This is a genomic window from Maritalea mobilis (genome assembly GCF_004363175.1).
Classification (GTDB): domain Bacteria; phylum Pseudomonadota; class Alphaproteobacteria; order Rhizobiales; family Devosiaceae; genus Maritalea; species Maritalea mobilis.
The window spans coordinates 109,224-224,566 of record NZ_SNYR01000002.1 but is presented as its reverse complement, the minus strand read 5'-3'; the positions used below and the strand labels follow the sequence as shown (position 1 = coordinate 224,566).

107 protein-coding genes (2 of these 107 cut by a window edge) are annotated in these 115,343 nt (G+C 51.8%); 60 read left to right on the top strand and 47 right to left on the bottom strand.

Translation table 11 applies throughout. The features are described from left to right. Positions 1 to 1,958, bottom strand: the 5' portion of a protein-coding gene (gene pepN / locus ATL17_RS08860) for an aminopeptidase N (RefSeq protein ID WP_133572449.1). The gene continues 685 nt to the left of window position 1, outside the view; only the first 1,958 of its 2,643 coding nucleotides appear in the window; it begins with the start codon at positions 1,956 to 1,958; the stop codon falls past the left edge of the window. A gap of 286 nt (positions 1,959 to 2,244) precedes the next feature. Here pepN and ATL17_RS08855 point away from each other — a divergent pair, with 286 nt between their 5' ends. Together ATL17_RS08855 and ATL17_RS08850 are read left to right on the top strand one after the other, a co-directional pair. Next, positions 2,245 to 3,987: an ABC transporter ATP-binding protein gene (locus ATL17_RS08855; RefSeq protein WP_246028672.1), complete on the top strand. Its 1,743-nt coding sequence runs from the start codon at positions 2,245 to 2,247 to the stop codon at positions 3,985 to 3,987. A 55-nt stretch (positions 3,988 to 4,042) separates the two neighbouring features. Next, the gene (locus tag ATL17_RS08850; RefSeq protein ID WP_133572447.1) at positions 4,043 to 5,905 is read left to right on the top strand and encodes an ABC transporter ATP-binding protein; all 1,863 of its coding nucleotides are present in this window, start codon (positions 4,043 to 4,045) and stop codon (positions 5,903 to 5,905) included. Between the two features lie 25 nt (positions 5,906 to 5,930). Here ATL17_RS08850 and panC read toward each other — a convergent pair whose 3' ends face one another. The 3 genes from panC to ATL17_RS08835 form a co-directional block, all read right to left on the bottom strand. Then, the gene (panC, locus tag ATL17_RS08845) at positions 5,931 to 6,770 is read right to left on the bottom strand and encodes a pantoate--beta-alanine ligase (protein WP_133572446.1); all 840 of its coding nucleotides are present in this window, start codon (positions 6,768 to 6,770) and stop codon (positions 5,931 to 5,933) included. Between the two features lie 3 nt (positions 6,771 to 6,773). Continuing rightward, positions 6,774 to 7,598, bottom strand: coding sequence for a 3-methyl-2-oxobutanoate hydroxymethyltransferase (gene panB / locus ATL17_RS08840; protein WP_133572445.1), 825 nt, complete (start codon positions 7,596 to 7,598; stop codon positions 6,774 to 6,776). Between the two features lie 70 nt (positions 7,599 to 7,668). Next, a complete protein-coding gene (locus ATL17_RS08835; protein WP_425462423.1) occupies positions 7,669 to 7,989 on the bottom strand; it encodes an ArsR/SmtB family transcription factor in 321 nt (106 codons plus the stop codon). 160 nt (positions 7,990 to 8,149) lie between these two features. Between ATL17_RS08835 and ATL17_RS08830 the strand changes: the two genes are divergently transcribed. The 6 genes from ATL17_RS08830 (at position 8,150) to ATL17_RS08805 (ending at position 13,547) form a co-directional block, all read left to right on the top strand. Further along, on the top strand, positions 8,150 to 8,578 hold the full coding sequence (locus ATL17_RS08830; RefSeq protein ID WP_133572444.1) for a YeeE/YedE family protein: 429 nt from the start codon (positions 8,150 to 8,152) through the stop codon (positions 8,576 to 8,578). Position 8,579: 1 nt separating this feature from the next. Further along, positions 8,580 to 9,023 (top strand): DUF6691 family protein, encoded by a 444-nt coding sequence (locus ATL17_RS08825; RefSeq protein WP_133572443.1) that lies wholly within the window; start codon positions 8,580 to 8,582, stop codon positions 9,021 to 9,023. 29 nt (positions 9,024 to 9,052) lie between these two features. Then, the gene (locus ATL17_RS08820) at positions 9,053 to 9,952 is read left to right on the top strand and encodes an MBL fold metallo-hydrolase (protein WP_133572442.1); all 900 of its coding nucleotides are present in this window, start codon (positions 9,053 to 9,055) and stop codon (positions 9,950 to 9,952) included. Between the two features lie 10 nt (positions 9,953 to 9,962). Continuing rightward, a complete protein-coding gene (locus ATL17_RS08815; protein ID WP_133572441.1) occupies positions 9,963 to 10,307 on the top strand; it encodes a protein tyrosine phosphatase family protein in 345 nt (114 codons plus the stop codon). A 37-nt stretch (positions 10,308 to 10,344) separates the two neighbouring features. Further along, positions 10,345 to 12,090, top strand: a complete 1,746-nt coding sequence (locus ATL17_RS08810; RefSeq protein ID WP_133572440.1) for a SulP family inorganic anion transporter — start codon at positions 10,345 to 10,347, stop codon at positions 12,088 to 12,090. A 422-nt stretch (positions 12,091 to 12,512) separates the two neighbouring features. Continuing rightward, on the top strand, positions 12,513 to 13,547 hold the full coding sequence (locus ATL17_RS08805; RefSeq protein WP_133572439.1) for a TRAP transporter substrate-binding protein: 1,035 nt from the start codon (positions 12,513 to 12,515) through the stop codon (positions 13,545 to 13,547). Positions 13,548 to 13,611: 64 nt separating this feature from the next. Here ATL17_RS08805 and ATL17_RS08800 read toward each other — a convergent pair whose 3' ends face one another. Further along, a complete protein-coding gene (locus ATL17_RS08800; protein WP_166638966.1) occupies positions 13,612 to 14,787 on the bottom strand; it encodes an alpha-D-ribose 1-methylphosphonate 5-triphosphate diphosphatase in 1,176 nt (391 codons plus the stop codon). Between the two features lie 174 nt (positions 14,788 to 14,961). On the opposite strand from ATL17_RS08800, the gene ATL17_RS08795 reads away from it, so the two are divergent. From ATL17_RS08795 to phnE, 3 genes are read left to right on the top strand one after another with little or no spacing between them, the layout of a single operon-like run. Next, on the top strand, positions 14,962 to 15,819 hold the full coding sequence (locus ATL17_RS08795) for a PhnD/SsuA/transferrin family substrate-binding protein (RefSeq protein ID WP_133572437.1): 858 nt from the start codon (positions 14,962 to 14,964) through the stop codon (positions 15,817 to 15,819). Between the two features lie 30 nt (positions 15,820 to 15,849). Next, on the top strand, positions 15,850 to 16,686 hold the full coding sequence (locus ATL17_RS08790; RefSeq protein ID WP_208111173.1) for a phosphonate ABC transporter ATP-binding protein: 837 nt from the start codon (positions 15,850 to 15,852) through the stop codon (positions 16,684 to 16,686). Next, the gene (phnE, locus tag ATL17_RS08785; RefSeq protein WP_246028671.1) at positions 16,679 to 17,497 is read left to right on the top strand and encodes a phosphonate ABC transporter, permease protein PhnE; all 819 of its coding nucleotides are present in this window, start codon (positions 16,679 to 16,681) and stop codon (positions 17,495 to 17,497) included. Before ATL17_RS08790 ends, phnE begins: the two co-directional genes overlap by 8 nt. Positions 17,498 to 17,559: 62 nt before the next feature. On the opposite strand, the gene ATL17_RS08780 is transcribed toward phnE, so the two are convergent. From ATL17_RS08780 to aptA, 8 genes are all read right to left on the bottom strand, one after another. Continuing rightward, entirely contained in the window at positions 17,560 to 18,552 is a 993-nt protein-coding gene (locus ATL17_RS08780) for an ABC transporter substrate-binding protein (RefSeq protein ID WP_133572436.1), read from the bottom strand. A gap of 37 nt (positions 18,553 to 18,589) precedes the next feature. Continuing rightward, entirely contained in the window at positions 18,590 to 19,450 is an 861-nt protein-coding gene (locus tag ATL17_RS08775; RefSeq protein WP_133572435.1) for an ABC transporter permease, read from the bottom strand. After that, positions 19,447 to 20,346 (bottom strand): ABC transporter permease, encoded by a 900-nt coding sequence (locus tag ATL17_RS08770; protein WP_133572434.1) that lies wholly within the window; start codon positions 20,344 to 20,346, stop codon positions 19,447 to 19,449. Before ATL17_RS08770 ends, ATL17_RS08775 begins: the two co-directional genes overlap by 4 nt. Next, the gene (locus tag ATL17_RS08765; RefSeq protein ID WP_133572433.1) at positions 20,336 to 21,121 is read right to left on the bottom strand and encodes an ABC transporter ATP-binding protein; all 786 of its coding nucleotides are present in this window, start codon (positions 21,119 to 21,121) and stop codon (positions 20,336 to 20,338) included. Before ATL17_RS08765 ends, ATL17_RS08770 begins: the two co-directional genes overlap by 11 nt. Positions 21,122 to 21,129: 8 nt before the next feature. Beyond that, a complete protein-coding gene (gene hydA / locus ATL17_RS08760; protein WP_133572432.1) occupies positions 21,130 to 22,584 on the bottom strand; it encodes a dihydropyrimidinase in 1,455 nt (484 codons plus the stop codon). A 448-nt stretch (positions 22,585 to 23,032) separates the two neighbouring features. Then, positions 23,033 to 24,283 carry a Zn-dependent hydrolase gene (locus tag ATL17_RS08755; protein WP_133572431.1) on the bottom strand — a complete coding sequence of 417 codons (1,251 nt, stop codon included), beginning with the start codon at positions 24,281 to 24,283 and terminating at the stop codon, positions 23,033 to 23,035. A gap of 30 nt (positions 24,284 to 24,313) precedes the next feature. Further along, positions 24,314 to 25,804, bottom strand: a complete 1,491-nt coding sequence (locus tag ATL17_RS08750) for a CoA-acylating methylmalonate-semialdehyde dehydrogenase (RefSeq protein WP_133572430.1) — start codon at positions 25,802 to 25,804, stop codon at positions 24,314 to 24,316. Then, positions 25,805 to 27,130, bottom strand: coding sequence for an omega-aminotransferase AptA (gene aptA / locus ATL17_RS08745; protein WP_133572429.1), 1,326 nt, complete (start codon positions 27,128 to 27,130; stop codon positions 25,805 to 25,807). It lies immediately after the preceding gene. Between the two features lie 495 nt (positions 27,131 to 27,625). Here aptA and ATL17_RS08740 point away from each other — a divergent pair, with 495 nt between their 5' ends. Next, positions 27,626 to 28,279: a TetR family transcriptional regulator C-terminal domain-containing protein gene (locus ATL17_RS08740; RefSeq protein WP_246028670.1), complete on the top strand. Its 654-nt coding sequence runs from the start codon at positions 27,626 to 27,628 to the stop codon at positions 28,277 to 28,279. A 3-nt stretch (positions 28,280 to 28,282) separates the two neighbouring features. On the opposite strand, the gene ATL17_RS08735 is transcribed toward ATL17_RS08740, so the two are convergent. The 3 genes from ATL17_RS08735 to ATL17_RS08725 are packed head-to-tail and all read right to left on the bottom strand — an operon-like array spanning position 28,283 to position 31,912. Continuing rightward, a complete protein-coding gene (locus tag ATL17_RS08735; RefSeq protein ID WP_281275887.1) occupies positions 28,283 to 29,185 on the bottom strand; it encodes a DMT family transporter in 903 nt (300 codons plus the stop codon). A gap of 47 nt (positions 29,186 to 29,232) precedes the next feature. Next, positions 29,233 to 30,543: an NAD-dependent dihydropyrimidine dehydrogenase subunit PreA gene (preA, locus tag ATL17_RS08730; RefSeq protein WP_133572426.1), complete on the bottom strand. Its 1,311-nt coding sequence runs from the start codon at positions 30,541 to 30,543 to the stop codon at positions 29,233 to 29,235. Positions 30,544 to 30,556: 13 nt separating this feature from the next. Further along, the gene (locus tag ATL17_RS08725) at positions 30,557 to 31,912 is read right to left on the bottom strand and encodes an NAD(P)-dependent oxidoreductase (protein ID WP_133572425.1); all 1,356 of its coding nucleotides are present in this window, start codon (positions 31,910 to 31,912) and stop codon (positions 30,557 to 30,559) included. A 421-nt stretch (positions 31,913 to 32,333) separates the two neighbouring features. Between ATL17_RS08725 and ATL17_RS08720 the strand changes: the two genes are divergently transcribed. Then, positions 32,334 to 32,894: a peroxiredoxin gene (locus ATL17_RS08720; protein ID WP_208111172.1), complete on the top strand. Its 561-nt coding sequence runs from the start codon at positions 32,334 to 32,336 to the stop codon at positions 32,892 to 32,894. 52 nt (positions 32,895 to 32,946) lie between these two features. On the opposite strand, the gene ATL17_RS08715 is transcribed toward ATL17_RS08720, so the two are convergent. Continuing rightward, complete coding sequence (locus ATL17_RS08715; RefSeq protein ID WP_133572424.1) at positions 32,947 to 33,618, bottom strand: GntR family transcriptional regulator; 672 nt, start codon at positions 33,616 to 33,618, stop codon at positions 32,947 to 32,949. A 312-nt stretch (positions 33,619 to 33,930) separates the two neighbouring features. Between ATL17_RS08715 and ATL17_RS08710 the strand changes: the two genes are divergently transcribed. The 10 genes from ATL17_RS08710 to ATL17_RS08665 all read left to right on the top strand — a co-directional run bounded on the left by ATL17_RS08710 (position 33,931) and on the right by ATL17_RS08665 (position 43,880). Further along, a complete protein-coding gene (locus ATL17_RS08710; RefSeq protein WP_208111171.1) occupies positions 33,931 to 34,737 on the top strand; it encodes a transporter substrate-binding domain-containing protein in 807 nt (268 codons plus the stop codon). 81 nt (positions 34,738 to 34,818) lie between these two features. Further along, positions 34,819 to 35,484, top strand: coding sequence for an amino acid ABC transporter permease (locus ATL17_RS08705; RefSeq protein ID WP_208111170.1), 666 nt, complete (start codon positions 34,819 to 34,821; stop codon positions 35,482 to 35,484). Between the two features lie 16 nt (positions 35,485 to 35,500). Continuing rightward, complete coding sequence (locus ATL17_RS08700; RefSeq protein ID WP_133572423.1) at positions 35,501 to 36,163, top strand: amino acid ABC transporter permease; 663 nt, start codon at positions 35,501 to 35,503, stop codon at positions 36,161 to 36,163. After that, the gene (locus tag ATL17_RS08695) at positions 36,160 to 36,882 is read left to right on the top strand and encodes an amino acid ABC transporter ATP-binding protein (RefSeq protein WP_133572422.1); all 723 of its coding nucleotides are present in this window, start codon (positions 36,160 to 36,162) and stop codon (positions 36,880 to 36,882) included. The genes ATL17_RS08700 and ATL17_RS08695 overlap by 4 nt, the downstream gene beginning before the upstream one ends. 83 nt (positions 36,883 to 36,965) lie before the next feature. Then, the gene (locus tag ATL17_RS08690) at positions 36,966 to 37,925 is read left to right on the top strand and encodes a dihydrodipicolinate synthase family protein (protein ID WP_133572421.1); all 960 of its coding nucleotides are present in this window, start codon (positions 36,966 to 36,968) and stop codon (positions 37,923 to 37,925) included. A 45-nt stretch (positions 37,926 to 37,970) separates the two neighbouring features. Beyond that, positions 37,971 to 39,401: an aldehyde dehydrogenase family protein gene (locus ATL17_RS08685; RefSeq protein WP_133572420.1), complete on the top strand. Its 1,431-nt coding sequence runs from the start codon at positions 37,971 to 37,973 to the stop codon at positions 39,399 to 39,401. A 60-nt stretch (positions 39,402 to 39,461) separates the two neighbouring features. Beyond that, the gene (locus tag ATL17_RS08680; RefSeq protein WP_133572419.1) at positions 39,462 to 40,703 is read left to right on the top strand and encodes an NAD(P)/FAD-dependent oxidoreductase; all 1,242 of its coding nucleotides are present in this window, start codon (positions 39,462 to 39,464) and stop codon (positions 40,701 to 40,703) included. Between the two features lie 9 nt (positions 40,704 to 40,712). After that, positions 40,713 to 41,714: a 4-hydroxyproline epimerase gene (locus ATL17_RS08675; RefSeq protein WP_133572418.1), complete on the top strand. Its 1,002-nt coding sequence runs from the start codon at positions 40,713 to 40,715 to the stop codon at positions 41,712 to 41,714. Positions 41,715 to 41,737: 23 nt separating this feature from the next. Next, positions 41,738 to 42,844 (top strand): cis-3-hydroxy-L-proline dehydratase, encoded by a 1,107-nt coding sequence (locus ATL17_RS08670; RefSeq protein WP_133572417.1) that lies wholly within the window; start codon positions 41,738 to 41,740, stop codon positions 42,842 to 42,844. A gap of 1 nt (position 42,845) precedes the next feature. Then, complete coding sequence (locus ATL17_RS08665) at positions 42,846 to 43,880, top strand: trans-3-hydroxy-L-proline dehydratase (RefSeq protein ID WP_133572416.1); 1,035 nt, start codon at positions 42,846 to 42,848, stop codon at positions 43,878 to 43,880. Here ATL17_RS08665 and ATL17_RS08660 read toward each other — a convergent pair. From ATL17_RS08660 to rirA, 3 genes are all read right to left on the bottom strand, one after another. Further along, positions 43,877 to 44,224 carry a DUF6404 family protein gene (locus tag ATL17_RS08660; protein ID WP_133572415.1) on the bottom strand — a complete coding sequence of 116 codons (348 nt, stop codon included), beginning with the start codon at positions 44,222 to 44,224 and terminating at the stop codon, positions 43,877 to 43,879. The two genes, ATL17_RS08665 and ATL17_RS08660, sit on opposite strands and share 4 nt — an antisense overlap. A 7-nt stretch (positions 44,225 to 44,231) precedes the next feature. Continuing rightward, positions 44,232 to 44,585 carry a DUF6404 family protein gene (locus tag ATL17_RS08655; RefSeq protein WP_133572414.1) on the bottom strand — a complete coding sequence of 118 codons (354 nt, stop codon included), beginning with the start codon at positions 44,583 to 44,585 and terminating at the stop codon, positions 44,232 to 44,234. A 64-nt stretch (positions 44,586 to 44,649) separates the two neighbouring features. Next, entirely contained in the window at positions 44,650 to 45,117 is a 468-nt protein-coding gene (gene rirA / locus ATL17_RS08650) for an iron-responsive transcriptional regulator RirA (protein ID WP_133572413.1), read from the bottom strand. Positions 45,118 to 45,314: 197 nt separating this feature from the next. Between rirA and ATL17_RS08645 the strand changes: the two genes are divergently transcribed. After that, the gene (locus tag ATL17_RS08645; protein WP_133572412.1) at positions 45,315 to 45,989 is read left to right on the top strand and encodes an NnrU family protein; all 675 of its coding nucleotides are present in this window, start codon (positions 45,315 to 45,317) and stop codon (positions 45,987 to 45,989) included. 3 nt (positions 45,990 to 45,992) lie between these two features. Here the strand turns inward: ATL17_RS08645 and ATL17_RS08640 are convergent, their stop codons facing one another. From ATL17_RS08640 to ATL17_RS08630, 3 genes are all read right to left on the bottom strand, one after another. Beyond that, positions 45,993 to 47,315, bottom strand: a complete 1,323-nt coding sequence (locus ATL17_RS08640) for a lipopolysaccharide biosynthesis protein (RefSeq protein ID WP_133572411.1) — start codon at positions 47,313 to 47,315, stop codon at positions 45,993 to 45,995. A gap of 68 nt (positions 47,316 to 47,383) precedes the next feature. After that, on the bottom strand, positions 47,384 to 48,517 hold the full coding sequence (locus ATL17_RS08635; RefSeq protein ID WP_133572410.1) for a GNAT family N-acetyltransferase: 1,134 nt from the start codon (positions 48,515 to 48,517) through the stop codon (positions 47,384 to 47,386). A gap of 21 nt (positions 48,518 to 48,538) precedes the next feature. Beyond that, a complete protein-coding gene (locus tag ATL17_RS08630) occupies positions 48,539 to 49,483 on the bottom strand; it encodes a cupin-like domain-containing protein (RefSeq protein ID WP_133572409.1) in 945 nt (314 codons plus the stop codon). Between the two features lie 209 nt (positions 49,484 to 49,692). Between ATL17_RS08630 and ATL17_RS08625 the strand changes: the two genes are divergently transcribed. The 3 genes from ATL17_RS08625 to ATL17_RS08615 all read left to right on the top strand — a co-directional run bounded on the left by ATL17_RS08625 (position 49,693) and on the right by ATL17_RS08615 (position 53,503). Continuing rightward, positions 49,693 to 50,553, top strand: a complete 861-nt coding sequence (locus ATL17_RS08625) for an isocitrate lyase/PEP mutase family protein (protein WP_133572408.1) — start codon at positions 49,693 to 49,695, stop codon at positions 50,551 to 50,553. Between the two features lie 169 nt (positions 50,554 to 50,722). Continuing rightward, complete coding sequence (locus ATL17_RS16915) at positions 50,723 to 51,007, top strand: hypothetical protein (RefSeq protein ID WP_166638965.1); 285 nt, start codon at positions 50,723 to 50,725, stop codon at positions 51,005 to 51,007. A 75-nt stretch (positions 51,008 to 51,082) separates the two neighbouring features. Further along, a complete protein-coding gene (locus ATL17_RS08615; protein WP_133572406.1) occupies positions 51,083 to 53,503 on the top strand; it encodes a mechanosensitive ion channel family protein in 2,421 nt (806 codons plus the stop codon). Between the two features lie 9 nt (positions 53,504 to 53,512). On the opposite strand, the gene ATL17_RS08610 is transcribed toward ATL17_RS08615, so the two are convergent. The 4 genes from ATL17_RS08610 to ATL17_RS08595 all read right to left on the bottom strand — a co-directional run bounded on the left by ATL17_RS08610 (position 53,513) and on the right by ATL17_RS08595 (position 56,910). Then, positions 53,513 to 54,553 carry a succinylglutamate desuccinylase/aspartoacylase family protein gene (locus tag ATL17_RS08610; RefSeq protein ID WP_133572405.1) on the bottom strand — a complete coding sequence of 347 codons (1,041 nt, stop codon included), beginning with the start codon at positions 54,551 to 54,553 and terminating at the stop codon, positions 53,513 to 53,515. A gap of 6 nt (positions 54,554 to 54,559) precedes the next feature. Then, on the bottom strand, positions 54,560 to 55,465 hold the full coding sequence (gene rimK / locus ATL17_RS08605; RefSeq protein WP_133572404.1) for a 30S ribosomal protein S6--L-glutamate ligase: 906 nt from the start codon (positions 55,463 to 55,465) through the stop codon (positions 54,560 to 54,562). Between the two features lie 190 nt (positions 55,466 to 55,655). Beyond that, positions 55,656 to 56,567 (bottom strand): sugar kinase, encoded by a 912-nt coding sequence (locus tag ATL17_RS08600; RefSeq protein WP_166638964.1) that lies wholly within the window; start codon positions 56,565 to 56,567, stop codon positions 55,656 to 55,658. Between the two features lie 124 nt (positions 56,568 to 56,691). Beyond that, positions 56,692 to 56,910 carry a hypothetical protein gene (locus tag ATL17_RS08595; RefSeq protein WP_133572402.1) on the bottom strand — a complete coding sequence of 73 codons (219 nt, stop codon included), beginning with the start codon at positions 56,908 to 56,910 and terminating at the stop codon, positions 56,692 to 56,694. Positions 56,911 to 57,026: 116 nt separating this feature from the next. On the opposite strand from ATL17_RS08595, the gene dusA reads away from it, so the two are divergent. Next, positions 57,027 to 58,022 carry a tRNA dihydrouridine(20/20a) synthase DusA gene (dusA, locus tag ATL17_RS08590; RefSeq protein ID WP_133572401.1) on the top strand — a complete coding sequence of 332 codons (996 nt, stop codon included), beginning with the start codon at positions 57,027 to 57,029 and terminating at the stop codon, positions 58,020 to 58,022. Here the strand turns inward: dusA and ATL17_RS08585 are convergent. Further along, entirely contained in the window at positions 58,019 to 58,705 is a 687-nt protein-coding gene (locus ATL17_RS08585; protein WP_133572400.1) for a retropepsin-like aspartic protease family protein, read from the bottom strand. The two genes, dusA and ATL17_RS08585, sit on opposite strands and share 4 nt — an antisense overlap. A gap of 29 nt (positions 58,706 to 58,734) precedes the next feature. Next, complete coding sequence (locus ATL17_RS08580) at positions 58,735 to 59,559, bottom strand: adenosylcobinamide-GDP ribazoletransferase (RefSeq protein WP_246028702.1); 825 nt, start codon at positions 59,557 to 59,559, stop codon at positions 58,735 to 58,737. Between the two features lie 72 nt (positions 59,560 to 59,631). Between ATL17_RS08580 and cobT the strand changes: the two genes are divergently transcribed. Continuing rightward, positions 59,632 to 60,669: a nicotinate-nucleotide--dimethylbenzimidazole phosphoribosyltransferase gene (cobT, locus tag ATL17_RS08575; protein WP_133572398.1), complete on the top strand. Its 1,038-nt coding sequence runs from the start codon at positions 59,632 to 59,634 to the stop codon at positions 60,667 to 60,669. A 17-nt stretch (positions 60,670 to 60,686) separates the two neighbouring features. Here the strand turns inward: cobT and ATL17_RS08570 are convergent, their stop codons facing one another. Further along, entirely contained in the window at positions 60,687 to 62,213 is a 1,527-nt protein-coding gene (locus tag ATL17_RS08570; RefSeq protein WP_133572397.1) for a sensor histidine kinase, read from the bottom strand. A gap of 97 nt (positions 62,214 to 62,310) precedes the next feature. Here ATL17_RS08570 and ATL17_RS08565 point away from each other — a divergent pair, with 97 nt between their 5' ends. Next, complete coding sequence (locus ATL17_RS08565; RefSeq protein WP_133572396.1) at positions 62,311 to 62,856, top strand: thermonuclease family protein; 546 nt, start codon at positions 62,311 to 62,313, stop codon at positions 62,854 to 62,856. 98 nt (positions 62,857 to 62,954) lie between these two features. Beyond that, positions 62,955 to 63,431 carry an Lrp/AsnC family transcriptional regulator gene (locus ATL17_RS08560; protein WP_133573138.1) on the top strand — a complete coding sequence of 159 codons (477 nt, stop codon included), beginning with the start codon at positions 62,955 to 62,957 and terminating at the stop codon, positions 63,429 to 63,431. 3 nt (positions 63,432 to 63,434) lie between these two features. Here the strand turns inward: ATL17_RS08560 and moaA are convergent, their stop codons facing one another. Further along, complete coding sequence (gene moaA, locus ATL17_RS08555) at positions 63,435 to 64,448, bottom strand: GTP 3',8-cyclase MoaA (protein WP_133572395.1); 1,014 nt, start codon at positions 64,446 to 64,448, stop codon at positions 63,435 to 63,437. Between the two features lie 104 nt (positions 64,449 to 64,552). Further along, a complete protein-coding gene (locus tag ATL17_RS08550) occupies positions 64,553 to 65,146 on the bottom strand; it encodes a L,D-transpeptidase (protein WP_133572394.1) in 594 nt (197 codons plus the stop codon). Between the two features lie 221 nt (positions 65,147 to 65,367). On the opposite strand from ATL17_RS08550, the gene rpiA reads away from it, so the two are divergent. From rpiA to ATL17_RS08530, 4 genes are all read left to right on the top strand, one after another. After that, on the top strand, positions 65,368 to 66,057 hold the full coding sequence (gene rpiA, locus ATL17_RS08545; protein WP_133572393.1) for a ribose-5-phosphate isomerase RpiA: 690 nt from the start codon (positions 65,368 to 65,370) through the stop codon (positions 66,055 to 66,057). Positions 66,058 to 66,079: 22 nt separating this feature from the next. Next, on the top strand, positions 66,080 to 66,577 hold the full coding sequence (locus ATL17_RS08540; protein ID WP_133572392.1) for a DUF2059 domain-containing protein: 498 nt from the start codon (positions 66,080 to 66,082) through the stop codon (positions 66,575 to 66,577). A 92-nt stretch (positions 66,578 to 66,669) separates the two neighbouring features. Then, a complete protein-coding gene (gene gor / locus ATL17_RS08535) occupies positions 66,670 to 68,052 on the top strand; it encodes a glutathione-disulfide reductase (protein WP_133572391.1) in 1,383 nt (460 codons plus the stop codon). Positions 68,053 to 68,141: 89 nt separating this feature from the next. Next, positions 68,142 to 68,504: a VOC family protein gene (locus tag ATL17_RS08530; protein ID WP_133572390.1), complete on the top strand. Its 363-nt coding sequence runs from the start codon at positions 68,142 to 68,144 to the stop codon at positions 68,502 to 68,504. A 43-nt stretch (positions 68,505 to 68,547) separates the two neighbouring features. Here the strand turns inward: ATL17_RS08530 and ATL17_RS08525 are convergent, their stop codons facing one another. Both ATL17_RS08525 and ATL17_RS08520 read right to left on the bottom strand, forming a co-directional pair. Next, a complete protein-coding gene (locus ATL17_RS08525) occupies positions 68,548 to 69,144 on the bottom strand; it encodes an NAD(P)H-dependent oxidoreductase (protein ID WP_133572389.1) in 597 nt (198 codons plus the stop codon). Between the two features lie 9 nt (positions 69,145 to 69,153). Then, complete coding sequence (locus ATL17_RS08520) at positions 69,154 to 69,882, bottom strand: VIT1/CCC1 transporter family protein (protein ID WP_133572388.1); 729 nt, start codon at positions 69,880 to 69,882, stop codon at positions 69,154 to 69,156. A 172-nt stretch (positions 69,883 to 70,054) separates the two neighbouring features. On the opposite strand from ATL17_RS08520, the gene ATL17_RS08515 reads away from it, so the two are divergent. From ATL17_RS08515 to gltX, 4 genes are all read left to right on the top strand, one after another. Further along, positions 70,055 to 71,434 carry a class II 3-deoxy-7-phosphoheptulonate synthase gene (locus ATL17_RS08515; RefSeq protein ID WP_133572387.1) on the top strand — a complete coding sequence of 460 codons (1,380 nt, stop codon included), beginning with the start codon at positions 70,055 to 70,057 and terminating at the stop codon, positions 71,432 to 71,434. Between the two features lie 135 nt (positions 71,435 to 71,569). Beyond that, positions 71,570 to 72,613 (top strand): hypothetical protein, encoded by a 1,044-nt coding sequence (locus ATL17_RS08510; protein ID WP_133572386.1) that lies wholly within the window; start codon positions 71,570 to 71,572, stop codon positions 72,611 to 72,613. Positions 72,614 to 72,740: 127 nt separating this feature from the next. Further along, positions 72,741 to 74,405, top strand: a complete 1,665-nt coding sequence (locus ATL17_RS08505; RefSeq protein WP_133572385.1) for an NAD+ synthase — start codon at positions 72,741 to 72,743, stop codon at positions 74,403 to 74,405. A gap of 2 nt (positions 74,406 to 74,407) precedes the next feature. Continuing rightward, positions 74,408 to 75,745: a glutamate--tRNA ligase gene (gltX, locus tag ATL17_RS08500; protein ID WP_208111198.1), complete on the top strand. Its 1,338-nt coding sequence runs from the start codon at positions 74,408 to 74,410 to the stop codon at positions 75,743 to 75,745. On the opposite strand, the gene ATL17_RS08495 is transcribed toward gltX, so the two are convergent. Continuing rightward, positions 75,690 to 76,778 carry a DUF2865 domain-containing protein gene (locus tag ATL17_RS08495; RefSeq protein ID WP_166638963.1) on the bottom strand — a complete coding sequence of 363 codons (1,089 nt, stop codon included), beginning with the start codon at positions 76,776 to 76,778 and terminating at the stop codon, positions 75,690 to 75,692. The two genes, gltX and ATL17_RS08495, sit on opposite strands and share 56 nt — an antisense overlap. A gap of 161 nt (positions 76,779 to 76,939) precedes the next feature. On the opposite strand from ATL17_RS08495, the gene ATL17_RS08490 reads away from it, so the two are divergent. The 9 genes from ATL17_RS08490 (at position 76,940) to ATL17_RS08455 (ending at position 87,514) form a co-directional block, all read left to right on the top strand. Further along, positions 76,940 to 77,938 (top strand): fumarylacetoacetate hydrolase family protein, encoded by a 999-nt coding sequence (locus ATL17_RS08490; protein WP_133572382.1) that lies wholly within the window; start codon positions 76,940 to 76,942, stop codon positions 77,936 to 77,938. Positions 77,939 to 78,059: 121 nt separating this feature from the next. Then, positions 78,060 to 78,605 (top strand): VOC family protein, encoded by a 546-nt coding sequence (locus ATL17_RS08485; protein WP_133572381.1) that lies wholly within the window; start codon positions 78,060 to 78,062, stop codon positions 78,603 to 78,605. A gap of 170 nt (positions 78,606 to 78,775) precedes the next feature. Next, positions 78,776 to 79,141: a c-type cytochrome gene (locus tag ATL17_RS08480; RefSeq protein WP_166638962.1), complete on the top strand. Its 366-nt coding sequence runs from the start codon at positions 78,776 to 78,778 to the stop codon at positions 79,139 to 79,141. Between the two features lie 278 nt (positions 79,142 to 79,419). Then, a complete protein-coding gene (cysS, locus tag ATL17_RS08475) occupies positions 79,420 to 80,862 on the top strand; it encodes a cysteine--tRNA ligase (RefSeq protein WP_166638961.1) in 1,443 nt (480 codons plus the stop codon). Further along, the gene (locus ATL17_RS16910; RefSeq protein ID WP_166638960.1) at positions 80,863 to 81,339 is read left to right on the top strand and encodes a GFA family protein; all 477 of its coding nucleotides are present in this window, start codon (positions 80,863 to 80,865) and stop codon (positions 81,337 to 81,339) included. A gap of 2 nt (positions 81,340 to 81,341) precedes the next feature. After that, positions 81,342 to 82,931: a citramalate synthase gene (gene cimA / locus ATL17_RS08470; RefSeq protein ID WP_133572379.1), complete on the top strand. Its 1,590-nt coding sequence runs from the start codon at positions 81,342 to 81,344 to the stop codon at positions 82,929 to 82,931. An 86-nt stretch (positions 82,932 to 83,017) separates the two neighbouring features. After that, on the top strand, positions 83,018 to 85,216 hold the full coding sequence (locus ATL17_RS08465; RefSeq protein ID WP_166638959.1) for a LysM peptidoglycan-binding domain-containing protein: 2,199 nt from the start codon (positions 83,018 to 83,020) through the stop codon (positions 85,214 to 85,216). 61 nt (positions 85,217 to 85,277) lie between these two features. Further along, a complete protein-coding gene (locus tag ATL17_RS08460; RefSeq protein WP_133572377.1) occupies positions 85,278 to 85,598 on the top strand; it encodes an ArsR/SmtB family transcription factor in 321 nt (106 codons plus the stop codon). Continuing rightward, positions 85,598 to 87,514, top strand: coding sequence for an ABCB family ABC transporter ATP-binding protein/permease (locus tag ATL17_RS08455; protein ID WP_133572376.1), 1,917 nt, complete (start codon positions 85,598 to 85,600; stop codon positions 87,512 to 87,514). Before ATL17_RS08460 ends, ATL17_RS08455 begins: the two co-directional genes overlap by 1 nt. A gap of 81 nt (positions 87,515 to 87,595) precedes the next feature. Here ATL17_RS08455 and ATL17_RS08450 read toward each other — a convergent pair whose 3' ends face one another. The 6 genes from ATL17_RS08450 to ATL17_RS08425 form a co-directional block, all read right to left on the bottom strand. After that, positions 87,596 to 90,979 carry an efflux RND transporter permease subunit gene (locus ATL17_RS08450; protein ID WP_133572375.1) on the bottom strand — a complete coding sequence of 1,128 codons (3,384 nt, stop codon included), beginning with the start codon at positions 90,977 to 90,979 and terminating at the stop codon, positions 87,596 to 87,598. Then, positions 90,976 to 92,187 (bottom strand): efflux RND transporter periplasmic adaptor subunit, encoded by a 1,212-nt coding sequence (locus ATL17_RS08445; RefSeq protein WP_133572374.1) that lies wholly within the window; start codon positions 92,185 to 92,187, stop codon positions 90,976 to 90,978. Before ATL17_RS08445 ends, ATL17_RS08450 begins: the two co-directional genes overlap by 4 nt. Before the next feature lie 11 nt (positions 92,188 to 92,198). Beyond that, positions 92,199 to 92,747, bottom strand: coding sequence for a PadR family transcriptional regulator (locus ATL17_RS08440; RefSeq protein WP_133572373.1), 549 nt, complete (start codon positions 92,745 to 92,747; stop codon positions 92,199 to 92,201). Positions 92,748 to 92,934: 187 nt separating this feature from the next. Further along, positions 92,935 to 93,756 carry a 3'(2'),5'-bisphosphate nucleotidase CysQ gene (cysQ, locus tag ATL17_RS08435; protein ID WP_133572372.1) on the bottom strand — a complete coding sequence of 274 codons (822 nt, stop codon included), beginning with the start codon at positions 93,754 to 93,756 and terminating at the stop codon, positions 92,935 to 92,937. Between the two features lie 14 nt (positions 93,757 to 93,770). Continuing rightward, the gene (gene nadC / locus ATL17_RS08430; RefSeq protein WP_425462426.1) at positions 93,771 to 94,646 is read right to left on the bottom strand and encodes a carboxylating nicotinate-nucleotide diphosphorylase; all 876 of its coding nucleotides are present in this window, start codon (positions 94,644 to 94,646) and stop codon (positions 93,771 to 93,773) included. A gap of 78 nt (positions 94,647 to 94,724) precedes the next feature. After that, the gene (locus ATL17_RS08425) at positions 94,725 to 95,369 is read right to left on the bottom strand and encodes a glutathione S-transferase (RefSeq protein WP_133572371.1); all 645 of its coding nucleotides are present in this window, start codon (positions 95,367 to 95,369) and stop codon (positions 94,725 to 94,727) included. Positions 95,370 to 95,622: 253 nt separating this feature from the next. On the opposite strand from ATL17_RS08425, the gene ATL17_RS08420 reads away from it, so the two are divergent. Further along, entirely contained in the window at positions 95,623 to 96,576 is a 954-nt protein-coding gene (locus tag ATL17_RS08420) for a crotonase/enoyl-CoA hydratase family protein (protein ID WP_133572370.1), read from the top strand. A gap of 31 nt (positions 96,577 to 96,607) precedes the next feature. Here the strand turns inward: ATL17_RS08420 and ATL17_RS08415 are convergent, their stop codons facing one another. Beyond that, complete coding sequence (locus tag ATL17_RS08415) at positions 96,608 to 98,959, bottom strand: putative bifunctional diguanylate cyclase/phosphodiesterase (protein ID WP_166638958.1); 2,352 nt, start codon at positions 98,957 to 98,959, stop codon at positions 96,608 to 96,610. Between the two features lie 231 nt (positions 98,960 to 99,190). Between ATL17_RS08415 and ATL17_RS08410 the strand changes: the two genes are divergently transcribed. Beyond that, positions 99,191 to 100,444, top strand: coding sequence for a Ppx/GppA phosphatase family protein (locus ATL17_RS08410; protein WP_246028669.1), 1,254 nt, complete (start codon positions 99,191 to 99,193; stop codon positions 100,442 to 100,444). Next, complete coding sequence (locus tag ATL17_RS08405; RefSeq protein WP_133572367.1) at positions 100,441 to 101,199, top strand: RlmE family RNA methyltransferase; 759 nt, start codon at positions 100,441 to 100,443, stop codon at positions 101,197 to 101,199. Before ATL17_RS08410 ends, ATL17_RS08405 begins: the two co-directional genes overlap by 4 nt. On the opposite strand, the gene ATL17_RS08400 is transcribed toward ATL17_RS08405, so the two are convergent. Next, positions 101,196 to 101,579, bottom strand: coding sequence for a YbaY family lipoprotein (locus ATL17_RS08400; protein WP_133572366.1), 384 nt, complete (start codon positions 101,577 to 101,579; stop codon positions 101,196 to 101,198). The genes ATL17_RS08405 and ATL17_RS08400 overlap by 4 nt on opposite strands. 74 nt (positions 101,580 to 101,653) lie before the next feature. After that, entirely contained in the window at positions 101,654 to 103,039 is a 1,386-nt protein-coding gene (locus tag ATL17_RS08395; protein ID WP_133572365.1) for an MFS transporter, read from the bottom strand. 155 nt (positions 103,040 to 103,194) lie between these two features. On the opposite strand from ATL17_RS08395, the gene ATL17_RS08390 reads away from it, so the two are divergent. The 3 genes from ATL17_RS08390 to ATL17_RS08380 all read left to right on the top strand — a co-directional run bounded on the left by ATL17_RS08390 (position 103,195) and on the right by ATL17_RS08380 (position 106,386). Beyond that, positions 103,195 to 103,611 (top strand): GFA family protein, encoded by a 417-nt coding sequence (locus ATL17_RS08390; protein WP_133572364.1) that lies wholly within the window; start codon positions 103,195 to 103,197, stop codon positions 103,609 to 103,611. A gap of 1,008 nt (positions 103,612 to 104,619) precedes the next feature. Continuing rightward, entirely contained in the window at positions 104,620 to 105,054 is a 435-nt protein-coding gene (locus ATL17_RS17220; RefSeq protein ID WP_425462422.1) for an imm11 family protein, read from the top strand. Between the two features lie 684 nt (positions 105,055 to 105,738). Beyond that, on the top strand, positions 105,739 to 106,386 hold the full coding sequence (locus ATL17_RS08380) for an imm11 family protein (protein WP_133572363.1): 648 nt from the start codon (positions 105,739 to 105,741) through the stop codon (positions 106,384 to 106,386). 591 nt (positions 106,387 to 106,977) lie between these two features. Here the strand turns inward: ATL17_RS08380 and ATL17_RS08375 are convergent. Further along, complete coding sequence (locus ATL17_RS08375) at positions 106,978 to 107,520, bottom strand: outer membrane protein (protein ID WP_133572362.1); 543 nt, start codon at positions 107,518 to 107,520, stop codon at positions 106,978 to 106,980. 290 nt (positions 107,521 to 107,810) lie between these two features. On the opposite strand from ATL17_RS08375, the gene guaB reads away from it, so the two are divergent. The 5 genes from guaB to ATL17_RS08350 all read left to right on the top strand — a co-directional run bounded on the left by guaB (position 107,811) and on the right by ATL17_RS08350 (position 112,941). After that, positions 107,811 to 109,313, top strand: a complete 1,503-nt coding sequence (gene guaB / locus ATL17_RS08370) for an IMP dehydrogenase (RefSeq protein WP_133572361.1) — start codon at positions 107,811 to 107,813, stop codon at positions 109,311 to 109,313. Further along, the gene (locus tag ATL17_RS08365) at positions 109,313 to 109,741 is read left to right on the top strand and encodes an MAPEG family protein (protein WP_133572360.1); all 429 of its coding nucleotides are present in this window, start codon (positions 109,313 to 109,315) and stop codon (positions 109,739 to 109,741) included. Before guaB ends, ATL17_RS08365 begins: the two co-directional genes overlap by 1 nt. A gap of 7 nt (positions 109,742 to 109,748) precedes the next feature. Beyond that, positions 109,749 to 111,044, top strand: coding sequence for an RsmB/NOP family class I SAM-dependent RNA methyltransferase (locus ATL17_RS08360; protein ID WP_133572359.1), 1,296 nt, complete (start codon positions 109,749 to 109,751; stop codon positions 111,042 to 111,044). A 72-nt stretch (positions 111,045 to 111,116) separates the two neighbouring features. Continuing rightward, on the top strand, positions 111,117 to 112,514 hold the full coding sequence (locus ATL17_RS08355) for an HD-GYP domain-containing protein (protein ID WP_133572358.1): 1,398 nt from the start codon (positions 111,117 to 111,119) through the stop codon (positions 112,512 to 112,514). 46 nt (positions 112,515 to 112,560) lie between these two features. Then, positions 112,561 to 112,941 carry a hypothetical protein gene (locus tag ATL17_RS08350; protein ID WP_133572357.1) on the top strand — a complete coding sequence of 127 codons (381 nt, stop codon included), beginning with the start codon at positions 112,561 to 112,563 and terminating at the stop codon, positions 112,939 to 112,941. A gap of 42 nt (positions 112,942 to 112,983) precedes the next feature. On the opposite strand, the gene ATL17_RS08345 is transcribed toward ATL17_RS08350, so the two are convergent. After that, on the bottom strand, positions 112,984 to 113,385 hold the full coding sequence (locus ATL17_RS08345) for a VOC family protein (RefSeq protein ID WP_133572356.1): 402 nt from the start codon (positions 113,383 to 113,385) through the stop codon (positions 112,984 to 112,986). Between the two features lie 378 nt (positions 113,386 to 113,763). Here ATL17_RS08345 and ATL17_RS08340 point away from each other — a divergent pair, with 378 nt between their 5' ends. Further along, the gene (locus ATL17_RS08340; protein ID WP_133572355.1) at positions 113,764 to 114,180 is read left to right on the top strand and encodes a hypothetical protein; all 417 of its coding nucleotides are present in this window, start codon (positions 113,764 to 113,766) and stop codon (positions 114,178 to 114,180) included. Between the two features lie 50 nt (positions 114,181 to 114,230). Here ATL17_RS08340 and ATL17_RS08335 read toward each other — a convergent pair whose 3' ends face one another. Further along, positions 114,231 to 115,343, bottom strand: the 3' portion of a protein-coding gene (locus tag ATL17_RS08335) for a DEAD/DEAH box helicase (RefSeq protein WP_133572354.1). The gene runs 243 nt beyond the window's last position; the window shows 1,113 of its 1,356 coding nt (coding positions 244–1,356); the start codon falls outside the window, past its right edge; it ends in the stop codon at positions 114,231 to 114,233.

The window sequence follows — 115,343 nt, the reverse complement described above, 5'->3', positions numbered from 1 at the left end:
TCCACGTCGCGCTTAATCGACTTGATGTGGTCCGGGTTGATGTTTTCACCAACGCGCTGGGCATAATCTTGATAGTTTGGCAGCCGCAGGCTCAACGCTTTGAATGAAGGTGACATATCTTGGCTATCGAGCGTTTGGCTCAGCGCAGAAGCAACCTGATCCAACAGATCAAGGTCTAGCGCTGGTCCATCCACCGCCATGCTTGGCGATACAATGTTCAAAATGGCTGACTGCAAGCTTTCCCAGCGGTTAAACGGATCGCCGTCTAGGCGTGCGCGATGCAAATCCTCTTCAAGGCTTGCCTTGGTCTGGATCGTCACTGGCGCAGAAAACTCGCGGAACAGCGACACAACTGGCGCACTTGAAACGCCGTGGAACTGAACGGTCACGTCTTCTTTGTCCATAATGATCAAATCATCACGCACCTCAGCGCCTTCAACGCTGTCCCATCCCAAATCGTCGCCATTGTTGGACACAAGGCCAAACTTGATGGGCAGCACCATAGGCGATTTTTCGCTTTCGCCGGGCGTGGCGGGCACCGTTTGCTTCAGCTCCAATGTGAACTGCTTACTTTCCGCATCATAAGCAGTGGTGTAGCTAACCTGCGGGCGCCCAGCTTGTGTGTACCATTTCTGGAATTGGCTCAAATCGCGCTTGCTCACATCTTCAAAACATTTGATGAACTGTTCAATGGTTGCCGCTTCTCCATCATGGCGTTCCAAATACAAATCCACCCCTTCATGGAAGGTCTCTTTGCCCAAAAGTGTCATCAACATGCGCACCACTTCCGCGCCTTTTTCATAAACGGTCGTCGTGTAAAAATTGTCGATCTGCTCATATTGGTTTGGGCGCGGTGGATGGGCGAGGGGGCCGCTATCTTCAACAAATTGAGATTGCCGCAAGCCCTTCACATCATCGATACGCTCAACATCGCGGAAGCGCTCATCAGATGAGAATTCCTGATCGCGGAAAACAGTGAGCCCTTCTTTCAAGCACAGTTGGAACCAGTCACGGCAAGTGACTCTGTTGCCAGTGTAATTGTGGAAATATTCGTGCGCAATAATCCGCTCAATCAACGCATAATCCTGGTCAGTCGCTGTTGCAGGATCGGCCAGCACATATTTGTCGTTGAAAATGTTGAGGCCCTTATTCTCCATCGCACCTGCGTTGAAGTCGCTCACGGCCACAATATTGAACACATCCAGATCATATTCGCAGCCAAAGCGTTCCTCATCCCACTTCATAGAGCGAATAAGCGCATCCATGGCATAGCGACAAAGCTCTGCTTTGCCTGGCTCTGCGTAAATGTTGAGGTCTACTTTTTTACCAGATTTTGTGGTGAAATTTTCTGAAATTTTATCAAGTTTTCCAGCCACCATCGCAAATAGATAAGATGGTTTTGGATGCGGATCATGCCATTCAGCGAAATGTCGGTTATTGCTCATTTCACCGCTGTCGACCGGGTTGCCGTTTGAAAGCAGCACTGGCGCCAAATCTTTGTCTGCCACCATTTTCACCGTGAAAACGGACATCACGTCGGGGCGATCCAAGAAATATGTGATGCGGCGGAAGCCTTCGGCCTCACATTGTGTGCACCAATTGCCGGACGAGCGGTAAAGCCCTTCTAGGCTCTTGTTCTTTTCCGGCTCCACATCCACCACGGTGCTCAGCACAAAGCTTTGCGGCGGGTCGAGCAGCTTTAGCCCGCTCTCGCTCAGCTCATATTGGCCAGCGCCAAGCACTTCGTCGCCAATGGCAATGGATACCAATTCCAAATGTTCGCCGTCCAGTTCCAGCGGGGTGCCATCTTCAACGCCCACTTGTCGTTCAATGTGCAAATCGGTTGTGATGCGCGTGCGTTCTGGGGTGAAGTCCACCCACATTTCCGTTTTCGGAATCAGATAGTCGCTTGGCTTATAGTCTTGTAAATAAATGATTTTCTGCTCTTCGCTGCGCATGATTTTTGTCCGATATATGTTGGAACTGTGTCCAGAAATGACACATTTTGTCGCACTGTTGCCTCTCTGCAACAGCCACGAATCGTCTTTGGCGATATTCTGAACGGCTTGGTCGCGATTGCCTAGCGCCTAATCCTAAAGGTTCACAATGTTAAATTCTGTTTTTAATTGGTTCGAGCGGATCTATCCGCCCACCGAGCTTGCAAAAAATCCGCATCCTCCGCAAGGGGTCAAGGATTTCTATGTTTATTTCTTAAAGCAATTCCGCTGGGGTTTGCTCGCAAAAATGACATTGGTTGCCATTGGCGCCACCATTGATGCGATGATCCCAGTGTTCTTGGGGCAAATTGTTGATTTGGTTTCAAACGAAAGTCCTGGCAACATTTTCACCAGCCATGGTGCCATGTTGCTCGGTTTTGCGCTTGTGATCATTTTGCGTCCAGCGGCATTCACATTGAGCTCGCTGGTGCATTTCCATACCATTTTTCCGCCCATGATGGGGCGGACGCGTTGGCAAAGCCACTGGCATGTGGTGCGCCAAAGCTGGGCCTATTTCCAGCGTGACTTTGCTGGCCGTATCGCCAGCAAGATCATGGAAACGGGTAATTCGCTTGAATCAAGCACCATGCAGGCCATCGACTCTGTTTGGTACATGGTCATCTTTTTGATCGTGGCGATTACTGTGCTGATCAATGTCGAGCCGGTTTTCGTGCTGCCGCTTTTGGTGTGGCTGATCGTTTATCTGGGCATCATGACCAGATTTCTGCCGCGGATCGCAAAGCGCTCAAAGGATAACTCCGAAGCGCGTTCTGTGGTCACGGGCCGGATCGTGGATTGCTACACCAATATACAGACCCTCAAAACATTCGCTTCAAGCAAGTTCGAGGATGAATATGTGGCGGGTTCGGTGAAGAACCACACCAATGTGCTGCACCGTTTGATGCGCGAATTCACCAAGATGTGGACATTGCTGTTCCTCATCAATGCTGTGTTGATGGTCAGCGTGGGCTATATGGCGCTCTATTTCTGGAATGAGGGCATGATCACCGCTGGTAAACTGGCGACCATCATTCCGTTCGTCTGGCAAACGGTGAACATTTCCGGCTGGATTTTGGAAGTGGCCACCAACATTTTCCGTGATTACGGCACGGTGCAAGACGGCGTGGACACCATCGCCCGCCCGATCACCATGTTGGATGCGGACGATGCGGAAGAACTCGACGCTGATAAAGCAGGCATTGAGTTTAAAAATGTGCACTTTGCCTATGATGCGGACAAAACGACCGATAAGCCGCGCGTGATTGAAAATCTAAATCTGAACATCAAACCGGGCGAAAAGATCGGTTTGATCGGGCGGTCAGGGGCGGGCAAATCGACCTTGATCAATTTGCTGCTGCGCTTGTTTGATGCGCAATCGGGTGAAATCCGCATTGATGGACAACGTATTGATGAAGTGACGCAGGATAGCCTGCGCCGCGCCATCGGTTTTGTGTCGCAAGACACATCATTGTTGCACCGTTCAGTGGGCGAAAACATCAAATATGGCCGTCCAAACGCGTCAGATGAAGACATGATTGCTGCGGCCAAACAGGCCAAAATCCATGATGTGATTTTGGGCTTGGAAGATGAGAACGGCAACAAAGGCTATGACGCCCGAGTGGGCGAACGTGGGGTGAAGCTTTCTGGTGGTCAACGCCAGCGGATCGCTATTGCTCGCGTGTTGCTCAAAGATGCACCTATTTTGATTTTGGACGAAGCAACCTCCGCACTCGACAGTGAGGTGGAAGCCGCCATCCAAGAACAATTGCAGCATTTGATGACCAACAAAACTGTCATCGCCATTGCACACCGCTTAAGTACCATCGCCGCCATGGACCGACTTTTGGTGATGGATCAAGGGCGGATCGTTGAACAGGGCACACATGAAGAACTGCTCAAGGCCAAGGGGCATTATGCTTCTTTGTGGCATCGCCAGTCCGGCGGTTTCGCCAATATGGAGGGGGCAGACCCGGCCATTCCGAGCGGTTGATTAAAAGACAAAAAACGAATATAGAAAGAAAAATCTTTCTTAAAAGGCGAATATAATGATAACAAAAATATTTGACTGGTTCGAAAGCCGGGTAGAACCCTTCCCGGAAAAGGACCCGCAATTACCGCCGAAAACCTTGGTGGCATTTTGCCGACATTATTCCAAAGGCTTGGAGCTTTGGCTCGTGCTTTTGGCGCTCGGCGCTGCCATTTTGGCCATTCTCGAAGTGGTACTGTTTGGCTTCTTGGGCAATGTGATTGATTGGCTATCAACGTCTGATCCTGAAACATTCCTGCAAGATGAATGGCCAACATTGCTGATGATGGCGGCGATCATTTTGGTGATTAAGCCCGCAACAGCGGCCTTTTCATCCTTTGTGATGCACCAGACTTTGCTGGGCAACTTCCCCATGCGGATTCGCTGGGATGTGCATGGCTATTTGATCCGCCAATCCATGACCTATTTTCAGGATGAATTTGCCGGTCGTATTGCCACCAAATTGATGCAGACCTCTTTGGCGGTGCGCGAAACCGTCATGAAGATTTTGGACATTCTGGTCTATATCTCGGTCTATTTCATCGGCATTCTGTTTGTGATGGCCAGCGCTGATTGGCGCTTGATGGCGCCGTTCGCCATCTGGTTGGTCGCCTATGTGTCCATCATGCGCTATTTCGTGCCGCGCATGCGTGACGTGTCACAAAAGCAAGCCGACGCGCGTTCTGTCATGACGGGTCGCATCGTTGATAGCTACACAAACATTGCGACAGTGAAATTGTTCTCGCACTCCGGTCGTGAAGCTGGCTATGCCCGCGAAGGCATGAGCGGCTTTTTGCAAACCGTTTACAACCAGATGCGGTTGGGTGCGAGCCTCGACATCATCATCGACACATTGAACTCGCTTTTGCTGTTCTCTGTGGGTGCGGTTGGCATCATTTTGTGGCTGAACGGGGTGATGACACCGGGGCCAGTGGCCATTGGTATCGGCATTGTGTTGCGGATCTGGGGCATGTCGCACTGGATCATGTGGGAAATGTCTGCCTTGTTCGAAAATATCGGCACGGTGCAGGATGGCATCAACTCCATCTCATTGCCGCGATTGGTGGCCGACAAAAAGGACGCAAAGCCGATTGGTGAAGTGAAGGGCGACATTAAATTCAACAATGTCACCTTTAACTATGGCGCCGATAAAGGCGTGATCACCGATATGAATTTGCACATTCCTCAAGGACAGAAAGTTGGCCTGGTTGGCCGCTCTGGTGCGGGCAAATCCACTTTGGTGAACATCTTGCTGCGCTTTTATGATGTGGAGCAGGGCACCATCACCATTGATGGCAAAAACATTTCCGATGTGCAGCAGGATACGTTGCGCGAACAATTGGCCATGGTGACGCAAGATACATCCTTGTTGCACCGTTCAGTTCGGGAAAACCTGCTTTATGGTCGTCCTGATGCGACGGAGGAAATGATGATTGCGGCGGCCAAAAAGGCCAAAGCGCACGAATTCATTCTCGACCTTGTCGATCCGCAAGGGCGCAAGGGATATGATGCGCATGTGGGCGAGCGAGGGGTCAAACTCTCAGGTGGTCAACGCCAGCGTGTCGCCATCGCGCGGGTATTGCTCAAAGATGCCCCGATTCTGATCATGGACGAAGCCACCTCAGCTTTGGACAGTGAAGTGGAAGCAGCCATTCAAGAGCAGTTACATCAACTGATGGAAAACAAGACCGTGATCGCCATTGCACACCGCCTGTCTACGATTGCAGAGATGGATCGGTTGATCGTGATGGATCAGGGTAAGATCATTGAAGATGGCACCCACGCTGAATTGCTCGAGCGCAATGGGCATTATGCGTCCTTGTGGAAACGCCAATCCGGCGGCTTCATCGATTATGGTGATGAAGAAGAAAAATCTGCATAACAAAAAGGGCGGTTTCGACCGCCCTTTATTTTATCGCGACATTATCGATCAGCCGCACATCTTCCAAAAACACGGCGGCGAACAGCCGGGCAGGGCCATCTAGCTGCTCCAGCAATTCAAGGTTCTTGCTGTCGCGAAACTCAAAATAATCAACTTTGCCAAAGCCGATTTCGGCAAGGCGTGTTTTTGCGTCCTGCACCGCATCAGCAATGGTCTTGCCCGTTTGCACGTCGATTATACACTTGCCCATCACATTGCGCAGCGATGGCGCAATGGCACGCGCTTCTTCGCTCAGCCGCACATTGCGGGAAGACATGGCCAAGCCATCGTCCTCGCGCATGGTGGGGCAACCAATCACCTTAATATCAATATTAAGGTCAGCCACCACTCGGCGGATGATTTGCAATTGTTGGAAGTCTTTCTCGCCGAAAAACGCTTTGTCAGCGCCAGTTTGCAAAAACAGCTTGGTGACCACAGTCGCCACACCGTCAAAATGGCCAGGGCGTGTCGCGCCGCACAGGCAATCAGTCAGTCCCTCAACGCTCACTTTGGTTGCAAATCCATCTGCATACATTTCGTCTGCATTGGGGATATACACCACATCGACGCCCATCGGCTTGAGCATTGCTAAATCGGCCGCTTCTGTCCGTGGATAGGCTGCAAGGTCTTTCGGGTCATTAAACTGTGTTGGGTTTACAAAAATTGAAACGATCACCTTGTCGCTTTTGGCCTTTGCGGCATCGACCAGGCTCAAATGCCCCTTATGCAGGGCGCCCATAGTTGGTACAAAACCTACAGTCTGGCCAGCCTTGTGCCATGCTTTTCGCGCTGCGCGCAGTTGGGCAATTGTCCGTGCAATTTTCATAAATTAAGTCTTCTTTTTACCCGCATAAACATGTGCATCTGTCGGGAAGCTGCGTTGCCGCACTTCTTTTGCGTAATGTTCAATTGCTTCGTCCGCCATGTCTGCCAGTTCAGCATAGCGTTTCACAAATTTCGGTTTAAAGCTGGAAAATAGGCCAAGCAAATCATCCACCACCAAAATCTGCCCGTCGCATTCAACTGATGCGCCAATGCCGATGGTGGGAACTTCAAGCAATGCGGTGATTTCATTGGCCAATGGCTCGGTCACCATTTCCAATACAATGGCAAATGCGCCGGCTTCTTGCACCGCTTCGGCATCCGCTAGAATACGCTGATGGTCATCGCCACGCCCTTGCACAGAATAGCCACCCATGGCTTTCACGGATTGTGGTGTCAGCCCAATATGCCCCATCACCGGAATGCCGCGTTGGGTGAGATAGGCGATGGTCTCTGCCATATGGGCGCCGCCCTCAAGCTTCACCGCTTCGCAGCCCGTTTCGCGCATCAGCCGTGCCGCATTTTCAAATGCCTGCTCTTTATTATGTTCATAAGAACCAAAGGGCATATCAACCACCAGCAACGCTTTTTCAACGCCGCGACGCACCGCTTGCCCATGCAGGATCATCATGTCCATGGTTACGCTGAGGGTGCTTTCAAAACCATGCAGCACCATGCCCACACTGTCGCCCACCAGCACAACATCGCAATGCTTATCCACCAGTCGCGCCATCGGGGTGGTATAGGCGGTGAGGCACACAATCGGGTCTTGCCCCTTTTGCGCTTTTAGGGCGTGGCCGCTAGGTGTTTTGAATTTGGAGTTGGCGCTCATCTAAATGTCCTTTGGTTTGCCTGCTGGCATCCGACCAAATAGATGGCCTTATTCGCAATAGGACCTTCGTTTAGGCGTCTTGGCCTGGTCCGCAATAAATGCCGTAAAGGGTGCGCAGCACCGCTTCAACTTCTTCCGAAGCCAGAGAATAAAAGATCACATTGCCGTCGCGGCGGGTTTTCACCAGCTTGAGGTTCCGCAATTTCGCCAAATGCTGTGACAAGGCAGGCTGTGACAGGTCAACTTGCCCCGCAAGGTCCAACACAGACATCTCGTCTTCCACCAGTTTGCACAAAATCAACAGGCGTTTCGGGCTAGACATGGCCGACAGCAATTCAGAGGCTTCAGCTGCCCGTTCTTCTAATAATTGAAAATCGCTCGGTGCGCTCACTATCTTGTCCCTTAAATGGTTGTTGTTTTTTAACAAATTTTTCCTGAACCGCAAATTCAAATTTTATTTAAATCAGGCCTTGCATTATATTAGTGATTACTTATATACCAATATGCGAGATGACACAAACGTAATTCAAAAAACGACAGGGTACACATATATGACTGAATTTACGCCAATTGAAGCCATCATAGGGGGAGGGTTGATTGGTATCGCTTCTGTGCTGCTCATGGGGTTGCATGGTCGCATTGCAGGTATGACCGGCATTTTGGCTGGTCTCTTGCCACCATTTGTTGCGGATAAGGGCTGGCGCGCTGCCTTTTTGATTGGCGCCATTTCAGGGCCTTTGGCTTTGTTTTTGCTCACTGGCACGCCTGTTGATTTTCAAAATCCAGTGCCACTTTGGGCCATGATCGTCGGCGGCTTTATTGTCGGCATCGGCGTTAATTATGGCTCGGGCTGTACTTCGGGCCACGGCGTGTGCGGCATGGCGCGTTTTTCAATTCGCTCCATCGCGGCAACAGCAACCTTTATGCTTTCAACCTTCATCACTGTTTATGTGGTGCGGCACATTTTGGGGGTATTTTAAGATGCGATTGATTTCATTTTTCGCCATCGGCCTCATTTTCGGCATGGGCATTGCCCTGTCTGGCATGGCCAACCCAGCCAAAGTGCTGAACTTCTTTGATGTGGCTGGCAATTGGGATCCAAGCCTTGTGTTGGTGATGATTTCAGCCTGGTTGGTCACGGTTGTGGGTTATTTTGTGGTGTTGAAACGGCCAAAGCCTGTGTGGGCAGAAGTGTTCAACTTGCCACAAGCCAAGCAAATCGATTTGCCGCTTATTGGTGGTGCAGCCACGTTCGGCATCGGCTGGGGGCTAACCGGCTATTGCCCAGGTGGGTCAATTCCAGCACTCGGCCTTGGTTTGCCTGAACCCTTTATCTTTGTTGCGGCCATGATTGGCGGCATCATCTTTGCAAAATTCTTGCGGTCCCGCGGCACCTTTGCGCGTGTTGCTAAGGCTTCGCAGTAAACGTCCTCGATTTGAATAAGGAGATCAAAATGATTGAGCCTCTACCATTTACACCGGACTTGTCACAAAAGCCGATCGTCACACCATTTTTTGACGAGCCAACCAACACCATTTCCTATGTGGTGGCAGACCCGAACAGCAAAAAATGCGCCATTGTCGATAGCGTCATGGACATTGATTACGCTGCTGGTCACATCACTTATGATGGCGCAGACCGCATCATCAAATATGTGCAGGATGAAGGTTTGGAAGTTGAGTGGTTGATTGAAACCCACGTCCATGCCGACCATTTGTCAGCCGCGCCATATATCCAAGAAAAAGTGGGTGGCAAGCTCGGCATCGGTGAAAACATCACCATCGTGCAGGACACTTTTGGCAAAGTGTTCAATGAAGGCACTGAATTTCAGCGCGATGGCAGCCAGTTCGACAAATTGTTCAAAGATGGCGACAGCTACAAAATCGGTGGTCTCACCGCCTATGTGATGCACACGCCTGGGCACACCCCAGCTTGCATGACGCACACCATCGGTGACGCTGCCTTTGTGGGTGACACTTTGTTCATGCCCGATGGTGGGTCAGCCCGTGCAGACTTCCCGGGTGGCGATGCACGCACGCTCTACCGTTCTGTAAAGCGGGTGCTGCAACTGCCTGATGAGACTCGTCTTTTCATGTGTCACGATTACGGCCCAAACGGCCGCGATATTGAGTGGGAAACCAGTGTCAAAGACGAGCGTGAGCACAATATCCACGTCAAAGATGGCGTGAGCGAAGATGAGTTTGTGAAAATGCGCGAAGAGCGTGATGCCACGTTGGACATGCCAAAGCTCATCATTCCATCACTTCAGGTCAACATGCGGGCCGGCAAAATGCCACCTAAAGATGATGATGGAAATGTCTATCTCAAAGTGCCCGTCAACAAGTTGAAATAGGGGATATCCAATGCAACTGAAGCAAATCAATAACGACTACTTCATCTCAGGGCAGGTTGGTTTTTCCGACCTGCAGGCCTTGGCCGACAACGGCATCAAATCTTTGATTTGTGCCCGCCCAGACGATGAAGAAGGTAACCAGCCACAATTCTCGCAACTGCAACAAGAAGCGGAAAAAGTGGGCATCAAAGCTGCGCACGTGCCGATTAAGCCCGGCCAAGCTTGCGGTGATGATGTGGATAAATTTGCCAAAACTTACGACGAATTGCCAAAGCCGATTTTGGGCTTCTGCCGCTCCGGCATGCGTGCCCACGCCCTTTGGGAATTGAACGACGAAGCGAAAGCAAACCGCTAATCGGGTTAAACCCTGTTTGAGTTGAAAGTGAAGACCAATGTTTGATCACATCAAAAAGCTACCCGTATTTGATTGGGGTAAAACATATAATGGTGAGGTGTTTACCGCGGATTTGGTTGCCGCAATCATCGTCACCATTATGTTGATCCCGCAATCATTGGCCTATGCCTTGCTGGCCGGGTTGCCGCCACAAATGGGGCTTTATGCTTCCATTCTCCCTCTCGTGGCTTATGCGCTTTTTGGGTCGTCTCGCACATTGGCTGTTGGCCCCGTTGCTGTGATCTCGTTGATGACAGCAGCGGCGGTGGGCAAGCTGGCCTTGCAAGGCACAGCTGAATATGCGGCAGCAGCCATTCTATTGGCCTTCATTTCAGGGGTGATGTTGCTGGCGTTGGGCCTGTTTAGAATGGGTTTTTTGGCGAACTTCCTTTCCCATCCGGTCATCGCTGGCTTCATCACGGCTTCTGGCCTCATCATCGCGACCTCACAGCTCAAACATATCTTTGGCGTGGATGCCCACGGGCATAATTTGTTGGACTTGATACTCTCCTTGGTCGCCCATGTCGGCGAGATCAATTGGATCACTGCCGCCATAGGCATCCCCGCCGCCCTTTTCCTCTTTTGGGTCAGAAAAGGCTTAAAGCCTTTGCTGGTCAAAATGGGCCTTGGCCCGCGCTTGGCTGATATTTTGGCCAAAACGGGTCCCGTATTTGCGGTCGCCGTCAGCATTGGCATTGCCGCATTCTTTCAATTGCAAGGCGTCGCGTTGGTGGGCAGCGTGCCGCAAGGTTTGCCCGCGTTGGCCTTACCCACATTCGACTTGGAGTTGATCTTTGCCCTTGCAGGATCTGCAGCCCTGATTTCGGTCATCGGCTTTGTCGAGTCGGTCAGCGTGGCGCAAACTTTGGCGGCCAAACGGCGTCAGCGCATCAATCCTGATCAGGAGTTGATGGGCCTTGGTGCCTCTAACATTGCCTCTGCCTTTGGCGGTGGTTACCCGGTCACAGGTGGTTTTGCCCGCTCAGTCGTCAATTTTGACGCTGGCGCTCAAACCCCAGCCGCTGGTGCCTTCACCGCGATTGGCATTGCGCTGGCCACCTTCTTCCTCACACCGTTTCTGTTTTATTTGCCCAAGGCAGTATTGGCTGCGACCATTATTGTGGCCGTGCTGAGCTTGGTGGATTTTTCCATTCTCACCCGCACATGGCGCTATTCAAAAGCTGACTTCGCCGCTGTGGCCACCACCATGGGCATCACTTTGATCTGGGGCGTGGAATATGGCGTAACCGCTGGCGTTCTGACTTCAATTGCCATCCATCTTTATAAAACCTCCAAGCCGCACACCGCTGTTGTTGGTCGCGTCGACGGCACCGAGCACTTCCGCAATATCGATCGGCACAATGTGATCACGTGCGATGAAGTCTTATCTTTGCGGGTGGATCAGTCGCTCTATTTTGCCAATGCCCGGTTCTTGGAAGATAAGGTTTATGACCTGGTGGCACGCAATAAAGAGCTGAAGCACGTTATTCTGATGTGTCCGGCGGTCAATGAAATCGACATGTCTGCGCTTGAAAGCCTTGAAGCCATTAATGAGCGTTTGCACAGCCTTGGCGTGAAGCTGCACTTTAGCGAAGTGAAGGGGCCGGTGATGGACAAATTGGAGAAATCAGACTTCTTGCAGCACCTCACAGGCAAAGTATTTCTCTCGCAATATCATGCCTATCAAGAGTTGGCGCCGCACACATGCATGCCAGCAACGGCTTCTAGCGTTGCAGCCAAATAATGGTTCAGCGTGTAACTGGCGCAATTTTGAGTAATTCATTGATTTAATTAGTTCAAATGCGCCCTTTTGCTGAATATTTTCGTCAATCCCTATGCAATAGGGTAGATTATGCCCTTGCTAAACCCGATCGGCGAGCGGCGAGGTTTTGAAGCGATACCCAGAAAAAACCTTGCTGAGCTCGCCGACCATGTGTTTGCAACCTACTCTTAAGCGCATCGCGCCGTCCTTAATCTGGGGCGGCGCTTTTGTTTTTCCTTCCATAACGTTTTGGTTCGCGTCCATGGTCAACTTTAGGCCTAATTGCGCAAATAGAAGTTGCTTTGCATCTGGAAATTATGAAAGGTGCCAGCCATTCGGGCAGTTGGCCCGCATATCCCTCAAATTGTTTCAGCATTGGGCTGAAACCGGAAAGGATCACCAGAATGAATACCCCCAAAATTGCCGCGATGGTTGGCCTTGCTGCCAGTCTTTTCGCCTCAAGCGCATCTGTGGCTGCTGAGTTCAATTTCAAGCTGCATCACTTCTTGGGGCCACAAACCCCATCACATTTGAAAACTGTTGCGCCTTGGGCTGAAGCCATCGAGGAAGCATCGAATGGCCGCGTGGATATAGAAATCTATCCATCCATGTCCTTGGGTGGCACGCCGCCTGAATTGGTGGGGCAAGCGCGCGATGGCGTTGTTGATATTGTGTGGACCGTTAATGGCTACACTGCTGGCCTGTTCCCGCGCACTGAAGTGTTTGAATTGCCTTTTGTGCACCGCAACGATCCGGCTGCAACCAACTTGGCAATGTATGATGTGTTTGATGCTGAGTTGCGTCAGGAATATCAGGGCCTTGAAGTCATGTTCTTGCATGTGCATCAGGGCAATGGCTTGCACACTGTTGATAAAGAAGTGCGCATGCCAGCCGACGTTGAAGGCCTGAAAATCCGCACACCATCGCGCACAGGCGCTTGGACAATCGAAGCATTGGGTGCTGCACCTGTGGCGATGCCGGTGCCAAGCTTGCCACAAGCTTTGTCCAAGAAAACCGTTGATGCGGCGTTCGTGCCATTTGAAATTGTGCCGTCATTGAAGTTGGAACAGCAAACCAACTATCAAATCGAAGGCGCAGACCAAATGCGCTTCGGCACATTGGTGTTCCAAATGTCTATGAACAAGGCGAAATGGGACAGTTTGCCTGAGGATATCCAGCAAATCTTCAAAGATCATTCTGGACGGGAATGGCTGGAGCAGCTTGGCCAGGTTTGGATTGAGAATGATGATGAGGGCATCGCCCAAGTCGTTGCAGCAGGCAATGAACACATCGTTCTAGATCAAGCACAAACCGACGCGTTTGAAAAAGCGCTGGAACCAGTGATTACCCGTTGGGTAGACGAAGCCACAAAGTCTGGCATTGACGGTGAAGCGCTGCTGCAAAAAGCACGCGATGCAATCGCCGCGCACAGCGAATAATCTAAACGTTCGTTCGCTAAACTGTTTGAGCCGCCCCGATCGTTCGGGGCGGTTTTGTTTTGCACTATCGCAGCAGGTCACCATCTGCCAAATAGGCAAGTTCACCATTGCTCAAGGTGGCCACAACTTGTGGCAATCCATCTTGTTCGCGAACCAAAATAATGTCCGCCCGATTGCCAGCTTCCAAAGTGCCGCGATCTGTCAGATGCATCGCCGCAGCAGGGTTCTTGCTGATCAATGCCCAGCTCTGCGCCAATGACATGTTTTTGCGTTTCGTCAACGCAAAGGCCGCATTGATTAGCGATGGATAATGATAGTCAGACGCCAAAATGGTGCAGAGCTCTTGATCTGCCATATCCGCAGCATTCAGTGATCCATTGTGGCTGCCGCCGCGCACAACATTTGGCGCGCCAAACACAGCATGTTCGCCATGGCTATTGGCGTCATGCAACGCCTCAAGCGTCATTGGAAATTCGCTGATATCTGCGCCCAAATCGCGGTAATAGGCCCGGTTCTCTTTTGTCACATCATCATGGGAAAGAATAACAGCACCTGATTGTTTGGCCTGTGCAGCAAGCTCCGCAACCGCCGCAGGCACTTCTGCGCGCCGTTCAGCCATGCGATAAACCATAGCCACATATTCATCCGGCGTAAGGCCACAGCGTGAGGCCCACCCGGCAAGTTTTGTGAGGTTGCCGCTCTCAACGCGCTCGATTGTCGACGTCGTATGGTCATTAAAGGCGAGGGCAGGGGTTGGCTTCTGTGCCAACCAAGCCGCAACATCACCCACAGCATCAAATGCAAAGGTCTCCCAGCGCAACTGCACCCGGTGGTCAACCCGAAACTTGCCACGTTCCGCTGCCAGCGCCGCCATAAACTTCTTGGCATTCTCTAATGAACGCAAGCCCGGCTCCCAAGAGATCGTCAGCCCGTGGTAGGCGGTTGTGATGCCATTTGCCGCCAATTGCTGATCTGTATCTTGAAAGGCCAAATCGAGATCAAAGCTCACACTAGCCCGCGGCATGATGCTGCGTTCAAACGCATCCCCGTGCACATCAATAATCCCAGGCAAAACCAAAAGCCCTTCGGCGTTCAAGCGCAACGCATCACCATCAACTTTAGCCGCAGCGATACGCCCGTTTTCCGTCCACAAATCAGCGTGCACAAGTTCGTCATTTTGCAAAACGGTGCCATTGGCAATGTAAATAGGGCGGGCAACTTTGGCGGCAGTGGAATTCATTTTCATATGTCCTGATCGGTAGCGTTGAGGCGCTGCCTTAGTGCGCCCACATGTCATCTATGTGACGAAAATATTCATTTCGACTTGTCATCTGGCTGACATGTGGCTGTTATTTTTCGGAGATATCGCATTGCTATCCCCTCGCCATCGAAAATGAACATTCAGGGGAATATAATGTTTCGTTCAATGGTTGCGGGTGCATTGCTCGCGGTAACATCTAATGTTGCAATGGCAGCGGACATCACTTTCGCAGTGACCGATGTTGAAGGCTTGGAACAGCTCGAGCAAGAGTTTGGCGCTGTGGAAGCCGCGTTGGAAAAATCAACTGGCTTGGAAATGGATCTTATTCCAGTGAGCTCACGCACAGCCGCCGTTGAGGCCATGAATGCTGGCCAAGTGAACTTTGTTCTCACCGGTCCTGCTGAATATGTGGTGATGAAGGAATTGACCGACGCGCAAATCGTTGTGGCGTGGCAGCGTCCAGACTATTTCGGCCAAATCGTTGTGCTGGCGGATGGCGATATTTCGACAGCGCAAGACCTGAAAGGCAAAATCGTGTCTTTCGGTTCTGTTGGTTCAACGTCACAGCAGCTTGGGCCAGCACAGGCATTGGCTGACCTTGGCCTTAAATATGGCACAGACTATGACGCCCAAATCATCAAGCGTAACGTTGCGATTGAAGCTCTGATCCGTGGTGACATTTCTGCCATCGGCATGAACTTCGGTCATTTGCAAAAAGCGCGTGAAGCCTACCCAGAAGTTGCCTTCAAAGTGGTTGCCCGCGGCCCGGATTTGCCAAACGACATTTTGGTTGCGTCGGCTGATGTAGATGCAGACGTGCTTGCCAAGGTCAAAAAAGCATTCGTTGAAGATGGCGCCGCCATCATGGAAGCTGTGCTTAAAGGCGAAGACAACGACAAATATGCTGGTGGCTTCTTCCTCGGTTCAGTTGATGATGCCGATTATGATTATGTGCGCTCAATGTACAGCACCATCGGCGTTGACGGCTTCTCAGGCTTCGTTGGCGACTAATATGAAACTCCCAACTTTGGGGGACAGCGCATGTCGATAACAGATATGCATCAAGATTTGACAGGGAGCGAACGTATCGCTCCCCGTTCAGATTCTCCCCACCCAAAAACCGTCAATACGTCACCGCTGATTTCCGCGCAAAAGCTCACCAAGCAATATGGCGCGGCGCAGGCCGTTTTTTCCAATTTGGATATCGACATTTCCGAAGGCGAAACGGTTGCGTTGATTGGCTCCAATGGGGCAGGGAAGTCGACCTTGCTGAAATGCCTGATTGGCCTTTTGCCCCATAGCGGCGGCCAGGTCAGCGTTTTGGATGAAACCTTCTCTGGTCGACCACAGGCAGCGCAAGCCCGCAGAATCCGCAGCGATATTGGTTTTGTGTTTCAAAAACATTGTCTGGTGTCCCGCGCGACCGCGCTCACCAATGTGGTGCATGGCATGTTGGGGCGTGCGGGCAGCTGGCGCGGTTGGCATCAGGCCATCGCGTCTCCGGCATGGCGCCAAAGCGCGATGGAAGCGCTGGATTCTGTCAATTTGGTGCATAAAGCGAATGAACGTGTGGATCAGCTTTCCGGCGGTCAGGCGCAGCGCGTGGCAATTGCCCGCGCCCTTGTGCGCAAGCCAAAGCTTTTCATCGCAGATGAACCCGCAGCCAGCCTTGATCCAAAATCCGGGCACGATGTGATGCAGCGCTTCGTCAATCTGTCAAAGAAGAACAACATCACGCTGATGTTCACCTCTCACGATATGCAACATGCCCTGCAATATGCAGACCGGGTTATCGCGCTCAAAAACGGGAGTATCTTCTTGGACCAAAAGAGCGACGATCTCACCGCTCAAGATTTAAAAGGTGTGTTCAGTGGTTGATAAAACAATGAATCGCCGTGTCGAGCTGCCACAACTAGATCGAGTTGGCAAAGTGTCGGCCATTCAATTCACCCTTTGGATTGTGGTTGGCGCGATCATCATCAGTTCGATCTACAATGTCAGCCCATCGCCACAACGGGTGGCAGAAGGCGTGCCACGCCTCGGCAGTTTGATGAACCGCATGTTTCCGCCAGAAACCGACCCAGAATTTCTCGGTCGTGTGTTCTGGCGCTTGGTTGAAACCATGCAAATCGCCATCGCGGGCACAGTGCTTGGTGTGCTGATCAGCTTGCCCATTGGCTGGCTAAGCGCACGCGGCATCGCGCCGCTCAAAGCGACAACTTTCTTGTTCAAAGCGTTGATTTCCTTCTTCCGCACCGTGCCCGATCTTATCTGGGCACTGATCTTCGTCATCACGGTCGGGTTGGGCGCTGTTGCAGGCACGATGACCATCATGGTGGACACCATCGGCTTCTGTGGTCGCTTCTTCGGTGAAGCCATGGAAGATGCGGATAAAGAGCCGCAAGAGGCGCTGGAAGCCATCGGCGCATCAAAGTTCTCAATTCTATGCGGCGCAGTGATACCGGACGCTATGCCCTCCTTGATCAACACAACTTTGTTCGCGCTGGAAAAGGCCGTGCGGTCGTCAGTTGTTTTGGGCCTAGTGGGCGCGGGCGGCATCGGGCAAGAACTCAAATCCTCCTTCGATCTATTTCAATATAAAAAGGCCGCCGCAATCATGCTGGCAATCTTTCTGATTGTGTTGATCATGGAATGGGTGACCGACAGGCTGCGCCGTTCGATCACTTAAACAAAAGCGCGGCGTCCAAAGTCTGGATGCCGCGCTCAAAATGTTTGCGATAGGCGAGAAGCTTACATGCCCATCTTATCTGTCACTGCAGTTGTCCAAGCATTTTGCGGCACTTCTGAAATCACAGGATCAGAACCACCTGCCAACAATGTTTCCACTGTGCGGTTATAGTCCTCTTCTGACAAACGACCATCTGAGCCAGCAGTCAGCTTCGCCACTTCGCGCATCATGCGACGTTGATGCTCTTCTGTTTGCGCGCCAGTATCGTCATTCTCCAACACGATATCCGCAGCCTCATCTGGGTTTTCTTCGGCATAGTGCCAACCCTTCATAGACGCTTCGACAAAGCGTGCCAGCTTGTCGACCATCTCTGGATCGGCAAGATCTTCTTCCAGCACATATAGACCGTCTTCCAATGTGGCCACGCCCGCATTCTCATATTTGAAGGTCACCAAATCATCTTCTGAAATGCCTGCGTCAATGATCTGCCAATATTCATTGTAAGTCATTGTTGAAACGCAATCGGCTTGCTTTTGCAGCAATGGATCAACGTTAAAGCCCTGCTTCAGAACGGTCACGCCGCCATCGCTGCCATCTGTTGGAATGCCTAATTGGCTCATCCACGACAAGAATGGATATTCATTGCCGAAGAACCAAACGCCAAGCGTTCTGCCGGGGAAATCATCCGGCGATTTAATGCCTGTTTCTTCCAAGCAGGTCAGCATCATGCCAGAGCGTTTGAAGGGTTGGGCGATATTGACCAAAGGCACGCCTTTTTCACGGCTGGCCAAGGCAGATGGCATCCAGTCCACAATCACATCAGCACCACCGCCAGCGATCACTTGTGGTGGGGCAATGTCTGGGCCGCCTGGCTTGATCTCAACATCAAGGTCAACTTCGTCATAAAAGCCTTTATCCTTGGCCACATAATATCCAGCAAACTGGGCTTGGGTGACCCATTTGAGCTGAAGAGTGAGCTTATCTGCGGCGAGGGCAGGCCCTGCTGCCACTAGGCTTGCTGCCAAACTTAAGGCCAACGTTATTTTCGTCTTCATAGTCGTCTCCTCTTGAAATTGGCAGCCTTGGTTTTTGTTATGATCTGTATGAAGGATGCCAGAAAGTTACCGCCCTCTCTAATAGGGCGATCAGCCCATAGGAGAGGGAGCCAGCAAGGGCTGCGACAAAAATCTCAGCCCAAACCATGTCGACATTCATCCGCCCCACTTCCGTGGAAATGCGGAACCCCATGCCAACAATGGGGGTGCCGAAAAACTCGGCCACAATTGCGCCAATCAATGCCAGTGTGGAATTGATTTTTAGCGCATTGAAGATGAAAGGCATTGCGGCTGGCAAGCGCACCTTGATCAGCGTTTGCCAATAGCTCGATGCATAAGTGTGCATCAAATCGCGTTCGATATGCCCGGTGGCCGCAAGGCCGGAAACCGTGTTCACCAACATGGGGAAGAAGGTCATGATCACCACGACTGCGGCTTTTGACGGCCAGTCAAAACCAAACCACATCACCATGATCGGCGCCATGCCCACAATCGGCAGTGCCGCCACAAGATTGCCCACAGGCAACAGCCCTTTGCGCAAGAATGGCACCCGATCAACAATGATCGCCGCAATAAAGCCAGCGCCGCAGCCCATGGCATAGCCGGCCAAAACCGCCTTCAAATAGGTTTGTTGGAAATCAGCCCATAAAATATCAACCGATGCCGTAATCCGCGCCCAAATCATGGATGGCGGTGGCAGCAAAACGGTTGGAATGGAAAAGCCGCGGCAAATCCCTTCCCACAGCATCAGCAAGGCCGCGCCAAACAGGATGGGGATGAAAATGTCGACGCCCGTTTGAACGGTCCTATCTTCGAAACGTTTGTTCGCCAGCATCTGATTGGTGGCCCAAGTCGCCATCCAAAACACCAATGCTGCAATGATCCATGTCCAATTCATGCCGCCATCCCCATGCGTCGGGTCACTGAGCGACCAATAAGATCAATCACCATAACCAACGCCGCTGCCAGCAGGGACGCTGCAATCAGCGCCGACCAAATTTGAATGGTTTGCCCATAATAGGAGCCGGACAGCAGCCGCGCGCCCAATCCGGCGGAGGCACCCGTCGGCAATTCACCCACAATTGCACCCACAAGGCTAATCGCTACCGCCACCTTCATTGACGTGAAGAGAAACGGCACAGATGCAGGCCAGCGCAACTTCCAAAATACCTGGCTGCGGCTAGCATTATAAGTGTGCATCAAATCCAAATGCATCACTTCGGGCGAACGAAGGCCCTTCTCCATGCCCACCGCCACAGGGAAAAATGAGAGATACATCGAGATCACAGCTTTCGGCAAAAGCCCCGAAATGCCAATGGCGTTCAACACCACAATCACCATCGGTGCGATGGCCAAAATAGGGATGGTTTGCGATGTGATGATCCACGGCATCAGGCTTTTGTCCAAAACCCGTGAATGAACAATTCCCACCGCCAGCAAAATACCCAGTCCGGTGCCCATGGCAAAGCCCAGCAACGTCGAGGAAAGGGTCACCCACGTGTGGTAGATCAACGATCTTTTCGACGTGATCTTCTTCTCGACGGTGGTTTCCCAAATCTCCACGGCAACTTGATGCGGCGCAGGCAAAATAGGGCGCTTTTGCATCATTGTGTTGGTAATCAGCTGCGTGGTGGAAATCTCAGTGTCCGCCCGCGCAGCCTGATCGCGCTCAAACGGCGCGTTCAGCACCACCGTGAACACGTACCACAGCATGAGAATACCAAGCAGCACCGTGCCGATCGGGATCAGGCGATCATGTAAAAAAGCGGCAAATCCATCTCGGCTACTCGTCATCGGCATGCCCCAGTTTTAGGCCCTCACGCACTTGGTGTGCAATTTCGATGAAACGCGGTGTCTCGCGAATATCAAGCGTGCGATTGTCACCCAGATCACAATCAATAATCTCGTGAATCCGGCCGGGGCGAGGGCTCATCACCACAATTTTGGTAGAAAGAAACACCGCCTCGGGAATGGAGTGGGTCACAAACACAACAGTCTTTTTGGTCTTCGCCCAAAGATCAAGCAATTGCTCGTTGAGATAGTCCCGTACAATCTCATCAAGCGCCCCAAACGGTTCGTCCATCAGCAACATATCTGGGTCAAAACTCAGCGCCCGGGCGATGGAGGCACGCTGCTGCATACCACCGGAAAGCTGCCACGGAAATTTGTTGGCAAATCCATCCAGATTGACCAGCTCAAGGTTCTTTTTCACAAGCTCTTCGCGCTTGGCTTTTTCAATGCCCATCACCTCAAGCGGCAAAGCAATGTTCGCCCCAATTGTGCGCCAAGGATAAAGCGCTGCGGCCTGAAAAACATAGCCATAAGCCCGTTTTTTGCGCGCTTCTTCAGGCGTCATGCCATTCACTTCAATGGTACCGCCCGTCGGCTTTTCCAAATCCGCAATCACCCGCAAAAGCGTGGTCTTGCCGCAACCAGAAGGCCCGATAAACGACACAAACTCGCCACGCTCAATGCTGAGATCAATGCCTTTCAGCGCATGCACCGGGCCATCATTGGTTTTAAATGTCAGGTCCAAATTCTGTGTTTGGATTACAGTTTGCTGCTCCATCAGTTGGTCTATACCCCACTCGCCGGGATACCAGTGCGCTCAACTTTACGTGGCGCGGTCAACTCTTTCCATTTTGAAAGTGCTTTGTTGGTGGAGCTAAACGCCTCGCGTTCCACAAACTTGCCGTGGCCTTCTTCGGTTTTCACCGCGCCATCATCAATCACCACTTTGCCGCGGCTCAAGGTGAAGCGAGGCAGGCCTTTCACATGCTTGCCTTCGAACACATTGTAATCAATGGCAGATTGCTGCGTGCTGGCCTCAATGGTTTTTTCTTTGTTTGGATCCCAAACCACCAAATCCGCGTCAGCACCCACCAGAACAGCACCCTTTTTCGGATACATATTGAGGATTTTGGCGCTGTTGGTAGAAGTCACGGCCACAAACTCATTCATTGTCAGGCGGCCTGTGTTCACCCCATAAGTCCACAACATTGGCATCCGGTCTTCCAACCCGCCTGTGCCATTCGGAATTTTGGTGAAGTCGCCAACGCCATAACGTTTTTGCTCGGTGGTGAAGGCACAATGGTCCGTCGCCACAACTTGCAAGCTGCCAGATTGCAGGCCAGCCCATAGGCTGTCTTGGTGCTTTTTGTTGCGGAAAGGCGGTGACATCACGCGCCGCGCCGCATGGTCCCAATCCTTGTTGGCATATTCGCTGTCATCAAGCGTGAGGTGCTGGATCAATGGTTCGCCAAAAACACGAATGCCATTTTGCCGTGCCCGACGAATGGCTTCGTGTGCCTGTTCGCTGGAGGTGTGCACGATGTAAACTGGCACGCCCGCCATATCCGCAATCATGATTGCCCGATTGGTCGCTTCGCCTTCCACTTCCGGTGGACGCGAATAAGCGTGTGCCTCCGGCCCATTATTGCCCTCAGCAAGCAACTGCTCCTGCAACTGCGCGACCACATCACCATTTTCCGCATGAACGAGCGGCAGGGCGCCAATCTCGGCGCACCGCTTGAAGGAGGCATACATCTCATCATCTTCCACCATCAACGCGCCCTTATAGGCCATAAAATGCTTGAAGCTGTTGATGCCCTGCTTGGTAATTTCCGGCATTTCATTGAACACCTGCTCGCTCCACCAGGTCACCGCCATATGGAAGGAATAATCACAGTTCGCCCGCGTGGATTTATTGTCCCACATCTGCCGCGCTTCCAGCAGCGATTGGCCGGGGCTCGGCAGGCAAAAATCCACCACCATCGTGGTGCCGCCCGCCAACGCCGCGCGCGTGCCACTTTCAAAATCATCGCTGGAATAAGTACCCATAAACGGCATTTCCATATGGGTGTGCGGATCAATCCCGCCCGGCATCACATAACAACCTGCGGCGTCCAACACTTCGTCACCAGAAAGGTTCGGCCCAATCTCCGTGATCACGCCACCCTCAATCTTGACGTCCGCCTCATAAGTCAAATCCGCGGTAACAACCGTCCCGCCTTTGATCACTTTCGATGCCATTTGTTCCTCCTATGGGTCGCTCTTTTGAGCCGTTATTCGTTCCTCTTAGATCTAAGAGTTGATCTTTAATGACTGCGCCGGATTTTCCGGTCGTTTGGTTTTACCCGATCTGATGTCGGGGTGTTTGTTGTGCGTACCACTTGTAGGACGCGGGGCTTTTCTTATGTCCTCCACACTCAAAATAGCCTGAGCAATTTGATTTGCCGACTATCCAGCTATCGGACTGTTGCAACGTACTGATTACGTTGGTTGGTCGTCTTATTATGAAAATAGGACTTCCAACCTGGATTCTTTAAGATGAATTCGGCTAGTTTTCGCTCTGTTTCGAAGGCTACTTCATCCTCTACCTGGTTCGACTCTTTTGGAAATGCCCGATATTTTGCGGGTCTTCCGTCACGATACGCACGCTTTACTAGCTCACAATTCTGCTGGTTCAACGCAACAACCCTCACTCCACAATCTCCGCTGTTTCCACTACCGCGTGGAACAACACATCTGCCCCAGCAGCAGCCCACTCTCGTGAAATCTCCTCATCCTCATTGTGGCTCAAGCCATCAACGCAAGGGCACATCACCATGGCGGTGGGGGCAGTGCGGTTGATCCAGCAAGCATCGTGGCCCGCGCCGGAAATGATGTCTCGATGGGAATAGCCCAAACGCTCCGCCGCATCGCGCACAGCCTTCACGCAATCCTTGTCAAATTCCACAGGGTCAAAACCGCCGACTTTTTCAAGTTTGACGTCAAGCCCCATCTCTTCACAAATCTTCTTTGCGCCTTCGGCTAGCCGCTTTTCCATATCTTGGATCACGCTCAAGTTTGGTGAACGGAAATCCACTGTGAAAACGGCTTTGCCGGGGATCACATTGCGCGAGTTTGGATAAACATCAATATGGCCAGCAGCGCCCACAGCATCTGGCTTATGCGACCATGCAATCTCATCAACCAATTCCAAAATCCGCGCCATGCCAAGCCCAGCATTTTTGCGCATGGGCATCGGGGTCGAGCCGGTGTGGCTCTCTTTGCCCGTCACGGTCACTTGAGTCCATGAAAGCCCCTGGCCGTGGGTCACCACGCCAATATCTTTGCCCTCGGCCTCAAGGATTGGCCCTTGCTCAATATGCAACTCAAAGAAAGCGTGCATCTTACGGTCGCCAACTTTCTCTTCGCCTTTCCAGCCGATCCGCTCCAGCTCGGCACCAAACTTTTTGCCCTCTGCATCTTCGCGATCATAGGCCCAGTCTTGCGTGTGCATCCCAGCAAAAACCCCGGACGAGAGCATCGCCGGGGCAAATCGAGTACCTTCTTCATTTGTCCAGTTGGTCACCACAATCGGACGCTTTGTTTTAATGTTCATGTCCCGCAAGGAACGGACAATTTCTAGGCCAGCCAGAACACCCAGTACCCCGTCATATTTGCCGCCAGTGGGCTGGGTGTCGAGGTGAGAGCCAACATAAACGGGCAGGGCATCCGGGTCCGTACCCTCATGGCGCATAAACATATTGCCCATCTGGTCAACGCCCATGCTCATGCCAGCCTCTTCGCACCATTTGCGGAACAGGTGGCGGCCTTCGCCATCCTCGTCGGTCACTGTCTGGCGGTTATTGCCACCGCGCACACCGGGACCGATTTTTGCCATGTCCATCAAGCTGTCCCAAAGGCGGTCGCCGTTGATTTTATGATTTGTCCCAAGTGTTGTCATTGGTCTCTTCCCTTAATTCTTTTTGGTTCCTCACGATGGAAAAGTGAAGACTGCGCCTTCTTTAATTCCGCCCGGCCATCTTGTGGTGATGGTTTTCAACCGTGTGTAAAAATGCACGCCCTCGGGGCCATACATGCCGTGCGCACCGAAGGAAGAGCGCTTCCAACCGCCAAAGCTGTGATACGCCACAGGCACTGGGATCGGCACGTTAACGCCCACCATGCCGACCTCAATTTTGTCGGCGAATTCGCGCGCTGCGTCGCCATCTCGGGTGAAAATGGCGGTGCCATTGCCATATTCGTGCGCATTGATCATATCCACGGCCTCGCTATAATCTTTGGCGCGTACCACAGAGAGCACGGGGCCGAAAATCTCTTCCTTATAGATCGACATATCGGTGGTGACCCGATCAAACAGGGTGCCGCCGACATAATAGCCCTCTTCATAACCTTGCGGCGCGTAACCTCGACCATCAACAACAAGCTCGGCTCCGGCCTTTTCGCCTTCATCAATATAGCCCAGCACTTTATCTTGGTGCGCCTTGGTGATCAGCGGGCCCATTTCGGCATCACTATCCGTAGCAGGACCAACCTTAAGCGCTTCAACGCGCGGCTTCAGCTTCGCCACCAATGCATCGGCGGTCTTTTCACCCACGGGCACTGCAACAGAAATCGCCATGCACCGTTCGCCGGCCGAACCGTAGCCAGCGCCCATCAAGGCGTCTGCAGCTTTGTCCATATCCGCGTCAGGCATCACGATCATATGATTTTTCGCACCGCCGAGTGCCTGTACTCGCTTGCCTGCATCGGTGCCGCGTTTGTAAACATATTCCGCGATAGGCGTGGAGCCCACAAAGCTGATGGCCTTCACGTCGGGATGGTCCAGCAATGTGTCTACGGCCAATTTATCGCCATGCACCACATTCAACACACCATCCGGGAAGCCCGCTTCTTGAAACAGATCCCACACCAACATGGGGGCTGATGGATCACGCTCCGACGGTTTCAACACAAAGGTATTGCCGCAGGCGATGGCCACCGGGTACATCCACATGGGCACCATCGCTGGAAAGTTGAACGGCGTAATGCCTGCCACAACGCCCAGCGGCTTGCGGTCTGCCACCGTGTCGACGGACGGACCCACATTGCGGCTAAAGTCGCCTTTCAGCAAAGAGGGGATGCCACAGGCAAATTCCACCACTTCAATGCCGCGGGCCACTTCGCCCAGCGCATCATCATGGGTTTTGCCATGCTCTTTGGAAATCTCCCGCGCAATATCGTCCGCATGTTGGTTCAACAATTCATTGAACCGAAACATAAAACGCGCGCGTTTCAGTGCAGGCGTATCGCCCCAAGCGGGCGCAGCAGCTTTTGCAGCGGCAACGGCAGCATTCACTTCATCCACGGAGGAAAGTGGCAATTCTGCGCTTTGCTCGCCTGTCGCTGGGTTAAACACTGGCACGCGGTTGGAAGAGGTGGATGTTACTCTTTGGCCATTGATGGCATTTTGGACAATATTCATTTATGCGGCCTCGTTCAAAACAGTGCGTAAGGTGTCCACCAATTGATCAATATGCGATTTTTCAATGATGAGTGGCGGAGACAGGGCGATGGTGTCGCCAGTCGTGCGGATCAACAGGCCGCGATCATATGCATCTAAGAAGCATGAGAAAGCCCGCTTGGTTGGTTCCCCGGCAATCGGCTCAAGCTCAATCGCGCCAATCAGCCCGATATTGCGAATGTCGATCACATGCTTTGCATCTTTGAGAGAATGCAACGCATCCGCCCAATAAGAATCCAACTCGGCTGCGCGGGTCAGAAGTCCTTCCTCAGCATACGTCTCCAGCGTCGCCAAACCCGCTGCGCTGGCAATCGGGTTGCCGGAATAGGTGTAGCCGTGGAAAAACTCGATCAGATGTTCCGGGCCATTCATAAAGGCGTCGTGAATTTCATTGCTCACAAACACCGCGCCCATCGGAATTACGCCATTGGTCAAGCCTTTGGCTGTGGTGATCATATCCGGCATCACATCAAAATGCTGCGCCGCAAAAGGCGAGCCCAAACGGCCAAACCCGGTGATCACCTCGTCAAAAATCAGCAAAATACCGTGCTTGGTGCAAATGTCACGCAATCGCTTCAAATAGCCTTTGGGCGGGATCAAAACGCCCGTCGACCCAGCGACAGGCTCAACGATCACAGCCGCCACTGTGGATGCGTCATGCAGTGCCACGATCCGCTCCAACTCATCGGCCAAATCGCCGCCATGTTCTGGCTCGCCGCGCGTAAATGCATTTTTGTCCGGCAAATGGGTGTGCGGCAGATGGTCAACGCCTGTCAGCAAGGTGCCAAACATCTTGCGGTTGGCCACAATGCCACCTACCGAAATACCACCAAAATTCACCCCATGATAGCCGCGCTCACGCCCCACAAGGCGGGTGCGCGACCCTTCGCCTTTCACCTTATGATAGGCGAGGGCGATCTTGAGCGCGGTTTCAACTGATTCAGAACCCGAATTGGTGAAGAACACATGATCCATGCCCTTCGGCGCTATGTCGACCAGCCGATTGGCCAATTGAAACGCCTTCGGGTGCCCCATTTGGAACGCCGGCGCATAATCTAATTCGCCAGCCTGTTGCTGGATCGCTTCAGTGATTTTGGGACGGCAATGGCCCGCGTTGCAACACCACAGACCCGCCGTGCCATCAAGCACCTCTCGGCCATCGCTGGTGGTGTAGTGCATATCCTTTGCACCCACAAACATGCGCGGTTGTTTTTTGAATTGGCGATTGGACGTAAACGGCATCCAAAACGCGTTTAGATCATTAGGCACATTTGTGGCATCTGACATTAATGCGCACCTCCCCTTACGCAAAAATAGATGCAGATCAATCAGGTGCATAAAAGTTGAAAAAAACTTTGCAAAAAATTGACTGCTTGATCAAAGTTTAGCAAGTCTATTTAATTGGTCAAGCGCAAACTGTTGAGCAAATTCGCGACAGTGTCGAGAGAAATTTTAGGACTGGGCGCAAATAGAGGTGGTGCGGAAACAGGTAAAAACGAAGTTGATCATTGGACGGATTTGTCCCAAGGCGTTCGCTTAAGTGTCGGTGCAAGTTCGCAATAGAGTTTACAGCATTTTTGCTGCCTTGAATAATTGGAAAGCGCATTGTTTTACTTGATAAAATTGATTTGGTTCCGCGCTCAGTTCTTTATAAACGAAGGTCTTGGTTATATGCGCTGGACGTTTGGGTATGATAAGTTTATGTAATGCGGGAAAGTCGGTACGCACAATCTGCGATTGCCGACCAGCACTTGTCCACACGCATGTCGACAAGTTCAAAGAATGAAGGAATTGTCGATGGTTGGGGCCGGAACTCATACGCCAAAACGGCGCACGCGCATTCAACGTGCAAATGAAAAAAAGATTCTTGAAGCCGCGCTGGAAGTCTTTTCTCAGAACGGATTTCGGGGTTCCACCATTGATCAGATTGCTGAAGAAGCAGGGATGTCCAAACCCAACCTGCTTTATTATTTCAAATCAAAGCAGGATATTCACGAAACGCTGCTGTCGCGTTTGTTGGATTCTTGGCTTGCGCCATTGCGTGAGCTTTCAGAGGATGGCGATCCTTTAGAAGAGATTTTGAACTATGTGCGCCGCAAAATCGAAATGGCGCGAGATTTCCCACGGGAAAGCCGTTTGTTCGCCAATGAGATCGTGCAGGGCGCACCGCGCATCAAGCCCATTCTTGAAGGTGAAATCAACAATCTTGTCCTTGAGAAATCCAAAATCATGGACAAATGGATGGACGAAGGGCGCATCAAAAAAGTTGATGCGCGGCATTTGATTTTCTCCATTTGGGCCACCACCCAGCATTATGCCGATTTCGAAGTGCAGGTAAAAGTGGTGATGGGGCAGGGCATTGATGATCCTGCGCAGTTCGAAACCACCAAAGCCTATTTGGAACAGCTTTTCACCTCCCTGTTGAAAGCGGACTAGCGTCTATCCCTCCTTGGCAAAGGCCAAGACAGCAAGCGCCAACACGGTCACCAATGCGCCAACGGCAACGCTTGGGTTCACCCAGCCACGCCCGCTCACGCCCTCAATCAAAATGATAAAGCTGGGCGTCAAATAGCCATAGGACATCACCTTCGATGCAGGCAGGCGCAAGCTGGCATATTGCAGCAGGAAAAAGGTGAGGGCCGTGGTGAATATCGTCAGATAAAGCCCAGCCCAATAAACCACTGCGGGCAGGTTGAGCCAATCCGTTTCCATAATGCCATAGATGGCATAGATGCTCAGGCATAAGGCACATGCGGCCAATGTCCAGAATGAGAATTGCACAACCGGCTCACCTTGATTGAGCCGTCGCACCAGCGGCGCATAAGCACCATGGGCCACCACGCCGACAAAGAAAATGGCTTCGCCCGTCCCAATATTGAAGGACAATAGCGCATCTAAATCGCCACGGAAAATCACCCAGATCGCGCCAATCGCTGCGATAAATAAGCTAATCATCATGCGCGGCGATACACGCTGGGCCAGAAACACCACGCCAAATCCAGCCGAGATAATCGGCATCAGTGTGAACACCGCCCCGGTTGAAACGGGCGACGCGATTTGCAGCGCTTCGAACATAGTCACGAAATAAACACCCATCAGCGACCCGAGGATCAAGAACCGATACGGTTTGGCGGGCAATATTCTTTTGCCCTCAGTCAGCGGCACGCGGGTGAAATAGGCGATGAGGGCCATCACGATAGAGGCCAGTACGAAGCGGGATGCGCTTAAAGCGCCAGCATCGATAAAAGGGGCGGCCAGCGCACCAAAGGAAAATGACGCCGCAATCAGCACGGAAAACAATATCATAGCCAAATGGCCGCGAAGTTTTTCGCGGCCATCTATTGTGCGCCTGAAATGGTGGCGCTCAGCTGATAAGGCGGGTTCTTGTGTTATTCTGCCGCCTCCGTATTGGCGCTAGGATTGTTTGGATGGGTCGTCCAGTTTGCATATTCTGGATCGATTGGCTTGCCCGTGCGTGGGTCCATTCCGGCGATAGGTTCCATGGTGATGCAATCATCAACTGGGCAGACATTCACACATAGATTACATCCCACGCATTCTTCGTCAATCACCTCAAAGTGGCGTTTGCCATCTACCATGTTGGTGATTGCCTGGTGCGATGTGTCTTCACAGGCAATGTGGCAGCGGCCACATTCAATGCACAAATCCTGATTGATTTTGGCTTTGGTGACGTAATTGAGGTTGAGATATTTCCAATCCGTCACATTTGGCACCGCACGGCCCATAAACTCATCGATGGAATTGATGCCCTTTTCATCCATCCAATCGCTCAGCCCGGTGATCATTTCCTGCACCACTTTAAAGCCATAGGTCATGGCAGCGGTGCACACTTGCACATTGCCACAACCAAGGGAGATAAATTCGGCCGCATCGCGCCATGTGGTGATGCCGCCAATCCCTGAAATCGGCAGACCTGCGGTTTCTACATCGCGTGCAATTTCCGCCACCATATTCATGGCGATCGGTTTCACAGCTGGCCCACAATAGCCGCCATGTGAGCCCTTGCCGTCAATTGTTGGCACAGGCGCAAAATTGTCGAGATCAACTTCAACAATTGAGTTGATCGTGTTGATCAGGCTTACAGCATCCGCGCCGCCTGCTTTGGCCGCGCGTGCTGGGTAACGCACATCGGTGATGTTCGGCGTCAGCTTCACGATCACAGGTTTTGAATAGTATTTCTTGCACCATTCAGTGACCATTTGAATATATTCCGGCACCTGGCCAACGGCGGCACCCATGCCACGTTCGCTCATGCCGTGCGGGCAACCAAAGTTCAGCTCAATACCATCCGCGCCAGTTTCTTCTACCAGCGGCAGAATGGCCTTCCAGCTTTCCTCGTCACAAGGTACCATCAGTGAAACGATAAGCGCGCGATCCGGCCAGCGTTTCTTGACCTCGGTGATTTCTTTCAAATTCACGTAAAGATCGCGGTCAGTGATCAGCTCAATATTGTTCAGCCCGATCAAATGCCGATCATGGCCATAAATTGCGCCATAGCGCGGGCCGTTCACATTCACCACTGGCGGGCCTTCTGAGCCGAGTGTTTTCCAAACGACACCGCCCCAGCCCGCTTCAAATGCGCGCTCTACATTGTAAGCTTTGTCAGTTGGCGGTGCAGAGGCCAGCCAGAACGGGTTGGGAGACGAAATGCCTAGAAAATTTGAGGTTAAATCAGCCATGATGTTTCTCCTCCTAACCCTGTAAAACTGAATTGATATGTTGCGCGGCGATCTTGCCATCTTCCACGGCCACCACGGTCAAATCTTCGCCGCCGACAATGCAGTCGCCGCCCGCCCAAATCTTTTGGTGTGAGGTTTGCCGCGTGTCGCTCACCTTGATCCGACCTTGCTCAAGCTCCACCTGATGGTCGCTCAAAAGGGTTGAATCAAATTTTTGACCAATCGCTTTAAAGATTTGATCGGCTTGAATAATTTGCATTTCGCCAGTGCCGGAAAGTTTGCCACTTGCATCAGAAGTTGTTTCAACCTCAAGTCCGCAAACCTCGCCTTGTTCATTTAGCTTGATGCTGTTTGGTTGCCGCCAATGCATGATCTTAACGCCATGGGTCTGCGCCAATTCCTGCTCATAAAGGCTGGCATTCATCGCATCTTGGCCACGGCGGTAGCAAATGGTCACATTCTCAGCGCCAAGCAATTTGGTCTGAATGGCAATATCGATGGCCGTCATGCCGCCGCCAATCACCACAACATTGCGCCCAACGGAAAGGATCGACTTATCCTCTGCCTGCCGCAACGCCGCAATATAGTCGATTGCATCTTCACACCCGGGCGCATTTTCGCCTTCAAGGTTGAGGCGGTTGGTGTTTTTAAGGCCAAGCCCCAAAAACACAGCGTCATAATCGCTGGTCAACTGGTCGAGCGCGATTTCTTCGCCCAGTCGCTGGCCGGTTTTGATTTCAATGCCGCCAATCTCCAGCAAAAACTCAATTTCGCGTTGCGCGAAATTCTCAGTCGATTTGTAGCTGGCAATGCCGAATTCATTCAGGCCGCCCGGCTTGTTGCGTGCTTCGAACACCGTCACGTCATGGCCTTCACGGGCCAAATGGTGCGCGCAGCTCATGCCCGCAGGCCCAGCGCCAACGATGGCGACCTTCTTGCCGGTCTCTGCTTTGCGGGTGAAGGGGTGAGGGCGCTTGCTTTCCATAAAGTGATCTGTTGCATAGCGTTGCAACTGACCGATCTTGACAGGCTTGCCTTCCGCTACTTCGCGGACGCAAACTTCTTCGCACAACGTTTCCGTAGGGCAAACGCGAGCGCACATGCCGCCCATAATATTCTGATTTAAGATTGTCTTCGCTGACCCGGTGGGGTTATCAGCGGAGATTTGTCGAATGAAAAGGGGAATGTCGATTGAAGTGGGGCAGGCCGTCATGCACGGCGCGTCATAACAAAAATAGCACCGCTCTGCCTCCACCTTGGCTTCATGCCAATCTAACGGTGCGTGTAGGTCCGAAAAATTTTCATCATATTCTGCTGCACTCAATCGTGCGCTTTGCACGTCGCGCGACAATGGCTGTCGATCAGACATTGTTCACCCCTCCCTAATTTGCCGCGAAATTAGAAGCAGCGATATCGTCTCAAAGTCTCCTCAAACTTTTTGACGTCCCAGCCATGGGGTTGGGCAGTTGCCACGCAAAAATCGCGATCCGATATCAAAATCTTGAATTATTTTTATCAAAAGGTCAAATTTTTAATTATGCCTATGTGGATTGCTTTGGAACAAGCTGCAAATTCAATCGTTTGTCGGGTAGAAAACGCGGCATTTTGGTGCACAAGGGCAAACATGTCTTGTTAGTTTCATCAATATGCATTAACAGCACTCATGCGAATTGTTCGCATTCTATAGTTGCTTTCCAATCCTTCTTTTTGAGGTGCATGCCCGTAAAACGGCTGAGGGAAGCTATGTGTGTGAATAGTCAAAAGAATTTGTGAAAATCGAGGTGAATACGATGGCTCATGTTGGCATGAAACTCCCTAAAGTGACCTTCCAGACTCGCGTTCGTGATGAGTCAATTGAAGGCCCAAACCCATTCCGTTGGGAAGCAAAAACAACTGACGATTATTTCAAAGGTAAGCGCGTTGTGCTGTTCTCATTGCCAGGCGCGTTCACCCCAACTTGCTCAACTTACCAGTTGCCGAACTACGAAAAGCTGCACGGTGAGTTTCAGGAAGAAGGCATCGACGCGATCTATTGCTTGAGCGTGAACGACGCATTTGTGATGAACAAATGGGGTAAAGACCAAGGCGTTGAAAATGTTGGTTTGATCCCAGATGGTTCAGGCGAATTTACCCGCAAAATGGGCATGTTGGTCAAAAAAGACAATCTTGGCTTTGGCTACCGCTCATGGCGTTATGCGGCGATCATTGACGATGGCATCTTGGTGGGCTGGTTCCCAGAAGAAGGCTTTGAAGATGATTGCGCAACAGACCCATATGATGTGTCTAGCCCAGAGCATGTTTTGGCATGGTTGCGCGACAACAAGCCATTCGATCAAGAGCAAGTTGCATAATCAGGCTTAGGCTTGAGTGAATTAAAGAAGGCGCGTTGTTTCAACGCGCCTTTTATTTTGCGCTATCGCGTTTTTCCAAAAACTGGATCAAAGAGGCGCTTGCGCCCAAAATATGGTCGCGTGTCAATTGCGCGGCCTTGGCAGCATCGCGCTCCACGCACGCTTCCAAAATGCCCAAATGCTCCCGGCGTGCCCGTTCCATGCCATTGGTCAGCACCAATTGCGCCCGCAAATAGCTTTCAATGCGATCAAGTGCTTGGTTCACAATTTTGAGGTGATAGGGGCGCTCTGCCTTCGCATAAAGCGCATAATGGAAGTCACGGTTTAAATCGCCATATTTGGCCGAATCTGTTTCCGTCGCAAACGCATCACAAGCACGCCGCGCCACATCCAACGTCGCATCATCCATATTCTCCACCGCATAGCGGATCACTTCACCTTCCAATAGCGCCCGGAACTCAAAAATCTCGCGCACTTCGTCAACGGAAAGGGAAGTCACCGTCGTGCCGCGATAGCGCTCGGTTTTCACCAAACCTTGCTGCTCAAGGCGGGAGAGGGCCTCGCGCACAGGGATGCGTGATGTGTTGAACATCTCCGCCAGTGCGTCCTGCCGCAAATGCTCGCCCGCTTCAATTTCGCCTGTAAAAATCGCTTCGCGCAGCGCTTCAAAAATCAAATCTGCGGCCGACGCAGACGCGCGCACATTGGTTGCATTAAATTTCATAAGTCCGATCTGTCCAACACAGAAAATATAAAGTCAGATTTTGCGACAACATAGTCCAGTCCCCTCCATTTCGCCAAGCCTAGATTAATGCCTTGTCCGCAAGTGCCTGCTTTTCAGGCGTTTTTTGCCGACTTATCCAAAGGTATAGCATATTTTATAAAGAATATTGTAGATTGTATCCAATTTTATGATATAGAGAAAAATGCAAGGCGCAAGTTTGGTCCCTGCGCTGCTTTTAAGGCCACGCCGCTGATTGGGTGTTGGTCCATGAGCAAAGGGGAGTGGTTGCGTCACGAAAACCGGGAGGAAACTATGAAATTTTTGAAAGTAGCTGCGATGGCGGCAATGGTGGCAGGCTTGGCTGCCCCACAAGCATTCGCTGATAAGTTGGATGATGTGATTAACAATGGCGTGCTGCGCTGTGCTGTGGTGTTGGACTTTCCACCAATTGGCTACCGCGATGCGAACAATGAACCTGCAGGCTTTGATGTTGAATATTGCAATGACATGGCAGCAGCCCTTGATGTTGATGCTGAAATCATCCCTGTGACTTGGGCAGAGCGTTTGCCAGCCATCGTCACCAACCGTGCGGACATCGTGTTCGGCGGCACATCTGACTCGCTAGAGCGCGCCAAAACAGTTGGCTTCTCCATTCCTTACGCGATTTACTTCGCGCAAGCAGTTGTCGGCAAAGATAGCGGCATCGAAAGCTTTGAGGACATGAAGGGCAAGCGCGTTGCCGCTGCTGTGGGCACCGTGCCTGAGCAAGAGTGGCTCAAAATTGCTGAAGAGTGGGGCGAAGAGAACCTTTACCAGGGCTATCAGAGCGAAAACGAAGTGTTCCTCGCTGTGGCACAAGGCAAAGCCGATGCAGGCATCACCACCAACACAGCGGTGAAGCCTGTAACTGACCAATATGACAGCGTTGTGCCTGGCCCGCGTATGCCGTGGACCACAGACTACACCTCAGTTGCAGGCCCTCGTAAAGACGTGTCTTGGCTCAACTATATCAACCTGTTCATCACCCATCAGGTGCGTTCAGGTCGTTATGAAGAGCTTTGGCAGAAATATGTTGGCGATAGCGCACCAGAACTGCGCATCCCTGGCGTGATGTACTAAGCGAGATTCAAGCCATCTGCCCGCGGCGACGCTCATGCGCTGCGGGCAGATCTTCCAACCACAAGCAAAGGAGGAGACGCGGTGAACTTTGATTACACGTTCCACTGGCGTCCGGTGATCCGCAAATTGCCAGAGCTGCTTGAAGCCAGCTTGGTCACATTGCAGATTTCGGTACTCTCCATGATTATTGGTATTGGCATTGGCTTGGTGTTGGCATTGTTGCGCATGGGTGGCCCAAAATACTTGTCTTGGATCGCCACCGCATGGGTTGAAACCGCCCGCAACACGCCCGCTCTGTTCCAGCTTTTCTTCTTCTCATTTGGGTTGGGTGCCTTCGGGTTGCACCTAACGCCTTATCTGATTGTTTTGGCCGGATTGTCCTTTAACAATGCAGGCTATCTGGCGGAAAATTTCCGTGGCGGATTTCAGGCGGTGCCGGATACGCAAATGCGCGCGGCGCGTTCGCTCGGCATGTCAACCACACAGGCCTATACGCGGATCATCATCCCGCAAGTGTTCCGCATTGTTTATCACCCCATGACCAACCAGCTGGTGTGGGCCGTGTTGATGAGCTCTTTGGCGATGATTGTCGGCTTCCGTGAATTGGCAGGTGAAACACAGGCGCAAGCCTTCAAGACCTTCCGTATCTTTGAGTATTTCGCGGTCACCGCGCTCATCTATTACGTGATGGTGAAAATGATTTTGGGCATCTCCAGGCTGCTGTCCTGGCGTTTGTTCCGGTACTAAGGGGAGGGATGGATAAATGAACGATTCAATCGCATTCTTCTCTGGCTTTGGCCCGAAAGACCTTTGGTTCCTAACCCAAGCTGCTTGGCAAACCTTGCTGATTTCCGTGCTTTCGATTTCTGGCGGCACAATCCTAGGCATCTTCTTTGGCTGGATCTTGTCAGAATCCAAAGTGGTCGGTGCCATCACCGTTGGGTTTATTCTGGACGCGTTCCGCTCCGTGCCGCTGATCATCCAACTGGTGCTGTTCTACAATCTGTTCAACGTCATCGGCTTGGCGGTCAGCCCATTTTGGGCAGGTGTCACCATTCTGGGTGTTTACACCTCCGCACTTGTGGCCAATGTGGCCCGTGGCGGCATTGAGGCTGTTGGCGCCCCCATGCGCCGCGCAGGTCGGTCGCTTGGCATGAGCTATTTGCAAACCATGCGTTATGTGGTGTGGCCCATCGGCTTGCGCGCCGTGTTCCCTTCATGGGTAGGCGTGGCGCTTGGCGTGCTGAAAGACAGTGCGCTGGTATCCGTGCTTGGCCATCCAGAACTCTTGAAAGTCGCGCGTGATTTGATCACGCGTACGCAACAACCCTTGCTTGTGCTCGCAGTAGCCGGCGCGTTCTATTTCGCGCTCTCATTCCCCATCTCGCGCTACGCAGCACATCTTGAAAGGAAGTGGCAGTCATGATCGAAATTAAAGAACTGCACAAATATTTCGGCGCTCTGCATGTGCTTAAGGGCATTGATCTCAATGTCAAAAAAGGCGAAGTGCTGTCCATCATTGGCGCATCCGGCTCTGGCAAATCCACGCTGCTTTATTGCATCAACGGGTTGGAGCCAATCCAACAAGGCGAGGTGAAGGTCGATGGCGTGTCCGTGCATGCCAAAGATACTGACCTCAACAAATTGCGCACGAAAATGGGCATGGTGTTCCAACAGTGGAATTCGTTCCCACATTTGAGCGCACTAGAAAATGTCGCCTTGGCCCCGCGCATTGTGAAGGGCAAATCAAAAGCGGAAAGCCGCGAGATTGCCCGCGCCCAGCTGGAGCATGTGGGCCTCAGCGACAAGATCGATGTGTACCCCTCAGCCTTGTCCGGCGGCCAGCAGCAGCGTTTGGCCATCGCCCGCGCTTTGGCGATGGAGCCGGAATATATGCTGTTTGACGAAGCCACATCTGCGCTGGACCCTGAATTGGTGGGCGAAGTGTTGGACACAATGCGGCTTTTGGCAGAAGAGGGCATGACCATGATTTGCGTCACCCACGAAATGGGCTTCGCCCGTGATGTGAGTGATCGCGTGGCCTACTTCCATCAAGGTGTGATGGAAGAAATTGGCCCACCCGAACAGATTTTCGGCAAACCGGAAAGCGCGCACACGGCGAAGTTTTTGGCCAACGTGCGATAGGTTTTCTATAAGAATAACAGAACGAATTTGTGCAGGGCGGAATCGCCCTGCCAAGAGATAGCTATTGCGAAGGAAAAGGTGCAATGACTGCGAATATTTTTACGGGATGCATCCCAGCTTTGATGACCCCCTGTAAGGCGGACCGTACGCCAGACTTTGATGCGTTGGTGCGCAAGGGCAAAGAATTGATTGAGGCGGGCATGTCTGCCGTTGTGTATTGCGGCTCAATGGGTGATTGGCCGTTGCTCACCGATGAAGAGCGTCAAACAGGCGTGGCCCGTTTGGTGGAAGCTGGCGTGCCAACTATCGTCGGCACAGGCGCGGTAAACTCAAAAATCGCCGCAGAGCATGCTGCCCACGCACAAAAAGTTGGCGCCCATGGCCTTATGGTGATCCCGCGCGTTCTGTCACGTGGCACATCCATCCCGGCGCAACGCGCACACTTTGCGGGCATCTTGAACGCAGCGCCTGATCTGCCAGCGGTGATTTACAATAGCCCATATTATGGCTTCGCCACCCGTGCTGATTTGTTCTTTGATCTGCGCAAAGACCATAAGAATCTGGTCGGATTCAAAGAGTTCGGCGGCAAAGACGATTTGCGCTACGCCGCGGAATATATCACCAGCCAATCCGACGAAGTGACGTTGATGATCGGCGTGGACACAACCGTTGTGCACGGCTTTGTCAATTGCGGCGCAGGTGGTGCCATCACAGGCATCGGCAATGCGTTGCCAAAAGAAGTGCTCCACCTCGTGGCCCTGTCGCAAAAAGCAGCCACTGGCAACGCCGCTGCGCGGGTAAAAGCCAATGAGCTGGACGAAGCCTTGGCTGTTCTGTCCTCATTCGATGAGGGCGCAGATCTGGTGCTTTATTACAAGCATTTGATGGTGCTCAACGGCGACAGCGAATATGAATTGCACTTCAACGAAACCGACAAATTGTCGGATGCCCAGCGTAATTACGTTGAACAACAATATGCTTTGTTCCGCGCTTGGTATAAAGATTGGAGCCAGCAACCGGACGTGTTGGCCCTCAACGACTAATTCAAAAAATACGCCAAACCACGATCCAGTAGATTGGAGTAACTAATGGAATATAAAAGCTTTATTGGCGGTGCCTGGCATGAAACATCTGACAGCACCCCCAATGTAAACCCATCGGACACCTCAGACATTTTGGGGCATGCCGCCGTGGGTGGCGCTGATGATATGGCCCGCGCAATTGACGCGGCCGCTGGCGCCGCCGCACAATGGGCAAAATCCACACCGCAGCAACGTTTTGACGTGCTGGACTTTATCGGCAGTGAGATTTTGGCGCGCAAAGCTGAACTAGGTGAATTGCTGTCACGTGAAGAGGGCAAAACCCTGCCTGAAGGTATTGGCGAAGCTGCACGTGCCGGCCAAATCTTCAAATTCTTCGCGGGCGAAACCTTGCGCCAAACAGGCGATATTCTCGCCTCTGTGCGTCCCGGTATCGGCGTGGACGTTACCCGTTCGCCAATTGGCGTTGTCGGCCTCATTACGCCGTGGAACTTCCCCATTGCGATTCCCGCATGGAAAATTGCGCCAGCTTTGGCTTTCGGCAATGCTGTTGTGTTGAAGCCAGCCGAATTGGTGCCCGGTTGCGCCCATGCCTTGGCGGACATCATCTCTCGCTCTGGCTTGCCAGAAGGCGTGTTCAACCTCGTGTTTGGCCGGGGCTCAGTTGTCGGGCCAGAATTGATCGGCTCGAAAAAAGTCAACGCCATCAGCTTTACAGGCTCTGTGGGCACAGGTCGTTCAATCGCAGCTGATTGCGGCAAGATGCTGAAAAAAGTGCAGCTTGAAATGGGCGGTAAAAACCCAATGGTTGTGCTGGACGATGCAGACCTCGACATTGCTGTTGATGCCTGCGTGAACGGCGCTTACTTCTCCACTGGCCAACGCTGCACCGCCTCATCACGCTTGATCGTGACCGAAGGCATCCACGACAAATTTGTGGCGGCAGTTGAAGAACGGTTGAACAACCTCAATGTGGGCCATGCCTTGCGCAAAGAAACCCACATCGGGCCGGTTGTCGACGAAAAGCAGCTTCAACAAGACCTAGATTATGTGGACATTGCAGCGAAAGATGGCGGCAAAGTCATCGGCGGTCAGCGTTTGAACCGCGACACAGAAGGCTTCTTCATGGCGCCTGCCTTGGTGACTGAAACCACCAACGACATGCGCATCAACCGCGAAGAAGTGTTCGGCCCCGTGGCCAGCGTGGTGCGCGTAAAGGATTATGATGAGGCGCTTGCCGTGGCCAATGACACCGAGTTCGGCCTGTCATCCGGCATCTGCACCACATCGCTGAAGCACGCGTCACACTTCAAAGCCAATGCCGAAGCCGGCATGGTAATGGTGAACTTGCCTACTGCTGGCGTGGATTATCACGTGCCATTTGGCGGCACCAAAGCCTCGAGCTTTGGCTCACGCGAGCAGGGCACTTACGCGGCGGAGTTCTACACCACCGTTAAAACAGCTTACACCCTCCCATAAGGTGTGCGTCCGGCGGTGGTGCACGCCGCCGGGCATTTCTTCAATTTTTCAGAGGCGCATATGGCCACGCAACCCAAACATGATGTGATTATTATCGGCGCCGGCATCATTGGCTTGGCCATCGCCCATTATGTGCAGCAGACCGGGCGTAAGGTTACGCTGGTGGACCGCAAGGGCGTGGCGCAGGAAGCCAGCTTTGGCAATGCCGGGGCCTTTGCCTTGGCCGATATTTTCCCGCTGGCCTCGCCGGGTATCATGCGCAAAGCGCCAAAATGGCTGCTTGATCCGCTGGGGCCACTCTCGGTGCGCCCGCAATATGCCCTCAATATTGTGCCTTATCTGCTCAAATTCTTCCGCGCCTCCTGGCCGGACCAACACCGCAAATCCATCGTCGCCCAATCTGCTTTGCTCGACCTTGCCGCCAGCGAAGTCGATCGCATGGCCCAGATCCCACAGATCGGCAATCAAATCCGTACCGATGGCGCGCTGCACCTTTATGAAAGTGAGCGCGAGTTCGCTGCCAGCCAATCCAGCTGGCAAGCGCGACAGGAATTCGGCATTGAGTTTGAACATCTGGACGCCACCCGCTTAGCCGACTTGCAGCCGGGCCTCTCCAACCACATCAAACGCGCGACCTTCATTCCCAAATGGCAAACGGTCAATGACCCGTTTGAATTTGCCCAAACCCTATGGCGCTTGGTGCAGCAGGATGGCGGCGAGCTGATCGAGCAAGACGTCAAAGCCATTTCTCAAGCTGGCGAAGTGACGTTGCAGAATGGCGAAACACTTTCCGCCAATCACCTAGTTGTCGCAGCTGGTGCATGGTCGCATCAGTTGGCGAAGCAGGTGGGCGACCATATTCCGCTTGAAAGCGAACGCGGCTACAACACCACTTTGCCTGCTGAGGCCTTCGACCTAAAGCGTCAATTGATCTTTGGCGAGCATGGCTTTGTTATGACTCCGCTTTCCACTGGCATCCGTGTCGGCGGCGCGGTGGAATTTGCCGGGCTGGATGCCGCGCCAAATTTCAAACGCTCAGAGATCATGCTGCAAAAAGCCAAGCGCTTTATGCCAGACTTGAAAACCGAGCAGGGCACCCAATGGATGGGCTTTAGACCCTCCTTGCCAGACACATTGCCCGCCATCGGCAAAAGCGCCCACACACCAAATATTAGCTATGCCTTCGGCCACGGCCATCTGGGGCTCACCCAGTGTTTTGCCACGGGCAAACTGATGGCCGAACTGATTGACGGTCAAGCCCCGTCACTTGATTTAACTCCCTTTAATCCATCTCGTTTTTAGGAAACCTACATGGCGAAACACAGCTTTTTCTGCATTGATGGACATACTTGCGGCAATCCCGTGCGCCTTGTGGCGGGCGGTGGGCCAGACCTGAAAGGCGCGAACATGATCGAAAAGCGCGCCCACTTTCTGGCCGAATATGATTGGGTGCGCCTCAGCCTGATGTTTGAACCACGCGGGCATGACATTATGTCGGGTTCTATTCTGTATCCGCCCACCCGCGACGACTGCGACATCGCCATCCTCTTTATCGAGACATCCGGCTGTCTGCCCATGTGCGGCCACGGCACCATCGGCACCGTCACCATGGCGCTGGAAGAAGGGCTGGTCACGCCAAAAGAACCGGGCGTGCTCTATCTCGATGCCCCTGCCGGGCGCATCAAGGCCGAATACACCATGAAGGACGGATATGTAGAAGAAGTGCGCATCACCAATGTGCCGAGTTTCCTTTATGCCAAGGGCCTAACCGCCACTGTGCCTGATCTGGGCGAAATCACTGTCGATGTTTCCTATGGCGGCAATTTCTACGCCATCGTCGAAGCACAGGAAAATTTCAAAGATATTGAAGGCTTGTCATCCCTCGATTTGATCCGCTGGTCTCCGCAATTGCGCGCCGCGCTCAATGAGAAATACGAGTTTGTGCACCCCGAGCATCCTGAGATTAACGGCCTAAGCCACATCCTCTGGACAGGCGCCGCCCGCGATCCCGAAGCCACGGCCCGCAATGCCGTGTTCTATGGCGACAAAGCCATCGACCGTTCACCTTGTGGCACCGGCACATCGGCCCGTATGGCCCATTGGGTCGCCATGGGCGACTTGGCCGTAGGCGAGGATTTCGTGCATGAAAGCATCATCGGCTCGCTGTTCCGCGGCCGGGTGGAAGCGGCCACCAAAGTGGGTGACCGCGATGCCATTATCCCATCAATTGGCGGCTGGGCCCGCAAAACCGGATACAACACGATCTTTGTCGATGATCGTGACCCATTCAAACACGGCTTCATTTTGCCATAGGCAAAGGGGCGAGGGAGGACTTTATGAAAATCACAGCACTGCGTGTCTATCAGATTGATTTGCCGTTGCGGGAGGGCCGTTACAACTGGTCAAACGGCAATTTTGTTGAAGTGTTTGATTCAACCGTTCTGGCGGTGGAAACCGATGCGGGGATCACTGGCTATGCTGAATGCTGTCCGCTCGGCTCCGCCTATTTGCCTAGCTATGCCAAAGGCGTGCGCGAAGGGCTGAAAGAGCTGGCACCCCACGTGATCGGCCTTGATCCACGCGATCTGAACATCATCAATAACGCTATGGATGCTGGCTTGCGCGGTCACCTATACGCCAAAGCCCCCATCGATATCGCCTGTTGGGACATTTTGGGCAAAGCCACAAACCTGCCAGTTTACACCCTGTTGGGTGGGAAACAGCAAGAAAAGGTTGCGCTTTATCGCGCCATCTCGCAGGAAGACCCGGAGGTGATGGCCAAGAAGATCGACGGCTACCGCAACGAAGGCTACACCAAATTCCAGCTGAAAGTCGGCGGCGATGCCAATGATGACATTGCCCGCATCCACGCCACCCGCGAGGTGTTAGACCGGGGCGAAGTGCTGGTGGCAGATGCCAATACAGGTTGGAACCGTCACGAAGCCGCGCGCGTCGCTGCCGCGGTGGCCCATCTGGATGTTTATATCGAACAGCCCTGCATGACTTATGAGGAATGCTTGTCCATTCGTCGCCGAACCGCGCGGCCTTTTATCATGGATGAAAACATCTTCGATGAAGCCATGCTGCGCAAAGGCTTGGCTGACGATGCTATGGACGCGATCAATCTGAAAATCTCAAAGGTCGGCGGCCTCACCAAAGCACGCCTGATGCGCGATATTTGCGTGAGCGCGGGCGTGGCCATGACCATTGAGGACACATGGGGCGGCGATATCGTCACCGCCACCATCGCCCATCTGGCCGCCTCCACACCGGAAGCGTTCTCCTTCTCCGCCACGGACTTTAACTCCTATGGCACCGTAGATTTCGCCGCAGGCGCCCCCAAACGCGTGGACGGCTTTATGTCACCAGCGGATGCACCAGGCTTGGGTGTCGAGCCAGATTTTGACGTTTTGGGTGAACCCGAATTTGAATTGAGAGGCTAATATGCGGTCGAGCAAAACCATTCATGTGGTGTCCTGCCACGCCGAAGGCGAAGTGGGCGATGTGATTGTCGGTGGCGTTGCGCCACCGCCGGGCGACACCCTTTGGGAACAACGCAAATTCATCGAGCAGGATGAAACATTGCGCAATTTCATGCTGAACGAGCCACGCGGCGGCGTTTTCCGCCATGTGAACCTGCTGGTGCCGCCAAAGCATCCCGAAGCACAAATGGGATTCATCATCATGGAACCAGCCGATACGCCACCCATGTCTGGCTCCAACTCCATCTGCGTGTCCACCGTGCTGCTCGACAGCGGCATCCTGCCGATGACAGAGCCGGAAACGCACCTGACATTGGAAGCGCCGGGAGGCCTGATAAAAGTGGTGGCGCAATGCAAAAATGGCAAAGCCGAAAGCATCACCGTCACCAATGTGAAAAGCTTCGTCGACCAACTTCAGGTGCCGCTTCAAGTTGAAGGTTTGGGCGAAATCATCGTCGACACCGCCTATGGAGGCGACAGCTTTGTGATGGTAGATGCAGAAGCATTGGGCGTTGAGATCAAACCGGAAAATGCCAAAAAGCTGGCTGACCTCGGCACCAAAATCACCGCTGCTGCAAATGCACAGCTTGGCTTCACCCACCCGGAAAATCCGGATTGGGATCATATTTCCTTCTGCCAATTCATGGGCAAAACCACTCGCGAAGGAAACACCCTATCCGGCGCCAATGCCGTGGCCATCCGTCCGGGTAAAATCGACCGCTCCCCCACCGGCACAGGCTGCTCCGCCCGCATGGCGCTGATGCTGGCCAAGGGCGAAATGGAGGCGACCGACAAATATATCGCTACCTCGATCACCGGCTCAAAGTTCAATTGCGATATTGCCGAACAGGTCAAATGCGGTGACCGTAAGGCTATCCTACCGCGCATCAATGGCCGCGCCTGGATCACGGGCACACACCAGCACATGCTGGACCCATCTGACCCCTGGCCAGAAGGCTACCGCCTCAGCGACACATGGCCGATGGATCAGGACTAAAGCTCATCCCAAGGGGTAAGATTATGGCGCTTGCGATCCCAGCGATAGTAAGCCGCCATAATCGCTGAATAGATCAATCCACCCAGCAGGCCGGTGCCGATCATAAAAGGCAGCGTCATGCCCGGCCAACCGAACGGGTTAAAGAGCCACAGCACAACCCACATCATCAGGAAAAACACGCCATGGACCAGAAACACTTGGCCAAAAGTGGCGTAGTGCGGCGGGCGGACCTTTAAGCCCATCATCCGATAAATCTTATTGAGTGGTTGGTCGTGGTTGGCACCCCAAATCTTTGAGGCACGGAGCTCTTCGATTGCCTTTTGATATTTCTCATCAAAGCTCATCGAACTGCTACAACTCTTCCCACCGAGACAAGGTGCAGGCGTCGCGCTCATTCTCCGCCTGTGCGCAGAAAAATGTCGCAAACAACAGGCCGTAAGTCACAAACATCAGGGGCAAAAAGGGCAGCGGTAATGAGAAGCCAAAAATGTTCTTGAGCCAGATGCAGTTTGCCATGCTAACCAAAATGCCAAACAGCAAGGTTTGCTGCACAAACAATTGCAAAATGGGGCGATAATGTAATGGGCGGATCGGCAAGCCAAACCGATGGAATGAATTGTCCAGCCAACGCAGCTGCACAATCGACATCAGGCCGCAATCTTGAATTTCGCGCAGGGCGTTTTCATACTTCTGAGTGAATGACATTAAATAAATCCGCAACCGATCAATAGGTTGCAGTATCTATTAGTTCGCCCCTAATTACAAACGATTATGCTTCAACGCGTTTTGGCGCGCTGCGCACGGCGCTGTCCAATTCCAACAGCACACGAATATTGCGACGATTGTCGGTTAGGTCTGCGATATTATATTCATCCAACACGTCGAAAAACGCATTCAGGGCGCGATAAAGCGCATGGTTGAAGCCGCAAGTGCCGATCAGCGGGCAGGTGTTCGATTCGAGATCAAAACATTCTGCCATGTCGAAATTATCTTCCGTTGCGCGGATCACTTCGCCCAAGCCAATCTCATCGGCAGGGCGTTTGAGCTTGATGCCCCCATGGCGGCCGCGTACCGTTTCCACAAAGCCAGATGCATTCAAAATCTGTAAGATCTTGAAAAGAAAGGTTTCTGAGATGTCATAAAACTCAGCAATGTCAGAAATCTTGCTCAATTTCTCATTGCTGGCGCAATACATCAGAATGCGCACAGCATAATTGGACTGTTTAGTTAAACGCATGGCTTTGTCCTAACTTGAGATTTACCCTCATCATAAGGCGATCGCTGAAAAAACTCAAATCTAAATCAACCCGAAATTGCGTAGTAACCGCAAAAGCTGTGCGCTGGTGTCACACCCATTAGGTGGCGTTTGCCATTGCATATGTTGCGATCCCTGTGTTCTACAAAGAGTAAGTTTTTAAAGTGGACACTGGAATTATGTTTGAATTTTTGCTCGCTCTTTTCGTATTTTTGTTTGCGCACATCTTGCCACAAATTGGCGACCTTCGCGGCAAGATCATTTCGCTAACCAGCCGAAAAACATACATAATTGGCTATTCGATCTTTTCGACCGTGCTTTTGGTGTGGCTGGTTTCCGCCGCTCTGCGTGCGCCGCGCACAATCTTCTATGCGCCAGATCCATTCACGGTGCGCATCGCCATGGCACTGATGCTGGTCGCGATCATCCTGTTCGTCATGGGCGCAGCGCGGCCTAACTCACTGTCAGTGTCATTTCGTCGCAACCTTCAGCAAGAAGTGGCCCATCCCGGCATTCTCGCATTGGTGCGGCACCCGATCATCACGGCCTTTGGCCTATGGGCGTTCGCACACATTTTGGTCAATGGCGAGCTGGCCAACATCTTGCTGTTTGGCATCATGTTGGCATTCTCAGTGCTGGGCATTGTGCGGTTAAATACGTCGAAGACGAAAAAGCTCAGTGCAGAAGATTACGCATTGGCCAAACAAAAAGAAGCAGGGAGCTGGTCACAGCGCGCCCGTCGTGCTTTGGATTGGCAATTGGCCATTGAGCTTGTGGTTGGCATCATCGCTTACATGGCGATTTTACACGCCCACGGCCCCGTAATCGGTGTCGATCCACTGGCATATTTCTAGAATTTAACTCTGCGCGTCACGCACAAGATATTTCTTCACCGCAGGGGCCAAAGAAACATTAAGCCCGGTTAGTCGCCATGTGGTTAGCCAAATCGCGCCTGCGCCGATGATAAAGGAAATGGCTGCTGCGCTCGCTGCCCCGACCAGTCCAAACATCGGCACCAAAATGTAGTTGGCCACCAACAGCACCACCAAGCCCAACAAAATGGCGGGCAAGCTGGCATAGGGCTTTTTGCGTGACGAAAGGATCACTGCGCCAGGGCCAAACGCGGCCCGCGCGATCAGCGCGCTGCACAAAATGGTCAGCGGCATCACACCCTGATTAAATTCCGGCCCGAAGAAATAAAATACGAGAGGGCTGAAAATCATCACACCAATGGTCAACACAATGGCCAGCCCGGTGCCAACCAAATTTGCATCGCCAATTTTAGCCTCAAGCGCCGCAAAATCCTTCTTCTCTTCCGCGTCCAGCAAATCGGGAGACACCACAGCGCCAATGGCGATAATGCCGAAGGAGGCCAGCACGAATATCCGTGCACAAACCCCGAAAATCGCAATTTGCTCTTTGTCCAGCAAGCCAGAAAGCAGCAGCAGGTCAATATCAAAAAAGAAGTCAGAACTGAGCGCAACGATAATCCAGGGCAGGGCATAAACCCACCAACGCTGCATTTCTTTGGCTGGCATTTCCGTGTCGCGCGGCAACTCTCTGATCGCCTTTATCGTCACAAAAAAGTGCAGCATGGCCAGGCCGAGATAGAATATTGCCACCCACCAGATCAATGCGCCAACGCGGTCATCTTCCACGCCGATAAACAGCACGATCAAAATGCCCAGCACAATAAAGAGCGGGCGGAAAATCGTATCGGCAAACAGGCCGAAAAACGGCTTTTTCAACCCGACCAGAATGGCCCCGTTCAAATTCACAATTGCCGTGCCAAACGCCATCATGGCGATGGTGGGCCAAATGCCTTGGAGCAAAGTGCCTGCCGGGCCAATCAAATGGATCAGCTGGCCAACAATGTAGAGCAGCGCCAACCCCGGAAAAATCGCCATGCCATAGGCCAGCACAGCAAAGCGGGAGAGAGTGGTGCCATCATTTTTCGCTTTATATTCTGCCGCGAAATAGGAGCCGACTGTTTGGAAGCCAAGGGGCAGCGCGATTGCCATCAAATTGGCGGCGGCGATGGCAAGCAAATATTCGCCTAGCTGGGCGGCGCCCCAAAGGCGCGCAATCATGGCTTGTGCAAGAAAAATCACGCCCGCGCCACCAATGCGTACAGCGAAGATCAATGCTGATTTAGAAGCCAGTTGGCGGCGTTCACCCATAAAGTTCTCCAAACAAAATGTGCGCCACACCTAGCGCACATCACGTATATTTCTTGCTAACGCAGCACTTATTTGCGGTTAAACACCGTGTTGATAATCTTCTTGCGTTGCTCTGCGGGCATGGCCTGCATAATCGCTTTAAGCTTTGGGCGCACCTGCTTCAACCAGATATTGGCATAGAGATAGCCTTTGCCATTCAATGGCTTAATAAAGTCACTCGCTTCAACCTCGCCAGTGGCATACACCATTTTATATTGAACAGACGGGATCAAAAAGTCGACGCGTTTCAAGCCAAGCTCATAGCAAGATTTGATCACTTCACCCAAATGAAGCTTGCCGGGTCCTGCCGTTGCCTTCTCCTCGTCCCAGGTGGACATATAGGCATAATAGCAATCGTCATAGATAAAGCCCCATTGATCAGCCACAGGCTCGCCATTCAGCATAAAGCAGAAAGCCGCAACTTTCAGGTTCTGATCATCTGAATCTTTAAAGCGATCCAGAAACTCTCTGAAGGCATCATCCTGAAAGGCACGTGACGTTAGCCCCAATCGGCGCTGCCAATCCACACGACCTTCGTAAGAACGGTCGATCACGTTCACCAAAAGCTTGGGATCATTGCCATGCACATGGTCCAATGTGCCCATCCGGTCAAAGCGGTTATAGCCATTGCGGATGCGTTTGCGGGTGGCGCGCTTCAAATGGTTGTAATAGCCGTCATAATCTTCCCATTGGGTCAAATCGACAAAAGGCGCCGCCTTTTCTTCTTCCGAATGGTCAAAACAGCTTTCGCAGCCAGCAAAAAGCGGCCCATCATGCCGCACTTGTCCCAAATGCACATAATCTGCGCCACTGTCTTTAAAGCAGCTTTGCATCTGCTCAAAAACCTGTTTGGGATCACAATCTGGATCGCACAGCATTTCCGTATATTGCTGATAAGGCTCCGAAAAGCCGGTCAGAATTTTGCGTCCCTTTTTGTGCCACACCACTAAAGGCAAAAGGCCGACAAGCTTGTCGGCCTCCAGCACACAAATCACATAATAGGCGTTCTCATGTTCCCGCCCTGTGAGGTTTAGCACATGTTTGCTTAGATCGTAGCTTTGGAAAACATGGGTCCCCTGTGACCGTTTTTCCAAAGCCATCCATTGGTCTTTCATCGCACAGATTTCATCGGCTGTGCGCAACACCTTTGTTGTAAAGGTCATTTTATAGCCCTAGCCCCGAAGCTATTTAGTGAATTGATAAGCCGTAATATCCCTCACGCCGTCTGGCGCATTGGGATCAACTGCAAAATCTACCGTGTAAGGTTTAACATCTTTACGCTGGATACCAGAAAACTTCACCGCGCCAGCCAAAGCCAGCTTGGTATAAAATTTCAACCCCCGAGTGCCGCGATCAAGATTGTTCATACCCATCTTGCGCAGCATACCATTGGCGAAGTTCACCGCATATTTGTTCCGCAACGCATCTGTCCAATGTTCTGTGGTCACAGACACGTTCATGCAATCATAATTATCCACCCGATGTGGGCAGTTCAGCGGCCAATGCAGCATTTCGCCTGGTTCCAAATCATAAATGGTGGCGTAGTCATCATACCATTCTTGAAACTGGATATCGGTTTCATGCGCTTCGTTGATCACCACCTTTTCAATCCCATTCGGGCTCAAAAAGGGTGCTTCCGCTGGATAAACAAAAACCTTCTTGCGGCCACGCACCTGCCAAAGCGATTGGCCCGGCACGTCCACGTGATATTTCACCCGCACATTGGGCGAGGAAATCAAGATGGTCATGTTTTGCTTATAGGTTTTTAACCCCGGCACATGTTTCTCAAAATCATCATAGATAGCGCGCAACATGTCATCAAATGCTGGGTTTTGCCGTCCCGGCGCCCGCAAATTGATCCAAATATTGCCGCTCTTCACCGCGTCCAAAATCTCTTTGCCGCTGGCCTTGCCAAATTCGCCTTCGCGGCGAACGCCCGTGTTCGGGTCCATATAATTGACGTGATAATCCTGCCGATCCACATTTTCCAAAATGCTTTCAAGCGCTTCGTCAGTGAACAGGCCTGTATCTGCCAATCTATGTTGCAAGCGTAAGGGGTGCTGCCCGAACAGGCTGGCATAGTGCGCCTTCCAGTCGGTCAAAACCCCGTCAATCCGTCGATCGAGCATTTCCTCGTCCCCAAATTTACCTTCACATGAGGCAAATTTATCGGCCGCTTATGACAATAGGGTTTAACATCAGGGATTTAGCTAAACTAATTCACGCTAAGGTTAATATTTGCTTTGGTGCATGTGTTTGGCTTTCGATTGTCAAACCCAATTGATTGCGCCAAACTGGTGATGATTTTTTACGTCATTTACTCCGCAAAGGTTGCTTTATGTCAGACCAATCTGTCGCCCAACAAAAGGCAAAAGCGCAAAAATTCGCCGACCTGCACCAAAAAGGCCCATTTATTTTGGCAAATGTTTGGGATGCGGGCACCGCGCAAATGATGGCAGCGCTTGGGGCTGAGGCATTAGCTACATCATCCGCCGCTCATGCCTTCACTTTGGGCCGTCCCGACGGTGGGCAAATCTGCCGCCAAGAGGCAATTGATCATGCGGCGGACATAAATGGCTCAACGCCATTGCCCGTAAATGCCGATCTCGAAAACGGCTTTGGTGATCAACTGGCAGATGTTGAAGCAACCGTGCGCCAATCTGTGGAGAAGGGGCTTGCTGGGTGCGGCATTGAAGATATTCAGTTCCCCACGCAAAAGCCCTATGAATTTGAAGAAGCGGTAATGCGTATTGAAGCCGCTGTCGCGGCCAAAAAAGCGGCCTGCACCGATCACAATAGCACCTTCACCCTTACTGCGCGGGCAGATGGGGTGATGACAGGGGCCTATGATTTGGACGAAGCGTTGCGACGCATCAAGGCCTTCGAGCAAGTGGGCGCAGATGTGATTTATGTGCCGATGCCGCAAAGCTTCGACGATTTGAAAACCATTGTGCGCAGCGTAAATGTGCCGGTAAATGCGCTGTGCGCAGGGCCATTCACCAAATATAGCGTGGCAGATTTTGGCGAAATTGGCGTTACGCGGATCAGCTTGGGCAGCAGCCTGGCCCGTGCCGTGCACAAAATTATCTATGATGCCGCGCAACAAATGTTCGTGAGCGGCGATATGCGCAGTTTGAGCAACAGTATTTCTGGTGCTACTATTGATGAAATATTGGCGAAAGGAGCAGCCAATTCATAAGCTCGTAAGTAAGCGGGTGCGACAATTAAATCACACTTATAAATCATTTGAGAGAGGGCAAATATTCGCCCTCAAAAAGACTAAATCTAGGCCCCATATCATGGCCAAAGAAACCAATTGCTCGTCTGTTGCGTTACATAAGAGACAGCGGCGAAGCGAGATAGGCAAAATGAACACGAGAAAGAGATCCATATTGTTGGCCGCCACCCTGTTTGGGGGCATGCTGACAGCATTTTCGGCCCAGGCTGAAACAGCCTTTGCGTCTAAGCAGGCCTGTTTGGATCACGTCCAAGCCATCGAAACCCAGTCACTTGCTGTTCAGCTAGATGCTGAGCAATTTAATGAGTTGATTGAAGCGCTCGTGGCAGCAACTGATTTGTGTCAGGCCAATGCCCTGAGCGATGCGCAGCAACATTTGTCGTCAGCAGCAGAAATCATCGGCGTAAATTCATAAACAGCCACAACAGCTTTGCGTGGAATGGCGCGAATTCGAGTTGCCAAAATTTGGCACCCGGCCTAAATTCTTTTTATGAAAATACTCAGTTTTGTCGCTTTATCAGCGTGGCGTTCCATCATCATTCCTTTGCTCGCCTTGGCGATGCTGGTCAGCATGGCCAGCGCGCAAATTGTTGAGGTCGAACAAAAGCTTGAACAGCTTGATCAGATTGAAATTCGGATTGAGCGCATCGTTGGCACCATCGAAAACGCAGATAATGACAATTCCCTGATCAATGCGCGGTCTCGCCTGTTGGATGTGCAGCCTGAGATTGAGGAAATCGTCAAACCTGTTGAAGATCAGCTCGCTGTGCTCACCAGCCAACTGGATGCGCTGGGGCCGGAGCCTGCCGAAGGCGAAAAGGAAAGCCCGCAAATCGCGGAAGAGCGGAAAGACGCCAAAGACCAGCGACAAGATTTGCGCATCGTCACCACGCGCGCGCAGGAGCTTGAGCAAAAAATCGACGCTGCCTTTGAAGAAATTGCAAAGCTACGGCGGCAAGTGTTCACCAATCGCCTTTCTCAACGCTCTCCCATTACCATTGATTTGCTCGCCAGCATCTCGGGCGACAGTGTCACCACCTTCACCCGGTTGCAATCCAAATTGCGCACCTGGTGGGCCGTAAAGGTCGCGCCCGATCCGCGCCCATTCGCGATCGTATTCTCCTTCTTCGCCATTTTGCTGGCGGGATCGGTTGTGCTTTCTAAACGCGCAAAAAGCTATCTCTCGTCAAGCGCCACACGCTTAAACGCATTGTTGCGGCCTTTTGTCAGCACAATTGTGCCTTCAGGTCTCCTGGCCTTGGCTTTGGCGCTAGGCTATTGGGCTATCGATTTTGCGGCACTGTTCACCACTGAATTGCGGATATTTGTCCGCACCCTGTTTTTGGTGGTCTTTGGGGTGTCGTTTGCGTTGCGGCTCAGCCACGCCCTGTTCGCGCCCAACAATTCTGAATTGCGACTATTGCCCATTTCCAGCTTTGCTGCCAAGCGTATGCATTTGCTGGTCAGCACGCTGGCCATCGTTCATGCGCTGGATTATCTGGCACGCCAATTGGGCCAACTGGTCAACGCGCCCTTGGCTTTCACCATCGGCAACAGTTTCTTGGCGGCGGTGTTGATTGCCGTGCTGCTGCTGGCATTGGCGCGTGTGCGCGACAAGCGGGAAGATGAAGTGTCTCGCAGCTTGCCGCCATGGGTGCGTATCCCGCTCTTGCTCGCTTCCATTGCAATCATTCTCGCAGCAGTTGCAGGTTACATTGGCCTTGCACGATTTATGGCGCAGCAATTGGTCGTCACGGGTACCATCTTGGTCACTGCCTTTCTTGGCTATCTGCTATCCCACGAAGTGGGCAAACCCGGCGTTCTCGCCCCAACGCGGCTAGGGCAGTGGGTGCAGCAACGCTTCTCAATTGAAGAGAGCGATCTGGACCAATATGCGCTCTTCGCTGGCATTGGCTTTTTTGTGCTGGTGTTGATGGCTGCAATTCCCGCAATTCTGTTGCAATGGGGCTCTCGTGTCGAAGATTTGGTGGCGTGGGTGCGCCAAGCCATCATCGGCATTCAAATTGGCAGCTTTGAGTTTTCTCTCGCCAGCATATTTTATGGCATCATCATCTTTGCCTTGGGCTTGGCGGTCACCCGTGTTTTCCAAAGCTGGCTGGGCAACACAGTGTTGGAGCGGACGCGCGCCGACAATGGGGTAAAAGACTCCATCCGCACAGGTGTTGGCTATGTCGGGATCGCACTCTCCATCTTTTTAGGCATCACCGGGGCAGGGGTCGATTTAGGCAGCTTGGCCATCGTTGCTGGTGCCTTGTCCTTGGGCATTGGTTTTGGCTTGCAAAATGTGGTGTCAAACTTTGTGTCCGGTTTGATCATGTTGGTCGAACGTCCAATAAAAGTTGGTGACTTTGTGCAGGCGAGCGGTTTTTCTGGCACCGTGTCAAAAATTAGCGTCCGCGCTACAGAGATCAACACGATCCACAACCAAACCATCATCATTCCCAATGCCGATTTCATCAACGCGCCTGTGGGCAACTGGACACACAAAATCCGGTCAGGCCGGGTGGATATTCCCATCGGCGTTGCCTATGGCAGCGATTTGGAGTTGGTGCGTGAGATTTTGCTGGAACTCGCGCATGATCATGACAATGTGCTCAAACGCCCAGAACCCTTTGTGTTCTTTGAGGGCTTTGGCGATAGCTCCATCAATTTCCAACTGCGTATACATGTGAATGATTATACGATTTATCCACGCGTGCAGACTGATTTGCTGTTCGCCATTGATCATGCATTCCGTGAAGCAAAAGTGGAAATTCCATTCCCACAACGCGACCTCAATTTGCGCACGGCGGATCCGAAAATTCTGGCACAACTCACAGGCAAGGGCGCAACGCCTAGCAAGCCGCGCACGCGGTCTAAGCCAAAGTCGGATGATAAGTCTGAAAGCTAGGCTTGGCCTTTAGATAATCTCGTCTTCGTCGAACAGGGTGGAGCCTTCCACGTCGGCAGTATATTGGTCCAGTGCAGTTTCCGCATTGCGGTTGCGCGCTGGCTGCGCCACGTGAAAAATCGCATCGCCTTCATTCACAATCGGCAATTCGCTTCGGCCAATAATCACCCCATCACCATGGGCTGAAATGGGCGTTTCCACCTCGCCAAACGGGTCAGACACCACGCCCAGAATGTCGCCATCGCTCACCGTGTCGCCGCACCGTTTATAGGTCCGCAGCAAGCCGCCAGCAGGCGAGCGCAACCAATGGCTGCCGCTACAATGCAGCGGTTTTGCTTTGGAAGGGGCAATCGGTTTGCCCGAAATCATGCCTAAGCCATGCAGCGTACGCAGCACGCCAGTTGTGCCCACGCGCACCGCAAATTCGTCAAACCGCAAGCCGCCGCCGGCCTCATAAAGCAGCACATCGCAATCCAACATCGATGAGGCTTCGCGGAGCGAGCCTTCACGCACTTTAGATTTCAACATAATCGGTGCGCCAAACATGTGCGCCATCTCGGTCAGCTTAGGGCGCCCGGGCGTCACACGAATTTGCGGATAGTTATCGCGGTTGCTCGCCGCAGAGTGCAAGTCGATGCCATAGTCACATCGCTTTACGATCTCCGTGATAAACAAATGTGCCAAACGGCCCGCCAGCGATCCGGTTTCAGACCCCGGAAAACAACGGTTGAGATCACGTCGGTCGGGCAGATAGCGCGAATGGTTGATAAAGCCAAATGCATTGACTATGGGAATGCAGATCAATGTGCCGCGCAGGCCGCGCAATTTCGGCGATTGCAGCACCCGGCGCACAATCTCCACGCCAATCACCTCATCGCCATGAATGGCAGCGCTCACAAAGATAGATGGGCCAGGGCGCTTGCCGTGGATCACGTGGGTGGACATGGTCACCGGCGTGTGGTCTGACAAAACGCTCACGGGCAAATCGACGGTCCGGCGCTCACCGGGCGCAATGCGCTCGCCCCCAATCTCAAACGCATCTGGCTTCATAGGGCCTTAGCCTTTGCCTTTGGTCTTTGTGGCCCACGGCTTATGGTTTTTCTCCATAAACTCGATGATTTTGCCCGCAATATCCAAACCAGTGGCGGTTTCAACGCCTTCAAGCCCGGGTGAGGAGTTCACTTCCATCACCACCGCGCCATGGTTAGAGCGCAGCATATCAACGCCGCACACATTTAGCCCCATAGATTTGGCTGCCCGAATGGCCGTTGATTTCTCTTCCGGGGTAATCTTCACCTTCCGGGCAGAACCACCGCGGTGCAAATTAGAGCGGAAGTCGCCCTCAGCGCCGCGCCGTTCCATCGCCGCAACAACTTTGCCGCCAATCACGATGGCGCGAATGTCTGTGCCGCCAGCTTCTTTGATGAATTCTTGCACCAAAATGTTCACGCCAGCGCCGCGGAACGCTTCGATCACTGATTTGGCCGAGCGGTTACTGTCCGCCAAAACCACACCAATGCCCTGCGTGCCTTCCAGCAATTTGATCACCAATGGCGCGCCGCCAGCTAAGCGAAGCACTTCTTCGGTTTGGCGTGGGTCATGGGCAAATGTGGTTACAGGCAAGCCGATACCATCACGCGCCATCAATTGCATGGAGCGCAATTTGTCGCGAGATCGGCCAATGGCCACAGATTCATTCAATGGATAAACGCCCATCATTTCAAATTGGCGCAAAACTGCAAGGCCGTAATAGGTGATGGACGAGCCAATACGCGGAATCACCGCGTCATAACCAGTCAGCTTTTCACCATTGTAAAATACCTCTGGTCGCCGCGAAGCGATGTTCATGTAGCAGCGTAAAGTATTGACGATATCGAGTTCGTGTCCGCGCGCTACAGCCGCTTCCTTCAAACGTTGGTGCGAATAAAGCGAAGAGTTGCGCGCAAGCATTGCAATTCTCATAAGGACCTCAAGTAAGACGTTTCCCGTGATTTTTTTTAAGCTTTATGCTAATTTCCCCAGCGCGCAATTCGGCGCAGCACATACTGATGCATAAAACAGTTGCCACTAGCATTGCATAGATCGCGTGTCGCTAAAAGAGGCATGTGAGTCAAGCTCTTTTATCAACACAGAATTTGTGGAGAGTTGGGGTTTATCTCACTAGGCTTTGGATGTTCGGCACCAAGGCGCCCCGATGCTGGATCACGTGTCCGGCAACCTTGTGCGCAAATTGCGCGGCTTCAACCATGCTGCGCCCGTTCAGCCGCGCGGCAATGTAGCTGCCATTAAAGCTGTCGCCAGCACCTGTGGTGTCAACAGGTTGCACAGCGGCGGCAGGGCCAACCCATTCTCTTTGGCTGCCATCGGTCAACAAAGCTGCTTCAGGCCCCGCTTTCACCACCACTTCGCGGCAGCCAGCAGTCAAATAACGCTCGGCCACGTGTTCAGACGATTTTTCGTCAAACAAAACATATTCGTCGGGCACGGTGGGCAACGCCATGGTGCTCACGGCAGAAGCTTTTGCGGTCCATTCGGCCATCTCGTCACGGCTTTGCCATAGAGAAGGGCGCAAATTACTGTCAAAAATCACCTGTTGCCCCGCCGCTTTCGCTTTGCTCAACACATCTAAAAATTGCTCGCGCGTTTCTGGCTGCAAAATGGCAAGGCTGATCCCAGAAAAGAACAGCGCATTGTCGCCCAAGAAAGTCTGGGTCAGGTAAGATAGGTCTTGCGCCATTTCCTTGGCAGCAGATGTGGAGCGCCAATAGCTAAAGGTGCGCTCGCCATCTTCCAGCGAAATCATATAAAGGCCCGGCGCTTTGCCCGGCAAAATGCGGATCAAATCTGTCCCGATGCCATGCGCCTTGATGCTGGCTGCCAGCGCTTGGCTTTCCGCGTCATCGCCGAGCGCGGTGAAATAATCGACTGATGCTGTTTCTGGCAAAAAGGCACGGGCGTAAAATGCCATGTTGAGGCTGTCGCCAGCATATCCCTTTTTATAAAGCCCATCCTCCAATGCACTCATTTCAATCATGCATTCGCCAATGGAAATCAGCTTGGTCATAGGGCTCTCCAACGCAATAGGCCGCATCAGGCGGCAAGGGACATTGCGCTTTTAGCCTCATGAAAAGGCTGGGGCAAGGTCCCTCGCGCCCAATGCGGTTCGCCATGAGCAAGGGGAGGGGGAGTTAGTTGCTTGGCGTGGTCTCGTTGCTCTCAACGCTAGGTGCATCCACCACCGTTGGATTTTCCTTATCATTCGCTTCCGCGTAGAAGTAGATGGCTGCAAAGGCCAACACAATCACGACCAGCGAAATCAACAATACACGAATATTAAAGCCTCTTTGGCCCTGTCGTGCTTCGGTTTTGGTTACGGTTTCTGCCTGTTCATTTTCTTGATTTTGCATAATACCTCCGTTATCTAGCCAACGTGTGGACCGCCATTTGGTTCCAAACAGGCGACAAGCCGCACATTTTGTGCTAGGCAGCGCCCGATTAACCCCAATTGATGTGAAAAATAAGCATGAGCCTTCAGCAAGCGCGCAAATTTTCTGTGGCCCCCATGATGGATTGGACAGACCGCCATTGTCGGTTTTTCCACCGCCATTTGTCGCGTCACACATTGCTGTTTACTGAAATGGTCACCAGCGCTGCGTTGATCCGTGGCGGGGCTGATTGGTTGCTCAATTATAATGACGATGTGGAACATCCCATCGCGGTTCAGTTGGGCGGATCCGATCCACAAGAGCTGGCCGAGGCGACAAAGCTTTGCGATCAATTCGGCTATGATGAAGTGAACCTCAATGTGGGCTGCCCGTCAGACCGGGTGCAATCTGGTCGTTTCGGCGCTTGCCTGATGGCAGAGCCAAAACTGGTCGCCGATTGTGTGCGGGCTATGCGTGATGTCACCGATACGCCGATCACTGTGAAATGCCGCATCGGCATTGATGATCAGGATAGCGAAGAAGATTTGCGCGTGTTTGTCGATCATATGCTGGAGGCGAAAGTGGATGCACTTTATGTGCACGCCCGCAAGGCATGGCTGCAAGGCTTGTCGCCAAAGCAAAATCGCGAAGTGCCACCACTCGATTATGATCGGGTTTACCGCCTGAAAAAGCACGTGGGTGATCTGCCCTTGATGATCAATGGCGGCATTGAAGATTTGGACCAATCCAAAACCCATTTGCAACATGTGGATGGCGTCATGCTGGGTCGCGCGGCCTATCACAATCCGGGCCTGCTGTGGGATGTGGATCGCGAAATTTTCGGCGATGACACACCGCCGATCTCGCTTGAATCACTTTGTGAAGTGATGACAAATTATGCTGAAATTCAAATGACTAAGGGCGCCAAATTGAATCAAATTGTGCGCCACATGCTGGGTCTTGGATTTGGCAAGCCGGGCGCACGGCGCTTCCGTCAATTGCTCACCGTGGAAGCGGTGAAAGCTGATCGGGGCGTAGAGCTGATTGAAGAGGCGTTTGATCTGTTGATCGCCGCCCGCCAAGCTGCCGCTTAATCGGTAAAGGTCAGCCGATCGCCTTCCACGCTGAAGCCGCGTAGGGTCTGCAAATAATTCATGCCCAATAGATTGGCATTCAATGCCTCTGGTCGCGCCACCATCGCGTCGATGTTCTCGCGCACAATGCCGCCCACTTCAATTCGGTCCAGTTTGATCAGCGCTGCCTCTGTTTGGCCGTTGGCCGTTTGTACCGGAATGGAATAGATCAAGCGCGACGGGTCAAACCCAGCAGCGCGGGCGCTATCTGCGGTCAGCACAATGCTGGACGCTCCGGTATCGAACAGGAATTGCTTTTCCACACCATTGATTTTGGCATTGATCACAAAATGATCATTCGTGTCGCGGCTAAACATAACGGTGCCGCTCTCGGCATCTACGTAGCCTGCGCCGGGAGAGAGTTGCGCCCACAATCGCGCGCCAAATCGTTCAAAATCCGTGCGGAAACTATAGCCGATGATGATGGCAGCAAATATCGCGCCCCACATCACAATGCCGGACAGCATTTCGCCCAATTTAATGCGGCGACCAAATGCGCCACCCGCCACCAAAACCAGCACCGCGATCAAAATCACCAACTGGCCAAAATCTTGTTCTGCAAGGCCAATCATTGCGCCAGCATTGGACGAAATCAAAAAGGTGAGGGCGAGCGCCACGAGCAGCGCGATGCCAATAAAAATCAAACCAGTTTCCTTTCACTTCGGGCCGAAGCCTAAAGAAGAATAAAGGCACTCAATGCGGCAATTTCAAGAACCAACTGCAGCGCACCTATTGTGTCACCCGTTTGTCCGCCCAACAAACGCGTCAGCAATTTCAGCCAAAAAAAGCAAAGCCCCACCCCAAAGATCAGCGCTAAAAACAAAGCGATTGGCCCGGCAAACAACAGCGCCATAAAGCAGAAAAGGGCAAGCGCGGGCACCAAGCCAATGGCGAAGTCTTTCTGCGCCAAAATGCCAGCCCCAGCCGATGCGCCGTCGCTGCGTGCAGGCGGCAACATCACAGCAACAATTGGTGCCGCTTGACGTGCCAGCAAGGCAGAAACCAGCCACAAGATGGAGGCCGCCACAGGGCTTAGCGCAATCAAGGTGCCAAGGGTAATCACCCGCAGCATAAAGGGCGCGATCAGTCCCAAAACGCCATAGGTGCCATGGCGGGAATCTTTCATGATTTCCAAACGTCTGGCCACATCATGTCCGCCAAACAAACCATCCATGGCATCGCCAAAAGCGTCCTCCGCCATCGCCCCGGTGATCACGGCGCTCATGGCAATGGCGACTGTGGCCACAAACAAAGATTGAACGCCAAACGCGCCGAGCAGCAAAATGGTGAGGGCAGGAAATACGCCAATCAACAAGCTGGCGACAGGCAGAAAATGAATCATCTTGCCAAAATTGAGTGGCAGGTGCGGGCTGTCCCCTGTGGGTAAGCGAGAGTAAAACCGCACGCCCATGATAATTGCATCCACTGGCGACAGTTTTTCAGGCGGTGGTGCACCTGCCTCATTGTCATTGATGGGGCTTACTGATGGTGGCGGCACGCTGGTCAATTGCTTTTCCTTAAATGTTGGCTAAAAGGGGACGTCCGTTTAACCCAGATGCGAGTCGATACCATGACCGAACAAGACCAGAAAAGCCCTTTCGATGATTTCCAAGAGCTATTGATGCTGTTGCCAAACGGCAGCGAAGCAGCAGTAGAAGCGGTGCAAGCGCGCGATGCGCAGCTCACCAAGCCAGCAGGATCGTTGGGCGAACTGGAAAAAATGGTCGAATGGCTCGCCCGCTGGCAGGAAAAGCCAAGCCCAACATTGAACAACCCAATGGTGGCTATTTTTGCTGGCAACCATGGTGTGGTGAATCAAGGTGTTTCCGCATTTCCGCCAGAAGTGACGCAGCAAATGGTGGCTAATTTCACCAATGGCGGTGCGGCCATTTCACAAATTTGCGCATTGCATGAGATTAATTTGCGTGTGTTTGAATTGGCGCTGGAAGTGCCAACAGGCGATTTCACCCAAACCGCAGCGATGGATGATCGCACCTGCGCAGCCACCATTGCCTATGGTATGGAAGCTATCGCGGGCAAGCCAGACCTGTTGTGCATTGGTGAAATGGGCATTGGCAACACCACGCCAGCCGCTGCCATCAACGCCGCTCTATTCGGCGGCACGGGCGAAGATTGGGTTGGGCGTGGCTCCGGTGTTGATGATGCAGGGTTGAAGCGCAAGGCCGATGCGGTGAATCGCGGTCTTGAATTGCACAAAGACGATTTGGACACGCCATTGAAAATTTTGGCACGTCTCGGTGGTCGCGAAATTGCCGCCATGGCAGGCGCGATCATTGCTGCCCGCCACAACAAATTGCCCGTGATTGTCGATGGATTTGTCGCCACCTCCGCCGCTGCGGTGCTACATGCGGCCAATCCAATGTCGTTAGATCACTGTATTTTCGCTCACCAGTCTGCTGAAGCCGCGCACACAGAAGTGTTGGCCAAAATGGGCAAAAAGCCTTTGTTTGATTTGGGCATGCGTCTGGGCGAAGGTTCTGGCGCTGCGGTTGCCGCTTCAATGGTCAAAACAGCATTGCATCTGCATAAAAATATGGCCACCTTTGAAGAGGCGGCCGTGGCAGGCGGGCAGCAAACCACCCACTAGGTTTGGGGGGAGGCTGCTTAGCCTTCTGATGCTGTTTTGTAGATTTGCAATTTACGGCGCTCGCCACGTACGGGCGCCATTGCTTCCATCACGCGAGAGCGTGGGAACGTGGCAATCACTTCGGTGCCAAAGCGCAGCTTGGAGAACAAGTCGAAGCGGCCGCCATGCAATTCCATGATTTTTTGAACAATCGGCAAGCCGAGGCCTGCGCCTTGCTCCGCGGTCTTTTGTGCCAGCGAGCCTTGGCCGAATGAAGACAGCACGGTGGCAATTTCATTCTCAGGAATGCCCGGGCCGTTGTCGCGTACAGAGATCATCTGGCAATTATTTTCGCCCGATGCGACTTTAAAGATAATTCGGCCAGATTGTGGGGTAAACTTGATCGCGTTGGACAGCAGGTTCAAGCAAACCTGACGGATCGCCCGTTCATCGCCCCACAATTTCGGCAGTTTCTCGTCAAAGTCCGCCACCAACTCGATGCCTTTTGACCGGGCACGAATTTCAAGCATCCGCCGACAATCTTCCGCAATATTCACCAGCGAAATGGCTTCTTCATTCAGCTCATATTTACCGGCTTCGATCCGTGAAAGGTCAAGCAGCTCATTGATCAGGTTCAGCAAGTGCTGGCCAGAAGCATGAATATCTGCCGAATATTCTTTATAGCTTGGGTTTTCCATCGGCCCCAAAACTTCAGAGGACATCACTTCTGAAAAGCCGATAATCGCGTTCAACGGTGTGCGCAGCTCGTGGCTCATCGTCGCCAAAAAGCGAGATTTTGCAATGTTGGCTTGTTCAGCCTCGCGCCGTGCTTCGTCTGACATGCTTTTGGCTTCTTCCAGCTCAAAAATCAGCATGTCCTTTTCTGCCCGGTGCTCCAGCGATTTGATTGCAGATTTGTGCAAAGTCCGCGCCAAAAAGTTGAAGAAAATCCCGGCACCCACTGCCAAAACTGCCAGCGCGTAGTTCAGCATGCCGCCATTGATCACCAACATGGAGCCAACGGTGATGATGCCCGGTACAGAATTCGCCAAAGTTGCTGTAGGCACCGCACGAGAAGAAATCGCGTTCGCCGCCACACCAACAAGTAAAATTGCCCATTGGATCACAGCAACTTCTTGTGCGGCATTGGAAATTGGCAACAAGGCGATTGTGGACCAGCCCACGCCATAAATGGTTTCAAACATCACAAATGTTGTGGTTTGCCGCCGCGCGTTAAATTTGCCCTGGCTTGCCTTCAAAAACTGCTTGCACGAAAGCATCACAGAAACATGACCCACAATAACAATTGCAGCCCAAGTCAGCATATAGAGCAGGGGAACCCAGATAGATGTCAGCAGGGCAATCGCCACAATGAGGACGGGCATTGCGTATTTGCCGGAAAGGCGTGTGCCTGCATATTCTTGGAGCAATTCAAAATCATAGGATGCCATCGTGCCTGAGCTGGATGTCAGGCGTTGGCGCGCATCATTCACCGCCCGTTGATGCGATTTCCCGCGATCAGTGCGCACAGCTTTATTTGCCTCTGGTGAAGAGCCTATGGACATTAGAACGCAATACTCACAAATTGTCCGAAAACTACGGTTAAGAATAATCTAACGGGTGATGGTTAACTCCTCGTTACGAAAATGAAGAGGAGTGACCATGAAGCGCAGATTTTTTTCGATCCGTCGGGCGGTCACTTTTGTGTCGATTGCAGCACTGCTAATTGCCATGGTGATTGGCACGCAAACGCCGGAAAATAAGGCGCTTCAGGGCGTAGCTCATATCAGCGATGGGGATAGTTTGCGCATCAATCGTCAAAGTGTCCGGCTTATCGGAATTGATGCACCAGAGTTGCAGCAAAATTGTGTGAAACAAGGCGAAGACTGGGCATGTGGCCAAGCCTCAAAGCAAGCGCTTGCCGCAAAAATAAACAGCAATGCCGTCACTTGTGTCGGTGAGAGATTGGATCAATATCGCCGACTTTTGGCCACCTGCTATTTGGGTCGCGAAGATCTCAACGCTTGGTTGGTGCGTGAGGGGTGGGCTGTGTCGTACAATGATTATGCCATCGATGAAGTGCTGGCCCGCCGTGATCGACGCGGCATTTGGGCAAGCGAATTTGAGGAGCCACACAAATGGCGCGCACGTCGCGGTGCCGCAGAAACCTCCATGCTGGGTTGGTTGTGGTCATTTTGGCCATTTTAGAATGATGTACCGATATAGAGAATAAATCTTGCTCTGATTTTTAAAGTGGCGTAACAATATCACGCGAAATAGAACTATTTTTTAATTGGTGCGCTATGTTGGATAAAATTGACCGCAAAATTCTTGCGCTATTGCAAAAGGACGCCACAATGCCTGTGGCTGAAATTGGCCGTAAAGTTGGCTTGTCCACCACGCCATGTTGGCGGCGCATCCAAAAGATGGAAGAAGATGGTGTCATCAAGCGCCGCGTGGCAGTGCTGAACCCTGCCAAAGTAAATGCCGGTGTCACCGTGTTCGTTTCCGTTCGCACCAACCAGCACAATGAATCATGGCTCAAAAAATTCGCCAGTGTGGTGGAAGCCCACGATGAAGTTGTCGAATTTTATCGTATGAGCGGCGACGTGGATTACGTTCTGCGCGTGGTGGTGCCAGACATTGCACACTATGACCGTTTCTACCAAAAATTGATTTCAGAAATGTCCATGAGCGACGTAAGCTCCGCCTTCGCCATGGAGCAGATTAAATACACCACGGCCTTGCCGCTCGATTTTTCAGAAATTGAAAAAGAGAAGTAAAGGCTAGCCGCCTGTCACAGACATGTGGCGGCCCACATGTTTTTGTGGCTTCTGCCGATCGATCTCAAAGTCGTGCCCTTTGGGCTTAATTGCCATGGCATGGTCGAGCAGATCGGCCACCGCCTGCGGTCCATCTTGGCGCAAAGCGTCGCGTAAATTCACCTTATCATTTTGCCCCAGGCAAAGATAAAGCTCACCAGTCGCCGTCAGCCGCACCCGGTTGCAACTTTCACAAAAATTGTGGGTGAGGGGACGAATAAAGCCAACCCGGCCACCTGTTTCTTGAACCCGTTTATATCGGGCTGGGCCGCCCGTATCCAACGGTAAATCTTCCAGCGTGTAGCGGGCGCCAATTGTCTCGATCACTTCGGTCAGCGGCAAATATTGATCTTGCCGATCCACGTCAACAGCACCCATCGGCATGGTTTCGATTAACGTCAAATCAATACCCTTGCCATGCGCCCATTCCATCATCGGCACAATTTCATGGTCGTTTCCGCCCCGTAGCGCCACCATATTAATCTTGATTTTCAGTCCAGCGTCCAATGCGCACTCAATGCCATCCAGCACCTGCTGCAAACGGCCCCAGCGCGTGATTTTCGCAAATTTCTCTGCATCCAGCGTATCCAGAGATACATTGATCCGCTCAACGCGGCTCTCCACCAATTGCGCAGAAAACCGTTTGAGCTGGCTCCCATTTGTAGTGAGGGTCAGTTCATTAAGCGACCCATCCGCTTTTAACAGACCCAATCGCTCAATCAGCGTCATGATATCGCGGCGCACCAATGGTTCGCCGCCGGTCAGGCGCAATTTCGTGACGCCGCGCGCGACAAAGATTTTCGCAATTTGCTCAATTTCTTCGAGGCTTAGCACCTCGGACTTTGGCAAAAAACTCATATTCTCCGCCATGCAATAGGTGCAGCGGAAGTCACAGCGGTCGGTCACCGAAATCCGTAAATATGTTACGGCACGGCCAAATTGGTCGATAAGAGGGCGCGGTTGCGCGAATTCATTCATGTGGGGAAAATAGCCGTTGCGCCGATTTGGTGCAATCAATTGCGCAAGAAAAAACCGGGCTTTTTGCAAAACCCGGTTCAATTCATTTTGATCTTTATGTGAGCTTAGTGACGAACGATCACGCGGGCACCAACCTTGCTGCGGTTGTAAAGGTCAATAATATCGTCATTGGTCAAACGAATGCAGCCAGAAGAAACGGCTTGGCCAATTGTCCAAGGCTCAGCTGTGCCGTGCAAACGATAGATCGTGCTGCCGATGTACAGCGCACGTGCGCCGAGCGGGTTGTTCGGGCCGCCAGGCATATAGGCTGGTAAACCAGGAACACGCTTGCGCATCGCTGGTGGAGGTGTCCAACCTGGCCATTCCGCTTTACGCGTAATGCGGTGCGTGCCTGACCAGCGGAAGCCATCACGACCAACGCCAACGCCATATTTCATCGCTTTACCATCGCCCAATACGAAATACAGGCGACGCTCAGATGTCTCTACAATGATGGTGCCCTTGGCCAACTTTGTATCATAATCAACAATTTCGCGCTTAATGCGAGAGCCGCGACGGTCAGTAGACTGAAGTTCACTGGCATCAACCCAGCGGTTGTTTCGTGAGTCGTAAACGCGGTTCGCAGACGCTTCAAGAACGCTGCCGCCAACCAACACCACGCTTAGCAACAACATTATTGTGCGTTTGAGCAATTTCATGGCCCCATCATCTCCAAAAGAATTCACTAATGTGCATCGCCAAGCGCAACCCACGCTTCAACGGCACCCCTCCTAAAAAGCAAGTTTTAGGTTAAAACAATATGAAACTGAAATGTTCTTGTCCAAAATATTTTCGCAAGTGGATAAATTTATTGTGAAAATCGCCTGTTCTTTGTTAAGTCCAGGGGGAATTTATTGGGTTCTACAAACATTGTGAGATCATCTTGTCTGACGAATTGAAAAAACAAGCCGCACTCGCGGCCATGTCTGAAGTTAAATCCGGCATGCGAATCGGCCTCGGCACGGGCTCCACAGCGAAACATTTTGTCGATTATTTGGGGGCAGAAGTTGCAAAAGGCTTTGAATGTCTTTGCGTGCCTACATCCATCGCAACAATGAAGCAGGCGCAATCGCTCAATATTCCATTGACGACCTTGGATGAAATTGATCGTTTAGATGTGACCGTAGATGGCGCAGACGAAATTGATGATCGAATGCAATTGATCAAAGGTGGCGGTGGTGCCTTGTTGCGCGAAAAAATCGTTGCCGCAGCATCTGATAAAATGGTGGTGATTGCCGATACGTCAAAGCTAGTAGAAGTTTTGGGCAAGTTTGCCCTGCCAATCGAAGTCAATAAGTTCGGTCTCGGCGCAACTCAAAATGCCGTTTCTGCTATTATGCAAGATTTTAAGGCTGAAGGTGGTCTTGTGTTGCGTCAGCAAAATGATGCGCCATTTGTCACTGATGGCGGTCATTTCATTTTAGATGCATCTTTTGGCCGTATTTCCGATGCAAAAGCATTGTCAGATGAGTTGTTAAATGTACCCGGTGTTGTGCAGCATGGTCTATTTTTGGGCCTTTGTGCGAAAGCCTATTTGGCCGATGCAAACGGGGTAAAAGAGCTTGGTTAAGCAAGTGGGGAGATTAAGCAGAATGAATAAATTGATCGCTTTGTTCGTTGCAGGCAGTTTGGCCGTTGCGGCGCCAATTTCGGCCAACGCGCAGGAAATTACGCCGGAACATTTGGAAACGGCCCAGAAATATGTCGAATTGACAGACACGGGGAAGGTTTATGAAGTTTCCCTTTTGAATTCGATCCGCCGAGTGGCACAGGCGTTGACGCGTCAAAGTCCTGAATCGTCAGAAACAATTGCGACAACTGCGCGTGATGTTGCACAGGAATATATCGACGCTGGCAATCCTCTATATGCTCAATTTGCTCGTATCTATGCTATTCGGTTTACACCTGAAGAACTGAGTGAGATTCTCGCATTTTACGAAAGCGATACAGGCAAAAAGCTGTTGGAAAACAATGTCGGCATCAACCGAGACCTGAAAGCAGCTGTTGAAGTTTGGGAAAACAACTTCCTAATTGAATATGAGCGCAAGGTAAAAGCTGCGTTGAAAGAAAAGGGCATTGAGCTGAACTAGCCAATTCGCCGCACGATTATGTGAAGCCCCTTGGGTTGCCCGAGGGGCTTTTTTGTGGTCAATCACAAGCAATTAAATATGGAGTTGTTTCGATGGGACGTCATTTTGACTTGATCGTAATTGGTGCGGGCTCAGGCGGTGTGCGGGCCGGGCGCTTGGCCTCATCTTATGGCGCAAAAGTTGCTGTTGTTGAAGAATATCGGTTGGGTGGCACGTGCGTAATTCGCGGTTGCGTACCCAAAAAGCTGTTTGTTTACGCGTCGCGCTTCCCGGAACAATTCGAAGTTTCGAAAAATTTTGGCTGGTCGATGGAGGAGCCAACATTTGATTGGCAGACCCTGCGCGACAATAAGGATAAAGAAATCCAACGCCTTGAGGGCATTTACGGCAATATCTTGGATAATGCCGGCGTAACAGTATTTCGCGACCGAGCAGAGCTGACCAGCGGTACCTCCGTCAAACTGCAAAAAGACGGTGAAGAACTCACTGCTGATCGCATTTTGATCGCGACAGGCGGCACACCATTTGTACCGAACATTCCAGGTGCCGAGCTCGGCATCACCTCAAACGAAGCCTTCCATCTCGATGAATTGCCTGAGAAAATTCTGATTGTTGGTGGTGGCTATATTGCGGTTGAGTTTGCTGGCATCTTTGCGGGCTTAGGCGTGAAAACCACTTTAGCCTATCGTGGTCCGCAAATTTTGCGTGGCTTTGATGAAGATGTTCGCGACATGGTTGCAGAGCAAATGCAGGCACGCGGCATCGAAATCTTGACCAATACTGATCTGAGTGCGCTCGAAAAATCAGATAATGGCATCAACGTCACTTTTGATAATGATCAAAGCGCTGAATTTGGTGAAGTCATGTTCGCAACGGGCCGGTCGCCAAACACGAAGGGCTTGGGGCTAGAATATACAGATATCGAAGTCGGCGCGCGCGAAGAAATCATTGTCGATGAGCAATCGCGCACCTCATGTAAAACAGTGTTTGCCGTGGGTGACGTGACCGATCGTGCCGCTCTAACACCCGTTGCCATTCGCGAAGGTGCGGCATTTGCCGAAACCTTCTACAATGACAATCCAACTTTCGTACACCATGATCTGATCCCAACCGCGGTCTTTTCAGAGCCAGAAATCGGCACTATTGGGATGACGGAAACGCAAGCAGGCAACCGCTACCATAAAGTGAATGTCTATAAAGCCACATTCCGGCCGATGATGAACACTTTGGGCGATAAGGCCGAAAAAGAAATGTATAAGCTGATCACCGATGCAGATACTGACAAGGTGCTCGGCGTGCATGTGGTTGGCCACGCTGCGGGTGAAATCATCCAGATGGCAGGCATTGCGGTTACAATGGGGGCCACCAAAGCAGATTTTGACCGCACAATCGCTGTGCATCCAACCGCGGCTGAAGAGTTGGTGACCATGAAGCAACCAAGCTATGTACTGGAATACGGCAAAAAAGTCGAATAGTTCTAAGGGGGCCGGCTTTCAGTCCGGCGCCTTTTACCTTGCTTTGACCCGACTGTGCCGCTTTAATCCCCAAAATTAGGGAGGCAGAGATGGGCAAAATTTCGGGAATTGGTGGCGTATTCTTCCGCAGTGATGCTGGCGACCCACTCGCCAAATTTTATAAAGACATGTTCGAAATCAATCTTGGCACTTGGCTGCACCAAGAAGCTGGGCCATCTGTGATAGCGCCCTTTAAGCCGGATACAGATTATTTTGGTCCGAAGACCAACCAGTTCATGATAAACTTACGGGTGGAAGGCATCGATGATTTCATCCAAAAACTACGCGCACATGGCGTGGAGGAAATCGGCGAAGACGATGAGGAATATGGCCGGTTTTTCCGTTTTCTAGACCCTGCAGGCAATGCTATTGAGCTTTGGGAGCCACCCGCAGGTGAGTTGCCAAAAGACTAGAAAAACGCCATCGGACCACAAAAACGCTCACGTCAGTAGATGATCAGTCGACAACTTGCGCCAATTTGCGACGAATACGTTGCACCAGGCGGTTCAACTTATGCTGATCTATTTTTTCCGCTTGATATTGAACGAAAAAATCAAACTTGGCTTGGGGCGCGCAAACACCAACCAGTGCCGTTTTCAATATCCGGCGCACCGGGCGCCAAAGGATAAGTTGGTCAATCCACCAGGGCGACCCCATGGTCGTCACGGCGATCACATGTTTTAGATTGTGCAGCTTCGGGTGCAGCGCTGAGAGATCTTCGGCATGTTCAAATGCCACCCCAGGTGCCCACACCCGGTCAAACCAGCCCTTCAAAATTGCCGGAAAACCAAACCACCAGGTGGGAAAAGCCAGCACCAATATATCCGCCGCCTGCAGCTCGCTAATCTCCTCAATCAGGCGCGACTGATCAAAGTTCTTATAAAAGCTAGCTCTCTCCTTTGGCGATAAAAGTGGGTCAAATTGCTGCTCATAGAGGTCGCGATGGACCACCACTGCATTGCGTGACGCCAGTACATCTTTAATTTGCCCGGTGAGGTGAGCGCAAAGACTGTCTTTTAATGGGTGGGCGGAAACCACCAATACATTTGCCATGATTTCTCCTTACGCACCCACAAGCCCGCGCAGTGCTGCGCCGACAAAATAGGCTAAACCTGCAGCCGACATGCCAATGGCAAATGTTTCCAACGCGCTGACCCACCAACTCCAAGTGGACCAAAGCGATTTCACTGCGCCGATCAGCAAAAATACAACGCCGGTCATGGTGGCAGCCACCACCGCGCCAGAGTTCAGGCCCAAGAAATAGGGCAGCAACGGCACCGCGCCACATACTAGGAAAGCTAAAAATGTCGCAAGCGCGGCCCGAATGGGGGAGCGCTGCACATTGGAAAGCCCATATTCCTCAGCCATCATGGTCTCAAGCCACATATCTTCATGTGTGGTGATCAGGTTGACAATTTCATCAAGCTCTTCGCCCGAATATCCCTTGTTGGAAAAGATTTGGCGCACTTCTTCGCGTTCACCTTCCGGGTGCTGGCGAATATGACGTTTTTCAACTTCCAAAACCCTGTTGTAATCGTCAATTTCAGCTTTGGTGCCTGAATAGTTTGAGGCGGCCATCGAAAAGCCGTCAGCCAGCAAATTGGCAATGCCCAAAACCACCACAACACCAGTGGAGAGTTCAGCGCCCACAACACCAGCGACAATGGCAAACGTGGTCACCGCGCCATCAATGCCACCATAAATCCAGTCGCGCAAATAGCTGATCCGCGGCCCGGTGCTCAGGCGCGAATGGATGTCTGCAAATTTATGAGAATGGTTGAGGTCGCGCATCTTGAACTCCGAATCTTTAAAACATGACTCTATATATCCACTTTAAATGGAGAGTCTATGTTGAGATTTTTCGCATTTGCCGTACCCAAAACGGCCTTAATAACTGGTTTATGCTATCAATCTCTGGTAAATCCAGAGGGTTATGTGACCTAATATATTTGAAAGCGAGTAAATTATGCATAACTGGACACCTGATAGTTGGAGATCGAAAGACATCCGCCAGGTTCCGGCTTATCCAGATAAGGCGGAGCTGGCTGCTGTTGAAGAGCGCCTTGCAAACTTTCCGCCGCTCGTATTTGCAGGCGAAACGCGCGGTTTGAAAGATCAATTGGCGGACGTGGCAAAAGGTAAGGCCTTTTTGCTGCAAGGCGGCGACTGTGCGGAAAGCTTTGCTGAGCACCATGCCGACCATATTCGCGACTTTTTCCGCGTCTTTTTGCAAATGGCTGTTGTGCTCACCCATGGTGGCTCAAAGCCAGTGGTAAAAGTTGGCCGTGTAGCAGGGCAATTTGCCAAGCCGCGCTCGTCAGACAATGAAACCATTGATGGCGTAACCTTGCCGAGCTACCGGGGTGATATCATCAACGATATCGACTTCACCGAGACGTCTCGCGTGCCTGATCCACAGCGCATGTTGATGGCTTACCGCCAATCTGCGGCCACATTAAACCTCATTCGTGCTTTTGCGTCGGGCGGCTACGCCAATTTGGAGCGTAACCACGAATGGACGATGGAATTTGTAAAAGGCACCAATTCATATGAAAAATATGAAGGGGTAGCGCAAAAAATTGACGACGCGATTGACTTCATGCGTGCGCTTGGCATCACAGCCGACAACACGCCGCAATTGCGTGAAACCAAATTCTACACCAGCCACGAAGCATTGCTGCTGGGTTACGAGCAGTCATTGACCCGTCGCGACTCGATCACAAATGATTGGTACGCAACTTCGGGCCATATGCTTTGGATTGGTGACCGCACGCGCGACATTAATGAGGCGCATGTGGAATATTTCACAGGCATCAAAAACCCAATCGGCATGAAGTGCGGCCCATCCATGCAAACGGATGATTTGCTGCGCTTGATTGACAAGTTGAACCCGGAAGATGAAGCAGGGCGCCTAACCCTTATCACCCGTTTCGGGTCTGATAAGGTGGAAGAGCATTTGCCACGCCTTATTGAAGCTGTTGAGAAAGAAGGGCGCACAGTTGTGTGGTCTTGCGATCCAATGCACGGCAATGTGGTGAAAGCATCAACCGGCTATAAAACCCGTCCGTTTGATCGGATATTGTCTGAAGTGAAGAGCTTCTTTGAGATTCACCGTCAATTGGGCACTTATGCTGGCGGCGTGCATGTTGAAATGACCGGTAAAGACGTAACCGAGTGTGTCGGTGGCGCGTCTGCAGTCACTGAGGCTGAATTGTCTAGCCGTTATCACACCCATTGCGATCCACGTTTGAACGCGTCTCAGTCAATTGAGTTGGCCTTCCTCGTGGCAGAAGAAATGAAAACTCAGCGTTCAGAGCGTCCGCGCAAACTGGCCGCAATCTAATTCATTTCAATTGAATTGCAGGTGAGGGCGTCACAATTTTGTGGCGCCCTTATCTTTTTGTTAAGACAAACTTAGCCCCGCATTAACCTTAATGGCTCATAAATATGCACAATTGTTTTGAGTTCGGAGTGCATCATGCGGCACACACCAGTTTGCTATATTCTCACAGCTCTTATGGGGCTAACTGCGGGCCAGTCCGCCCTTGCAGCAGATTTTCCATCAGATTTGCGCGGTGGTTATAACGACCAGGGATGGGAAGATTCCCCATTTGAAGGCGTCGAGTTCACCGCGGGCATGCGCTATTGGTATTCCATGGGCGCGCAAAATGTTGAGAGTTTTGGCGAGAGCTTTACCTCAAATGACACCACACATTTTGGCGAACTTTATTTGCGTGTTGATGACAATTACACCAACTCTTTCGTCAATCTGGCTGGCGGCTATTCTGCATTGATCAATGGCACATTTTCAAATAGTGCCGATGGCGTAACCGATGCCGCAATCACGGATGGCAAGGTCGCTTACTTTATGGGTGATTTTGGCTATATGCCCATTCACTTCGAAGATGGCGACAATTCTGGCGGCTTGGGTTTGATCGCTGGCTATCAATATTGGAACGACTCGCCAGATATGGGCCGGGGTAATTACGCAACCATCGATAGCGCTGCAGACGTGTCATGGGATATTGGCACAGGCCAGCCGATTTATGGTGGTGACAGCACCGTCAATAATCTCGACGTCAACGCTCTACGTTTGGGCGTGGTGGGGCAGGCTGATTTGGGCGCGTTCCACATTTCTGCTGAAGCCGCAGCAATTCCATATGCTCAGGTCAATGGTACGTTGGCGGCGAGGATTGTGCCAACCACTGATTTTGGCTCTTATCAAGTCACGCAATCTGGCCCAACCGAGTTTAACGGCAATGGTTATGGCGGCACCGCGCAAGTGATGGTCGGCACCAGCTTTGACAATTGGAATTTCAATGTCGGTGGTCGCGCATGGTACTTGGAAGCCCGTGGCGAAGCGCGTTACGAAGTTGCAACCATCACAGATGCGGTGGACAGCGAACCAGACGGCACATATGAGACCGATGGCTCAGTTGCCCTGCAAAATTATGTCACCGACTTAGACGCCTTCTCAATGTGGCGCTACGGTATTTTGGCAGAGCTGTCTTACTCGTTCTAAAATCTTTGCCAAACACATGCTTCAAGGCCGGGTTTTGCCCGGCCTTATTTATTTGCAAGGCCTTGCCCTTAAAGGGCCAAAGCGTTAAAGCATGGGCTGTTTTGAACCTTCATGATGGACGGGCCGCGTGGCTGATAAATTGCGAATTGCATTGGCGCAACTCAACCCAACGGTTGGCGCTCTTTCCAAGAACGTAGAAAAAGGCAAAGCCGCCATTGATGAAGCGGTGGCCGCTGGTGCGAACATTTTGATGTTCCCAGAATTGTTCCCCACGGGATATTTCCCAGAAGATTTGTTGTTCAAACCTCAATTTGTCAAAAAGGCGATGGAGGCGGCTAAAGATCTGGCTGCGCATGGCCGCGACAAAGACATTTCCTTGCTGATCCCTTCCATCTGGGTTGATAATTTCCAGCTCTATAATGCGGTATTGTTAGCAGAAGATGGCAACATCATTGATTGGCGCGCCAAGCACGATTTGCCCAATGATGACGTGTTTTATGAAAAGCGCTATTTCACGCCGGGTAATTTGCCTGGCCCGTTCAACATTCAAAATGTGCGCATTGGTGTGCCGATTTGCGAAGATATCTGGCGCAAAGACGTGGTTGAGTGTTTGGCGGAAACTGGCGCTGAACTGTTGCTCTGTCCCAACGGGTCGCCTTACTGGCGCAATAAACATGATCTGCGCATGAATGTGGTGGTGGAGCGCGTGGTCGAAAGTGGCTTGCCGCTGCTTTATCTCAACCAAATTGGAGGGCAAGACGAGCTGGTTTTTGATGGCGCATCCTTCGGCATCAATGCAGACCGCTCCTTGGCCTTTATCGGCAAAAGCTTTGAGGAAGAATTGATCATCATCGATTGGCACCGCGGCGATGAAGGGTGGGTATGCGATACGGATAAAGCCGAGCCTTTGGCCTCAACCGACGGCGCGACATGGCGTGCTTGCGTGCTGGGCTTGCGTGATTATTTGCATAAAAACCATTTTCAGAAGGTGGTGCTGGGTCTTTCCGGCGGTATCGACTCCGCTGTTGTGGCGGCCATCGCTGTCGATGCGGTCGGCGCCGAAAATGTGCACTGCATCATGCTGCCCTACAAATACACATCAGAAGACAGCCTTAAAGACGCTAAAGACTGCGCCGAGATGCTGGGCGTTCGCTATGATGTCGTGGCCATTGGCGACGCAGTTGAAGCGGCAAATGATGCCCTCGCGCCACTATTCGAAGGGCTCAAGCCCGGTCTGGCCGAAGAGAATTTGCAGTCGCGCATGCGCGGCACCTATTTGATGGGCGTGTCCAACAAGCTTGGGTCGATGCTCATCACCACAGGCAATAAATCAGAAATGGCCGTGGGCTATGCCACCATCTATGGTGACATGAATGGCGGCTTCAACCCGATCAAAGACCTTTATAAAATGCAGGTCTATCATTTGGCGGATTGGCGCAATCACAACATGCCAAAAAATTGCCTTGGCCCGGAAGGCCGGGTGATCCCGCAAAATATCATTGATAAAGCACCAAGTGCGGAGCTGCGGCCAGATCAAAAAGATCAGGACAGCTTGCCGCCATATCCGGTGCTTGATGCAATTTTGGAAGGTTTTGTTGAAGGCGAGAAGAGCTTTGACGAAATTGTGGGCGAGGGGCACGATCCAGAAGTGGTCGCCAAAGTGCAAAAATTGCTCTATATCGCCGAGTACAAACGTCGACAGGCCGCGCCTGGGCCGAAATTGACGCAAAAAGCATTCGGTCTGGGCCGCAAATACCCCATCACAAACGGTTTTCGCGACGAAGGAAATTAGGAATCAATATGTCTACAGTCGTGCGATTTGCACCATCCCCAACGGGATATATTCACCTCGGTAATGCGCGCCCAGCTTTGATGAACTGGATGTTCGCGCTGAAAACAGGTGGTCAATTCATTTTGCGCTTTGACGATACGGATTTGGAGCGCTCGAAAAAAGAATATGCAGATGCCATCGAGAAAGATCTCGCTTGGCTCGGCATCAAACCCCATCGCCTGGAGCGTCAGTCAGAGCGCAAAGCGGCCCATGATGCTGCGCGCGATAAGCTGATTGCAGATGGCCGCTTGTACCCCTGCTATGAAACAGCAGACGAGCTGGACCGTCGCCGCAAGCGCGCCCGCGCAATGGGCCGCCCGCCAATCTATGATCGCGCCGCGCTCAAGCTAACTGACGAAGAAAAAGCCGCTTTTGAAGCTGAAGGGCGCAAACCCCACTGGCGTTTTAAGCTGGAAGGCAAAGAAGTGCATTTTGATGATGTGGTGCGCGGCGATCAGGTGGTGAACACTGACACCATGTCAGACCCGGTTTTGATCCGCGCTGATGGCTCTTATCTTTATACCTTGCCATCCGTCGTAGACGATATCGATATGGGCGTCACCCATGTGATCCGCGGTGAAGATCACGTCACCAACACGGGCGCACAGATTGAACTGTTTGAAGCTTTGGGCGCAACCGCCCCAACTTTCGGCCACCACAATTTGCTGACCGATGCCACAGGCGAAGGCTTCTCCAAGCGCAAAGGCTCATTGTCCATCACCAATTTGCGCGAAGAGGGCTTTGAATCTTTGGCTGTTGCCTTGATCGCGATTTTGACAGGCACAAGCCAGCCAGTTGCACCGCACGCCAGCTTAGATGAATTGGCCCAAACCTTTGATATTTCCATGGTGTCGCGCAGCGCCGCTCGATTTGATCCCGCCGAATTGGCTGGCTTCAACGCCCGTATGGTGCATGGCCTCAGCTACGACGACGTCAAAGATCGTCTGGCCGAAATGGGCGTGGAAGATGCAGAGCGTTTGTGGAATGCGGTTCACGAGAACTTGGAAAAAGTCCAAGACATTCGTGATTGGCAAAAGCTTGTTTCGGGCCCTGTTGAAACAGTTGTCGCTGATGAAGATAAAGACTTTATCGCCACCGCGGCTGAGCGCTTGCCTCAAGAGCCATGGGACGAGAACACTTGGTCAGAATGGACAAATGATCTGAAAGCGGAAACAGGCCGCAAAGGCAAGCAATTGTTTATGCCTTTGCGTTTGGCGCTCACAGGTCAAAGCCACGGCCCAGAGCTTAAGACCCTTCTCCCGCTTCTGGGACGTACGGCGTGTTTGGACCGACTATCCTAACGGTCTTTTCGCCAAAGTTGACAAGGCGAAGTCCAGAATAAGAGCTGGCGGCAGTGACTTGAATGTTGTTGCCGCCATTTTCACGTCTTGGATCAGGGCGTGGTAGCGGAATAAAGCTCGCGGTGGCCACTTCCAATTCCAGCTTCTTGCGCGGGTCACGACGGGGCAGCGGAAAGCTCACGTCACCAAAGCTGATGATCGCGGTTGATGTGTCGCCAGACTCGGCAAGTTCAATCTTACCGTAATTGTTCGCCTGTTGTGGCTGGCACGCTTCGTCATAAACTTGGCGATAGCGGAACGCATTTGGGCTTTGGCTATAAGGATTGCCATTCAAATCAATCATGGTTTCAGGCGAACCATCAGTGTTTGAATAATAATAAAGCTTCACATCGCCTTGCTGGAAATTGCCTTTGCACACCGCCTGATCATCAGGAATATATTCTGGCAATGTTGAAAAGCTCACCGGCCAATAATAGCCGTCGCAGGTACGGGCACATACGGTGCGGTAGGTCTCGCGGTTGAACAGATCATAATAATCATCTTCAACAATATTATCGTCATCACGCGATCCGAAAATCCGTTCAAACAATGATTTGCGTTCTGGCTCGCGATTGTTGGTGCTGCGGCTGGTGTCGTTGGTGCCACAGCCGAAGCGGGCATATTGCTGCAAGGCTTGCTCGCGTGCCTTGGCCACTTCAGCGCCGCGCTGCACCCGAGCGGTCAAGGTTGCATAATCTTTTCGAACGCTTTGGATTTTGCGGCCAATGGAGCGGCAGGTAGAGTCCAGTCGCTTGCCTGCATTCAGTGCTTTTTGGCAACCACGGCGCACAAACTGGCTTTCCCATGCCTTCACTTCTTTTTGCGCTTCACGCAATCCATTATAATTGTCACGATAATTGCGGAATTCACGGTCGCGCTCAAAAGTCCGGATTTGCCGTTGCAAGGTGCGGCAACTATCGGCCTGCGCAAAGGCCACGCTTTGCGGCAACACAAGAGAAAAACAAATAACCACAAGGGTAGCGAAGCGAAGCATAACACCGTTCATTTATATTGAAGGGGACACAGTGACCGCCCTTTTAGACGATTTGGTGGCAAAAACTATCCACCATTGGCAAATTATTGTGGCAAAAACATATTTAATTCTGATTCTTAATACAATGTCGGCAATATCCGATTTGGCATGAAGGGGGCATTATGAAACTGGCAACATTGGACAATGGCACACGTGACGGGCAATTGGCGATTGTCAGCAAAGATTTGAAGCGCTGCACCTCCGCTTCGGCCATCGCCCCCAATTTGCAAGCCGCGCTCGACAATTGGTCAGAAGTATATGCCCCGCTTGAAACGCTGAGCCAAAAGCTCAATCAAGGCGATATTGCTGGCAAGTCCTTTGAGCCACATTTGACCCTAGCGCCGCTGCCGCGCGCTTATCAATGGATTGATGCCTCGGCCTATCTGCCACATTTGCAGCGCGTACGCGCCGCCAAAGGCTCATTGCAAAACCCGCAAGACGAAAAGCCCATCATGTATCAAGGCGGCTCTGACTACCTTGTCGGTGCGGAAAAGCCAATTGTAGTGGGTGGCGAAGATTTGGCCCTCGACTATGAAGCAGAAATCGCTGTGATTTTGGGCGATGTGCCCATGAATCCAACCGATGATGAAGCACGCAACGCGGTGCGTTTGGTCACTCAATGCAACGATGTGTCCTTGCGTCGCTTGGTTGCCGCTGACTTGCAGGACGGGTTCGGCTTCTTCCATTCAAAGCCGGCCACCAGCTTTGGACCTGTTGTGGTCACTCCAAACGAACTGGGCGCCGCCTGGCAATCTGGTCGTGTGGCCGGGCGCTTGCAAAGCCGCGTCAATGGCTTGCTCTATGGTCAACCGCGTACCGAAAAAGAAATGGTGTTCGATTTCTACCAGCTCATTCAAGCAGCCGCCCAAACGCGGCAATTGCGTGCTGGCACCATCTTGGGGGGCGGCACAGTCGCCAACACCCATGACGAGATTTTGCCGATCGGCAGCGACGGGGTAGGGTTCTCCTGCATTGTTGAAGCTCGCATGGCTGAAAAAGCCGCCGACACCGATCAACGCACACCCTTCTTGAAAAAGGATGATCAGGTCTCGATCCAATTCCTCACGGATGAGGGGGAAGCACCTTTCGGTGAAATCAAGCAGACGGTTCGTCTCGCCTAAATCCATTCATTGACCTTCGACAAAAGTCGAAGCTATGCACTGTATTTTTGCGGTTGCATTTAGTTGCGTGCGTAACTATTATGTCAATATAGTTACGAACGTAACTAATTTGGAGGAAGACATGAAAATCGAACAAATTCACCATGTGGCCTATCGTTGTAAGGACGCAAAAGAGACCGTTGAATGGTACACAAAGATGCTCAATATGGACTTTGTGCTCGCCATCGCTGAAGATCACGTGCCATCCACCCATGAGCCAGATCCTTATATGCACCTGTTCCTAGATGCGGGTAACGGCAATGTGCTGGCCTTCTTTGAATTGCCAACAAAGCCTGAAATGGGCCGTGACGAGAATACGCCGATTTGGGTGCAACATATTGCGTTTAAAGTGAAAGGTCGCGATGAGTTGCTCGAATATAAAGAGCATCTTGAAAAGAACGGTGTTGAAGTTTTGGGCGTTACCGACCATTCAATCTTCCACTCCATCTATTTCTTCGATCCAAATGGCCATCGCGTTGAATTGGCGTGTCCTGATCCAAAAGAAGAAGAGCTGCTCAAGCGCTTGGATTCAGTGAAATGGGACATGTTGGAAGAATGGTCACGCACCAAAAAAGCGCCAAAACACGCTGATTGGCTGCACCAAAAAGAACTGGCGGACGTTTCTTAAACAATACGCTTAGGCCTAAGAAAGGCCGTATTTTTGAACTCATCTATCACGCAATTGTGAGTGCGTCGCAGCTGATTTGCGCGCATTCACCGATGCAATTGTCATCTTTCAATGGCATAATTGCTTTGATCGGGCATAGCATGAACCATGCATGTGATAGGGAGATTAGAATGAAGTTTAAGTTGTTTTTGGCCGCCGCTACATCAGTTGCTTTGGCCATGGGTGCCGTTTCCAGCGTAAGCGCACAGGGCGATGTGATCGCTGAGCGTCAGCAAGCCATGAAAGATATGGGTGCTGCCCTTAAAGCAGGCAAGCCGGGTGATGTTGCGCCATTGGCTGCAAAGCTCAAAATGTTGTTCCCAGAAGGCTCAACAAGCGCTGATTCTGAAGCAACAGATTTGATCTGGCAGGAATGGGATGAGTTCGTTGCCATTTTTGACAAGCTCGAAGCAGATTCAATGGCAGGCGCAGATGCCCGCACATTGGGTGGCTCTTGCAAAGAATGTCACGACAAATATCGCGAGCAAAAAGGCTAAGTTTTAGCCATTTCGTTGCTTAGATTTGAGGGGGCCGAAAGGCTCCCTTTTTATTTGTGGACTGAATTTTTTCATTTTGGCTTGATTTTCTTAGCGCTTTTCGCTCAAAGTGCGCTCATGAAGCAAAACCGTAACCAAATCTGTATTATTGGCTGCATTATTATCCGCTAAATTTTAGCGGCGCGGTTTTGTATTGTCTTCTGTCATTTAAATTGCAAAATCCTCGCCGCTGACGGCCAACCGTGGCCGGTTGCAAAACCAATTTTGGGCTGAGGGAAATGACTGAAATTCAACTTTACAACACACTGACACGCCAAAAAGAACGCTTCGATCCAATCGATCCAAACAATGTGCGCATGTATGTGTGTGGCCCCACCGTTTATGACTATGCCCATATTGGCAATGGCCGTTCTGCCGTGGCATTTGACGTGCTGTATCGTCTGTTGCGCCATGTTTATGGCGCTGAACATGTCACCTATGCCCGCAACATTACGGACGTGGACGACAAGATCAACGCCCGCGCGGCAAAAGAACATCCGGGCATGGAGCTGAACCAAGCCATTCGCGAAGTCACCGAGCGCACCGCCGCGCAATATCAATCCGATATGCATGCACTCGGCAATCTCGATCCAGATTTACAGCCCCGCGCCACAGACAATATCGCGCAAATGATCACCATGATTGAAACGCTAATCGAAAAAGGCCATGCCTATGAAGCAGGCGGAGAGGTGCTGTTTGATGTCACTTCCATGGCAGACTATGGCAAATTCTCCAACCGCAATCTCGACGAGCAGCAAGCTGGTGCCCGCATCGAAGTGGAGGAACACAAGAAAAATCCTGGCGATTTCGTGTTGTGGAAGCTGTCCGATGAAAATCTGCCCGGTTGGGATAGCCCATGGGGCAAGGGCCGTCCGGGCTGGCATCTAGAATGTTCTGCCATGACCGAGCGTTATTTGGGCAAAGTGTTCGACATTCACGCTGGCGGTATCGATTTGGTGTTCCCGCACCATGAGAATGAAATTGCGCAGTCGCGTTGTTCACACGGCACGGATCGCATGGCCAACTATTGGTTGCACAATGGCTTTTTGCAGATCGAAGGTGAAAAAATGTCCAAGAGCTTGGGCAATTTTTACACTATAGCTGACCTGCTGGAGACTGAAAATTTCGGCAACCGCAAATGGCCGGGCGATGTGTTGCGCCTTGGTTTGATCATGACAAATTACCGCGAGCCGATCGATTTCACCCTGAAACGGCTTGAAGAAGCTGAGAAAAACCTTAATCGCTGGAAGGCGACAATGTTGAAGCTGGGGTTGGATTTTGTGGAGGAAAACCGCGCCGAATATGAAGCTTTAGGCCCATGTTCAAAGCTGTTGGCCCATTTGGCGAACGATATGAACATGTCAGGCGTGCTGGCTGAATTGCACCGCCATGCGGGTGGTGATCGTGAGCACAATGCGCGGCGTCTCTTCGGTTCGATGCAGCTTTTGGGTCTGGTCAGTTTTGACGGCATGAAAGCCTATCAGGCTGCGCAAAATGCAGGGCCAGAGCACGAGCAGGCAGACGAAATTGAAGCCAAAATTCAAGCGCGTTTGGATCATTTGAACGCCAAAGAATGGGGTGAGGCAGACGCGATCCGCGATGAACTCACCGCCATGGGCATCAAACTGAAAGACGGCAAAGACGAGGCGGGCAACCGCATCACCAATTGGGAGGTCGCATAAATGTCTGAAACGATTCACACTGGGGGCTGCCAATGCGGCGCAGTGCGCTATAAAGCATTGGGCGACGAATATGGCGGGTCGATCTGCCATTGCCGCATGTGCCAAAAACAGTCTGGCAGCTATTTTGGCGCATTCGCCACCTTCAGCAACGACAAGGTGAGCTGGACGCGGGGGCAACCAAGCTATTTCCAAAGCTCCACTGTGGCCAAGCGTGGTTTTTGCAAAGATTGCGGCACTCCGCTCACCTATGAGTGGGACCGCGATGGCATTTCATTGTCCATTGGCAGCTTTGATGATCCCAACAAAGTTTCCCCCACAAAGCAGCTTGATTATGCAGCGCGCATCAAAAGCTTTGATCATTTGCACGAATTACCTATCCGCCCGGAAGATCCTGAGTTTCAAGCACAGCTTTCGAGCATGAAAAACTTCCAACATCCCGATCACGACACAGCCGAATGGCCCGATAGTCAGGACTGAACATGACCAAAGAACGCCTATATTTATTCGACACAACATTGCGCGATGGTGCCCAAACAGCGGGCGTAGAGTTTTCAGTTGAAGACAAAATTACCATCACCAAATTGCTCGATAATTTAGGCGTTGATTATATTGAAGGCGGTTACCCTGGTGCCAATGTAGTTGATACCGAGTTTTTCGAAAAAGACCGCACCAAAAACGCCACGTTCACCGCCTTCGGCATGACCAAACGGGCAGGACGCTCGGTTGAAAACGACCCCGGTGTGCAGGGCCTGCTCAACTCAGCGGCCAAAGCGATCTGCTTCGTGGCCAAAGCGTGGGACAAGCAGATCGAAATGGCCATGGGCATTTCGCAGGCCGAAAACATCGAGGCCATCCAGTCCAGCGTTGAAGCAACGCTCAGTGCAAAAAAAGAATGTATCGTCGATTGCGAGCATTTCTTTGATGGCTACAAGTCCAATCCGGATTATGCGATCTCCTGCGCTAAAGCAGCCTATGATGCAGGTGCCCGTTGGGTCGTGTTATGCGACACAAATGGCGGCACAATGCCTGATGAGATTGAAGCCATCGTCACCCACGTGCAGCAATCTGTGCCCGGCAGTCACCTTGGTATCCATGTGCATAACGACACAGAGCAAGCCGTTGCCAACACTTTGGCTGCTGTGCGGGCAGGCGTGCGCCATGTGCAAGGCACATTGAATGGCATTGGCGAACGATGCGGCAATGCCAATATGATCTCATTGATCCCAACTTTTGCGCTTAAAAAGCCTTTCTGTGATGAGCTGGAAATCGGTGTCGGGCAGAAAGAACTCGAAGGGCTCACTTCGCTATCACGTCAGTTTGACGAATTGCTAAATCGTGCCCCGGCGCGGCAAGCGCCTTATGTGGGTGCTTCTGCATTTGCCACCAAGGCGGGCATTCATGCTTCTGCCATTCTTAAAGACCCATCGTCATATGAGCATATTGATCCTGCCGTGGTGGGCAATGAGCGCAATGTGATGGTGTCGCAACAAGCGGGTAAGTCCAATCTGCTTACTGTGTTGGAGCGGGTAGGGCTTAAAATCGAAAAGGATGATCCACGACTGGATCAACTCCTGCGCAAAGTGAAAGAGCGCGAAGCGCGTGGCTATTCCTATGATGGCGCAGATGCGTCATTCGCTTTGCTGGCGCGCCGCACCTTTGGCCAATTACCGCAATTTTTCCGAGTAGAAAGCTTCCGCACTTCGGTTGAGCGGCGTTACAACGCCAATGGCGATTTGATCACTATGTCAGAAGCGATTGTGAAAATCGAAGTAGATGGCGAAATGCTCATGTCTGTGGCTGAAGGTAACGGCCCGGTCAATGCGCTCGATTTGGCCATGCGCAAAGATTTGGGCAAATATTCGGACCGAATTGATGACCTTGAATTGGTCGATTTTAAGGTGCGTATCCTAAACGGCGGCACGGGCGCGGTCACCCGTGTATTGGTTGAATCTAGAGATAATACTGGTGAGCGCTGGTTTACCGTAGGTGTTTCTCCAAATATCATTGATGCATCGTTCGAGGCGCTGTATGAATCAGTGACTTATAAACTTATGAAAACCGAGTCTTAATGGAGTAATGGGCCAAAAAGGGTGCCAATCTTTAAGACTAAGGGGAGGCAAAACTGGCTGATACGGCATCAAAATCTAATCTTTATGTGGCATTGGGCTTTGCAGCCGCAACCACTTTGATTGTAGGCGGCGTTGTTGTTGCACCCGCCATTAATGCTTGTACCGGGCAAAATGGCCCGTTTTTGAGCTGCGTGGTGGATCAAATCACCAATCGCACGCCAACGGAACAAAGCGCCAAACTGGCTACAGGGGCGGAGCAAACGTCAGAGGAGGCTGCTGATCAAGATCGCCTTGAGGCAGAACCAGCAGCTTCTGAAGAGGCGCAAACAGGCGAAACCCAAATCGCCCCGCCGCTTTTCCCGCCTGATTTCACAATCGCCCGCGCCAGCCCTGATGGTTCAGTTGTTATTGTCGGCACTGCCGATCCGCGCGACACGAAGATTATTGCCCGTGCCAATGGCGAACTGATTGGCGAAACTGCGCCTGAATCCAACGGCGAGTGGGTGATCGTACCGGAACAGCCATTGATCACTGGCGGTGTGGAAGTCACCGTAGAATCCATCAATCCAGACGGTTTGGTGGCGCGTTCTAACAAGTCCAAAGTTGTGCTGATTTACCCAACGATGGATCGTGAGCCAATCGTCATTGCCAGCGAGCCAGGCGAGGCAAGCGAGATCATTCAGGGATTAGATCGCTATCCTGAGCAAGTTGCAGATGCGCCAACCGAATTAACCGAGGCAACACCGGAAGCAGAGGCAGCGCCAGAGGAAGCTGAAACTACTGAAGTGGCTGAAGCTGACGTGAGCACTGACGCTCCAGCGGTTGAGGAAAGCGCCACAAGCGAAGCCGAAACTGAAAAGCAACCTGCTGAAGAAGCTGCGCCAGCAGAAACCGAAGTCGCAACGGCTGAACCCGTTGAAGCAGACGTGACATCAGACGACAGCACTTCAGAAACAGAAGCGCCAGTTGAATCAGAAGTTGAAGTGGCTGAATCAGAACCTCAAGAGGAAGCGACAACCGATTCAAATGATTCCGAAAATCAGCCTGAGGTTGAAGTGGCAGAGGCTGCAGAACCTGCCACGAGTGAGGCTGAAACCCCGGCTGAACCAGAAGTCGCAACTGAAGTAACACCCGCTCCTGTGGAAACAGAAGCAGCGCCAGCCGAAACACAAACTGATGTTGCCGCAGTTGAACCAGAGGCTGTTGAAGCACCAGTAGTGGAAGAGACAGCGGACACAACTGCAGATGTGTTGGAAGCGGTGGAAGCCTTTGTGCAGCCTTCTATCGACGCCATCGAAATTGATGGTGTGCAAAACTTCATTGCAGGCGGTGGCCCGGAAGGCGGCGTTGTGCGGCTTTATGTCGACAATGAATATGTGGCCGATGCTGAAGTGCAAGATGGCCGCTGGCTGGTGGAGGCCGAAGATGTTCTCACCGAACCAAGCCAGCGTGTCCGCGCTGACCTGATTGACCCGAACACCGCAAGCGTTATTGCGCGTGCCGAGGTCAATTTCGTGGTGCAACGCATCGCAACCGCACAAGCTGAGGCTGCTACAGAAGCCGAAGCTCCTGCGGCCAGCGAAGAAACTTCAACGCCAGCCGAAGAAGCACCTTCTGAACCAGCGCCAGCAACTATGGCAGATACAACAGGGCCAGAAGAAGCAACGGACGCTCCAGCAGAAGAGGTGGTGGAAGAGCCCGTAACCGAAGTTGCCGAAGCACCAGTTGAGGAAGCACCAGCAGAAACAGTTGAAACTCAAGTAACGGAAGAAGCCGTTGAGCAGGCTGATGAAGCGCCAGCACCAACTGAACCAACAGAAGCGCCCGCTGAGGAAGCACAACCAGCTACCGAAGAGCCGATGGTAGAAGCCGCGACTGAAACCGCAGTTGCCACTGAACAGCCAGAGGCAGTAGAAGAAGAGCCTGCGCCAAGTGAAGAACCTCAGTCCGTGGAAACAGCGGAAGCTGAAGCGCCTTTGCCTGCTGAAGATGCAGTGGACATGACCGCGAGCGAAGCCGAAGAGGCGACTTCTGAAGAAACCGCCGAAGCGTCCATTCCAACCATCACAGCCGTGCCGGTTGATGATGCAGAAGGACGGTTCGTTTCCGGCAAAGCCATCATCCGCAAGGGCGATAATTTGTGGACCATTGCCCGCCGTGTATATGGCCAAGGCATCCGCTACACCACAATTTACGAAGCAAACGCCAACGAGATCAGTAATCCAAATCTGATTTTCCCTGGTCAAGTTTTTGATCTGCCAGCCGAGTTGGACCGTAGCGAATAAAATTGCGACTTGCAGTTTAACGTCAAACCCTTTATCGTAAAAATACGATAAAGGGTTTTTCATGTCTCAAGATGATGATTTAGCAACACTCACACGCGCAGTGGGCCATCCCGCACGGGTTGCCATTTTGCGCTTTCTGTCGAAGCAAAAAACACCCTGTTGTGGTGATGTCACCACCTGCATCGATTTGGCTCAATCCACAGTCTCTCAGCACCTCAAAGTGCTGGTGGAAGCGGGCCTTATTGAACGCAAAGGGCAGGGCACCAAAAACTGCTATTCCATATGCAGAGAGCCGTTTCAGCGGCTTATTGCCGGAATAGAAGATATCCTGGCTGAAGACGCCGCCGCCACACAAAAAATCAAAGCGAGCACCAAGTCCTAATGGCAGACAATCAGACCAACAAAAATAAAAAACAAACCGTCAGCGCCGAAGAAGGTGATGTCCTCACGACGGTGAAAAATCTTTGGCCCTATATGTGGCCAAGCGACCGACCAGAACTCAAAATGCGGGTCATTTTGGCGATTGTCGCCTTGCTCGCTGCAAAAGGCGCATCCACCTTGGTGCCCTTCGCCTACAAAGGCGTCATAGATAGCTTGGGCGAGCCGTCAGGCACCGAAGCCGCTATTTGGCTGGGCCTTTCCTTGCCATTCATTTTCGCAATCGCTTATGGCCTAGGCTCTATTATTGAGAGCGGCTTTATGCAATTGCGTGACGTGCTGTTTGCCTCTGTCGGCCAACATGCTGTGCGCCAATTGGCACATCGCACGTTCAAGCATTTGCACGCCTTAAGCCTGCGCTATCATTTGCAGCGCCGCACAGGTGGCTTGTCGCGGGTCATTGAGCGGGGGACCAAAGGCATTGAAACCATTGTGCGTTTCACCATGCTCAACACGGCCCCTGCATTGGTCGAGTTTCTCATCATCGGCACCGTCTTTGTGTGGATGTTCGGTGTTTCCTATCTGGGCGTACTGGTCCTCACCATTTGGCTCTACATCTATTTCACAGTCAAAGCCTCAAACTGGCGGATCGGCATTCGCCGCGCCATGAACGACAGTGACACAGATGCCAACTCTAAAGCCATCGACAGCTTGCTGAACTTTGAAACCGTCAAATATTTCGGCAATGAAGAAATGGAAGCCAAGCGCTTTGATGGCGCAATGGCCAAATATGAAGGCGCAGCCATCCGCATGTGGACTTCGCTCGGCTTCTTGAACTTTGGCCAAGCGGTGATCTTCTGGGTGGGGATGATCGTGATTGGTGTTATGTCGGTTCAAGGCGTTGTCAGCGGTGCCATCACTGTGGGTGATTTTGTGTTGATCAACACCTTCATGATGCAGATTTATCGCCCCTTGAACTTTATCGGCTTCGTCTATCGCGAAATCCGCCAAGGCCTTACCGACATTGAGCAAATGTTCGCCTTGCTGGATCAGGATGCGGAGATCGAAGACAAGCCAAATGCCAAACCGCTGAAAGTGGATGGCCCTGTGCTTAAGTTCAACGATGTGAAATTCCACTATGATCCAGACCGCGAAATCCTCAAAGGCATCAGCTTTGAAGTGCCTGCGGGCAAAACCATCGCCGTTGTGGGGCCGTCCGGTGCGGGTAAATCCACCATCTCGCGGCTGATTTATCGCTTCTATGATGTGATTGAAGGCAGCGTGGAGATCGATGGTCAGGATGTGCGTGATGTCACGCAGAAATCGCTCCGTGCTGCTGTCGGCATGGTGCCGCAGGACACTGTACTGTTCAACGACACGATCGAATATAACATTCGCTATGGTCGTCCTGATGCAACTGATGCAGAAGTGCGTGAAGCGGCGCGTCTGGCGCAGATTTCAGACTTTATCGACGGTTTGCCGGATGGGTTTAACACCCAAGTGGGCGAACGTGGCCTGAAATTGTCAGGCGGCGAAAAACAGCGCGTCGCTATTGCCCGTACCATCTTGAAGAGTCCGCCAATCTTGATCTTGGATGAGGCGACATCAGCGCTAGATACGCAAACAGAGCGGGAAATCCAAACGGCGCTGGATGCAGTGGCGCAAGATCGGACAACATTGGTCATCGCCCACCGCTTGTCCACCGTAATCAATGCAGATGAAATCATCGTCTTGCGCGATGGCCGCATTGCAGAGCGTGGCGATCACGAAGGTCTGTTGGCACAAGAAGGGCTCTATGCGCAAATGTGGAACCGTCAACGCGAAGTGGACGAAGCTGGCGAGCGCTTGCGTAAAGCACGCGAAGATGCGGGCAATGAGGGCTTCATCACCGTGAAGACCGAAGACGAACCCGCTCAATAGGAGCAGGTTCCCAACTTAATCGACGACAAAAAAACGGCCCCGCAAGGGGCCGTTTCACTTTGGAGGTTGGAAAGGGCTAGATTACTCAGCCGCTTCCGGGGTCGGGCGAGACACGATGGTCACACCGTTCTTTTCTTCCGCCAGCAAGGTGCCTTCCACCGGAGTGCGAATATATTGCTTGGCACTATTCGCATGGCCTGGGATTTGAGCATCCGTTGGCTGATCCTGTGCCGCAAGCGCAGGCTCTGCCTCTTGCTCTTCAGACAATTGATCCTCAGCAACGCTTTCTTTCGCCGCATTGCGGCCAGCTGTTGAGGTCCACACCCAAACAAAGAAGTCTTTCCAAACCGCAGGGGCGGAGATCATCACTGGCACCATCACCAAAGTCAGCAGGGTAGAGAAGCTCAAACCTGCAATCACCGCAGTAGCCAATTGAATCCACCAAGCGCCTGATGGGTCACCAACCAAAATCTCGCGGGCAAAGAAGTCGATTGAGACACCCATTGCCATTGGGACCAGACCAAAGATCGTGGTGATCGTGGTCAACATCACAGGGCGCAACCGTTGGGAAGCGGTCATCAATGATGCGGTGATTGGGTCAATGCCTTCTTCGCGGTGGAAGCGGTTAAACGTATCGATCAAAACAATCGAGTTGTTCACCACAATACCCGCCAGCGACACAATGCCCACGCCGGTCATAATAGCCGAGAAAGATTGTTGTGTGATCACAAGGCCCAACAACACGCCCGCAACAGACATAACCACGGTCGAAAGCGTGATGAACACCTGATAGAAGCTGTTGAACTGGGTCAGCAAGATCAAGAACATCAAGAACATTGCGCCCAATCCAGCCTGCATCATGAAGGCGTTGGTTTCTTGAGTTTGCTCGTCCGCACCAGCAAATTCAAAATCCACATTTGACGGCCAGCTTTGCTCACCAATCCAAGTTTTCAACTCTTCCACCTTGGTGGCCGCGTTGATCGGGGTGCCATCTTCTTTTTCGCCCGGCACCACATTGGCCCGCACGCTCATTGTGTATTTCTCATTGCGTCGTTCAATGTTGGCCACTTTCGGCACAGCTTGACGGTCAATAAAGTTAGACACAGGCACCAAACCTTGGTTGGTGATCACGCGCAAGCTATCCAACGCATCAAAGCTGCGTTGGTCTTGTGGCAAGCGCACTTGAATGTCCAACTCGTCTTTCGCGTCATCCGGGCGATAGCTGCCAATGGTCACGCCAGAGGTCACAAGCTGCACATAAGGTGAAAGTTCACGCACCCCAAGGCCAAACAGAGCCGCTTTTTCGCGGTCCACTTTGATCTCCCAGTCAATGCCGGGGAGGGGACGACCATCTTCAACCTCAATCATGTTGCCAAGGTCATTTTCCACATAGTCGCGGATTTCAGCCACAACTGGGGCCAACGCTTCATAGCTTGTGGCAACCACACGCATATTCACGTCTTTACCTGTTGGTGGGCCTTCTTCCGCACCCAGCAATTCAACGCCTAGGCCAGAAATGTGCGCCACATTGTTGCGGATATCTTCAAAGATATCCTTGGCATAGCGACGGTCACGGAACGGCTCCAGCTCAAGCTGCAAGTTGCCGATTGTGTCGGGTGGTGTTGCGCTCACCGCGCCAGTTGAACCAAAGTTCATCACCACATCTTCAATGCCGTCCACTTTCAACACTTCTTGCTCAACTTCGATCAAGAGGTCGCGGATTTCCACGGGCGAATAGTTGCCCCGGCCAGTGATGGCAACGGTGGCATATTCAGGCTCAATCTCTGGGAAGGCCACTGTGCCTGTTGGGTTATTGCCGTAATACATGAAGATGCCGACAATGATCGACACACCAAAGGCAATCACAAACAATGGCCGCCGGATAATCATATTCAAAAAGCGAATATAGACACCGGTCAAGCCAGGCACTTTTTTCGGGTCAAAATGATTGTGCACAGAAAGAGACTTCGCCGCAGCTTGTTCTTTCTCACTCACATTTTTCCGGGCAATCAAACCGCCAATCACCGGCAAGAAGATCATCGCTGTGATCAAAGAAGAGATCAGCGTGATGATCACCATGATCGGCAAATAGCTCATAAATTTACCGATGATGCCCGGCCACAACAACATTGGCGTAAAGGCCGCCAGTGTGGTCGCTGTTGACGATACGATGGGCCAGAACATCAGTTTGGCAGCACGGATAAACGCTTCTTTACGCGGCATGCCTTCTGAAATTTTCCGGTCGGCATATTCCACGATCACGATCGCGCCATCCACCAGCATACCAACGGTCAACACCAAACCGAACATGATCATCATGTTCACGGTGTAGCCCATCAACTGCAGGAAGAAGAACGCCATCATAAAGCTGGTTGGGATGGCAATGCCCACCATGATTGCCGGGCGAATGCCCAACATCGCAATGGTCACAATCATCACCAACGCAATCGCGGTCAAAACAGCAGATTGCAGCGAGTCCAACATGGTTTTGGAGAACTTCGCTTGGTCCAGCATATAGGAATAGTGAATGGTTTTTGGCCAATCCGCAGCTGCTTTTTCAACCGTTGAGCGCACAAAATCAGACGTGTCGATAATGTTCGCACCCAACCGCTTATTCACTTCCAAAATGATGGCAGGTTCGCCATTCACACGGGTGAAGTCGGTTGCGTCTTTAAAGGTCCGCTGAATGGTCGCCACATCACCAAAGGTCACAATGGTGCTGCCATCGGTTTTCAACGGCAAATTGAACACATCTTGCGCATTCTCAATCAGGCCCGGCACCTCAAGGGCAAACTTGCCCTGTCCAGTGTCCAAAGTGCCTGCAGGCACAACCATATTGTTCCGCGCCAAGGCGTCGAACAATTGGTTGGTGGTCAAATTGTAGCTTTCCAGCTTCAACAGATCCACAATAACGTCCAGCACTTCTTCACGGTCGCCGGCCATGCCCACATCGCGCACGGTGGAGATGCCTTCAAGGTCTTCTTGCAGATCTTGGGCAATACGCAACAAAGTGCGCTCTGGCACATCGCCAGAAAGCGCAACAGTGATCGTGGCAAAACCATTGGCTGAGATTTCATGAACCGTTGGCTCATTTGCATCATCAGGCAGTTTGCTTTTGGCGCTATCAACCTTTTCGCGCACATCAGTCAGCGCTTGGTCTTTGTCGAAATTAATATCGAATTCCAAAAACACTGACGCGTGGCCAGTGGTTGAGGTGGAAGTGATATTTTTCAACCCGTCCAGATTGCGCAGCTCATTTTCGAGCGGGCGCGCCAACAAACGCTCAGCGTCGCCAGGGGAAACACCTGTTTGCGACACGGAGACGTAAAGATAAGGCACATCCACATCGGGCTGGCTTTCTTTAGGCAAGTTAATATAGGCCGAAACACCCGCCAGCAGCATCACCAGCATGACGACGATAACGGTTTTCGGGCGGCGGAGAATGTTCTCGAGTGCACCAATCATGATGTTGTCTCTTCGCTTACATTGTCAGCCGCGACAGCTTGCCCCGCGACCACATATTCTTGTCCTACAGTAATAATGTCGACTGAATTTGGCAGGCCGGTCACCCAGATACCTTCTTGGCTATCGCCTGCAATTTCCACGTCATAAAAAACAACTTTGCCATCTTCCACAGCGCGCACGCCCAATGTGCCCTCATTGTCGAGGGTCAACACAGATTGCGGCACCAAATGCGCAGGCACATTGCCCAAAACTGCTGATGCTTCTGCAGTCAATCCAGCGCGGATCGAGTTGTTTGGATTTGGCAATTCAACTTCAACAGGGAAGGCGCGGGTAGAGCTGTTGGCGGTTGGGCTAATGTAAGAAACTTTGCCCTCAATTTCGCGGCCAGTCACTGTTTTCACAGTCACAGGCAAGCCAATTTGCACCGCATCAATTTTGCTCTCTGCCACATCGCCCACAAACACAAGCGGGTCGAGCTGCACCAAGGTCACACATGCGCCGCCAGCGGAAAGCATGTCGCCCACTTGAGCAATCGGGTCATGCACAATGCCACCAGTTTCCGCATAAATTTTTGTGCGGTCCAACTCGGCCTTAGCTTCATCCAATTGTGCCTGTGCAGATTTGAGGGCAGACTCATATGCCGCAGCCGAATTGGCCGAAGCAAAATCTTTTGCCCGCAACTTTTCGTTGGTTTCAAAGTCAGACTTGGCTTTCTCAAGCGCCGCTTCAGCTTGCGCCAAGCGCGCTTCCCGTGTGCCCGCATCAATTGTGCAGAGCAGGTCGCCCGCTTTCACCACATCGCCTTTTTCAACATGGCGTTCATCCAAAATGCCAGTTGTTTCCGCGCGGATGGATACAGTTGCCTTCGCTTTTGTGTTGCCCCGCAAGGTTACTGTCAACGGCAATTGCTGTACGGCAAAAGTCTGCGTGCGAACGGACTGCAATTCGGCCGCAGCTTCTTCTTCGGCGGCCGCTTCTTCCGCAGCAGCGGCTTCAGCCACTTTGGCGTCCTCTTCGCTTTCAATCATGCCGAATTCGGTCATCAAGTCTTTGGCTTTGTCAGCGCCGGGCAAGTCCACGGCATCCAACACTTGGGTTTCGCCATTGCCTGGCCCTTGTCCGCCTTGCACCAAATAGCCAGAGGCCATCCAGCCGCCAATGCCCAAAAGCAGCAAAAAGGCTACGCCATATGACAGTAGAAAACGCATAAATCTTGTCCCTATTCGGCAGCGCGGGCAGGGTGTTCTTCTTCCTGCGCCAACGCGATAATCTCGTGTTTTTGTTCAATCAAATATTGTCGGGCATTGCGCATACAGTGCTGCCCAAAGTTCAAAACCCACCGTTCAGAGGGCTTGGTAAATTCTTTTTCCAGCTTTTTGACGTTCTCAATGGCGTCGTCGCATTTGGCGATCCGCTCATTGATCCGCTTTTCCACCAGCGACCGTGGCAAATCTTCCACAAACCGCAAAAACAGCAAAAATTCCGAGCGGAACATGTCATCGTTCAGCTCGTCATAAAGCGAGTTGATAAAGAACTCGCGCCCTGTTGGGGTGATTTGATAAACCCGTTTGGAAGGTTTGCCTTCTTGCGCCACCGTGCGGCTGGTCACATATCCCTCTTCCTCAAGCTTAGACAAAGCGGGATAGATGGAGCCAAAGCTGGCTTCCATGAAATAGGCATAATCGCCCTCAGTGGAGCGTTTGCGAATGTCATATCCGGTGGTTTCGCCTTGGGTCAAAATGGCGAGACAGATGGTTTTTACATTCATTTAAAAGCGTTGCCTCATATAGGATCGATATATATCAACTCTATATATGACGGAAAATCATAATGGCAAGGTTTCCGCCATCACTTTTTTGTAAAAGGGCAACAAAAGGTAAATTCCAATCCTTCGTACCCAAGCATTCTTACGTACAGAAGTTACGATTGGACTATTTTTCAATGTAAATAGGTGGTTACTGCGCCTTTTCAAGCGCACGCTGCATAATAAGCGCACATTCTTTTGCCTGTGCTTCGGTTGCTGCCGCGGCAAAATAGGGATTGAGGAAGTCGGTCTCAACCTTGCCATAGCGCATGGGCTTGCCGCTTGCCTCGATCAGCGCGCCACCCGCATGGCTTAAAATGGCATGTCCCGCCGCAATGTCCCACTCGCAAGTGGGCGTGAAGCGTGGATAGTGCAGGGCGCTACCTTCTGCCACCAAACAGAATTTGAGCGACGAGCCAACCGACACATCTTCGCACGGGCCAGCTTCATCTAAGAAATATTTGATCGCCCCATGTGCATGGGAGCGGCTGGCCACAATCTTACAATCCAAATCCGGATTGGTGTGGATTTGCTGCCAATCATTCGGCTCGCCGTCTTCCATCACTGCTTTATAAGTGCCGCCAGGGCAGCCCACATAGGCGGTGCCAAGCGCTGGCGCAATAATCACTCCATAGGTGGGAATGCCATGCTCTACCAATGCGATGTTTACGGTGAACTCGCCATTGCGCTTGATAAATTCTTTTGTGCCATCTAGCGGATCGACCACGAAGAAACGATAGCCCAATAGTGGGATTTTACCCTCTGCCACGCTCTCTTCGCCGAGCACGGGGATGTTCAAGTCCTTCAGCTTTTTGATGATAATCGCCTCGCCAGCCGCATCCGCGGCGGTTACGGGTGACCCATCATCTTTGCGCTCTACAGCAATATGGCCCTGATAATGATCAAGAATAATCTGGCTGGCGGCCAGCGCAGCATCAAGCATGCACTGGGCGAGTTCGTCAAATTGAGGCATAGGGGCGCCGCGTCCTAAAGTTCGATCTTGATATCAAGGCCAATATCAAGCGGCACAGCCGCCATGGTAATCTTGCTGGTGGAGATGAATTCTACGCCAGTTTCAGCAACTTTGCGCACACTATCGAGATCAATGCCGCCAGAAGCTTCCAGTCGAGCTGATCCTTTTGCCGCATGCACCGCTTCGCGCAGCATTTTCGGCTTCATATTATCCAACAGCACAGCAGTGGCGCCCGCATCAAGCGCTTCGCCAAACTGTTCCAGCGTGTCCACTTCAACCTCAATCGCAACCAAATGGCCCGCAAAGGCTTTTGCTGCTTCAACAGCCTGCCGCACGCCACCAGCCACCGCAATGTGGTTATCTTTAATCAAAATCGCATCGTCTAAGCCGAACCGATGGTTCGAACCGCCGCCACACTTCACGGCATATTTTTCAAAGGCACGAAGGCCGGGCGTTGTTTTGCGCGTACAGCAGATTTTCGCGCCGGTGCCTTGCACCTCATCCACAAAGCGTTTGGTGAAGGTGGAAATGCCGCTCATATGGCACATAAAATTAAGCGCCACCCGTTCAGCAGACATGATCAAACGCGCATTGCCGCGAATGGTCGCAATGTCTTGCCCGGGCGTAACAAGATCGCCATCGGCCACATGGGCTTCAAACTCTAAGCCATCGCCGATCAGTGTAAAGGCCGCACGTGCCAAATCAATGCCGCTCACAATGCCGGTTTGGCGCACATTCATCACCGCAATGGCGGTGGCGGAAGGGGAAAGCGTGGCTTGCGTGGTCAAATCGCCCGCTTGGCCCAAATCTTCCAGCAGCGCATTTTCCACGGCGCGCCGAATAAGCGGTTGCGCCAATTGCGCGGGCATATGGGGTTGAGAAGCCAAAATCTTGTTCCTTATCTAATTTGGATCATAGCTTTAGCCATCGCCCCGTTTGGAATCAAGCAATCGCGTGCTCTTTCGCCCCTAATTTGTAGGAAATAGTACCGGATCGTCTCCGTCTGCCCACGACGTGAATTTGGGCATAATCGCTTTAAACCGATCACTGGCGAGAAAATAATCAAGCCAGGCAATCAAATGCGGTCGGTCTTGCGCCCAAAACCAATCGCGATCCACATGGGCAAATTGGCGGATAAAGGGCCAAATCCCGAGATCTGCAACACTTAATCTGCCGTGAAACAAAAACCCGCCATCCGCAAGGCGGTCATTGAGCATATCTAAAAAGGGCAGGGCTTCATCTCGCGCTGGATCGCCATTTTCCAAATCATAGCGCGACGGATATTTATACCGATCCAACAAAGGTTTGAATTCGCGGTCTGACTGTTCAATCAACGCATGCATGGCATCCAAATCTTCGCCACCATGCTGCACATCGTCTGGATCACTTTGTGCCAATGCCCATTTCAAAATGTCATGGCTTTCTTCAATCACTTCATTGCCTAAGTCGAGCACAGGCACGGTGCCTTTGGGCGACCGCTCGAGGAACAATGTGGGCTTGTCGCGCAGCAATATCTCGCGCAGCTCAACTTCAATTTGTGCGGCATGCAGCCCAAGCCGGCCACGCATGGCATAGGGGCAACGTCTGAAACTGTAAAGAATAGGTCGGGTCATACCGCTTATATGCCAAACGGCCAAAACATCAGCAACCCGTAAAACAGATGCTCATATGCCTATCTTTGCATAAAAGCTGTGGGTAATTTTACCCATTTCCTTTAATGCCGCCGTTTAACACATTGTAAAACAACGATTTTGTTAATTTTGTGGTTAATTATTTTTGTTGCTATTTGAATAAAATTGATTGAAAATTTCGTTAAGATGTTGTTAACTAGGTCCGTATTTTAAAAATGTTTTAGTAAATAGTATCATGCCAGAAAATGCAGTTTTAAACCTGCAAAGCGCTGACTTTGCGGGTACACAAAATCCCAAGAACGAGAATACGGTGCTGGCGCCACGTCAGGCAGCATCGACAAAACTGTCAGACAAATTTTGGCCAGAGCTGGGCCAATTGGAAAATGCGTTCGACATTTCCCATGGCACCCTGTGGAGTTTTATGAACTTCGAAGGGCGAGCAGCATATAACCCGAATTTGCTGAATGACTTCCATGGGTGGCATCGCAACATCCATGCCTTGAAAGAAGAAATGGGGGAGCACTTCAAATTTGTCGTGCTTGGCTCTCGCCATCCTGATTTCTTTTGCTTGGGCGGTGATCTTGATTACTTCGCCAATTGCATCAACACCAAAGACCGTGAGGCACTTTATGCCTATGGGCGGTCATGTGTGGAGATTTTGCATAAAAATTGGCGCAGCATTGATAGTGAGGTGCTCACCATCGGCATGGTGCAAGGCGACGCCCTTGGCGGCGGTTTTGAATCGCTCTTATCTTTTGACTATATTTGCGCTGAGAAGGGAGCCAAGTTTGGCTTTCCTGAGCAAATGTTCGGCCTGTTCCCCGGCATGGGCGCGCTCACCTTCCTAGGGCGCTCACTGGGCTTTGCCAAGGCAGAGCAGTTGGTGCGCACAGGCCGCACATTAAGTGCAGAAGAACTTTATGAGATGGGCGTTGTGCACATTTTGGCAGAGAAGGGTGAGGGACTGAAAACAGTTCAACGCTTTATCGCCAAAAATGAGCATAAGCACGCCGCGCTCTGCACCTACCGCAAAGCGGCAAAACGCGCCAATCCAATTCCATTTGAAGAGTTGGATGATGTGGTGTCTTTGTGGGCAGATGCGGGCATGCGGATCAGCCCGAAAGAACTTAAGGTGATGCAGCGACTAGTTGCTGCACAGACCAAAAAAACATCGCCCGCAGCTGAATAGTGCGGGCGATTTATTCGTTGGGGGCGAACACCTATTGCGCAGCGGTTTTATCGCTGCGCTTTTTTATTTGCTCAAGATACTCCCGATCAAACTTGCCATTGCCAATTTCCAGAAGGCTTGCCGCGTCTTCATAATTGAGCGGGCGGCACATATAAAAGCCTTGGATTTCGCTCACGCCAGCGTCGCGCAAATATTCAAGCTGTTCTTCAGATTCCACACATTCGGCCACCACGCGAATTTTCAGGGCCTGTCCGATATGGGCCACCGCTGTCGCCACCGCTTTTGAGCTGGTGTTGGTCTCCAGATCGCGGATAAACGAGCCGTCGATCTTGATCTTGTGATACGGGAAGGTGCGCAATTGCGACAGAGAAGAGAAGCCTGTCCCGAAATCATCCAATGAGATTTTTACGCCGATTGCTTGGAACTGACGCAGAATATCGAGGGTGGCCATCTCATCCTGGAAGAAGGCCGTTTCAGTGATTTCCAATTCAACCCGCTCAGGCGGCATCTTGAACCGACGCAATTGAGACTTCAGATATTTTGGAAAGTCCGTATCTTGAAACTGAACCGCACTGAAATTGATTGCGATCGGCGTGTCCGTCGGCCACTTTGACGCGTTGCGAATGGCTTCACGTACCACCCAGCGGCCAATCTCGATGATTTGCCCTGTTTGCTCTGCCACTTGAATGAACACTGAGGGTACAACCCGTCCGCGCTTTTCGTGCGTCCAGCGGATCAGGGTTTCGAACCCTGAAATTTCTGAAGTGTTGGCATCGATGATCGGTTGGAACGAAAGCCGGAACTGGTTTTCTTCCAATGCATATTTGATATCCAATTCCATCGCGCGAACTTGCTGGGCTTTTTGATCCATCTTCGGCTCAAAAAATTCATAGCGGTTGCGACCAAGATTTTTAGCGGCATAAAGCGCCATATCTGCCCGCTTTAACAGCAGGGCAGCTTCGGTCCCATCTTTAGGGGAAATGGCGATGCCGATAGACGCACCAATGCGCACATAATGCGACGCAACATTAAAGGGCTGTTTAAGCGCCTCAATAATCTGGCTCGACAAAATCTCCGGCGTTCGGGCGTGCGGCGCTAACCGCTGAATCACCAAAAACTCGTCCCCGGCCATGCGGCCAACATGGCATTCATCCATGCACACATCGCAAATGCGCTTTGCCACTTGCTGCAACAAGTCGTCGCCCACAGGGTGGCCCAACGTGTCATTCACGTTTTTAAAATGGTCCAAATCGATGAAGTAGACCGCAACTTCCTGATCAGACTTGTTGTTCTCCAACACTTCGCGGAAGCAATTTTGCAAGGAAGTCCGGTTCATCAAGCCAGTGAGTTGATCAACAAGAGCGAGGTTGCGGATCTTGGCTTCAGCTTTTTTCTGGGCGGTCACATCAGCGAACACCAAAACGCGATTGCCGGTCGATGTTTGTCGCGAGGAAACGGCAACAAAGCGCTCATCTTCCAATTGGATGGTGTGTTCAAAATTTGCTTTGGCTTGGTCCGCCTCCACGTCACCTTTCCAAATGAAATGATCCCGGTCAGCGGGATGGATCAATTGCAGCACTTCTTCGAACGATTCGCCCTTATGCAGCTTGTCTGGCGGGCAGCCCAGAATGTCACAGAGAATCGGGTTCCACACCAAAAGCTTGTTGTCGCGGTCAAACATGCACAAGCCGTGCGACATGTTCTTAAGCGCGCCATCAAACAAATTTGCTTGCTGCTCAAACGAATCCGCCAGCTCTTTATTGCGTTCCCGCGTCTCAAGCGCGTTGATGATGGTCTTGCGCACAGCGAGCGTAATGTCGGTCATACCGAACATAAAGATCAGAAGGGCAGCGCCAACCACTTCGTAGAACAATGTGTCATGCAGCACCAAGCCGAGGCCCATCGGGACCGACGCAAAATAAAGTTGGCCGAGAGCAACCCAAGGGCGGCTGGCATTGCGGCCAGCGATAGAGGCCGCGTAAGCAGCCGTTGTGGTGGTGAGCATCAAATGAATGGCGCCATTGTCGATGCGCAAAACGGCGAAGAACGTAACCATGCCCAAGCAAAGTGAAAAGGCCGTGCCGCCAATGGCATAGGCCCATTCCCACTCATTCACATTTTGGGCGTTTACAGGCTGGCCAGAGCGCAAATAGTAAATGCCCAACACAATGCGACATGCAGCAATAAGCACCACTGCATAGGCTAAATTTTGCACCAAATGATCATCGGCTGCGAAAGATAAAACAGCCGCGATAAACAAACCTGCAACTGCACCAGAGATGAGCGAAGCAAATGGATGGAATAACCCATCTACCAGTTGCGCCCGGATGGTTACAGAGAGATTTTTTTCGGACTGAATTGTTTCTAATAGTCTTTTAAACATATGATCACCAACACACAATTGGACGATGCTAGACGCCATGCAATGAATTATTCTTATATCAAGAATTTAGAATATATTCTTCTTCAAATAGTTAAGTTTTTTCCCAAATTCCGATTATCTTTCACCATTGCGCATTTCGGCCCTTTGCTCTAGGTTTAATTTCAACATGTAACACATCGTCATTGGGGCGCCGCAACAGCGTAGCGACCCGGACTGGATGGAGCAATTAGAGTGACCGATAAGATTCGGTCCGCAAACCAGAAACGCCCAGCGCAGCCCCCTATAAAGGGCACAGGTGAGGGGCATTTGGCAACTGGTCCAAAGGACCAAGGCGCCAGAGGTGGCCATGGGCGATCTCCTGGCCAATCGCGGACCCATAAACGAAATGGCCAACGCCACACAAGTGCCCGCAGCCATGCTCGCCCCAACATTTACGGGGCGTTGGACCTTGGCACAAACAATTGCCGATTATTGCTGGCAAGGCCCACTGACAGCGGGTTTAAGGTCGTTGATGGCTTCTCAAAAATTGTGCGCTTAGGCGAAGGTTTGTCCACCACCGGTGCGCTTTCCCCCGCGGCGATGGATCGCACGATTGATGCGTTGAAACAGTGCCAATCCAAAATAGGTAACCATAAAATCGCAAAGTTGCGGCTGATTGCCACTGAAGCGTGCCGCTCAGCCAGCAATGCCGAAGCATTTTTATCTCGCATTCGCACGGAAACGGGAATCGAGTTGGAAGTTGTTGACCGGAAAACCGAAGCGCAACTGGCCGTAACTGGCTGTGCCGATTTGGTGGAACCGGGCGTCAGCGGCGCGGTTATTTTCGATATTGGCGGCGGCTCATCGGAATTGGCATGGCTCGATTTCCGCGGTGGCCGTCCCAAAGCACGCGGCAAAATGGCCGCGTCAATCCGTTCGTGGCAGTCACTGCCTGTCGGTGTGGTGTCGATTGCCGAAAAGTTTGATGGCGTCAATGTTACCCCCGAAAGCTTTGAAGAAATGATTGCCTATGTGCAAACCCATCTGAAGCGCTTTAAGGGCCGCGAGAAACTGAAGCGGGCGATCACCGAAAGCAAGATGCATCTGGTGGGGACATCGGGTACCGTCACCACGCTAGCTGGCCTTCATTTGGGTCTAGAGCGATATGACCGCTCGAAAGTCGATGGGCTTTGGATGGGCGAGCAACATGTGATCGACACCATGCGTGTGCTGTTGAACATGAATTATGACCGCCGTGTCGCCAACGCCTGCATCGGCCGCGAGCGTGCCGATCTCGTCATCCCCGGCTGCGCCATTTTCGAAGCCATTCGCCGCGAATGGCCATGCGACCGAATTCGCGTGGCCGACCGTGGCTTGCGCGAAGGCATCTTGATCTCCCTAATGTCCGAAGACCGCGTCTGGTCCAAACGACCGGGGAAGGGGCATGGGGCGCAGTTTGGCAAAAAGCCTTATAAAAAGCGGGAAAAAGGGGCGAAATCATCATGAGTAAAAAGCCAAATAAACCCGGTGGTGGGGGCAAAAAAGCCCGTGGTAAATCCATTGCGAAGGCAGCGGGCAAAGCCAAATCAAAAGCGTCTGACCGCAACTTGAAAACGCGAGTGAAGACGGCGAAGGGCCGCAAAATCTCGTCGACCCTTTGGCTGCAGCGCCAGCTGAATGATCCCTATGTGCAACGCGCCCAGAAAGAGGGGCGCCGTTCCCGTGCAGCCTATAAGCTGATTGAGCTGAATGAAAAGCACAATCTGCTGCGCCCCGGCATGCGGGTGGTTGACCTTGGTTGCGCACCCGGCGGCTGGTGCGAAGTGGCCACTGAAATTATGGGCGCTGACGCCGACGATCCCAAAGTTGTGGGCATTGACTATCTCGAGATGGAAGCCATGCCCGGCGTGATTTTCCTGCAAAAGGATTTCAACGATGATGACGCGCCAGATATGCTGATCGATGCATTGGGCGGCCACAAGGTTGACCTTGTCATGTCAGATATGGCGGCGCCAACCACGGGCCATAAGGCGACCGACCATTTGCGCATCATGGCGCTGGTGGAGCTGGCGGCCGATTTCGCCATCCAGATTTTGAAGCCGGATGGCGCATTTGTCGCCAAAGTGTTCCAAGGCGGCACCGAGAACGAGTTGCTGGCACATCTGAAACGCCACTTTAAATCAACGTTCCACGCCAAGCCTGCAGCATCGCGCAAGGATTCGTCTGAAAGCTACCTTATCGCCAAGGGCTTTAAAGGCTAGCCAACAGGATCAACTTGGATCCGCTGCACATCTTGCGTTTCGTCGTAAGGATGCGAGACCGTGTTGATAAAGCGCAGTTTATCACCCACCATAATGCGAACGGTGAAGCCGGGCGTGACAGCACCCTTCAACACAGCGCAATCAGCTTCTAGTTTGAAGGGGAACGGCACTTGCTTTCCCGCGCTGCCAAACTCTGTTTCAGCAAAAATTTCCGCTGCTTTGTCAGCGATGCCTTGCTCTTCTAAACGTACGCTGATCACTGCATTTTCCGGCAGGGCAATGCGTTGCACATAGAAGACTTCACCCTCAACAGTGCAATTGTTGCTGGGTGGAAAAGCTGCTATTAGAGCCGCAAACATCGCGAAATTGATGACCGACATCGATCTCTCCTCAATAAAGGTTACGCCCTTAAGCAACACAAGATTGCGGCAAAATCAGCGCCAGTGGCGCTAAATTATGCCTTTGCCTTGTGCCCCGCAACATCATCGCCCACTTGCTTGGACAGCCCCAAGATGGGCAGCATGGCCAAAGCAGTAACGCCAGCAAGAATGAAGAACGAAAGCTGCATCTCTTTCACGCCAACCTCAGTGCCATTGATCAGCGCGAACACATCCAGCATCAACGCGGCAAACGCCACGCCAAGCGCGAAGGCCAACTGAATGCTCACTGAACTGATGACGGTCGCCGAGCCAGATTGATGCTCTGGCGTTTCGGCGAAGGTGAGGGTGTTCAAAGAGGTGTAATACATGGAGCGGAAGAAGCCCATAAACAGCAAAATGGACATCATGACCCAGATCGGTGTTTGCGCCGTGAAGAAGCCATGGGTGAGCGCCAAAAGCGATGACATGATGACGCCAACGATCAATAAGATTCTAAAACCAAACACTTGCAGGGCAGGCTTGAGGCAGAACTTCATCAAAATGGCACCGCCTGCACCAATGAAGGAAATCATGCCGCTTTCAAATGGGCTATAGCCAAACCCGATTTGCAACATAAGCGGGAACAGGAAGGGGAAAGCACCCCCGGCAATCCGATAGATGAATCCCGCAATGATCGAGGTGCGATAGATCGGCTCGTCAAACACTTTGAGATCAAGCACCGGGCTCGCCACGCGCCGCGCATGGAAGATGTAAAGCAGGCCCGAGCCAAAGCCGAGCGCGGCCACGCTGGCGCCAAACATCGGCGGCAAGGCGGGCATGGAGATCACGGATAGACCGAAAATAATGCCGGAGAAGGCCGTGCCGGTGAGCACGAAGCCGATAAAGTCCAACTTCCGCTTCTCGCGATAGCCTGTGCCCGGCAGGAATTTGGTGGCCAGCACAATGCCAATTAACCCGATGGGGATATTGATATAGAAAATCCAATGCCACGAGAAATAAGTGGTGAGAAAGCCGCCAATCGGTGGGCCAGCCAAGGGGCCAAACAGCGCTGGCAGGGTGAGCCAAGCCCAAGCATTCACCAAATCCTTTTTCGGGGTGTTGCGGATAAGGATAAGCCGCGACAGCGGTGTCATCATCGATCCGCCAACCCCTTGAAGAAAGCGCGCCGCGACGAAGGAGAACAAAGAGTCTGCAAAGGCGCACGCCAGCGAGCCGAGCATAAACACCACAATGGCCCCGCGAAACACATTTCGCGCACCATACCGATCGGCCATCCAACCGCTGATGGGGATAAAGATGGCCAGCGCCACCAAATAGGAGGCCAAGGCGAGCTTTAGCGAAATGGGGTCGGTGCCAATATCGGCGGCAATGGCGGGCAGGGCTGTGGCGATGACGGTGGCATCCATCAACTCCATAAACAGCGCCACCGCCAAAATTAGTGGCGTGATGCGATCATTCATTGGATTTTGCTTTTTGACTCAGTGGTCCAACCAGTGTAGCTGGCTTACAAGTAGCTGTCACCCCGGATGAATTATTTTTCGTATCAAGCATCTGGCTAATCCCGTTGATAATCATCTGGAGCGCCTTATAGTGAATGAAACTTGGGGAGAGATTTATGGCCAAAGGTGAATGCAATTGCGGCGCGGTGGCGTTTGAAATTCATAAGCCCATTCAAGATGTTATAATTTGCCATTGTTCCATTTGCCGGAAGGCAACCGGCAATAATGGCATGGCGCTGGTGCTCGCCATGAATGAGGACTTCACCTGGCTGCGCGGGCAGGAGCATATCCAATATTGGAAAAAGCCGGATGCAGATTGGGAAGGCTGGTTCTGCCAAATCTGCGGCTCCACTTTGCCTGGCCGGAACGATGACACAAAACTCTATGTGCCTGTTGGCCTGATCACCGAAGGCGGTGAAAATCTGCGTGTCGCCCACCATATTTTCACCCACTCCCGCGCGGCATGGGATGAAATTGGCGACAATGGCAAGCAGCATCCTCATGCTTTTGGCTCTGGGGATAGGGCGAAATAGGTTGGCTGCGGCGTGGTTCGGATTGGTCCCGGATCAAGTCCGGGACGGCCATGTTGTGTGGTGGATGTTTCCTCTCCATGGTGATCTAGCCCCTTTGGCAGCTATTGAGGGTTTTAGGCTGGCGCCCCAGCTTGTGCGGTTCTTGTGCATGCCATGTCGCCCCCCTCCTGGGCCGTCCCGGACTTGATCCGGGACCAACGCACTAAAACCAGCCACACCAAAGCACCCGACATGCAGCGCATTCAGGGGAAATTTGCGGGGCACGAGATGGTGCAAAACTCGCTATGTTGCGCTAGAAAATGAGCTTATTCCCATCTCGCGCCAACGGCATTTTTCGCTCAGCCAAGCTGGTTTGGGGTGCTGACCCAATATCCCCAACCCTTACATGAAGGGAACGCCCTCGGTGTCGGGCAAAACCAACATAGCAGCGCGGCCACCGCGTCCGGCAAACCCACCGTCTCTCCCTTCATGCCGCCAACTGGCAACTTATACCCCGATCATCCGTCAATAATCCGCTTGGGGCAGGAGATGGATTCCACTTTATCACGGTCTTGAGGGGCGGGGAAAAGTTTGGTGATTGACGTTACTAAGCTTCTGTTGTCATCAAATAGTTTTAGATTGAAATAGGATTTAATTCTTAATGGTTTAGCAGTAGAATATCATGATATTTGTGCTGAATAAATTCTGAGTAATATTTAGAGTTTTCTACTTTAAGTTGATTTTAAACTAAATATTCACGTCTGAAAGCTGGGTAAGGCAAGATTTCATTTTACTGGAAATTGTTTGCAGTCAGTGGGAGACGTAAATGTCGCTATTTGGGGGAAGCGGATCATGGTTTATCGCATGTTTCATGACGATCAGGAATTGTATAGCTACGAAACGGAAAGATTGGATGGCGACTTGAACAGGGTTTATCTTCTTGACGCAACACAGGATGATTGAAAAAGACTAGAGCGGTTTGATCACTATGCAGGTCGCCCAATTGATCCGACGCACCTCCCCACCAAAGTGGAATTTGGCGGTCCCAAGCGTGACTTAACAGATGTGAATATCGCAGGTGCCTATCTCGTTGACGAGAAATTTAAGGATGTTGTTGATGAGCTTGAGCCGGATACGCACCAGTTCTTTCCGGTTGAGCTGTTTTGGTCTGATGGCAGCTCGGCGGGCCAGCGATATTGGTTTTTCCCCTGTAATCGCTTGGACACGGTCGACGAAGAGAGAACGACCAAAAAGCGTCGGGGAAAACTTTGGCATCCAGGTAGAGATTTTGAAAACGACGGTCAATTTGTCTTCAATCGGAGCCAAATCAATGGGCACCATATCTGGATTGATAGGTTTATGGTCGGCATTATCGGCATATTGATGAGCAATCAAATGCATGATGCCCTTCTTGCAGAAGGTGTTACAGGTATGGGCTTTAATAAGTTTGAAGAGACTGGTTAAATGACCCGCACTTATGTCGGCTGTCCTGTTGTATGTTTTATATATTAGGTGACGTAATGCCAATAATTAATGATCGAGATAATAACAAAACCATTGATACTGATACCGGTATTTATGTTGAGCTCGTTTCTAATAGACCCAATGAGCAATTGAGCATGTTTAATATTGTTAACGGTGAACATAATATTTACCTGGAAACTGTGAAAGGAAAACAAAGGAGAAGTCTGACGTATATAAATGCACTTATTTAATACATAGAATTAGTTCAAACAAAGAATGTGTCGAATTGAGATACAAAGAAATAATAAGAAAATTAATTATCGCTTATCAGGAATATCATGGAAGGATATCTGGTGTTCCGATGATTTTTTATGTTGATTTTTCTCTTGTAGAGCATCTTTTTGCCGATTCCGGTGAAGCGGTCCGATGAGCGATATTTCTCACTTGGTTGATTTAACTTCGAATAATGAGCTTGATATCGCTCGCAAGCTATCGGTTTCGGAATTTGAAGTAATTGTCTGAGGCCGATCGGCATATTGATGAGCAATCAAATGCATAATGCCCTTCTTGCAGAAGGTGTTACAGGTATGGGCTTTAATACCTTCGATGAAACTGATTAGTTCAAAATTTTAAAAATGGCCATTGAGGTATTAGGTCATAATCCCTTGGCTGAGGAGTAAAAAAATGCCGGTGTATACGATTTCCAGCGATAGAAGCTACGACGAAGCCACAGGGAATTATGGATTTGCTAACGAGACTTTGGACGGCGACTTTAAAGGCGCGTTTCCAATTGGGATAGATTTTGACCCAGGTGTAAAAGCTGCACTGTTGGATGACGGTATGGTCATTCATCAATCTGCTGAATATCAAGGTCTCCCCGTTGATATGTCCGGATTGCCAAAACGTGTGCGCTGGGGAGGCGGTAAGCGCGACCTTGGTGATTTGCAAATTACTGCAGACCATTTTTTAGTGAGTCCCAAACTCCGTGATGTGATTGAAAAGCTGGAACCAGAGGTTCACCAGTTTCAACCTGCAGAGATTATCTGGGAGAAAGATGATAGCCATGCGGCGGATTTTTTTTGGTTTAATCCATGTAACCGCGTGGACGGGATTGATCAAACCCATTCGACGACGGAGCTCAATGAAAATACAGGTACATGGCGATATGATGGCGGCGAGTTTGTGGTCAATCTAGATCAAGTTGCGGGCTATCATGTCTGGATCGACAAACGTGCAAGTTTTGCAACCGTTTGGGTTTCTGAGGAGTTTTACAAAGCCACGGAAGAAGCGGGCATTAAGGGCATACGATTTGGCGCGCATGAAGCGGTCTAGCTGATCGCCATTGATTTGCTGTGGCAAACCCACCGTCTCTCCCTTCGCGCCGCCAACTGACGGCTTATACCCCGATCATCCGTCAATAATCCGCTTGAGGCAGGAGATAGGTTCCACTTTGTCACGGTCTTGAGGGGCGGGGATAAGTTTGGTGGTCGAGTGAGACCAATTTGCGGATGGTGCGCGTCAAGTTCGTACGGAATTATATTCATTTTCAGTGGGTTGGGTGCTTACTGTAAGCAAGTTTTTGCTTTTGTCGAAACTCAAAAAATCAACTATAAGTTTAATTTAAATCTCGATATGTGCGTTGTCGTTGCGATCAAATGGATTGCAAGATCAAGTCTTGCAATGACGGAGAACTTGGTGAGGGCGTCATTTTAATGGTAGAAAATATTTGGCGAAATCACCTTTATGGTAATGCAATGCGGCACACTTTGGTCGTCACCCCAAGACTTGATCTTGGGGTCCAATTGCAGACTACTGTTTAGCATAAGGCTCTCGAGTTTATCACCATAAACAGTCGCAAGATCAGCAGGCTCAAAAAATCCCCAACCAAAGGCCGGGGATTGAAACATATAATGCTGTAGCTGCCTAGAAGTGCCAGAGGGCGGAGGCGCTGAAATTGTGGCCTGTGTAGCCTGTGTCAGACCAGCCGAGATATTTATATTCGAGATCGATTGAAATGTCGTCTGATACTGCGAATTCGGTGCCCACACCAACTGTTGTATATTGCGCGCCGCTTTCATAGTGAATGCGGCCTAGGCCTGCGTAGATCAATATATCCTGATCAATCAAATAACCTGCGCGGGCTTCAATGCCGCCATGGCCGCCATAGGTGCCGGAGGCGATGTCGCGGCTGGCGCCGAGGAATAATTCAGCGCCGAACAAAAAACTATCATGGGTGATATTGACGCCAACGATGGCGTCTAGCTGGGCCAAATTGTCAGTGCCTGAATCTACTGCAATCGACGTCCCGCCAAGGCCTACGCCCGCATAAAACCCATCCCAATCAAAACCAGTTTCCACATATTCTGTGGGCAATGGCGGGTAATCAATTGGATCACCAGCAAGCGCTTGGCCGGCGAGCATTGCGGCAGCGGCGGTTGCCAATAGGGTGGATTTTAAAAGTGTCATGTGTGTCTAGCCCCAATAATCATATGCAAATTTAATATTTTGTTAGGGTTAAATTTCACTTAACTACCCTCTGCGTTGGGCTTCTTTTAGGAAGCGTGGGGGAGGCCTGTTGACGTTTCAACTGGCCAAAATGCGCGCTCTCTTAAGAGCTTATTAAAATTTCACACTTCTCCCCCTATGCAAATAGAGAGTCGCGTGGTATTGACCCTCGCCAACCATAGTATGGTGGCGCTTCCCCCACCGTCCTGTGATCGTTCCGAAAAATCTGCTTCCGACGGAGGGCTCGACCCGTGGCAAAAATCATTTCCACCGCAACTGGCGATATCGCTTTAACCTTTGACGACGTGCTGTTGCAGCCCGCTGAATCCAGCGTGATGCCCGCAGACGTGGATATCCGCACACGGGTAACCAAAGACATTGAATTGAACTTGCCTATTCTGTCTTCGGCGATGGACACGGTGACCGAAAGCAAAATGGCCATTGCCTTGGCGCAAGCTGGCGGCATGGGCGTGATCCACCGGAACCTGACCCCGGAAGAACAAGCCGAGCAAGTGAAGCAGGTGAAACACTTTGAAAGCGGCATGGTGGTGAACCCGATCACCATCGGCCCAGATGCGCCATTGGAAGCAGCATTGGCAATTATGGAGCAGCGCAAAATTTCTGGCGTGCCCGTGGTGGAAAATGGCGGCACAGGCGGCCGTACCGTCGGCAAGCTGGTGGGCATTTTGACCAACCGGGACGTGCGCTTTGCCGACAATATGCGCCAACCGATCTCTGAACTAATGACCCGCGAAAATCTGATCACCGTGAAAGATGGGTCAAGCCAAGAAGAAGCCAAGCGCTTGCTGCACGCCAACCGGATTGAGAAACTGCTGGTGGTGGACGACAATTATCACTGCGTTGGCTTGATCACGGTGAAAGACATCGAAAAAGCGCAACTCAACCCAAACGCCATTAAAGACAGCAAAGGCCGCTTGCGCTGCGCTGCGGCGTCAACCGTTGGCGACAAAGGCTATGACCGCTCGCTGCGCTTGATTGATGCAGAAGTTGACTTGCTGGTGATCGACACGGCACACGGCCACAACACAGAAGTGGCCAAAGTGGTTTCGCGCCTTAAAAAAGAAAATTCTAAAGTGCGGATCGTTGCAGGCAATGTGGCCACTGCGGAAGCAACACGGGCATTGATTGATGCCGGTGCGGACGCAGTGAAAGTGGGCATTGGCCCGGGTTCCATTTGTACCACCCGCATCGTGGCAGGCGTCGGCGTGCCGCAATTGGCAGCCGTGATGGCTTGCGCCGAAGAAGCTGCGAAATCCGGTATCCCGATTATCGCAGATGGCGGAATCAAATTCTCAGGCGATTTGGCTAAAGCATTGGCAGGCGGTGCAAATTGCGCCATGGTCGGTTCGCTTCTCGCGGGCACAGATGAAAGCCCCGGCGAAGTTTACCTCTACCAAGGCCGCTCCTATAAATCATATCGCGGCATGGGCTCTGTGGGCGCAATGGCCCGCGGTTCGGCGGACCGTTACTTCCAGCAAGAAGTGAGCGATAGCATGAAGCTGGTGCCTGAAGGCATTGAAGGCCAAGTGCCTTACAAAGGCCCGGCAGGCAATGTGTTGCACCAATTGGCTGGCGGCTTGCGCGCAGCTATGGGCTACACCGGTTCACCAGATTTGAAGACGTTCCGCGAAGAAGCAACCTTTGTGAAAATCTCTGGCGCGGCGCTGAGCGAAAGCCACGTGCATGATGTGTCCATCACCCGCGAAAGCCCGAACTATCGCGGTGGTCGTTAATGAGCGGATTTGAAAAACTGTTATTGTTGGTCACCTTTGCGCAGGTGGGGCTAACCCTTGGGGTGCTGTTCTATCTGGGCAAATTGCGGGTGCCGCCTGTGCTATCTGGCGACATTAAAGTGGCAGACATTGCGCTGGATGCCGCCAATTGGCCCGAGCGCTCGCAACAAGTGTCCAACAATTTCAACAATCAATTCCAACTGCCCGTGCTGTTTTATCTGGCGGTGGCGATATGTTTTGCGGTGCGGTTTGTGCCCGGCATCTTTTTGCTGTGCGCATTTGGCTTTGTGATCAGCCGTTATGTGCATGCCTATATCCATTGCACCACAAACCGTGTATATCGCCGGTTCTATGCTTATTTTGCTGGGTTGGTTTTTCTCACCATCGGGTGGATTGATCTGGTAATTGAGCTGATGTTGGTTTTGTGAGGCAAAAATGCGGTTACCCGGCAGAATAAGTGCAGCGATTGAAGTTCTCGATGATATTGAAAAGCGCAAGCGGCCCGTTGCCGATGCACTGAAAGATTGGGGCTTGTCGCATCGCTTTGCTGGATCGGGCGACCGCGCGGCTATCGGCAATATTGTTTATGACGCATTGCGCAAGAAATTGAGCAATGCCCATATCGCTGGCGGCGACACAGGGCGGCATTTGGCGCTGGCAACATTGATCCGCGATTGGGGCGAAACGCCCGAAAGCCTCAATGAAATGTTTGAGGGTGATCGCTTTGCGCCGGAACCACTCAACGAAAAAGAAATCGAAGCCTTTAAACGCGATAACCCGCTGGCCGACGCGCCACTGCATGTGCAGGCGGATATTCCTGAATGGTGCCAAAACTCATTCGAACGCAATTTCGATGAGGAGTGGGTGGCCGAGGGCCAGGCGCTGGCCACGCGCCCGCCAGTTGATTTGCGCGTCAACACACTCAAAGCAAATCGCGACAAGGTGCTCAAAGCACTTAAACGCGTAAAGCCTGTTAAGAGCGAAATTGCGCTGAACGGCGTGCGCATGAAGGCTGGCACAACTGACGCCCGCACACCCAATGTGCAGGCGGAAGAGGGCTACCAAAAAGGCTGGTATGAAGTGCAAGACGAGGGCAGCCAGATCGTGGCTGACCTGATCTATGCCCGGCCAGGTGAAAAAGTGCTGGACCTTTGCGCCGGGGCAGGCGGTAAAAGCCTCGCCATGGCGGCCGCCATGGAAAATAAAGGCCAGATTTTTGCCTATGATAGCGATCGCGGTCGCCTGTCTGCCATTTTTGAACGGATCAAACGGGCAGGTGCCCACAATATCCAAGTGCGCCAGCCGGATGACGGCTCGCTAGATGACCTACTCGACAGCATGGACAAAGTGGTTGTGGATGCGCCGTGCACCGGATCTGGCACGTGGCGGCGGCGGCCAGATGCCAAATGGCGTTTAAGCCGTGACCAGCTAGATGTGCGCCTGCGCGAGCAAGAAGAAGTGCTGTCTCAAGCCATCGCTTTCGTCAAAGTTGGCGGCTTTTTGGTTTACATCACCTGTTCTGTTTTCCCTGAGGAAAATGAAGGGCAAATCTATGCCTTTTTGGATGAAAATCCGAGCTTTGAATTGGTGTCCGCAGGCGAGGTTTGGCAGGATTTGTTTGGGTTTGATAAAAACCAACCTTGGTCGTCCGACCTCAAATCAATCACCTTGACACCAGCGTCAACCAACACAGACGGTTTTTATTTCGCGGTGATGCAGCGCAACGCATAATTCTTTTCGCATATTAGCGAAAAATTTAGCGGCCCTTGATATCTTGTTTTGAAACAAGTTTTAGAGGCGAAAATGGCATCGGGCACCGCGCATCAACATATCCGTTTGGCTGAATTGCTGGCTGCGTTGAGCCATGCGCTGGATATGACCGAAGGGCAACCGGTTGGTCATTGTGTGCGGGCCTGTTGGATCGGGCTGAATGTTGGGAAAAAAATGGGCCTGACACAGGGCCAATTGTCTGACCTTTATTACACGATTTTGCTCAAAGATTTGGGTTGTTCCAGCAATGCGGCGCGCATCTGCGCCCATTATATCACTTGCGATCTAACCTTTAAGAATGAGTTCAAAAAGGTGGATGGCAGCCTGCCGCAAGTGCTGAATTTTGTGATCACCCAATCTGGCGTCAAAGCCAACATGGCCGACAAGTTTCGCTCTATCGTGAAAACGCTGCGCCATGGCGGACAAATCTCAAAAGAACTGATCGAGACCCGTTGCCAACGTGGCGCTGAGATTGCACGGCAAATGCATTTTAACGACGCGGTGCAACAAGGCATTATGAGCCTTGATGAACATTGGGATGGCACAGGCCAACCCGACCGTTTGCAAGGGTTGGAAATTCCGCTCTATTCCCAAATTGCGCTGCTGGGGCAAGTGGCTGACGTGTTCTTCATGAATGATGGACGCGAACAAGCGATCACTGCCGTGGGTAGCCGCGCCGGCACATGGTTTAACCCCAAAGTGGTGGAAGCCTTTCTGACGCTGGAAAAAGACGAGCATTTTTGGACCATGCTGTCGCGTGCCGATCTTTCCAAACATATTTATGAATTTGAGCCCGGCCAAAGCGCACGTATTGCAGATGAGGATTATCTGGACGATATCGCTCAAGCGTTTGCGCAAGTGGTGGACAGCAAAAGCCCGTTCACGGCGGGCCATTCAGAACGGGTGACCCTTTTCGCTGATCTGATTGCCGAGCAAATGGGCTATGCAGAAGAAAGACGCCGCTGGCTGCGCCGTGCGGCTTTGCTGCACGATATTGGCAAATTGGGTGTGTCCAACTCCGTATTGGATAAACCGGGCCGGTTGGACGACAATGAATTTGCCGAGATCAAAAAGCACCCCGTCTTTTCAAAAGAGATTTTGGACAATATTTGCGCCTTTGGCGACATTGCACCTGTCGCGGGTGGTCACCATGAACGCTTGGATGGCAAGGGCTATCCCTATGGCCTGAAAGGCGATGAAATCGATATGGACACGCGTATTGTGACCGTAGCCGATATCTTCGACGCACTAACTGCTGATCGGCCATACCGTGCGGCCATGCCCGTTGAGAAAGCGCTCGGCATTATGCGCGAAATGGTAGATGAAGCCATCGACCGCAATTGTTTCACCGCCCTATGCGCCGCCATTGCCAAATTTGACCAACTGCCAACGCTTGATAATCATGCAGGCGAACTTAAAGTTGCCGTTTAGCAGCTAGATACTCGACGTTTTCGTAAGGAATTTAAAAATAGCGCTTATGGAAACGTCGAAAAATATTCTGCTCAGCGCGCTTTTGATTGCGTTGATAACGGCCATAGATTGGCTGCTATTGTCTCAAATCATCGCATCAATTTTACAATTTTTTGGCAAGTCGCGAGGCGTGGGCTTTGGCATAACGCTTCACTACGCTACCCAATTCTTGGTCGTGGTCTCTACGCTCAGCCTATTTATTTCGGTTTTTCGTGGTTACAAATTTGCACTCATCGCGGCATTGATAGGGCATGGTGCAGTGATGATCTATCTTTGGCCTGGGGCCGATGCGAGGAAGTTTATGGCCGTAGTCATTAGCTCCTACATCTTATTCTTTGTGATGCTAAAGCTGCTCTCTAAATGCCGTTCCTATCTGCGGTTGAGATAGTCGCGCGTTTAAAGTAAGTCCCATCGGTCAATGCAATGAACATCAGGGATTTGATGGGCCGTCATAGCAAGCGAAGGCCAGCTTATTTCCATCTGGGTCGCGAATATAGGCAACGTAGAACTTATCGCCATATCGTTCAGGACGGTAGCCCGGAATGCCTTCGTCTCGTCCACCATTCGCGAGTGCCTTTTCATAAAGCGCATCGACCAATGTTGCCGTTCGCACTCTGAACGTAGTCATTGCACCATTCCCCACACTTGCGGGATTTCCATCAAATGGATAGCAGGAGAAAAAGCGCGGCACTGTCTCATCATCACGGTCGCCCCACGAGGCAACCTGTTCATCTTGGTAACAAGGCGACAATCCCATCATGTCGAAAAGTGGATTGTAGAAATCCTGTGCACGTTTGAGATCATTCGTGCCCACCATGGTATAGCCAATCACGATATACGCCTTTCGCCGAGAAATCTGAAGACATAAACCAGTTATGCCCAGACAAAGGTATCTTGATTCAAAAGGAGCAGGCAATTGCCCAGTGAACATTACTTCTGATCGAAACTCATATCAGTCAAAAAAACGCTGGAAAATCCAGCGGCTCAATATTTCTCGGTTTTGCAGGCTTGATTAAGCTGCATGGCGATGTGGTTTGCCGCCCTTGAGAGAGCCGTTTTTCGGTGCAGAATTTTTTTTCTGCCCGTCGTGACCACCGCCACCATTCCGGCCCTAGGTCGTGAGCAATTGTGAGTAATTTCCGGACCGATTAGCTTGCAAAGCGTCAACGCAGTTCATAGAGTAATCACTTTATTTAACGTGGTTTTTAAGATGAAACATTTTGCCAAGCTGTTTTGGGCCCATTTTTCTTCTGCTCGTCAGATGAAACGCCTAGCTTTTGCGATAATTTTGTTTGGTGGCATCGCTGTTTTAGCACCACGCCACAATTACAACGCACAAACTTTCCTAGTTATCTTTGGTATTTTAGCGATGCTATACATCATGTCTGGTCCCTTGCTCTTCGCCGCGTACGGTATCCCTACAGAAACGAAAGATATGAGGCAGGCAATGGCGGAGGTTTCGTTGGGGAAGCATGCGGTTGCAGTTGGAGTCGTGAACGTCATTCTTATCATAGCCTTTATGAGCCTAGGGCTGCCTATTGCGATGTATTTAATACTACCGGCCGCATCAACTTGGATCATTTTAGCCCAATATAGACGATCAAAGAGAAGTGGCACTGGTGCATAAAAAAAGCCGCTGAAAATCAGCGGCTTTTATCAGTCATACGGTCAGCTTTATTACGCTGCGTCGCGGCGAGGGCGACGATTGCGGGGCTTGCCGCCTGGGCCACCTTTGCCCTGATTAGGCTTGCCGCCTTTGCGTGGACCGTTTTTAGGTGCAGAATTTTTGTTCTGACCTTCACGACCGCCGCCGCCATTACGCTTGCGACCACCACGTGGAGGGCCACCGCGACCACGGCGCTGATTGCGCTTTGGTGGAGGGCCAGCTGGGATTTCAATCTCAACTTCTTCACCATCCATAGTCTGCGCTGGGATTTCCAACTTGATCAAGCGCTGGATGAGACCCAAATGTGCGCGTTCTTCTGGTTCGCAGAATGAAATTGCCAAACCTGATGCGCCAGCACGTGCCGTACGGCCAATGCGGTGCACGTAGCTTTCAGCCACTTCTGGCAATTCATAATTGACCACCAAGCCAACGCCCGGCACGTCAATGCCGCGTGCGGCAATATCAGTGGCCACAAGTACTTTGCAGCTGCCTTTGCGGAATTGCTTCAATGCACGCTCGCGCTGGTTGTGCGACTTGTCGCCGTGAATTGCAGCGGCATTGATGCCGGAAACGCCCAAGCGTTTGGTCACTTTGTCTGCGCCGCGTTTGGTGCGGGTGAACACGATGGCTGCTTTATCTTCATGCGCCAAAAGCACATCAGAAATGGCTTCAATCTTATCAGCTTTTTCCAACGCAATAACCATCTGCTCAATTTTGTCAGCAGTTGGCTTGTTTGACGGCACAGAAATTTCAAGCGGCTGATGCAAATGTGAATTGCTCAACTTGCGAATTTCTTTTGGCATTGTCGCAGAGAAAAGGAGTGTTTGACGCTCAACTGGTGTCAGCTCCAAAATCTCTTTGATGGCAGGCAAAAAGCCGATGTCGAGCATCTGGTCAGCTTCATCCAGCACAACCATTTGCACATGATCCAGCGTCAACGCGTTTTGCTTGAGCATATCTTGCAAACGACCAGGCGTGGCGATCAAAATATCGACGCCCTGTTGCAATTGATTTTTTTGCACCCGATAGGACACGCCACCAACAATGGTCGCAATGCGCAAATTGGTGCGGGCAGAATAGTTGCGTACAGATTCATGAATCTGGGCAGCCAACTCACGGGTTGG

Excerpts from the sequence above, each read along its gene's own strand:
- ATL17_RS08855 (WP_246028672.1), top strand. The coding sequence starts at position 2,245 with ATGACATTGGTTGCCATTGGCGCCACCATTGATGCGATGATCCCAGTG.
- ATL17_RS08850 (WP_133572447.1), top strand. The coding sequence starts at position 4,043 with ATGATAACAAAAATATTTGACTGGTTCGAAAGCCGGGTAGAACCCTTC.
- panC (WP_133572446.1), bottom strand. The coding sequence starts at position 6,770 with ATGAAAATTGCACGGACAATTGCCCAACTGCGCGCAGCGCGAAAAGCA.
- panB (WP_133572445.1), bottom strand. The coding sequence starts at position 7,598 with ATGAGCGCCAACTCCAAATTCAAAACACCTAGCGGCCACGCCCTAAAA.
- ATL17_RS08830 (WP_133572444.1), top strand. The coding sequence starts at position 8,150 with ATGACTGAATTTACGCCAATTGAAGCCATCATAGGGGGAGGGTTGATT.
- ATL17_RS08825 (WP_133572443.1), top strand. The coding sequence starts at position 8,580 with ATGCGATTGATTTCATTTTTCGCCATCGGCCTCATTTTCGGCATGGGC.
- ATL17_RS08820 (WP_133572442.1), top strand. The coding sequence starts at position 9,053 with ATGATTGAGCCTCTACCATTTACACCGGACTTGTCACAAAAGCCGATC.
- ATL17_RS08815 (WP_133572441.1), top strand. The coding sequence starts at position 9,963 with ATGCAACTGAAGCAAATCAATAACGACTACTTCATCTCAGGGCAGGTT.
- ATL17_RS08810 (WP_133572440.1), top strand. The coding sequence starts at position 10,345 with ATGTTTGATCACATCAAAAAGCTACCCGTATTTGATTGGGGTAAAACA.
- ATL17_RS08805 (WP_133572439.1), top strand. The coding sequence starts at position 12,513 with ATGAATACCCCCAAAATTGCCGCGATGGTTGGCCTTGCTGCCAGTCTT.
- ATL17_RS08800 (WP_166638966.1), bottom strand. The coding sequence starts at position 14,787 with ATGAATTCCACTGCCGCCAAAGTTGCCCGCCCTATTTACATTGCCAAT.
- ATL17_RS08795 (WP_133572437.1), top strand. The coding sequence starts at position 14,962 with ATGTTTCGTTCAATGGTTGCGGGTGCATTGCTCGCGGTAACATCTAAT.
- ATL17_RS08790 (WP_208111173.1), top strand. The coding sequence starts at position 15,850 with ATGTCGATAACAGATATGCATCAAGATTTGACAGGGAGCGAACGTATC.
- ATL17_RS08780 (WP_133572436.1), bottom strand. The coding sequence starts at position 18,552 with ATGAAGACGAAAATAACGTTGGCCTTAAGTTTGGCAGCAAGCCTAGTG.
- ATL17_RS08775 (WP_133572435.1), bottom strand. The coding sequence starts at position 19,450 with ATGAATTGGACATGGATCATTGCAGCATTGGTGTTTTGGATGGCGACT.
- ATL17_RS08770 (WP_133572434.1), bottom strand. The coding sequence starts at position 20,346 with ATGACGAGTAGCCGAGATGGATTTGCCGCTTTTTTACATGATCGCCTG.
- ATL17_RS08765 (WP_133572433.1), bottom strand. The coding sequence starts at position 21,121 with ATGGAGCAGCAAACTGTAATCCAAACACAGAATTTGGACCTGACATTT.
- hydA (WP_133572432.1), bottom strand. The coding sequence starts at position 22,584 with ATGGCATCGAAAGTGATCAAAGGCGGGACGGTTGTTACCGCGGATTTG.
- ATL17_RS08755 (WP_133572431.1), bottom strand. The coding sequence starts at position 24,283 with ATGACAACACTTGGGACAAATCATAAAATCAACGGCGACCGCCTTTGG.
- ATL17_RS08750 (WP_133572430.1), bottom strand. The coding sequence starts at position 25,804 with ATGAATATTGTCCAAAATGCCATCAATGGCCAAAGAGTAACATCCACC.
- aptA (WP_133572429.1), bottom strand. The coding sequence starts at position 27,130 with ATGTCAGATGCCACAAATGTGCCTAATGATCTAAACGCGTTTTGGATG.
- ATL17_RS08740 (WP_246028670.1), top strand. The coding sequence starts at position 27,626 with ATGAAGGAATTGTCGATGGTTGGGGCCGGAACTCATACGCCAAAACGG.
- preA (WP_133572426.1), bottom strand. The coding sequence starts at position 30,543 with ATGGCTGATTTAACCTCAAATTTTCTAGGCATTTCGTCTCCCAACCCG.
- ATL17_RS08725 (WP_133572425.1), bottom strand. The coding sequence starts at position 31,912 with ATGTCTGATCGACAGCCATTGTCGCGCGACGTGCAAAGCGCACGATTG.
- ATL17_RS08720 (WP_208111172.1), top strand. The coding sequence starts at position 32,334 with ATGGCTCATGTTGGCATGAAACTCCCTAAAGTGACCTTCCAGACTCGC.
- ATL17_RS08715 (WP_133572424.1), bottom strand. The coding sequence starts at position 33,618 with ATGAAATTTAATGCAACCAATGTGCGCGCGTCTGCGTCGGCCGCAGAT.
- ATL17_RS08710 (WP_208111171.1), top strand. The coding sequence starts at position 33,931 with ATGAAATTTTTGAAAGTAGCTGCGATGGCGGCAATGGTGGCAGGCTTG.
- ATL17_RS08700 (WP_133572423.1), top strand. The coding sequence starts at position 35,501 with ATGAACGATTCAATCGCATTCTTCTCTGGCTTTGGCCCGAAAGACCTT.
- ATL17_RS08695 (WP_133572422.1), top strand. The coding sequence starts at position 36,160 with ATGATCGAAATTAAAGAACTGCACAAATATTTCGGCGCTCTGCATGTG.
- ATL17_RS08690 (WP_133572421.1), top strand. The coding sequence starts at position 36,966 with ATGACTGCGAATATTTTTACGGGATGCATCCCAGCTTTGATGACCCCC.
- ATL17_RS08685 (WP_133572420.1), top strand. The coding sequence starts at position 37,971 with ATGGAATATAAAAGCTTTATTGGCGGTGCCTGGCATGAAACATCTGAC.
- ATL17_RS08680 (WP_133572419.1), top strand. The coding sequence starts at position 39,462 with ATGGCCACGCAACCCAAACATGATGTGATTATTATCGGCGCCGGCATC.
- ATL17_RS08675 (WP_133572418.1), top strand. The coding sequence starts at position 40,713 with ATGGCGAAACACAGCTTTTTCTGCATTGATGGACATACTTGCGGCAAT.
- ATL17_RS08670 (WP_133572417.1), top strand. The coding sequence starts at position 41,738 with ATGAAAATCACAGCACTGCGTGTCTATCAGATTGATTTGCCGTTGCGG.
- ATL17_RS08665 (WP_133572416.1), top strand. The coding sequence starts at position 42,846 with ATGCGGTCGAGCAAAACCATTCATGTGGTGTCCTGCCACGCCGAAGGC.
- ATL17_RS08660 (WP_133572415.1), bottom strand. The coding sequence starts at position 44,224 with ATGAGCTTTGATGAGAAATATCAAAAGGCAATCGAAGAGCTCCGTGCC.
- ATL17_RS08655 (WP_133572414.1), bottom strand. The coding sequence starts at position 44,585 with ATGTCATTCACTCAGAAGTATGAAAACGCCCTGCGCGAAATTCAAGAT.
- rirA (WP_133572413.1), bottom strand. The coding sequence starts at position 45,117 with ATGCGTTTAACTAAACAGTCCAATTATGCTGTGCGCATTCTGATGTAT.
- ATL17_RS08645 (WP_133572412.1), top strand. The coding sequence starts at position 45,315 with ATGTTTGAATTTTTGCTCGCTCTTTTCGTATTTTTGTTTGCGCACATC.
- ATL17_RS08640 (WP_133572411.1), bottom strand. The coding sequence starts at position 47,315 with ATGGGTGAACGCCGCCAACTGGCTTCTAAATCAGCATTGATCTTCGCT.
- ATL17_RS08635 (WP_133572410.1), bottom strand. The coding sequence starts at position 48,517 with ATGACCTTTACAACAAAGGTGTTGCGCACAGCCGATGAAATCTGTGCG.
- ATL17_RS08630 (WP_133572409.1), bottom strand. The coding sequence starts at position 49,483 with ATGCTCGATCGACGGATTGACGGGGTTTTGACCGACTGGAAGGCGCAC.
- ATL17_RS08625 (WP_133572408.1), top strand. The coding sequence starts at position 49,693 with ATGTCAGACCAATCTGTCGCCCAACAAAAGGCAAAAGCGCAAAAATTC.
- ATL17_RS16915 (WP_166638965.1), top strand. The coding sequence starts at position 50,723 with ATGAACACGAGAAAGAGATCCATATTGTTGGCCGCCACCCTGTTTGGG.
- ATL17_RS08615 (WP_133572406.1), top strand. The coding sequence starts at position 51,083 with ATGAAAATACTCAGTTTTGTCGCTTTATCAGCGTGGCGTTCCATCATC.
- ATL17_RS08610 (WP_133572405.1), bottom strand. The coding sequence starts at position 54,553 with ATGAAGCCAGATGCGTTTGAGATTGGGGGCGAGCGCATTGCGCCCGGT.
- rimK (WP_133572404.1), bottom strand. The coding sequence starts at position 55,465 with ATGAGAATTGCAATGCTTGCGCGCAACTCTTCGCTTTATTCGCACCAA.
- ATL17_RS08600 (WP_166638964.1), bottom strand. The coding sequence starts at position 56,567 with ATGACCAAGCTGATTTCCATTGGCGAATGCATGATTGAAATGAGTGCA.
- ATL17_RS08595 (WP_133572402.1), bottom strand. The coding sequence starts at position 56,910 with ATGCAAAATCAAGAAAATGAACAGGCAGAAACCGTAACCAAAACCGAA.
- dusA (WP_133572401.1), top strand. The coding sequence starts at position 57,027 with ATGAGCCTTCAGCAAGCGCGCAAATTTTCTGTGGCCCCCATGATGGAT.
- cobT (WP_133572398.1), top strand. The coding sequence starts at position 59,632 with ATGACCGAACAAGACCAGAAAAGCCCTTTCGATGATTTCCAAGAGCTA.
- ATL17_RS08570 (WP_133572397.1), bottom strand. The coding sequence starts at position 62,213 with ATGTCCATAGGCTCTTCACCAGAGGCAAATAAAGCTGTGCGCACTGAT.
- ATL17_RS08565 (WP_133572396.1), top strand. The coding sequence starts at position 62,311 with ATGAAGCGCAGATTTTTTTCGATCCGTCGGGCGGTCACTTTTGTGTCG.
- moaA (WP_133572395.1), bottom strand. The coding sequence starts at position 64,448 with ATGAATGAATTCGCGCAACCGCGCCCTCTTATCGACCAATTTGGCCGT.
- ATL17_RS08550 (WP_133572394.1), bottom strand. The coding sequence starts at position 65,146 with ATGAAATTGCTCAAACGCACAATAATGTTGTTGCTAAGCGTGGTGTTG.
- ATL17_RS08540 (WP_133572392.1), top strand. The coding sequence starts at position 66,080 with ATGAATAAATTGATCGCTTTGTTCGTTGCAGGCAGTTTGGCCGTTGCG.
- gor (WP_133572391.1), top strand. The coding sequence starts at position 66,670 with ATGGGACGTCATTTTGACTTGATCGTAATTGGTGCGGGCTCAGGCGGT.
- ATL17_RS08530 (WP_133572390.1), top strand. The coding sequence starts at position 68,142 with ATGGGCAAAATTTCGGGAATTGGTGGCGTATTCTTCCGCAGTGATGCT.
- ATL17_RS08525 (WP_133572389.1), bottom strand. The coding sequence starts at position 69,144 with ATGGCAAATGTATTGGTGGTTTCCGCCCACCCATTAAAAGACAGTCTT.
- ATL17_RS08520 (WP_133572388.1), bottom strand. The coding sequence starts at position 69,882 with ATGCGCGACCTCAACCATTCTCATAAATTTGCAGACATCCATTCGCGC.
- ATL17_RS08510 (WP_133572386.1), top strand. The coding sequence starts at position 71,570 with ATGCGGCACACACCAGTTTGCTATATTCTCACAGCTCTTATGGGGCTA.
- ATL17_RS08495 (WP_166638963.1), bottom strand. The coding sequence starts at position 76,778 with ATGCTTCGCTTCGCTACCCTTGTGGTTATTTGTTTTTCTCTTGTGTTG.
- ATL17_RS08490 (WP_133572382.1), top strand. The coding sequence starts at position 76,940 with ATGAAACTGGCAACATTGGACAATGGCACACGTGACGGGCAATTGGCG.
- ATL17_RS08485 (WP_133572381.1), top strand. The coding sequence starts at position 78,060 with ATGAAAATCGAACAAATTCACCATGTGGCCTATCGTTGTAAGGACGCA.
- ATL17_RS08480 (WP_166638962.1), top strand. The coding sequence starts at position 78,776 with ATGAAGTTTAAGTTGTTTTTGGCCGCCGCTACATCAGTTGCTTTGGCC.
- cysS (WP_166638961.1), top strand. The coding sequence starts at position 79,420 with ATGACTGAAATTCAACTTTACAACACACTGACACGCCAAAAAGAACGC.
- ATL17_RS16910 (WP_166638960.1), top strand. The coding sequence starts at position 80,863 with ATGTCTGAAACGATTCACACTGGGGGCTGCCAATGCGGCGCAGTGCGC.
- cimA (WP_133572379.1), top strand. The coding sequence starts at position 81,342 with ATGACCAAAGAACGCCTATATTTATTCGACACAACATTGCGCGATGGT.
- ATL17_RS08460 (WP_133572377.1), top strand. The coding sequence starts at position 85,278 with ATGTCTCAAGATGATGATTTAGCAACACTCACACGCGCAGTGGGCCAT.
- ATL17_RS08455 (WP_133572376.1), top strand. The coding sequence starts at position 85,598 with ATGGCAGACAATCAGACCAACAAAAATAAAAAACAAACCGTCAGCGCC.
- ATL17_RS08450 (WP_133572375.1), bottom strand. The coding sequence starts at position 90,979 with ATGATTGGTGCACTCGAGAACATTCTCCGCCGCCCGAAAACCGTTATC.
- ATL17_RS08445 (WP_133572374.1), bottom strand. The coding sequence starts at position 92,187 with ATGCGTTTTCTACTGTCATATGGCGTAGCCTTTTTGCTGCTTTTGGGC.
- ATL17_RS08440 (WP_133572373.1), bottom strand. The coding sequence starts at position 92,747 with ATGAATGTAAAAACCATCTGTCTCGCCATTTTGACCCAAGGCGAAACC.
- cysQ (WP_133572372.1), bottom strand. The coding sequence starts at position 93,756 with ATGCCTCAATTTGACGAACTCGCCCAGTGCATGCTTGATGCTGCGCTG.
- ATL17_RS08425 (WP_133572371.1), bottom strand. The coding sequence starts at position 95,369 with ATGACCCGACCTATTCTTTACAGTTTCAGACGTTGCCCCTATGCCATG.
- ATL17_RS08420 (WP_133572370.1), top strand. The coding sequence starts at position 95,623 with ATGCCAGAAAATGCAGTTTTAAACCTGCAAAGCGCTGACTTTGCGGGT.
- ATL17_RS08415 (WP_166638958.1), bottom strand. The coding sequence starts at position 98,959 with ATGTTTAAAAGACTATTAGAAACAATTCAGTCCGAAAAAAATCTCTCT.
- ATL17_RS08405 (WP_133572367.1), top strand. The coding sequence starts at position 100,441 with ATGAGTAAAAAGCCAAATAAACCCGGTGGTGGGGGCAAAAAAGCCCGT.
- ATL17_RS08400 (WP_133572366.1), bottom strand. The coding sequence starts at position 101,579 with ATGTCGGTCATCAATTTCGCGATGTTTGCGGCTCTAATAGCAGCTTTT.
- ATL17_RS08395 (WP_133572365.1), bottom strand. The coding sequence starts at position 103,039 with ATGAATGATCGCATCACGCCACTAATTTTGGCGGTGGCGCTGTTTATG.
- ATL17_RS08390 (WP_133572364.1), top strand. The coding sequence starts at position 103,195 with ATGGCCAAAGGTGAATGCAATTGCGGCGCGGTGGCGTTTGAAATTCAT.
- ATL17_RS08380 (WP_133572363.1), top strand. The coding sequence starts at position 105,739 with ATGCCGGTGTATACGATTTCCAGCGATAGAAGCTACGACGAAGCCACA.
- ATL17_RS08375 (WP_133572362.1), bottom strand. The coding sequence starts at position 107,520 with ATGACACTTTTAAAATCCACCCTATTGGCAACCGCCGCTGCCGCAATG.
- ATL17_RS08365 (WP_133572360.1), top strand. The coding sequence starts at position 109,313 with ATGAGCGGATTTGAAAAACTGTTATTGTTGGTCACCTTTGCGCAGGTG.
- ATL17_RS08360 (WP_133572359.1), top strand. The coding sequence starts at position 109,749 with ATGCGGTTACCCGGCAGAATAAGTGCAGCGATTGAAGTTCTCGATGAT.
- ATL17_RS08355 (WP_133572358.1), top strand. The coding sequence starts at position 111,117 with ATGGCATCGGGCACCGCGCATCAACATATCCGTTTGGCTGAATTGCTG.
- ATL17_RS08350 (WP_133572357.1), top strand. The coding sequence starts at position 112,561 with ATGGAAACGTCGAAAAATATTCTGCTCAGCGCGCTTTTGATTGCGTTG.
- ATL17_RS08340 (WP_133572355.1), top strand. The coding sequence starts at position 113,764 with ATGAAACATTTTGCCAAGCTGTTTTGGGCCCATTTTTCTTCTGCTCGT.